82 protein-coding genes and 2 tRNA genes (2 of these 84 cut by a window edge) are annotated in these 115,343 nt (G+C 61.0%); 63 read left to right on the top strand and 21 right to left on the bottom strand.

Annotated elements, in window-relative coordinates; translation table 11 throughout:
* The 10 genes from CQR48_RS06210 to CQR48_RS06165 form a co-directional block, all read left to right on the top strand.
* Window positions 1–224, top strand: partial view of a LacI family DNA-binding transcriptional regulator gene (locus tag CQR48_RS06210; RefSeq protein WP_101452368.1) — the 3' portion only. 790 nt of this gene lie to the left of the window's left edge; 224 of the gene's 1,014 nt are visible here — the last part of the coding sequence; its start codon lies off the left edge, out of view; it ends in the stop codon at window positions 222–224.
* Window positions 225–396: 172 nt separating this feature from the next.
* Window positions 397–2,484, top strand: coding sequence for a beta-galactosidase (locus tag CQR48_RS06205; protein ID WP_101452367.1), 2,088 nt, complete (start codon window positions 397–399; stop codon window positions 2,482–2,484).
* A gap of 41 nt (window positions 2,485–2,525) precedes the next feature.
* Window positions 2,526–3,947, top strand: a complete 1,422-nt coding sequence (locus CQR48_RS06200; protein WP_101452366.1) for an extracellular solute-binding protein — start codon at window positions 2,526–2,528, stop codon at window positions 3,945–3,947.
* A 130-nt stretch (window positions 3,948–4,077) separates the two neighbouring features.
* The gene (gene coaBC / locus CQR48_RS06195; protein ID WP_101452365.1) at window positions 4,078–5,409 is read left to right on the top strand and encodes a bifunctional phosphopantothenoylcysteine decarboxylase/phosphopantothenate--cysteine ligase CoaBC; all 1,332 of its coding nucleotides are present in this window, start codon (window positions 4,078–4,080) and stop codon (window positions 5,407–5,409) included.
* Between the two features lie 77 nt (window positions 5,410–5,486).
* Window positions 5,487–6,263 carry a type III pantothenate kinase gene (locus CQR48_RS06190; protein WP_101452364.1) on the top strand — a complete coding sequence of 259 codons (777 nt, stop codon included), beginning with the start codon at window positions 5,487–5,489 and terminating at the stop codon, window positions 6,261–6,263.
* A 176-nt stretch (window positions 6,264–6,439) separates the two neighbouring features.
* Window positions 6,440–8,143 carry an ABC transporter substrate-binding protein gene (locus tag CQR48_RS06185; RefSeq protein ID WP_101452363.1) on the top strand — a complete coding sequence of 568 codons (1,704 nt, stop codon included), beginning with the start codon at window positions 6,440–6,442 and terminating at the stop codon, window positions 8,141–8,143.
* A gap of 157 nt (window positions 8,144–8,300) precedes the next feature.
* Window positions 8,301–9,269: an ABC transporter permease gene (locus CQR48_RS06180; RefSeq protein WP_101452362.1), complete on the top strand. Its 969-nt coding sequence runs from the start codon at window positions 8,301–8,303 to the stop codon at window positions 9,267–9,269.
* A 284-nt stretch (window positions 9,270–9,553) separates the two neighbouring features.
* Window positions 9,554–10,426 (top strand): ABC transporter permease, encoded by an 873-nt coding sequence (locus tag CQR48_RS06175; RefSeq protein ID WP_180335136.1) that lies wholly within the window; start codon window positions 9,554–9,556, stop codon window positions 10,424–10,426.
* Entirely contained in the window at window positions 10,423–11,439 is a 1,017-nt protein-coding gene (locus CQR48_RS06170) for an ABC transporter ATP-binding protein (RefSeq protein WP_101452360.1), read from the top strand. Before CQR48_RS06175 ends, CQR48_RS06170 begins: the two co-directional genes overlap by 4 nt.
* Window positions 11,432–12,304 carry an ABC transporter ATP-binding protein gene (locus tag CQR48_RS06165; protein ID WP_101452359.1) on the top strand — a complete coding sequence of 291 codons (873 nt, stop codon included), beginning with the start codon at window positions 11,432–11,434 and terminating at the stop codon, window positions 12,302–12,304. The genes CQR48_RS06170 and CQR48_RS06165 overlap by 8 nt, the downstream gene beginning before the upstream one ends.
* Before the next feature lie 14 nt (window positions 12,305–12,318).
* Here CQR48_RS06165 and CQR48_RS06160 read toward each other — a convergent pair whose 3' ends face one another.
* Together CQR48_RS06160 and CQR48_RS06155 are read right to left on the bottom strand one after the other, a co-directional pair.
* The gene (locus CQR48_RS06160; protein WP_101452358.1) at window positions 12,319–13,356 is read right to left on the bottom strand and encodes a D-2-hydroxyacid dehydrogenase family protein; all 1,038 of its coding nucleotides are present in this window, start codon (window positions 13,354–13,356) and stop codon (window positions 12,319–12,321) included.
* A gap of 1,197 nt (window positions 13,357–14,553) precedes the next feature.
* Complete coding sequence (locus tag CQR48_RS06155; protein WP_101452357.1) at window positions 14,554–16,317, bottom strand: hypothetical protein; 1,764 nt, start codon at window positions 16,315–16,317, stop codon at window positions 14,554–14,556.
* Between the two features lie 577 nt (window positions 16,318–16,894).
* On the opposite strand from CQR48_RS06155, the gene CQR48_RS06150 reads away from it, so the two are divergent.
* From CQR48_RS06150 to CQR48_RS06125, 6 genes are all read left to right on the top strand, one after another.
* On the top strand, window positions 16,895–17,905 hold the full coding sequence (locus tag CQR48_RS06150; protein ID WP_101452356.1) for a cystathionine beta-synthase: 1,011 nt from the start codon (window positions 16,895–16,897) through the stop codon (window positions 17,903–17,905).
* 178 nt (window positions 17,906–18,083) lie between these two features.
* Window positions 18,084–19,274 (top strand): cystathionine gamma-synthase, encoded by a 1,191-nt coding sequence (locus CQR48_RS06145; protein WP_101452355.1) that lies wholly within the window; start codon window positions 18,084–18,086, stop codon window positions 19,272–19,274.
* Window positions 19,275–19,642: 368 nt separating this feature from the next.
* Window positions 19,643–21,688, top strand: a complete 2,046-nt coding sequence (locus CQR48_RS06140; RefSeq protein ID WP_101452354.1) for a RecQ family ATP-dependent DNA helicase — start codon at window positions 19,643–19,645, stop codon at window positions 21,686–21,688.
* Window positions 21,689–21,879: 191 nt separating this feature from the next.
* Window positions 21,880–22,398, top strand: coding sequence for a ferritin (locus CQR48_RS06135; RefSeq protein ID WP_101452539.1), 519 nt, complete (start codon window positions 21,880–21,882; stop codon window positions 22,396–22,398).
* A gap of 221 nt (window positions 22,399–22,619) precedes the next feature.
* The gene (locus tag CQR48_RS06130; RefSeq protein ID WP_015450757.1) at window positions 22,620–23,126 is read left to right on the top strand and encodes an S-ribosylhomocysteine lyase; all 507 of its coding nucleotides are present in this window, start codon (window positions 22,620–22,622) and stop codon (window positions 23,124–23,126) included.
* 222 nt (window positions 23,127–23,348) lie between these two features.
* The gene (locus tag CQR48_RS06125) at window positions 23,349–23,834 is read left to right on the top strand and encodes a GNAT family N-acetyltransferase (protein ID WP_015450756.1); all 486 of its coding nucleotides are present in this window, start codon (window positions 23,349–23,351) and stop codon (window positions 23,832–23,834) included.
* 121 nt (window positions 23,835–23,955) lie between these two features.
* On the opposite strand, the gene CQR48_RS06120 is transcribed toward CQR48_RS06125, so the two are convergent.
* On the bottom strand, window positions 23,956–25,470 hold the full coding sequence (locus CQR48_RS06120) for an APC family permease (RefSeq protein WP_101452353.1): 1,515 nt from the start codon (window positions 25,468–25,470) through the stop codon (window positions 23,956–23,958).
* Between the two features lie 221 nt (window positions 25,471–25,691).
* Between CQR48_RS06120 and alr the strand changes: the two genes are divergently transcribed.
* The 3 genes from alr (at window position 25,692) to dnaG (ending at window position 30,840) form a co-directional block, all read left to right on the top strand.
* A complete protein-coding gene (gene alr / locus CQR48_RS06115; RefSeq protein ID WP_101452352.1) occupies window positions 25,692–27,050 on the top strand; it encodes an alanine racemase in 1,359 nt (452 codons plus the stop codon).
* Window positions 27,051–27,314: 264 nt separating this feature from the next.
* Window positions 27,315–28,601, top strand: coding sequence for a deoxyguanosinetriphosphate triphosphohydrolase (locus CQR48_RS06110; protein ID WP_101452351.1), 1,287 nt, complete (start codon window positions 27,315–27,317; stop codon window positions 28,599–28,601).
* A 139-nt stretch (window positions 28,602–28,740) separates the two neighbouring features.
* The gene (dnaG, locus tag CQR48_RS06105; protein WP_033491914.1) at window positions 28,741–30,840 is read left to right on the top strand and encodes a DNA primase; all 2,100 of its coding nucleotides are present in this window, start codon (window positions 28,741–28,743) and stop codon (window positions 30,838–30,840) included.
* A 21-nt stretch (window positions 30,841–30,861) separates the two neighbouring features.
* On the opposite strand, the gene CQR48_RS06100 is transcribed toward dnaG, so the two are convergent.
* Window positions 30,862–31,833, bottom strand: coding sequence for an aminodeoxychorismate lyase (locus CQR48_RS06100; protein ID WP_101452350.1), 972 nt, complete (start codon window positions 31,831–31,833; stop codon window positions 30,862–30,864).
* A gap of 275 nt (window positions 31,834–32,108) precedes the next feature.
* On the opposite strand from CQR48_RS06100, the gene CQR48_RS06095 reads away from it, so the two are divergent.
* The 9 genes from CQR48_RS06095 to CQR48_RS06055 all read left to right on the top strand — a co-directional run bounded on the left by CQR48_RS06095 (window position 32,109) and on the right by CQR48_RS06055 (window position 45,492).
* On the top strand, window positions 32,109–32,942 hold the full coding sequence (locus CQR48_RS06095) for a putative hydro-lyase (protein WP_101452538.1): 834 nt from the start codon (window positions 32,109–32,111) through the stop codon (window positions 32,940–32,942).
* Between the two features lie 94 nt (window positions 32,943–33,036).
* Window positions 33,037–33,843, top strand: a complete 807-nt coding sequence (locus tag CQR48_RS06090; protein ID WP_101452349.1) for a LamB/YcsF family protein — start codon at window positions 33,037–33,039, stop codon at window positions 33,841–33,843.
* On the top strand, window positions 33,840–35,648 hold the full coding sequence (locus CQR48_RS06085) for a 5-oxoprolinase subunit B/C family protein (RefSeq protein WP_101452348.1): 1,809 nt from the start codon (window positions 33,840–33,842) through the stop codon (window positions 35,646–35,648). The genes CQR48_RS06090 and CQR48_RS06085 overlap by 4 nt, the downstream gene beginning before the upstream one ends.
* A complete protein-coding gene (locus tag CQR48_RS06080; protein ID WP_101452347.1) occupies window positions 35,645–37,408 on the top strand; it encodes an acetyl/propionyl/methylcrotonyl-CoA carboxylase subunit alpha in 1,764 nt (587 codons plus the stop codon). The genes CQR48_RS06085 and CQR48_RS06080 overlap by 4 nt, the downstream gene beginning before the upstream one ends.
* 117 nt (window positions 37,409–37,525) lie before the next feature.
* Window positions 37,526–38,545 carry a glutamate cyclase domain-containing protein gene (locus tag CQR48_RS06075; RefSeq protein WP_244898955.1) on the top strand — a complete coding sequence of 340 codons (1,020 nt, stop codon included), beginning with the start codon at window positions 37,526–37,528 and terminating at the stop codon, window positions 38,543–38,545.
* A 213-nt stretch (window positions 38,546–38,758) separates the two neighbouring features.
* Window positions 38,759–39,856 carry a hypothetical protein gene (locus CQR48_RS06070; RefSeq protein ID WP_101452346.1) on the top strand — a complete coding sequence of 366 codons (1,098 nt, stop codon included), beginning with the start codon at window positions 38,759–38,761 and terminating at the stop codon, window positions 39,854–39,856.
* A 176-nt stretch (window positions 39,857–40,032) separates the two neighbouring features.
* Window positions 40,033–40,977 carry a hypothetical protein gene (locus CQR48_RS06065; RefSeq protein WP_101455159.1) on the top strand — a complete coding sequence of 315 codons (945 nt, stop codon included), beginning with the start codon at window positions 40,033–40,035 and terminating at the stop codon, window positions 40,975–40,977.
* Between the two features lie 529 nt (window positions 40,978–41,506).
* A complete protein-coding gene (locus CQR48_RS06060) occupies window positions 41,507–43,966 on the top strand; it encodes an alpha-L-arabinofuranosidase C-terminal domain-containing protein (RefSeq protein ID WP_244898954.1) in 2,460 nt (819 codons plus the stop codon).
* Between the two features lie 332 nt (window positions 43,967–44,298).
* Window positions 44,299–45,492, top strand: coding sequence for an SLC13 family permease (locus CQR48_RS06055; RefSeq protein WP_101452344.1), 1,194 nt, complete (start codon window positions 44,299–44,301; stop codon window positions 45,490–45,492).
* Window positions 45,493–45,882: 390 nt separating this feature from the next.
* Here CQR48_RS06055 and CQR48_RS06050 read toward each other — a convergent pair.
* Window positions 45,883–45,956: transfer RNA gene (locus tag CQR48_RS06050), tRNA-Arg, on the bottom strand.
* 404 nt (window positions 45,957–46,360) lie between these two features.
* Here CQR48_RS06050 and CQR48_RS06045 point away from each other — a divergent pair.
* The 3 genes from CQR48_RS06045 (at window position 46,361) to CQR48_RS06035 (ending at window position 49,821) form a co-directional block, all read left to right on the top strand.
* On the top strand, window positions 46,361–47,044 hold the full coding sequence (locus CQR48_RS06045) for an ABC transporter ATP-binding protein (RefSeq protein ID WP_101452343.1): 684 nt from the start codon (window positions 46,361–46,363) through the stop codon (window positions 47,042–47,044).
* A gap of 93 nt (window positions 47,045–47,137) precedes the next feature.
* Window positions 47,138–48,355, top strand: coding sequence for a COG1361 S-layer family protein (locus CQR48_RS06040; RefSeq protein ID WP_101452342.1), 1,218 nt, complete (start codon window positions 47,138–47,140; stop codon window positions 48,353–48,355).
* Window positions 48,352–49,821, top strand: a complete 1,470-nt coding sequence (locus CQR48_RS06035) for an ABC transporter permease (RefSeq protein WP_101452341.1) — start codon at window positions 48,352–48,354, stop codon at window positions 49,819–49,821. The genes CQR48_RS06040 and CQR48_RS06035 overlap by 4 nt, the downstream gene beginning before the upstream one ends.
* 39 nt (window positions 49,822–49,860) lie before the next feature.
* On the opposite strand, the gene CQR48_RS06030 is transcribed toward CQR48_RS06035, so the two are convergent.
* Complete coding sequence (locus CQR48_RS06030; RefSeq protein WP_101452340.1) at window positions 49,861–51,783, bottom strand: 1-deoxy-D-xylulose-5-phosphate synthase; 1,923 nt, start codon at window positions 51,781–51,783, stop codon at window positions 49,861–49,863.
* Between the two features lie 243 nt (window positions 51,784–52,026).
* On the opposite strand from CQR48_RS06030, the gene purE reads away from it, so the two are divergent.
* From purE to CQR48_RS06010, 4 genes are all read left to right on the top strand, one after another.
* Window positions 52,027–52,524 carry a 5-(carboxyamino)imidazole ribonucleotide mutase gene (gene purE / locus CQR48_RS06025; RefSeq protein WP_026502227.1) on the top strand — a complete coding sequence of 166 codons (498 nt, stop codon included), beginning with the start codon at window positions 52,027–52,029 and terminating at the stop codon, window positions 52,522–52,524.
* The gene (gene purK, locus CQR48_RS06020; protein ID WP_101452339.1) at window positions 52,508–53,677 is read left to right on the top strand and encodes a 5-(carboxyamino)imidazole ribonucleotide synthase; all 1,170 of its coding nucleotides are present in this window, start codon (window positions 52,508–52,510) and stop codon (window positions 53,675–53,677) included. Before purE ends, purK begins: the two co-directional genes overlap by 17 nt.
* A gap of 244 nt (window positions 53,678–53,921) precedes the next feature.
* Window positions 53,922–54,326: a Fur family transcriptional regulator gene (locus CQR48_RS06015; RefSeq protein WP_180334569.1), complete on the top strand. Its 405-nt coding sequence runs from the start codon at window positions 53,922–53,924 to the stop codon at window positions 54,324–54,326.
* Window positions 54,327–54,566: 240 nt separating this feature from the next.
* Window positions 54,567–55,490: a metal ABC transporter solute-binding protein, Zn/Mn family gene (locus CQR48_RS06010; RefSeq protein WP_101452337.1), complete on the top strand. Its 924-nt coding sequence runs from the start codon at window positions 54,567–54,569 to the stop codon at window positions 55,488–55,490.
* 94 nt (window positions 55,491–55,584) lie between these two features.
* Here the strand turns inward: CQR48_RS06010 and CQR48_RS06005 are convergent, their stop codons facing one another.
* Both CQR48_RS06005 and CQR48_RS06000 read right to left on the bottom strand, forming a co-directional pair.
* Window positions 55,585–58,248, bottom strand: a complete 2,664-nt coding sequence (locus CQR48_RS06005) for a DUF2156 domain-containing protein (RefSeq protein ID WP_180335124.1) — start codon at window positions 58,246–58,248, stop codon at window positions 55,585–55,587.
* A gap of 80 nt (window positions 58,249–58,328) precedes the next feature.
* Window positions 58,329–59,711 (bottom strand): alpha/beta hydrolase-fold protein, encoded by a 1,383-nt coding sequence (locus CQR48_RS06000; protein WP_101452335.1) that lies wholly within the window; start codon window positions 59,709–59,711, stop codon window positions 58,329–58,331.
* A gap of 327 nt (window positions 59,712–60,038) precedes the next feature.
* On the opposite strand from CQR48_RS06000, the gene CQR48_RS05995 reads away from it, so the two are divergent.
* Entirely contained in the window at window positions 60,039–62,165 is a 2,127-nt protein-coding gene (locus CQR48_RS05995) for an LTA synthase family protein (protein ID WP_425513414.1), read from the top strand.
* 102 nt (window positions 62,166–62,267) lie between these two features.
* On the opposite strand, the gene purD is transcribed toward CQR48_RS05995, so the two are convergent.
* The 3 genes from purD to purF all read right to left on the bottom strand — a co-directional run bounded on the left by purD (window position 62,268) and on the right by purF (window position 66,323).
* Window positions 62,268–63,542 (bottom strand): phosphoribosylamine--glycine ligase, encoded by a 1,275-nt coding sequence (purD, locus tag CQR48_RS05990; RefSeq protein ID WP_101452333.1) that lies wholly within the window; start codon window positions 63,540–63,542, stop codon window positions 62,268–62,270.
* A gap of 32 nt (window positions 63,543–63,574) precedes the next feature.
* Complete coding sequence (gene purM / locus CQR48_RS05985) at window positions 63,575–64,609, bottom strand: phosphoribosylformylglycinamidine cyclo-ligase (RefSeq protein ID WP_015450727.1); 1,035 nt, start codon at window positions 64,607–64,609, stop codon at window positions 63,575–63,577.
* 184 nt (window positions 64,610–64,793) lie between these two features.
* Window positions 64,794–66,323 carry an amidophosphoribosyltransferase gene (gene purF / locus CQR48_RS05980; protein WP_015450726.1) on the bottom strand — a complete coding sequence of 510 codons (1,530 nt, stop codon included), beginning with the start codon at window positions 66,321–66,323 and terminating at the stop codon, window positions 64,794–64,796.
* A gap of 391 nt (window positions 66,324–66,714) precedes the next feature.
* Between purF and galE the strand changes: the two genes are divergently transcribed.
* The gene (gene galE, locus CQR48_RS05975) at window positions 66,715–67,716 is read left to right on the top strand and encodes a UDP-glucose 4-epimerase GalE (RefSeq protein ID WP_015450724.1); all 1,002 of its coding nucleotides are present in this window, start codon (window positions 66,715–66,717) and stop codon (window positions 67,714–67,716) included.
* 184 nt (window positions 67,717–67,900) lie between these two features.
* Here galE and CQR48_RS05970 read toward each other — a convergent pair whose 3' ends face one another.
* The 3 genes from CQR48_RS05970 to CQR48_RS05960 form a co-directional block, all read right to left on the bottom strand.
* Window positions 67,901–68,404, bottom strand: coding sequence for a hypothetical protein (locus tag CQR48_RS05970; RefSeq protein WP_101452332.1), 504 nt, complete (start codon window positions 68,402–68,404; stop codon window positions 67,901–67,903).
* 301 nt (window positions 68,405–68,705) lie between these two features.
* Window positions 68,706–70,772, bottom strand: coding sequence for a cellulase family glycosylhydrolase (locus CQR48_RS05965; protein ID WP_101452331.1), 2,067 nt, complete (start codon window positions 70,770–70,772; stop codon window positions 68,706–68,708).
* A 224-nt stretch (window positions 70,773–70,996) separates the two neighbouring features.
* Window positions 70,997–71,872: a RodZ family helix-turn-helix domain-containing protein gene (locus CQR48_RS05960; RefSeq protein WP_101452330.1), complete on the bottom strand. Its 876-nt coding sequence runs from the start codon at window positions 71,870–71,872 to the stop codon at window positions 70,997–70,999.
* 312 nt (window positions 71,873–72,184) lie between these two features.
* On the opposite strand from CQR48_RS05960, the gene CQR48_RS05955 reads away from it, so the two are divergent.
* A complete protein-coding gene (locus CQR48_RS05955) occupies window positions 72,185–72,787 on the top strand; it encodes a hypothetical protein (protein ID WP_101452329.1) in 603 nt (200 codons plus the stop codon).
* A 117-nt stretch (window positions 72,788–72,904) separates the two neighbouring features.
* Here the strand turns inward: CQR48_RS05955 and CQR48_RS05950 are convergent, their stop codons facing one another.
* Entirely contained in the window at window positions 72,905–73,453 is a 549-nt protein-coding gene (locus CQR48_RS05950) for a hypothetical protein (RefSeq protein ID WP_101452328.1), read from the bottom strand.
* A 527-nt stretch (window positions 73,454–73,980) separates the two neighbouring features.
* Here CQR48_RS05950 and CQR48_RS05945 point away from each other — a divergent pair.
* The gene (locus tag CQR48_RS05945) at window positions 73,981–75,210 is read left to right on the top strand and encodes a hypothetical protein (protein WP_143252503.1); all 1,230 of its coding nucleotides are present in this window, start codon (window positions 73,981–73,983) and stop codon (window positions 75,208–75,210) included.
* Between the two features lie 61 nt (window positions 75,211–75,271).
* On the opposite strand, the gene CQR48_RS05940 is transcribed toward CQR48_RS05945, so the two are convergent.
* The 3 genes from CQR48_RS05940 to purC form a co-directional block, all read right to left on the bottom strand.
* A complete protein-coding gene (locus CQR48_RS05940) occupies window positions 75,272–75,892 on the bottom strand; it encodes a hypothetical protein (protein ID WP_101452326.1) in 621 nt (206 codons plus the stop codon).
* A gap of 575 nt (window positions 75,893–76,467) precedes the next feature.
* Complete coding sequence (locus tag CQR48_RS05935) at window positions 76,468–80,202, bottom strand: phosphoribosylformylglycinamidine synthase (RefSeq protein ID WP_101452325.1); 3,735 nt, start codon at window positions 80,200–80,202, stop codon at window positions 76,468–76,470.
* Window positions 80,203–80,327: 125 nt separating this feature from the next.
* Window positions 80,328–81,080: a phosphoribosylaminoimidazolesuccinocarboxamide synthase gene (purC, locus tag CQR48_RS05930; protein WP_015450712.1), complete on the bottom strand. Its 753-nt coding sequence runs from the start codon at window positions 81,078–81,080 to the stop codon at window positions 80,328–80,330.
* A gap of 230 nt (window positions 81,081–81,310) precedes the next feature.
* On the opposite strand from purC, the gene purT reads away from it, so the two are divergent.
* From purT to CQR48_RS05915, 3 genes are all read left to right on the top strand, one after another.
* Window positions 81,311–82,642 (top strand): formate-dependent phosphoribosylglycinamide formyltransferase, encoded by a 1,332-nt coding sequence (purT, locus tag CQR48_RS05925; RefSeq protein ID WP_101452324.1) that lies wholly within the window; start codon window positions 81,311–81,313, stop codon window positions 82,640–82,642.
* Window positions 82,643–82,690: 48 nt separating this feature from the next.
* On the top strand, window positions 82,691–83,890 hold the full coding sequence (locus tag CQR48_RS05920) for a glycosyltransferase (RefSeq protein ID WP_425513412.1): 1,200 nt from the start codon (window positions 82,691–82,693) through the stop codon (window positions 83,888–83,890).
* A gap of 325 nt (window positions 83,891–84,215) precedes the next feature.
* Window positions 84,216–85,559, top strand: a complete 1,344-nt coding sequence (locus CQR48_RS05915; RefSeq protein WP_101452534.1) for an NAD-dependent succinate-semialdehyde dehydrogenase — start codon at window positions 84,216–84,218, stop codon at window positions 85,557–85,559.
* A gap of 231 nt (window positions 85,560–85,790) precedes the next feature.
* Here CQR48_RS05915 and CQR48_RS05910 read toward each other — a convergent pair whose 3' ends face one another.
* Window positions 85,791–86,327 carry an Lrp/AsnC family transcriptional regulator gene (locus tag CQR48_RS05910; protein ID WP_218971668.1) on the bottom strand — a complete coding sequence of 179 codons (537 nt, stop codon included), beginning with the start codon at window positions 86,325–86,327 and terminating at the stop codon, window positions 85,791–85,793.
* 252 nt (window positions 86,328–86,579) lie between these two features.
* Between CQR48_RS05910 and CQR48_RS05905 the strand changes: the two genes are divergently transcribed.
* From CQR48_RS05905 to CQR48_RS09025, 7 genes are all read left to right on the top strand, one after another.
* On the top strand, window positions 86,580–87,764 hold the full coding sequence (locus CQR48_RS05905) for an ABC transporter ATP-binding protein (RefSeq protein ID WP_081965200.1): 1,185 nt from the start codon (window positions 86,580–86,582) through the stop codon (window positions 87,762–87,764).
* Window positions 87,761–88,765 (top strand): ABC transporter permease, encoded by a 1,005-nt coding sequence (locus CQR48_RS05900; RefSeq protein ID WP_015450705.1) that lies wholly within the window; start codon window positions 87,761–87,763, stop codon window positions 88,763–88,765. The genes CQR48_RS05905 and CQR48_RS05900 overlap by 4 nt, the downstream gene beginning before the upstream one ends.
* A 19-nt stretch (window positions 88,766–88,784) precedes the next feature.
* Window positions 88,785–89,807, top strand: a complete 1,023-nt coding sequence (locus CQR48_RS05895; RefSeq protein ID WP_101452323.1) for an ABC transporter permease — start codon at window positions 88,785–88,787, stop codon at window positions 89,805–89,807.
* 176 nt (window positions 89,808–89,983) lie between these two features.
* Window positions 89,984–91,069 (top strand): ABC transporter substrate-binding protein, encoded by a 1,086-nt coding sequence (locus CQR48_RS05890; RefSeq protein ID WP_218971688.1) that lies wholly within the window; start codon window positions 89,984–89,986, stop codon window positions 91,067–91,069.
* Window positions 91,070–92,008: 939 nt separating this feature from the next.
* Window positions 92,009–93,385, top strand: coding sequence for an aspartate aminotransferase family protein (locus CQR48_RS05885; protein WP_015450701.1), 1,377 nt, complete (start codon window positions 92,009–92,011; stop codon window positions 93,383–93,385).
* Between the two features lie 491 nt (window positions 93,386–93,876).
* Window positions 93,877–93,952: transfer RNA gene (locus tag CQR48_RS05880), tRNA-His, on the top strand.
* Window positions 93,953–94,713: 761 nt separating this feature from the next.
* Complete coding sequence (locus CQR48_RS09025; RefSeq protein WP_143252502.1) at window positions 94,714–95,046, top strand: hypothetical protein; 333 nt, start codon at window positions 94,714–94,716, stop codon at window positions 95,044–95,046.
* 866 nt (window positions 95,047–95,912) lie between these two features.
* Here CQR48_RS09025 and CQR48_RS09020 read toward each other — a convergent pair.
* Window positions 95,913–96,146, bottom strand: a complete 234-nt coding sequence (locus tag CQR48_RS09020) for a hypothetical protein (RefSeq protein ID WP_143252501.1) — start codon at window positions 96,144–96,146, stop codon at window positions 95,913–95,915.
* Between the two features lie 371 nt (window positions 96,147–96,517).
* On the opposite strand from CQR48_RS09020, the gene rpsL reads away from it, so the two are divergent.
* The 11 genes from rpsL (at window position 96,518) to gmk (ending at window position 110,040) form a co-directional block, all read left to right on the top strand.
* Window positions 96,518–96,889 carry a 30S ribosomal protein S12 gene (rpsL, locus tag CQR48_RS05875; protein ID WP_004269067.1) on the top strand — a complete coding sequence of 124 codons (372 nt, stop codon included), beginning with the start codon at window positions 96,518–96,520 and terminating at the stop codon, window positions 96,887–96,889.
* 5 nt (window positions 96,890–96,894) lie between these two features.
* The gene (gene rpsG, locus CQR48_RS05870) at window positions 96,895–97,365 is read left to right on the top strand and encodes a 30S ribosomal protein S7 (RefSeq protein ID WP_015450699.1); all 471 of its coding nucleotides are present in this window, start codon (window positions 96,895–96,897) and stop codon (window positions 97,363–97,365) included.
* 33 nt (window positions 97,366–97,398) lie between these two features.
* A complete protein-coding gene (gene fusA, locus CQR48_RS05865) occupies window positions 97,399–99,528 on the top strand; it encodes an elongation factor G (protein WP_015450698.1) in 2,130 nt (709 codons plus the stop codon).
* A gap of 170 nt (window positions 99,529–99,698) precedes the next feature.
* Window positions 99,699–100,898: an elongation factor Tu gene (gene tuf, locus CQR48_RS05860; RefSeq protein ID WP_029577150.1), complete on the top strand. Its 1,200-nt coding sequence runs from the start codon at window positions 99,699–99,701 to the stop codon at window positions 100,896–100,898.
* Window positions 100,899–101,333: 435 nt separating this feature from the next.
* Window positions 101,334–102,368 (top strand): alpha-hydroxy acid oxidase, encoded by a 1,035-nt coding sequence (locus CQR48_RS05855; RefSeq protein WP_180334559.1) that lies wholly within the window; start codon window positions 101,334–101,336, stop codon window positions 102,366–102,368.
* Window positions 102,369–102,490: 122 nt separating this feature from the next.
* The gene (gene efp / locus CQR48_RS05850; RefSeq protein WP_015450694.1) at window positions 102,491–103,054 is read left to right on the top strand and encodes an elongation factor P; all 564 of its coding nucleotides are present in this window, start codon (window positions 102,491–102,493) and stop codon (window positions 103,052–103,054) included.
* A 20-nt stretch (window positions 103,055–103,074) separates the two neighbouring features.
* Window positions 103,075–103,710, top strand: coding sequence for a transcription antitermination factor NusB (gene nusB / locus CQR48_RS05845; RefSeq protein ID WP_015450693.1), 636 nt, complete (start codon window positions 103,075–103,077; stop codon window positions 103,708–103,710).
* A 78-nt stretch (window positions 103,711–103,788) separates the two neighbouring features.
* On the top strand, window positions 103,789–105,009 hold the full coding sequence (carA, locus tag CQR48_RS05840; RefSeq protein ID WP_015450692.1) for a glutamine-hydrolyzing carbamoyl-phosphate synthase small subunit: 1,221 nt from the start codon (window positions 103,789–103,791) through the stop codon (window positions 105,007–105,009).
* The gene (gene carB / locus CQR48_RS05835; protein WP_101452320.1) at window positions 105,002–108,388 is read left to right on the top strand and encodes a carbamoyl-phosphate synthase large subunit; all 3,387 of its coding nucleotides are present in this window, start codon (window positions 105,002–105,004) and stop codon (window positions 108,386–108,388) included. The genes carA and carB overlap by 8 nt, the downstream gene beginning before the upstream one ends.
* A complete protein-coding gene (gene pyrF, locus CQR48_RS09340) occupies window positions 108,385–109,317 on the top strand; it encodes an orotidine-5'-phosphate decarboxylase (protein ID WP_101452319.1) in 933 nt (310 codons plus the stop codon). The genes carB and pyrF overlap by 4 nt, the downstream gene beginning before the upstream one ends.
* A 102-nt stretch (window positions 109,318–109,419) precedes the next feature.
* Window positions 109,420–110,040: a guanylate kinase gene (gene gmk / locus CQR48_RS09335; RefSeq protein ID WP_101452318.1), complete on the top strand. Its 621-nt coding sequence runs from the start codon at window positions 109,420–109,422 to the stop codon at window positions 110,038–110,040.
* 137 nt (window positions 110,041–110,177) lie between these two features.
* On the opposite strand, the gene ilvD is transcribed toward gmk, so the two are convergent.
* Window positions 110,178–112,040: a dihydroxy-acid dehydratase gene (gene ilvD / locus CQR48_RS05820; RefSeq protein WP_015450688.1), complete on the bottom strand. Its 1,863-nt coding sequence runs from the start codon at window positions 112,038–112,040 to the stop codon at window positions 110,178–110,180.
* A gap of 234 nt (window positions 112,041–112,274) precedes the next feature.
* Here ilvD and rpoZ point away from each other — a divergent pair, with 234 nt between their 5' ends.
* From rpoZ to CQR48_RS05805, 3 genes are all read left to right on the top strand, one after another.
* Window positions 112,275–112,559, top strand: a complete 285-nt coding sequence (rpoZ, locus tag CQR48_RS05815; RefSeq protein WP_015450687.1) for a DNA-directed RNA polymerase subunit omega — start codon at window positions 112,275–112,277, stop codon at window positions 112,557–112,559.
* A 173-nt stretch (window positions 112,560–112,732) separates the two neighbouring features.
* Window positions 112,733–113,944, top strand: a complete 1,212-nt coding sequence (gene metK / locus CQR48_RS05810) for a methionine adenosyltransferase (protein ID WP_044091840.1) — start codon at window positions 112,733–112,735, stop codon at window positions 113,942–113,944.
* Window positions 113,945–114,118: 174 nt separating this feature from the next.
* A protein-coding gene (locus CQR48_RS05805) for a class I SAM-dependent methyltransferase (RefSeq protein ID WP_015450685.1) crosses the window boundary here: on the top strand, window positions 114,119–115,343 show its 5' portion. Its footprint extends 62 nt past the window's final position; 1,225 of the gene's 1,287 nt are visible here — the first part of the coding sequence; its start codon is at window positions 114,119–114,121; its stop codon lies beyond the right edge, outside the window.

Below are 115,343 nucleotides of genomic sequence, written 5' to 3'. Positions count from 1 at the left end.
GCGTGCCCGAGGATGTCAGCATCGTCGGTGTGGATGATTCGCTCAGGGGCATTGTGCCCAAACTCGATCTGACGACCATGCGCATGCGCTTCGACACCATCGGGCATGAGGCGTTCACCATGATCCGCAAGCAGTGCGAAGGCGAGGACGTGCCAGTGAACGTGAAAACCGTGATTCCCGGCGAGCTGATTGAACGCGGGTCGGTGGCCCGGTACCCGCGTTGAGCCTCGCCGGTGAGCCCGACATGCGACGACTGTGGTGACATCCCGGCGAACGATGCGGCGGGGCGCATGCAGAAAACACGCGTGCGGCGAGGTATGAAGCGCCGTCAAGGAAAAACACGGCAGTCAATGGTATGGTAAACACCAGTAACCGAACGCATACAGTTGGAGCGCCATGACAGCACGCAGAACACATCGCTGGCCAAGACCGCTGGACAATGCCGCCCGGCGTATCTGGTACGGCGGAGACTACAATCCCGAACAATGGCCGGAATCCGTCTGGGATGAAGATATCGAGCTCATGAACCAGGCCGGGGTCAATATCGTGTCCCTTGGTATTTTCGCATGGAGTGCGATAGAACCCGAGGAAGGCGTCTACGATTTCGGGTGGCTCGACCGGATCATCGACAAGCTGTACCATGCCGGCATCGCCGTCGACCTTGCATCCGCGACCGCCAGCCCGCCGCTGTGGCTGACGCAGAAGCATCCGGAAGTCTTGTGGAAGGACGAGCGCGGCGACGCCTGCTGGCCCGGAGCGCGACAGCATTGGCGTCCCACCAGCCCGATTTTCCGCGAGTACGCCTTGCGGCTGTGCCGTGCCATGGCACAGCATTACCGGGACAACCCGGCCGTCGTGGCCTGGCATGTGAGCAACGAGTACGGCTGCCACAATCGGTTTGACTATTCCGATGACGCCATGCGCGCCTTCCAGCGCTGGTGCAAGGAACGCTACGGGGACATCGAGGCGGTCAACGACGCATGGGGCACCTACTTCTGGTCCCAGCGCATGACCGATTTCTCCCAGATCATCCCGCCGCGGTACATCGGGGAAGGCAATTTCATGAACCCGGGCAAACTGCTTGATTTCAAGCGGTTCTGCTCCGACGCGCTCAAGGATTTCTTCAAGGCGGAGCGTGACGCGCTCGCCGAAATTACCCCGAATATCCCCTTGACCACAAACTTCATGGTCAGTGCGCCCGGCAACGCCCTCGATTATGACGATTGGGGCCATGAAGTCGATTTCGTGTCCAACGACCACTATTTCACCGCCGGAAGCCGGCATCTTGACGAGCTGGCCTACTCGTCCTCGCTGGTTGACGGCATCAGCCGCAAACAGCCGTGGTTCCTCATGGAACATTCCACCAGCGCCGTCAACTGGCGTGGCATCAATTACCGCAAGGAACCCGGGCAGTTGGAACGTGACGCGATGGCGCATCTGGCCATGGGCGCGGACGCGATCTGCTTCTTCCAGTGGCGTCAATCCCAAGCGGGAGCTGAGAAATTCCACAGCGGCATGGTGCCTCACGCGGGACGGAACAGCCAGGTCTACCGTGACGTCTGCGCGCTCGGCAATGACCTGGACACGCTCTCGCAGGCGGGATTGCCCGGCACCACACTGAGCCAGGCACGGATTGCCGTCGTCTACGATTACGCGAGCGAATGGGCCACCGAGCATACGGCGACACCCACCCAGCAGGTGCGGCATTGGACGGAACCGCTCGACTGGTTCACCGCGCTGGCCGATCGCGGGCTGACCGCCGATGTGGTGCCGCTGGCGGGCGATTGGGATCGCTACGAGATGGTCGTTCTGCCGAGCGTGTACCTGCTGGGCGAAAACGATGCTCGGCGCGTGCGTGATTATGTCGCGGCAGGCGGCAAGCTGTTCGCCACCTACTACACTGGTATCAGCGACGAACGCGACCACGTGTGGCTCGGCGGCTATCCGGGGGCCATCCGCGATGTTGTCGGCGTGCGTTCCGAGGAATTCGCCCCGATGGGTGATGGCGACGGCGTGCTTGATCACCTCGACCTGAGCAACGGCACCGTGGCACACGACATCGCGGACGTCATCACCTCGACCGCGGATTCCGCACGTATACTTGCCACCTACCAAGCCGATTCGTGGACCGGTATGAACGGCGTCCCCGCCATCACGGTCAACACATATGGCGAGGGGCGTGCCGCCTACGTCGGTTGCCGATTGGGCGCTGACGGGCTTGTCGCAAGCCTGCCGGCCATGTTCGAGGCCATGGACGTGAGCGTACCGGCATGGCAAGGTTCCGGCGACATTCTGCGCGTGGTGCGTGAGGGGCGCGGCGACGGCGAACATGAGGCGCCGCGGTTCACGTTCCAGTTCAACCGTACGCACCATCCGGTCGCAGCGGATATCGAAGGGCGTACCATCGTCGCATCTCTCGCCGAAGACCATGGCGACGGAACGGCGACCATCGCCCCGAACGGCGTCATCGTCAGCATGGGTTGACGGCGGATGCCAGCGAACACATACGGAAATCAAGGAGCAGCATGACACGACCATCCCGCGGACGGCACCTCATCGCGAAGGCGTTGTCCGCCGTCATGTCCGTATGCATGCTGCTCACGGTCGCCGCATGCGCGGTACAGGACACGCGCACCGTCATCACCGTATGGTCATGGGAGCCGAGCATGGGCAAGCTCGCCCAGTCCTTCGAGGCCGCGAACCCTGACGTCCATGTCATCGTGAAGAACACGAGCGGCTACGAGAACCTCAATACGGCGATCCAGGACGGGTATGGGCTGCCGGATGTCGCGCAGATTGAATATTTTGCGCTGCCACAGTATGCGGTCAGTGGCCAATTGCGTGATTTGACCGACCGCGCGCAAGGCTACGCGAACTTCTACACGACCGGCACATGGTCCTCGGTGCAGCTTGGCCGCCGTATCTATGGCCTGCCCATGGATTCGGGCCCGATGGCGTTCTTCTACAACGATAGCGTGTTCAGGCAGGCCGGGGTTGACCCGACAACCATCCACACGTGGAAGGATTATTACCGGGCGGCCAAGAAACTCAAGAAAATCGGGGTGTATATCGCCGCGGACGCCGGGGATGCAAGCTTCTTCAACGCGATGATCTGGCTCGCCGGCGGCAGACCGTACCGGACCTCCTCAGACGGCAAAACCGTCACGGTGAACCTCAAAGGTGACACGGGCACGAAAACCTTCCTCGAATACTGGCAGAAAATGATGGATGAAGGGCTGATCAACACCCGGCTGACCACATGGTCCACAGGGTGGAAGAACGCACTGGGCAACGGAACCGTCGCCTCGGTACTGTCGGGTGCGTGGATGCCCTCCATGCTGTTGTCCGATGTGCCCGGAGCTGCAGGACAATGGCGGGTCGGCACTATCCCGACCGTTCACGGTAGCACAGCCAACGCTGAAATCGGCGGGTCCGCGTTGACGATGCTCAACACGACGCGCAAACCCGAAGCCGCATACCGCTTCATCGAATATGTGTGCCATGATGCCGAAGGTATTGCCACGCGCGTTGACGGAGGGGCTTTCCCCGCAGATACTTCCACATTGGAATCCAAGACTTTCCTTGAAAAGACGACCATCCGCGACTCGCGCGGCATCCAGATCCCGTATTTCGGCGGCCAACAGTTCAATAAGGTGCTCGCGCAGGCGGCGGAGAACGTGTCCTCCGGATACCAGTATCTGCCGTTCGAAGTGTATGCGCGCAGCGATTTCCGCGCGACCATGGGCAAGGCCTACAAGTGGGAGTCCGCCAACCAGCGGCGGATCGTTGCCAAAAAGCGTTTCGAGGCGGGCATGACCGACGACGACGGCAATCCCGTGACTGTGCCGGACGATCCGGGGCCGAAGGTTTCGCTCGCAGGAGCGCTCGCCAGTTGGCAGAACGACATTCAGGAGTACGGGGTCAATCAGGGCTTCACCATCCAGTGATGCAGGGGATGTAGAAACCTGTATTCGCTGCGGCACGTCGGTTGCGCAGCCTATACTGGCGGCAGCGCTGACGGCGACCGCCGCAGCGACAGTACAGACCGCCGCAACAGCGCGGCGTTTGGGAGGTCGTATGGCTTCAACCCATATCATGCTCGGTGTCACCGGCAGCATCGCGGCGTTCAAAGCATGCCAACTGGTCAGTGATTGGGGCAAACGCGGGTATGAGACGCGGGTCGCCATGACCGCGGCCGCGCAACGGTTCGTCACCCCGCTTTCGTTCGCGTCCCTCGCTCACACGCCGGTACGCACGGCAATGTTCCCCGATACCGCGGATTCCCAGGATGCATTGGATGCGCAGCGGCTTGGCATCAGCCATATCGATGACGCGAAATGGGCGGACGTGCTGGTGATTGCGCCCGCGACCGCCGATATCATCGCCAGAATCGCACACGGCATCGCCGACGATTATCTCACTTCGATGGTGTTGGCATATGAGGGTCCCAAAATCCTGTGCCCGGCGATGAACACGCGCATGTACAACAATCCCGTCACCCAGCGCAATATCGCCGCATGCCGCGAATTCGGGTGGACGATCGTCGAACCGGCAACCGGGCGGCTCGCCTGCCAGGACACCGGCAAAGGCAAGCTTGCCGATTTGGAGGACATCGAGGATGCCGTTGAACAGGCCGCCGAGAGTGCGGCCGCCAGCAGATGCGGCACGAAGACGGAGACCGACCAGCCTGCGAACGACGAATTGACCGGATTACACGTGCTGGTCACTGCCGGCCCCACCCAGGAGCCGCTCGACCCGGTACGGTACCTGACCAACCATTCGACTGGGAAAATGGGGTATGCACTCGCCCAGGAGGCGCAGGCCATGGGAGCTGAGGTCACGCTCGTATCCGGGCCGGTTGCGCTTGACGAGCCGGACGGCGTGCACACTGTCCATGTACAGACCGCGCAGGAGATGTTTGACGCGGTACATGGCCACTTCGCGCAGGCGGATATCGCAATCATGGCCGCCGCGGTCGGCGATTTCCGCCCGGAGCATCGCAGCGAGCAGAAAATCAAGAAAGCCGGGGGAGTTATGCCGCCGATCACGCTGGTACAGAACCCGGACATCCTCGCTTGGGCGGGCGAGCACAAACGCCCGGACGGCTCGCAGCTCGTCTGCGGGTTCGCGATGGAGACGCAGGACCTGCTCGCAAACGCGCAATCCAAGCTGGAACGCAAGCATTGCGACATGCTCGTCGCCAACGACCTCAACGAACCGGGGGCCGGTTTCGCGCACGATACGAACCGGGTGGTGATCCTCACACCGGATACTGACAAGAATGCCACCGCGGGCGAGGACGGGTCGACAATCCACGCAGAACCGCAGCCACTGATGGATAAGCGCGACCTTGCGGCTGTCATTCTTGGCAGGCTTGCCCGGATGCGGCAGGAACGTCTGGCGGATTAGAGCGAATCGGCACCCGGAGGTTTGTAAAGAATCCGGATCATGAGGGCAATTACGAAAACGCGGATGAAAGGACGCCCATGCTGCTGGCAGTAGACATCGGCAATACGAATATCGTGCTCGGCTTCCTCGATGGGGACCACAAGGAGCAGATGAGGGGCACCTACCGGATCACCACGAAAGCCAACCACACGTCGGACGAATACGGGCTCATGATCACCGAATTCCTCGCGATGAGTGGGTATAGCCCGAGCGATGTGCAGGACGTGATTATCGTGTCTGTCGTGCCGAAAGTCATGCATTCCTTCCGTGCGAGCATCGTGAAATTCCTCGGCATCGACCCGATGATTGTCGGTCCGGGTATCAAAACGGGCATCAACGTGGTCATGGACAATCCCAAAACCATGGGCGCCGATTGCCTCGCCGACTGCGTGGGCGCGTATTTCACCTACGGCGGGCCGGCGCTTGTCGCGGATTTCGGGACGGCCACGACCTTCAACTACGTGGATAGTAAGGGCAGCGTCCGCAGCGGGCTGATCACCACCGGCATCCGCACCGCGGCGACGGCCCTGTGGAACGAAACCGCCCAGTTGCCGGAAGTTGAGATTACACGGCCCAAGTCGATTCTCGCGAAGAACACGAAGGACGCGATGCAGGCGGGGCTCTACTACAACTTCCTCGGTGGCATCGAACGCACCATCCGACAGTTCCAGCAGGAGATCGACGGGGAATTCCGCGTCATCGCCACCGGCGGGCTTGGACGCATGTTCAAGGACGATACCGACCTGATCGACGTATATGACCCCGATTTGATTTTCAAAGGATTGGCATCGATTTACGCGCGCAACACCCGCTGAATTCGCCGGTTTGGCTTTGATGCGCACACGGGCAGAGGGCCGGAGCGCAATCGGGGCCGGACGGGCGGCACCAGACAATCCGCCTGCACGCGTATCATGATGTGAGGTGGTCGACCCGCATGGGCGGCCAACCGACTCAACATAAGCAGGCTCAACGGCCGAACAGAGGAGCAACCATGGCCAAGTCCAATGGTGCGTACGGTACATCCGACGCAACCGAACCAGACACCACAACCCAGCCGCCGCATGCGACGGAAGACACCCGCGCCAATACTGGCGCGAACGCTGATACCAACGCGAGCACCGACGCCAGTCTGAATGCGCACGCGAAGCAACGCAAGAAGAGGCATGACGGGCATCGCCCAATCATCTGGGTGGTTGCCGCCTTGGTGATTGTCGCGCTCGTCGCATGCATCGCCGTCGTGAACTCACACTCGCGCAAGACGGCCACCCCAACCCAATCAGACAGCATCGCCATCGGCATCAAACTCGCGCCCGTGAGCCTCGACATCCGCAACCAGTCCGGTTCCGCGCTCGAACAGCTGCTCATCGGCAACGTGTACGAGGCGCTCGTCTCACGCAACTCCAACAACGAGGTCGAACCCGGTCTCGCGAAAAGCTGGACCATCAGCAACGACGGGCTGACCTACACCTTCAAGCTCAACGAGCATATGAACTTCTCCAACGGCGACACGCTTGACGCCACCGATGTCGCATGGTCCATCAACCAGCTCAAATCCAAGCACTACTACAACAGCGACCAGGTCGAGAACCTCAAGCAAGCCAACGCCCCGGACGCGACCACCGTGAAACTCACGCTAAGCCAACCCGATGCGAATATGCTGTGGTACCTTTCCGGCCGGCCCGGCTTGGTCTTCGACAAGGACGCGCACTACGACGCGAAAACCACGGCGGTCGGTTCCGGGCCGTATCTGGTTAAGTCTTTCGATTCCAGCAGCAAGCTCGTTCTGCAGGCGAACCCGAAATATTGGGGCAGCGCGCACAAGGCCCGCACGAACACAGTCACCGTGCGCTTCCTGCCGGACGACAACGCGGCGCTCAACGCGCTGACCAGCGGGGACGTGCAGGTGCTGTCCCCGGTCAACGCGAATATGACCGGCAAGCTCAAAAGCAGTGGGAAATACACCGTCAAGGCGAACGACGGCAGCGACAAATTCGTGCTCGCGTTCAACTGCACGGGTGCGAAAACCTCCGACAAACGCATACGGCAGGCAATCCGCTATGCGATTAACCACAAGGAGATCATCGCCTCGCGCGGGGGAGTGGATGCGGCGCTCGGTGGGCCAATCCCGTCCGTTGACCCCGGCTACGAGGACTTGACCGGCCTGTATCCGTACGATCCCGCCAAAGCCAAGAGCCTCATGCAACAGGCGGGGTATTCCACCAGTCACCCGCTCAAGCTGACGCTCACCTACGCGACAAGTATCTACGGTTCCGAGCTTGGTGAGCAGCTGCGCAGCCAATTGAGCCGCATCGGCATCGATTTGAGCATCAACAGCGTGGAATTCTCCACATGGCTTCAGGACGTGCACACCAACGGCGATTACGACCTCTCGCTCGTCGACCATGCGGAAAGCCACGACTTCTACAAGTGGACGCAGCCCGACTACTACTACCATTACGACAATCCGCAGGTGCAGGCGCTGTACGCCAAGGCGCTCGCTGCAACGGACGACGAGGACAGCGCAAGCTATCTCAAGCAGGCGGCGAGGATTGTCAGCGAGGATGCACCCGCCGACTGGCTGTTCGACTACCGGGTGAGCGTCGCACAGGCCAAAGGGGTCACTGGGTTCCCTTCCCGGCTGACCCAGAGTGTGCTGCCGTTGTGGAAGGTCACGTATACGCCGGCACAGGCGTAGAGCGTAGCGGCGCAACGGCTGCGATACGGTTTGGCAGCAGACTGCTGACTGGCGGCACGCGGCGATACGCGGCACGATATACGGCAAGACAACGCGGCAACATCTGGCAGGACGCGGTGATACGCGGCAAGAGTTATAGGCAAGGAGCATCAAGGCAATGAGATATCTGATTCGTCGGCTGGTGCTGTTCGTAGCCGCCCTGTTTGGCCTGTCGCTGCTGGTGTTTGTCACGTTGCGGATTCTGCCGGGTGACGTGGCGTCCGTCATGGCGGGCACGAACGCCACGCCTGCGCGCGTGGCTGCGTTGCGCTCGCAGATGGGGCTGGACCGTTCGTATCCGCAGCAATATGCGGATTGGTTGTCGGGTCTGATGCACGGGAATATGGGGGTGTCTGCAATCAGCGGACGCTCGGTCTCCTCACAGGTCGGGTCACATGCGGCCATCACCATGCCACTGATTGTATTGAGCCTGATCGTCGCCCTTGGCGTAGGCGTTCCACTTGGCTGCCAGGCGGTGCTTGCCGCGAATTCGCGGGTGCGTGGCGTGTTGCATATCCTCGCCATCGTCGGTGGTGCGGTGCCGGCGTTGTGGGGCGGGCTGCTGCTCATCATGCTGTTCGGCCGCGGGGTCGGACTTGTCGGCATCCTGCCGTCGCAGGGATTCCCCGATGCCGGCTGGCGCAACCCGGTAGCGGCTCTCGCATCGTTGATTCTGCCCGCCATTGCGACCGGATTGGTGGCGGGGGGCGCAATCATGCGTTATACCCGCGCCTGTCTGATCTCGATGGAGGACAGCGACGCCGTGGCGATGGCCATGGCGTGTGGGATGTCGCGTCGACAGGCGATGCTCGGCGTGGGATTGCGGTTGTCTGCCGCGCAGCTGGTGTCGGTGGCGGGGTTGACTTTCGCACAGATGGTCACCGGCGTCATGGTTGTTGAAAGTCTGTTCAATCTTCCCGGATTGGGCGCCATGCTGATCGGCGATGTCGGCAATCGTGATCTGGTCGCCGTGCAAAGCGAACTGTTCCTGCTCGCCGCATTCTTCCTGCTGCTCGGCGTGCTGGTCGATATGCTTCATCATGCGCTTGACCCGCGGTTGGGCGAGCAATCCGAGGAACGGGGGTGAGGGAAGATATGGCTTCATCGCGTAATCGTCGTGGGCGCTCGCAGGAAACCGGGCGTCCGACATCGTCGGGGCAATCCGAGGCAATCGTTCCCTCGGCTGATACAAGGCTTTCTGAGCTTTCGGGCGATGCAGGGCATCCGGGTGCAACCAGGCTTCCTGCCGATGTCGGGCATCCTGCCAATACCGCGGATTCGCGGCATGTCGGGCCTGTGAGACGCCCGTCCCGCGGCGGCTTCTACGGCAGATTGCCGTTGCATGTCAGACTCGGGATCATCCTGCGCGGCATGTGGGGCCGGCCGGGCGGGCGGTTTGCGCTGATTGTCATGGCGTTGTGGCTGGTCGTGTCCGCGGTGTCGCTTGTGTGGACGCCCTACCCGCTGCTGCATACCGATGGCGGCAATGCGTGGGCGTCGCCGTCCGCCGCCCATCCGCTCGGTACGGATGGCGTGGGCGCGGATGTGCTCAGCTGGCTGATGGCCGGCTCACGCACGGATTTGGCGGTTGCCGTGCTGACTGTACTGGTGTCCGCGGCGATTGGACTCGCGCTCACCGCCGCGATGGTATCGACCCGCCGGATGCTCGCCTCGGCAAGCGTAGTGGTCGTGGACGCGCTGATTGCGATTCCGACGGTGCTGCTCGCCCTGCTGTTTGCCGTTCCCTTCGGCACGTCAATTGCGGTGGTCGTCGCGGCGTGCGGTATCACGTACGGGCTGAATATGGCGCGAATACTAAGGCCGACGGCGGCTTTGGCAGCCCGGAGTGCATATGTGGAGGCGGCCAGAGCGAGCGGTGTCGGCCCGTGGCGTGTGTTCGTGCGGCATATCGTGCCCTCGACCTTCCCGGTGCTTGCCGTGCAGCTGTCGATGAGTGCGGGGACTTCGATTCTGGCCGAGGCGGGGTTGACCTATCTGGGTGTCGGTGTGCCGTCGGGCGTGCCGAGTTGGGGGCATTCGCTGACCACGTCGGTGCGGCTGATCAGCGTGTATCCGCTGACGGTGCTGTGGCCGGGCTTGGTAGTCACACTCGTGGTGACCGCGCTGTATCTGCTGGGTGATGCGATTCGCGATTGTGCGGACCCGTTGGCCAATCCTGAGCTGCGTCGGGTGGAGGTCGGACGTTCAGGGCCGGCAGATCGAGGCGAGGAGGCGGAATCGTGAACAATCTGGATGCGAGTGAGCCGAATATGGGCGGCATGACTGCGAATGCTGCCGGGGTCGATGGCACCGGTGCGGGCGGTGCTGCCGATGCGGGTCATGCCGGTGCAGACAATGCCGGTGTTGGTCATGCCGACGTGAGCCGTGCGACGAACGCCGCCGGTAGTGCGCGCCCCACAATCCTTGATGTCCGCGATCTGAATGTGACCATCGGCGGGCATGCTGTATTGAAGCGGGTGTCTCTGCATGTCGACGCTGGTGAACGCGTTGGGCTGATTGGGGCATCCGGGTCAGGTAAATCCATGCTGGTCAAAGCGGTGACCGGCTTGTTGCCTCGAAGCGCGCGCGTGGACGGCAGTTTGAACATTGGCGGCAAGCGGGTCGACACCATGGATGATGCGGAACTTGCCGATTTGCGCGGTCGATACGTTGGGCTTGTGTTCCAGAACCCCGGAGCGGCGCTCAATCCGGTGCTGACCGTTGAGCAACAGGTCTGTCTGCCGCTGCGCCTGCATTATGATTTGGACGCAGATGAGCGGCACGACCGAGCGATGACCATGCTGGAACGGGTCGGCCTGCCGCCAAGACTCGCGGGCGCCTACCCGCATGAGCTCTCCGGCGGCCAACAGCAGCGTGTCGGCATCGCCACGGCGTTGATTACCTCGCCGCGGCTGATTATCGCTGATGAGCCGACCACTGCGCTTGACGCGATTGTGCAGCGTTCCATCATCGATCTGCTCGTTTCGTTGGTCGAATCGGCCGGTGCATCGATGCTGTTCATCACCCATGATTTCGCGGTGCTTTCACGGGCGACTACGCGATGCGTCGTCATCGACGGCGGGCGTGTGGTCGAGACGGGTGGAACTGAAGATTTGCTGCGTAATCCTGGGGAACCGGCGACACGCGCGTTGGTGCGTGCCGCGAAGCTGCTGACACTGGGCACGGGTGTGGGTGCAGGTGTGGATATGGACGGCACTGCGCGTATGGGTGCGAATCGGGAGCGTCACCATGGGTGAGAAAAGCAGGAACACCGTATCGGCAGAAGTCATCGTTACCGACGGGCGCGATGTCGCGTCAGACAAGAAGGAACCGCTGCTGTCCGTGCGGGGGGTCGACAAGTCCTTCGGCTCCCGTTCTGGGCGGACCCAGGTGCTGTTCAACGTGGATATGGATGTCGCCGAAGGGGAGTGTCTGGCGGTGATCGGCGGGTCGGGGTCCGGAAAAACCACGCTGACCCGCATTGCATTCGGCTTGGAGCAGGCCGATTCGGGCACGGTTACGTATCGAGGCGTTGCCTTGAGCGGAGTGCGTTCGCTGGGCATGCTACGGCTGAGAAACGAATCGGGGCTGGTGTTCCAGAATCCGTTCACGTCACTCGACCCGCGCTGGACGGCCGGGGAATCGATTGCGGAAGGACTGATTGCAAGACAAGCCGGGCATAGAGCGGGCGACGCCGGGAGGCGAGCGGCATCGGACGATATCGCCGGTGCGGTCCGCCGGGCGTTGGGGATGGTCGGGCTTGATCCAGATGAGTTCATCGGACGGTATCCGGTCGATATGTCAGGCGGGCAGGCGCAGCGGGTCACCATCGCGCGGGCGATAGTCGCCGAACCGCGCATCGTGCTTGCTGACGAGCCGATGAGCGCGGTCGACGTCTCAGGGCGTGTTCAGATTCTGGACGCATTGGCGGAAATCCGGAGGAAACGGCCTCGGACTGCGATGGTCATCGTGTCCCACGACCTGGGAGTTGTGCAGCATATTGCCGACCGGATTGTCGTGCTGCATGACGGGCGAATCGAGGAGACCGCCGCCACCAGCGACCTGCTTACGCATCCGCGATCCGCCTATACCAAACAACTCATCGACGCCGCCGCATGGTGATCGGCGGATAGCCGCTATTTGACGACTGCGTTGAACTCGTCGCCGGTCGCGAACGAGGCGACCGATTGGAAGACCTGACGAGTCAAGTTGCGATACGCTTCCTCGTTGCGCCACGCGACATGCGGGGTCAGAATGATGCCCGGAATCCGGCGCAGCGGGTCGTCTTGGGGAAGCGGCTCATGCTCGAACACATCCAACGCGGCCTTCACATCCCCGCGGGCGAGACGCTTGGCAAGCGCACCCTGTTCGATGACCTCGGCGCGCGCGGTGTTGATGAACAGCGTCCCGGGCTTGATATGCTCCAGCGATTGCGCGGTGACGATGCCTTTGGTAGCGGCGAGCAGCGGCATGTGCAGGGAGATGATGTCGGAGCGCTGGAACATATCGCTCATATCGTCGACCGGTGTGACTCCGAGCCGCGCGACTGCGTCCTGATCAAGGTGTGAATTCCACACGAGTACGTTCATGCCGAACCCTTGGAGCATGCGGGCGAACACCTGGCCGATGCCGCCGAATCCCACCAATCCGACCGTCTTGCCATGCAAAGCGTAACCGTCGGCGCCTTCCCAGCTGCCGGCATGCACTTGGCGGTTGAGATCGCCGACGTGCCGGGCGAGTTCCATCAGCAGTGCGAACGCGTGCTCGGCGACCGCATGATCGCCGTAGCGCACGACGTTGCACACACGCACGCCGCGCTCTCGGGCAGCCTGCAGGTTGATGTAGCTCGCGACACCTGTGCCGCCGAATGCGAAGCAACGCACATGGACGCTTTCAGTCAGCCGGTTGAAGATCGAATCGGTGACATGGAATCCGATGACCATCACGGCGTCGGCGTCTTGGCAACGGCTGACGATGGTGTTTTCGTCGAGTGTGAAATCGCCGTACATGCGCAGACGGATCACGTCGTGCAACAGGCCGATGTTCTCCTTGAAATACGGAATCATGGAGGCAACGACCACCGGCATGACCGCGAGCGGCAGATCGGTGCGTTCGGGCTGTGTTTCGATGATTGGCTGGATGTCGGCTGCGGCTGATGTTGATGTTTCGCTCATGCTTCCACCTTAGACGCACGCGTGCCGGCAGTGTTGCGAGAGCATTTCGATGCGTTGGTTCTGGTTCTGGTGTTGGTGTTGGCGGTGTAGCGACATCCCTCGCCCCTTACCTGATTGTGAGTGGTCGCTCACAACCAATGAGTCGTTCATACGATAGTGTGCGGCGGCCGCCCCGCACTGTACTTGGTTGTGAGTGGCGACTCACAATCAAGTACGGCGATCGGTCGGAGCAGATACGTCTGGTGGGTAAATGCCACTTCGTTGTGAGTGATGACTCACAATCAATGAGTCGTTCGTGCGGCAATGTGTGTCGACTGCCCTACGCTGTTGTTGGTTGTGAGTGGCGACTCACAATCAACGTGAGGGTTGGCCATTGTGGATGCGACTGGTGAGCCGATGCCACTTCGTTGTGAGTGGTCGCTCACAGTAACGTGACAATCCCTCCGTTGCACCTATTGTCCGTGCGATATTACCTATTGGTTGTGAGTGGCGACTCACAATCAACGTGAGGGTTGGCCATTGCGGGGGCGACTGGTAAGTCAACGTCCGTTGGTTGTGAGTCGGTGCTCACAATCGGCAGACAACTCGTGTGGCGGCGTTCGGGGTTTCCGCCTTTCAACCACTGGTCGCGAGTGGCGACTCACAACCAACGCGCTGTTCGTGTGGAAGCATGTGTCGGTCGCTCTGCGCTCGAGCTAGTTGTGAGTGGTCGCTCACAATCAGCATGAGCGATTGTCCGTCGTGGGTGCGGTGGTGTGTGAAAGTTCTTTGGTTGTGAGTGGCGACTCACAATTGGAAGATGGGTCGGGGTATGCGTGGTCTGGATGGTCTGACCGAGTTGTTCGTTGTGAGTGGTCGCTCACAATCAGCATGAGGGTTGGCCATTTCAGGTGTGGCTGTTGGGTGGAAGCTCTTTGGTTGTGAGTGGCGACTCACAACCAAAGAGATGAGACAGAGGATGCGGGCTGATGATGCTGTCTATTATTGGTTGACTGTGCTTAACGCCTGTTGCCTATCGCCTAACGAATATCGCCTGATGGATGAGGAAATAGGCGCCGAATCTCGTTCGCAGCCATTCCAATGGAGACTGGCCGCGAACAGATCGCAGTAAGCGACTGCGGAGTGCTACCAGCTTGTCGGATTCCTATGGGCCGGTTCGCGCGCAAGTCGGAGTAACACCTGCGGCGGCAGACGCGATCAGCGCGTGAGCACTCCCTGCAGCCACGCGTATAGCGTCGGATTCGAGACATTCCAAGCTTCGAGTCGCCCGGTTGTCATCAGCCAAAGCGCTTGCAGCGCGAGCCCAAGCACGAGGAAGACCACAATCGTAACGGTCAGCCAGCGGCGTCCCCTTATTCGACTTGCCGCTTCCACTGGCATCAGCAAACACATGGTGCCAATGACCGCCAGCCATGCCATATCGCACATATATCGTGCGTTGACGCCGAACGGTCCGTCAATACACGCTATGACACCGACAAGCAGCAGACACGTGATGCCAATTGCGCATGACCTTGACATTCCTCGCGTCATTTCGTGCGACTTTTCCAGCGATACTGCCGACGACATCCCTGATTGTGTTCCAGACGGCACCCCCGTCGTCTCGACTTCTTCCGTCCGCTTGTGCAAGCCGCCCGTGTCGCTCGAGGCATGCGAGCCGCGTGAGAAGCACGAGACGATGAGCCAGATGACCGCTGGCAGCGCGAGCAGGCAGATCGGCGACAACGCAACGATACCTCCCACCGTCGGCTCCGCGATGACGTCTCTGTTATGAATCAGAAACGCCCAAGGATTCCCGGCACCCGTGGCGAAGACATCCGCGGTGAACGGGAACTCACGGGTGAATCTGATCGGGGCAAACAGCAGCAGAGCGGCACTGAACAGCCGGGCTTGCGGGCTGACGTGGCGTTGCGTCATATCGAAGCCGGTCAGATTATAGGCAGTACCGAAATCGAGCGGATTGCCAAATCGGGCGGCGTTGTACCGCATCATGACGCCACCGACTAGAAGGAACGGCACGATTGCCGCAAGACTGGCTTGAATCGCGTGTCGTGACCGAACGGCAAGCATTTCGCGCGACCTGATTTGCGGCCATAGCAAGATAAGACCGAAGACCGCTGTCAGAATAAATGTCGGTCTGCACATCATGGTGAGTGCGACGAGTAGCGATCCCGCAGCGACCATCCCGGTTCGGGGAACCGAGCCGATATCGTCAGCGGACCGTGCCCACAGCGCGATTCCCGCGGGTGCCAGAGCCAGCGAGGCGAGGATCGGAATCGAGTAGAACCACGGGACGAGGACGAGATAGGACAGTCCCGATGCCGCAATGATTGCGGTGCACGCCAGCACGACGAACCAGCGTGGCGTCCCCTTCCAGAACCGTTTCCACAGGGTCTGCACCAGGAAGATCAGTGATGCGCAAGCGGCGATTGCCAGGATTGCGCACGCGGCGGCGGTCGACAGATCCATTCCGGTCAGTGCTTTGTATGGGGCGAACAGCACGATTGCTGGGAGTGGTCCGAAATAGCAGTAATAGCGGCCGTGATAGAACGCCCAATCCCATAGCGATGGGTCGCCGCTCGCCGTGCCCTCCGCACCTCTGGCCTGCGCGTCGTACGGATTGTCCATGGCCGCGAGCCAGTCGGGCACATGGACATCAAGCCATGTTCTGCCGTGGAGGAACGCGTCAGCGAGCCGCTGATACTGCGCCCGATCCACGAGGAAGGTTCCGTCGGCGTAATGCAACTGGTATGTGGCGTCAACAGGGTGGGTCGATATGGTGAGCAGCACGATGATGACCGAGGCGAGGGCCCACACAATCGCGAATGGCAGCCAATCCGGGCGAAGAATGCGGAGAATGCGGTGCCGGGTGTGCGACCTGGCGCGCTTGATGGTTGTTGTTGCGGCGGTGTCGCTTGCGAACGTCGGGGCGCCCGTGCGATCGGTGGCGGTGCTGTGCATGACTCCACTGTATCTCAGGGACACGCGGGGTTGACGAAAGTCGCGGCGGTAAAGCGGTTGCCGAAGCGGGTCGGGGCCCACGCCGGCCGAGGGTGGATGAACCTCGAGACAAGGCAAAAGCGTCTCGTTGCAAGTTCCGGGCAATCGAAAAGCCGTCTCACGATATGAGATGCTGTGATACGCCGTTGTCAGGGGGCGTGCTACGGTAAGAGCCATGACGTATTTCTCATGTTGTTGTTGTCGCTAACCGACGCCCCTTGGCGAACGGTTGACAACGCACAACTTGAGATAGGATTCCGGCAGACCACATGGAAGGGCATGCGGATCTGCACACGATTACAGCAAGATGAATAACCATCATGAACATCGTCTACGCTGGATTGTGACGCAATCACGATGAACCGGCGATTTGCCGGGCAGTTACCCGAATCGATGTGGTCGGAACAACCGATATCACGTCTTGCCGGAATCGTTTCTTGTGCACTCAACCGATGGCCAGGCACCACACCGCCGACCCATCCATCGGTCAGCCCATCACAAAGCAAGACACAAAGCACAAGCACAGAAACGAGACATCATGACCATCCACGATTCACTCACCGACCTCATCGGCAACACCCCTCTTGTCCGTCTGCACCACGTCACCGATGGCGTGAAAGCGGACATCGTCGTCAAAGTCGAGTATTTCAACCCGGGCGGCTCATCCAAGGACCGCATTGCCGAGCGCATCATCACCGCTGCGGAGGAATCCGGTCAACTCAAGCCGGGTGGTGTAATCGTGGAACCGACCAGCGGCAACACGGGTGTCGGCCTCGCCTTGGTCGCCCAGCAGCGCGGCTATCGCACGATTTTCGTCGTGCCGGACAAGGTGTCCGAGTCCAAGCGCGCAGTGTTGCGGGCGTATGGCGCCGAAGTCGTTGTCACCCCCACCAACGTCGAGCCGGACGACCCGCGTTCTTACTACAACGTGTCCGACCGACTCGCCGCCACCATCCCCGGCGCGTTCAAGCCGAATCAGTACAGCAACCCGAATGGCCCGCGCAGTCACTATGAGACCACCGGCCCGGAAATCTGGGAAGCGACTGACCACAAGGTCACGCATTTTGTCGCCGGCATCGGCACGGGAGGTACGATTTCCGGCACCGGCCGCTACCTCAAGGAAGTCTCCAACGGGGCCGTCAAGGTCATTGGTGCCGATCCGGAAGGCTCCATCTACTCCAACCCGAATGACGTCCACCAGTACAATATCGAGGGTGTTGGCGAGGACTTCTACCCCGAGGCCTTCGATCGCAACATCACCGACGACATCAAGCAGGTCACCGACGCCGAGGCCTTCGAGATGACCCGTCGCCTCGCCAAGGAGGAAGGCCTGCTGGTCGGCGGTTCCTCCGGCATGGCGGTCGCCGGAGCACTCAAATACGCGCGTGAGAACAATCTGGACGAACATCAGCTGGTCGTCGTGCTGCTGCCGGATTCCGGACGCAGCTATTTGGAGAAGATTTTCAACGACGACTGGATGCGAGCCAACGGCTACGGCGACGTTGTCGACCGTACCAGCAGCCCGTCCATCGCCGAGCAATACCTGTGATTCCGCTCGCGTGATTCCGCACGATTGATTCAGCCTGATTTCGCCCGCACATCAGCGGTCCGACAATCAACCCTACATCCGATACCAACCCGTCATCACCAAAACCGATACCGACACGCGGGACAAACCCCGCACAACCAGATACGCTCGAAATCAGCGTATGAAAGGAACAACAATCATGTCCGTCGCATCATTCGAACAGTCCGCCAAGGATTTCGCCGCAACCAAGCTCGCCACGCGCGCCATCCACGCCGGCCAGGAGCCTGACCCGATCACCGGCGCCGTCGTCACGCCGATTTACATGACCTCGACCTTCAAGCAGGATGGTGTCGGCGGTCTGCGCAACGGCTACGATTACAGCCGTTCCATCAACCCGACGCGTGATTCCTTCGACGCCCAGCTCGCAGCCATCGAAGGCGCCAAGTATGCGCTCGCCTTCTCATCCGGCCTGGCGGCGATCGACGTGCTGCTGCGCTCCACCTTGAAGCCCGGCGACAGCGTTCTGCTGGGCAATGATGTGTACGGCGGCACCTACCGTTTGCTGTCCAAGGTGTTCGTGCCGTGGGGTGTGAATCTTGACGTGGTCGATATCACCGACACCTCGGCGGTGAGCGCCGCGCTTGAATCCAAGCATTACGAGTGGATTTGGGTGGAGACGCCGAGCAACCCGCTGCTCAACATCACCGATATCGCGGCGACGTCCGCGGTCGCGCATGCGCACGGCACGAAGGTCGCGGTGGACAACACCTTCGCATCCCCGGTGCTGCAGCATCCGCTCGATGATGGCGCCGACGTGGTGGTCTACTCGACGACCAAGTACATCGGCGGCCATTCCGACGTGGTCGGCGGCGCGGTCGTGCTCAACGACGAGGAGCTTCGCGACAAGGTCGGATTCCTGCAGAATTCCGCGGGCGCTGTGCCTTCCCCGTTTGATTCCTGGCTTGACATCCGCGGCCTGAAGACGCTGGATTTGCGCGTCAAGCAGCATAGCCGCAACGCGCTCAAGGTGGCCGAGTGGTTCGAAGGCAAGCCGCAGATCGAACGCGTGTGGTATCCGGGTCTCGAATCGCATCCGGGTCATGAAATCGCCGCGCGCCAGATGCACGGCGGCTTCGGCGGCATGGTTTCCGTCCAGTTCAAGGGCGGGCTTGAGGCGGCCAAGCGGTTCGCCGCGGCTACGAAGATCTTCACGCTCGCTGAATCGCTTGGCGGCGTGGAATCCCTGATCGAGCTACCGGCGGCCATGACCCACGCCTCGGTGTCCGGGACGACGCTTGAGGTTCCGGCGAACTTGGTGCGTCTGTCCGTGGGCATTGAGGATGCAGATGATCTGATTGCCGACCTCGATCAGGCGCTTGAGCAGGCCTGACCGGAAGAGAAAATAAGAAGAAGCTGGATGGATGCCGGATACTTGGGCGTCGGCATCCGTCAGGGGGACGTGATGATGGGCGTCCGGAGCGATGATGGCGCTCCGGACGCCCATCGTTGTTGCTTGCCGGTCGTTCTTTGTTGCCGTCGTGGGGGGCGCCGGTGGTGTTGTCGGTCGGTGGCTTGAAGCCGGCTATCTGCCCGCGGTGCGGCTGCGTGGGCGCACGACGGGCAGAAAAGTCGCCAGTTCCGTCGCGCAGGATAGACTCGGGGGATATGACGGCAGGGAATTCGGCGATAGGCATCACGCGCGCGACGGGTATGGCAGATTCGACGGGTATGGCAGCTTCGACAGGTGTGTCAAGAATGATGGGCAACTCTCGCGGGAACACGGGAGGCGAAACGCCTGCACCGGCGTCGGCGCTCGCCGCGCTGAAACAGTATTTCGGCTACGATTCGTTCCGTCCCGGCCAATCCGGACTCGTCACCGCAATCCTTCAACGCCGTGACGTACTCGGAGTCATGCCCACCGGCGCGGGAAAATCCATCTGCTACCAGATCCCCGCCACCCTGCTGCCGGGCCTGACCATCGTCATCTCCCCATTGATTTCCCTGATGCGCGACCAAGTGGATGCGCTCCAAGACGCGGGCATTCCCGCGGCGTACGTCAACACCACGCAAAGCCCTGACGAGCAGGACGCCGTGCTCACCCAAGCTGCCCAAGGCAAGATTCGCATGCTGTATGTTGCCCCGGAACGTTTGGAAACCGGGCGATTCCGCGATTTTGCCGTACACGCGCGCATCTCGCTGGTCACGGTGGACGAGGCGCATTGCGTTTCGCAGTGGGGGCAGGATTTCCGCTCTTCATACTTGGGTATTGGCGAGTTCATCGACGCGCTTCCGGTTAGACCGATTGTCGCCGCGTTCACCGCGACCGCAACAGGCAAAGTGCGTCGCGACATCGTTTCGCTGATTCATCTGCGTAACCCGTTGGTCACCGTCACTGGATTCGACCGTCCAAACCTCTATTTCGACGTCATCCGGATGGAAACCAAACGCAAAACCGCATGGATTGCGCAATACGTGGCGACGCACCCCGGAGAATCCGGCATCGTGTACTGTGCCACTCGCAAGGAGACCGAAGCGGTGGCAGCCGCGCTCAACCATGCGGTTCCAAGCCTCATGGCGGCATCCGGAACACATGGCGACGCGGAGGCCCCAGCAGGCTTGTCGGACGGCCCGATTGCCGCTGCCTACCATGGTGGCATGGCGCCGGAAGACCGGTCGCGCACTCAGCGGGATTTCGTCACCGACCGCGTGCCGGTCGTCGTGGCCACGAACGCGTTCGGTATGGGCATCGACAAATCCGACGTGCGTTATGTGATTCACCACAATATGCCCGAAAGCATCGAAGCATACTATCAAGAGGCCGGTCGCGCCGGGCGTGACGGCGAACCCAGTCGGTGCACGCTCCTGTGGAATGACAGCGATATCGTCACCCGCCGGCGTCTGCTTGACTTGAACGGTGACAACGAGCGCCTCGACCCTGAGGAGCAGCAAATCGTCCGTGCCTCGAAACGTCGCCTGTTGGATGGGATGATTGGCTACTGCCGCACCACGCACTGCCTGCATGACTATATGGTCAGGTATTTCGCCGACCCCGAAACCGAGCAGGGGCCGGCAAACTTGATTGCGTCCAACGGTCCGGCTCAGCCGGAGGGCCCGACCGCAAAATGCGGGAACTGCTCGAACTGCGAAGGCAATTTCGAGACACTCGACGTTACGGACACCGCGCGGGCGATCAGCCGGTGCGTCCACGATTTGGGGCAGAGCTACGGCATGGGCAAGATCGTGGCGGTCCTGCGTGGTTCCAAGGCCCAGGATTTGCTCAATCGCGGCCTCGATAAGGTGCCGAGCTACGGCATGCTGGGCAGTGTCCCCGAAGCGCGGATCCGCGATGTGCTCAACCAGATGAGCGTTGACGGTTTCCTCGCGATCACCGAAGGCCGGTTACCTATCGTCCAATTCGGGCCGCTCGCAGCGCAGACAGTCGCCCCTGATTTTCATTACGAAATCAAGCGTATCCAACGGCAAACGAGTGGGCGTTCGCGTGCTGCGGGTGCGACTGGCGGCGCGCTCGGCCAGGGCGCTACGGCCATGCAAGCGCAGGATGCCGCGGAATTCACCGAGGCGGACGAACAGCTGTTCCAACGGTTGCGCGCCTTGCGCCGCAGCATCGCGCAGGAAATCGGCAAGCCGCCGTATATCGTGTTCTCCGACCGTTCGTTGCGTGACATGGTTCGGCTCAAACCTTCCAATGATCAGGAATTCCTTGAAGTCAGCGGGGTGGGGGAGAACAAGTTGCGCCAGTATGGTGCGAAGTTCATGGAAGCCATCACGCAAGATCGGTCGTGACACGCCGGCGAGCCTCCCACACCCTGCGGCTCGGCGGCGATAGCATGGACCGTGTCGTCATTGAAGACGATAGCGACGGCGAAGACGACACCGGTACCGGCGGGTGCCGCGGAATATGGCCATTGCGTTATTCCGCCTGCACGTACGCACGATCGGGGCCCAACGCACGCCCGAAAAGCAAGGAGGCTGACATGATGGACCGTCATCTCAGGGAACTGCTCAACGACCAGTTCAACAAGGAGCTCTATTCCGCCTATCTGTATATGGATTTCACGGATTATTATCACAATCGTGGCCTGCACGGCTTCGGCAACTGGTACGACGTGCAGGTGCAGGAGGAACGCGACCATGCGATGCTTATGCGCGCATGGATGCTCAAGCGCGGCGAAACCATTGAGCTGCTGCCGATTGCAAAACCCGACAAAACCATTACAGACGATGCCGATCCGCTGCATTTCGCGCTCGCTCATGAACAGTATGTCACCGGGCTGATCCATACGCTGCACGATGCCACAGAGGCGGCCGGGGACACAGACAGCGCGAAGTTCCTCGATTGGTTCGTCAAAGAGCAGGTCGAGGAAGAGGAGAACGCGACCTCGATGATCGAGCGGTACGACAAGGCTGTCGCCGACGGGACGCTCGAAGCGCTGGACACCGAGCTGAAAGGCCGTCGTTGGAAGGCCCCGTCGCTGCACGTGGACATCTTTTGACCGGTTTGAGCAGCGCAGCGCCTCTCGTCGAGCCGGCTGCTGCCAGCAAAATCCGCCGCCGAAGCGCATGCCGTCCGCGCCGCGCTAGCCGGGCATAGCTTTTTTCTATGTCCTATACGCTCTCGCCCGCGGCGGCATACATCCGGGCGGGCTAGACTAGGCATCGAAAGCGGGTGGTCCGCCGTGTGCAACGCAGGCCACCCCGGCATCGAGGAGGTACTATGAGCGATGAATCCAAGCCCACGCAGGACGGCAAGCCGGTTGTCGAAAGCTTCCAGCTTGATCACACGAAGGTGAAGGCGCCGTACGTGCGCTACATCGACACCGAAACCGGACCGAACGGCGATGTGATCTCGAATTACGACCTGCGGCTGGTCCAGCCCAATGAGAACGCCATTCCGACCGCCGGTCTGCACACCATCGAGCACACCATCGCGGTGCTGCTGCGCGAACGCATCCCGGGGTATATCGACTGCTCGCCGTTCGGCTGCCGTACCGGATTCCATCTGCTGACCTGGGGCACGCACAGCACGGAGGATGTTGCGCGTGCGCTCAAGGAATCCTTGGAATTCATCGCCTACAAGGCAACTTGGGACGATGTGCCGGCGACCACGATCGAAAGCTGCGGCAACTACCGTGACCACAGCCTGTTCACCGCGAAGGAATGGTGCAAGGACATCTTGGCGAAGGGCATCAGCTCCGATCCGTTCGAACGCAAGGTGGTCTGAGCGCGGCGATTCGCGTCGCAATACGTGTACGGTAACGGCGGGGTGCTTCACGGACGGTGACGCACCCCGCCGTCGTGCTATCAGCCGGGGCGCTGGATTCGTTTGCCTTGCGATGTGCGCGCCGTGCCACAGATGCTGTGGTACTTGCCGTGGTAGGGTGGAGCAGGTTATCTACGGCAGGAGACAGACAATATGGTTGCACGGCGATTTAGGCACGCCACCATGCGCGATTTTCCGGTGATGGAGCAGAACTACGAGCGCGCCCGTGAGCTGATGGCCCGCAATGGGAACCCCACCCAATGGGGGCATACCTTCCCGAAGCCGGAAGTCGTGCAGGATGATATCATGCGTCATCGCAGCATCCTGCTGGTTGACGGCAGCGGCGCCAATGAGCGGATTCTCGCGCAATTTGCGGCTTGTACGGGCGAAGACCCGACCTATCAGACCATCGATGGGCAGTGGCTTGACGATGATGCCTACGTGACCATCCACCGCATCGCTTCGTCCGGTCTGATCCGCCATGCGGCGCGGGAATGCCTGGAATGGGCGCTCAAACAGTACGGCAACGTTCGTGCGGACACCCATCCGAACAACAAAGCCATGCAGCACGTTCTTGAAACCTGTGGGTTCACGCGGTGTGGGCTGATCCAGCTCATCGACCGGCCGACCGACACCACGCGGATTGCCTACCAGCGCCACGAATGGTGAACGGCTGAATGCTGGCCGGTAGGCGATAATACGATGCCGCCGATTGCGGAGAAGCAACCGGCGGCATAACGGTATCTGGTGTGGCGCTGAATTCAACGCAATTTGCAATACCGGCAGGATCTTAGGATTCGAAGGACACCAAGCTGTCGGGGGCATCGGCGTTGTCACTGGCCTGATCGCCGCCGGCAATACCGGACTGCGCCGCCGAAACGCCGCCTTCCGCCACACCGAGCTTCGAGTGCTTGCGGCCGTACGCGAAATACACGATCAAACCGAGTGCGAACCAGACCACGAACCGCACCCAAGTCTCCCAATTGAGGCCGGCGATCAGGACGCAGCAGAACACAATCGCCAGGATCGGCGTGACCGGAACACCAGGGGCGCGGAAGCCGCGATGGGCGTCCGGCTGGGTCTTGCGCATCCACAGCACGCCCGCCGACACGATGATGAACGCGGACAGCGTGCCGATATTCACCAGTTCGAACAGGATGTTGATGTTGATGAACCCGCCGGCGATCGCCGTGAGAATGCCGAAGAACCACGTGCCCTTGAACGGCGTGTGGTACTTCTTGTTGACCTCGCCGAAGAACTTCGGGAACAGGCCGTCACGGCTCATCGCATAGCAGATGCGCGACTGGCCGTACAGCTGGACGAGCATCACCGTGGTCATGCCGATCAGCGCGCCCAGATTTACAACGAAGGCGAGCCAGTTGAGCCCGGTGGCGAGAATCACGCCGGCGACCGGGGCGTCCACAAACTTCGCGAATTCAGGGTATTTGACGATGCCTGTCATGATAAGCGTCATGATGACATACAGCACGGTCGAGATGATTAGCGAATACAGGATGCCGCGCGGCAGGGTCTTGTTCGGTTCGACCGTTTCCTCCGCGGACGAGGACACTGCGTCAAAGCCGATGAAGCTGAAGAACACGATTGAAGCCGCGGGAATGATGCCCATCGGCTTGGTCGAACCCGGCTGGAAGGTGTACCAGCCGTACGGGGAGAACGGTTTCCAGTTCGCCGGGTTGACATACCACACCGTGCATACGATGAACAGCACGATGATTGCGAGTTTGATCATCACCATGATGTCGTTCGTGCGTTTCGTCTGGTTGATACCGATGGACAGCACCCACGTGATCAGCAGCACGACAATGAATCCGGGCAGGTTGAAATAGGTTGTGACCCCCGGCGTGGTGCCGTATGCCGCGGTCAGTTCGACCGGCAGGTGGATGCCGAAGCCTTCCAAGAGCTTGTTGAAATACCCGCTCCATCCGGCGGAGACGGTCGCCGCCTGGAGTGCGTATTCAAGAATCAGATCCCAACCAATCATGAAGGCGATGATTTCGCCGAACGCCACATACGCGTACGAGTAGGCGGAACCGCTGACTGGCACCATCGATGCGAATTCTGCGTAGCACAGGCCGGCGAACCCGCAGCATACCGCGGCCAGCAGGAAGGACACACACAATGCCGGGCCGGCGGTCAGCGCTCCCTTGCCGGTGAGCACGAAGATGCCGGTGCCGATAATCGCGCCGATGCCGAGCATCGTCAAATCGAAGGTTTTCAGCGTCCGTTTGAGCGGCGTGGCCTGCGCGACCATGCTTTCGACGGATTTCTTACGTAGCAGGTTCATGAATTCTCTTCCGATAACGCGACGGGACAGGCGCCGCGACGAATGATCCGGAATCGGGGCGGGGAAACAGAATTCCCCATGATTCGCATTGCCTTCTCTTTTATAACCGTCGCGCCCGACGCGCCGGGGCGATGACGCGAAGGGTTCCACGATGTGGACAGGGAACCGCCGGGGAGGAAACGCGTGCGACGAATGTTACCTCCCTGCGCAACAATGGGAGCATGACTTTGAGTGCAGTTCCAGCATGGCAGTTTTCCTCAGCGCAGGGCGAGGCGAATTATCAGGCCGCGTTGCGTCAATATCCGGCGCAGGCGATCGTCGACCTCGCGGCGATGCGCGACAATATGAGGCATTTGGTGTCCGTGGTCGGTGGCCCCCAGTCCGGCACCGCGGTGATGGGCGTCGTCAAGGCGGATGCGTACGGGCATGGGTTGATTCCGTCCGCCCTCGCCGCGCTCGCGGGAGGCGCCACATGGCTCGGCACCGCGCAATCGCATGAGGCGCTGCTGCTGCGCAAGGCCGGAATCGGCCCGGACCGTTGCCACATTCTTACGTGGGTGTACAACGGCACGCAGGTCCCGTTCGATGAGCTGATCGCCAACGATATCGACGTTTCTGTCGGCTCTCTCGCTGGCATCGATGCGCTCGCCGCGGCCGCACGTAAGGTGGGGCGTCCGGCGCGCGTCCATGTGAAAGTCGATTCCGGGTTTGGCCGCAATGGCTTCACTCCGCAGGGCTTCGGCGCGGCGCTCGATAAGCTGGTGCCGCTTGCCAAGGAAGGTGTGCTCGATATCATCGGCCAGTGGAGCCACCTGGCGGTCGCCGATTCGCCGGATGTTCCGGAATTCGTCGACGCGACCGACCAGCAGGTCGCCACCTTCAACGAGTTCACTCAGCGGATGTGCGCAGCTGGAATCGCGCCGAAAATCAGACATCTGGCCAATACCGCAGCCACGCTCGACCGCCCGCAGATCCATTTCGAACTCACCCGGCCGGGCGTCGGCCTGTACGGCTATGAGCCCGATCCGGCGATGGGCACGCCGCAGACCTACCGTTTGAAGCCGGCCATGACTCTGCAGGCGCAGCTTGGCACGGTCAAGGACGTGGAATCCGGTCACGGCATCTCCTACGGCCGCACCTATCTGACGCCGCAGGCCACGAGCACCGCGATCGTGCCGGTCGGATACGCTGACGGCATTCACCGTTCCGCATCCGGATTCGATATGCAAGGCGCCAAACACATCACCAAGCTTGGCGGCCCGGTGCGTGTCATGACCGGACAAGGGCCGAAGCTGTTGCGCGTCTCCGGGCGTGTGTGCATGGACCAGTTCATCCTCGACCTGCACGGCAGCGCGGCGGAAATGGGCGTCCATGAGGGCGACACCGTTGAACTATTCGGTCCGGGCAGGGGAGAGGACTACGCTGAACCGACCGCGGACGACTGGGCACGCGCGGCGGACACCATCAGCTACGAGATCTTCACTTGCCTGCGCAACCGCATCCCGCGCCTGTATCTGCACGCGCCCGAGGTGCTGCCCCCTGAGGATTTGGCGAAACTCGATCCGGCGAGCATCCTGTAATCAGGGCCGAAGCGGGAAGCGAGGCGGTTTCAGGTGGCATGGCGTGCGACGCCTGTCAGGCCGCCCCGCTTGACCGCTTGAGTACTTGATTGCTTGACTGTTTGGGTGCTTCGGCGGCGGGGTGTCGTCGGTTGTGTCGGCTGCTGCTGCGGCTATTGACTGCTGGTCGGCGCTGTCTGCGGCGGGTTGTCGAACCGTAATCGGCGATATGCGTCTGGAATGTCAGCGCTGGAATGCGCGACGGGGAGACGGGAAAGGGCGGATATGACGACTACAGCCGACGGCGAACGTGTGCTCACCACTGAAGGGTATTGCGCGGCGGACGAAGAGCGCTGGGCGCCTGAACCGCCGAAATCCCCGTCGCGCACGGCGTTCCAGCGCGACCGGGCGAGACTGATTCATTCGTCCGCGCTGCGCAGGCTGGGCGGTAAAAGCCAGATTCTGGTCGCAGGAACCGACGATTTCGCTCGCACGCGATTGACGCATACGCTCGAAGTCGCGCAAATCGGCCGGCAAATCGGCGCTCTGCTCGGCTGCGATCCCGACGTTGTCGATTGCGCGTGCCTCGCACACGACCTAGGGCATCCACCATTCGGACACAACGGTGAACGCGCGTTGGCGGCAATCGCCAAAGACATCGGTGGATTCGAAGGTAACGCGCAGACCTTGCGATTGCTGACGCGACTGGAGCCGAAAATATTCCTTCCCGACGGGCGGTCCGCCGGAGTCAATCTGACGCGCGCTGCATTGGACGCCGCGGTGAAATACCCGTGGACGCTTCGCGAGGCGGCCGCTCACCCTAAAGGGGAGCGTAGCGTGAAATTCGGCGTCTACCCAGACGATGAGCCGGTGTTCCATTGGCTCAAGCAGGGGGCGCCCGAGGCCAGTACGCCGATGGAATGCCAAGTGATGGACCTATCTGACGACATCGCCTATAGCGTGCATGATATTGAGGATGCGATTGCGACCGGCACACTGAATCCGGTGGCGCTCGCGGATAATCGCACGGTGGACCGGGTGGTCGAATCGGCGCGCGCATGGTATGGGCGGCAGTGGGACCCGGACCTTCTGCTGGCGGCGGTGCTCCGGCTGCGTGACGGACAACTTCTGCCGATTCGTTTCGATGGTTCCCGGCAGGCGTTGACGCAGTTGAAGAACATGACCAGCGCGTTGATCGGCCGTTTCGCCGGATCGGTGGAATCGGCCACACGGCAACGGTATGGTACCGGGCCGTTGACCCGGTACGCGGCGCATGTGGTGGTGCCTGACCGGACACGCTATGAGATTCTGGCGCTTAAGGGGATGTCCGTGTATTTCGTCATGGCTCCCCGCGAACGTGAGCCGTTCCATGAGCAAGAGCAGCGAATTGTCACCGATTTGGTGGATGTGCTTATGGCTGACTCGCCGAGGCCGAGCGACGCTCTGGAGACGGTGTTCCTCGATGACTGGCGGCAGGCGTCGAATGATGACGAACGGCTGCGCGTGGCTATCGACCAGGTGGCGAGCCTGACGGACGGGTCGGCGGCGACCTTGCATTCGATTCTGTGCTGAGCGCCGACTCGGACACGCGGTGTCGCGGCGGTCTGCCGGCGCCGGCGGTATCTGCCTGTAGTGCGACATCGCGGTCGCACGGCACGCTGTTCTCTGGCGGCGCACGCCGCTGAACAGCCCTCAGGCTAGCATGGAACCTATGCCCGGGATGATCAAGAAAGAAGACGTTGAGAAGGTGCGCGCCGCCGCGGACTTGTACGATATCGTATCCGCGTCTGTCACGCTCAAGCCTTCGGGCACCGGCACCTATGTCGGCCTGTGCCCCTTCCATGACGAAAAAACCCCGAGTTTCAATGTCCGCCCGTCCCTAGGCGTCTGGCACTGCTTTGGTTGCGGTCTGGGCGGTGACGTTTTCGGCTTCGTGGAGCACCAGGAGAACATCGACTTCCGCGAGGCGGTCGAATTGCTCGCCGACAAATACCACATCGAACTGCATTACGACCAAGGCTCACGCCAAGGCGAACACACTGGGTCGAAACGCGCGCGTCTGCTTGAAGCGAACGAGGAAGCCCAACGCTTCTTCACCTCGCAGATCATGAGCAAGGAGGCACTCGCCGCACGCAAACTGCTCGGCGGACGCAATTTCAGCCAGGCCGATTGCGAGCGCTTCGGCTGCGGCTACGCCCCGCAAGGCTGGGACAATCTCGTGCGGCATTTGGCAGACAAAGGCTTCACCCAGCAGGAGATGCTGGATGCCGGACTCGCCCGTCGCGGCCAGCATGGCGTTTACGACTATTTTCGAGGCCGGGCCACATGGCCAATCCGCGATTCGACCGGTCGCACGCTCGGCTTCGGCGCGCGCAAACTGTATGATGACGACACCATCGCGGCGAAGTACATCAATACGCCGGATACGCAGCTGTACCGCAAAACGCAGGTGCTTTACGGCATTGACCTGGCGAAATCATCGATTGTGAAGCACCGCCAGGCGGTGATTGTCGAGGGGTATACGGATGTCATGGCCTGTCATCTGGCGGGTATCGACACGGCGGTCGCCACATGCGGCACCGCGTTCGGCGCGGAACACGCGAAAATCATCCGCCGCTTGATTGCGGACGATTCGCTGGGCGCCGTCCAGCTGGTCGGGCCGCTTAAGGTCGAAGGGCAGTCGCTCAGTTCGCGTGTCGTCTTCACGTTCGACGGCGACGCGGCAGGACAGAAGGCCGCGTTGCACGCGTTCGGGTTGGATTCTTCATTCCTGTCGCAGACTTTCGTCGCCGTGGCCGACGACAATCTCGATCCGTGTGATCTGCGAATCCAGCGCGGCAACGAGGCGGTGCGCGCACTGATTGACAGCGCCCGTCCGCTCTACGATTTCGTTATCGACACGGCGATCGACCGCTTCGACACCCAGTACACCACCGGGCAGATGGGGGCGGTCAAGGCCGCCGCACCGCTGATTGCGCAGATCCGCGACCGCTCGCTGCTTGACTTGTACACGCGCAAGGCGACCCGGCGCATCGGCATCGACCTTGATATCATGCAGCGCGAGGTCAGGCAGGCCAGACGGCAGTACAACGTGCGCGACGAAGACGCCTACGCGCCCCGCCGACGCCAGCAGGTGCGTATCGAGGAGCGTGCTGACCGCGATGACCCGTACGCGAATCCGGCTCGCAGGCGGGAGCTTGAGCATCACGATGCCGCCAACCAGACGTATTTCCACATCGACGACGCGGTGTTCATCTGTGAGCAGCAGTTCATGGCGACGCTCATCCAGATTCCGCGTGCGATCGACCGCGAATGGTTTGCCCAGTTGACTCTGGCAAATTTCATGACCCCGGTGTTCCGCACGCTGTTCCAGGCGATTGCGGCTGCCGGCGGATTGCCGACGGATGACACCCCGCAAGGCTTGTGGATGCACAATCTAACCAAGGCGGGCGGCCCGATGCTCCAATCGGTGATTGACGAGCTTGCCGTGATGCCGTTGCCGTTGCCGACCCCGCCGAACCAACAGTCGGCGCCTGGTGCAGGTGAGGGACAAGGCGCCGGTGTCGCCGGAGCGCCCGGCGTCGCCGACGTCCAGCTGCGGGAGCCGACCCAGGGGGAGCGCCAGTATGCGTCCGAACTGTTGGCCCGTCTGCTTGATATCGGTTACATGCGCAGAATCGGCGCGGCCAGACGCCGTATGGCCCAGCTGCCGGACGGCGAGGAGAAAATCGCGCTGCTCGGCAGCATCACCACGCTTGAAACCGCGCGCAAGGACCTTCAGGCGCAGGTGTACAACAACACGGTCGGGTAGCCTGAGGCAGAACGACGCTCCTTACGCGTCGTATTCCCCGCTCGGCCCGATTGTCAGCGCGTCATCATGCGTGCGCCCGCTGTGGATGGCCTCGTTCATCGCACGGATTTCGTCCATATCCACCGCATATGCCTTGCCGTCCAGCTCCTTGACCGGAACCACCCAGCCGCCGTGCGTCATATACAACGCGTCCGCATCCCGCAGCTCGTCAACCGGCAGCTTGCGGTACGCGGTCCGCTTGCCTTCCTCAAGTGCCCACGCGAACAGTTCGCGTTGCGATGTACCGTTGAGGATACCGATGCGCGGGTCGGGCGTGACGTACGTATCCCCGTATCGTGCGACGATGCTGCTGTTGGGGCATTCCAACGTATACCCGTCGGTTGTGGTGGTGACCGCGTCGCCGACCCCGCGGCGGTCGCATTCCCGGTGCATCGCCTGATTAACCGCATAACTCAGGGTTTTCGCGCCGTTGAGCAGCCACGGCGCTTTCGACGTGATATCCGACGGATATCCGCGGGTGAGCGTCGCCATGGTAATCGGCTCGATGCTGTGCCCGGCGCCCACGCCGTCAAGGAATATCCACACGCTCGGCAGCAATGGGCCGTTGCCTGAACGTTCCGCTTCAACCCCGATGCCCGTGGTCGGGTCTAGCCCGCGCGAGACGAGAATGCGGAGCATCGGCGCTTCTTCGGCCCCGTCGTAGGCGTCGATCACCCCTTGACAGGCGTCGGTGAACGCGTCGACATCAGGTTCTGGCATATCCACCAGTGCGGCGGAATGGGCGAGCCGTTTGAGATGGTTTTCCAAGGATACGGGGAATCCGTTGTAGACCGTGGTCGCCTCGAAGATCCCGTCGCCGCGCAATACGCTCAAGTCAAAGGCTGAAGCGCAATCATCATGCGCGTCAATGATGGTGACCGCGTCCCCGCCGCCGATATCCAACCCCTTGAACAATACCGATGCGTTTCCTACCCCGAGTACGACTGCGCTCATGGAATGACTCCTCTCGTGTTTGCTTGCCGTGATGGCCTTGGCGGTCTCGCGGCCCTGCCGCCGGTGTGCCCCGCGGCCGACGCGTCGTGGCTGAGCCACCGAGTCGTTGAACGAGCCTCACGTTATTCCGCGCGTATTTCACGGATCGCACGGGCGGGGCATGCTCGTAATCCGCTGGTCACAGGTTGGTGATCTTCCTCGTTGTTGCGTGAAATCAGGGTTTAACGCGCCGAACTTAGCGTGTGGACGAAAGGGAGGTTCCTATGGGTTCGTTGATGTCCGGGGTTGCGCCGGTTGAACACAATACGCAAGGTATTGCGCCCGTACTGGACGCGAATACGGCGCCACAAGAGGCGCGTGAGGCGTTCCGCCACGGCGTGGTGCGCCCGACCTGCGGCATCGCCCGCGGTTTCGCCCAGGCGAATATGATCGCGTTGCCGCGTGAATACGCGTTTGATTTCCTGCTATTCACCCAACGCAACCCCAAGCCCTGCCCAATCCTTGAAGTCCTCGATCCCGGCAATCCCAAGCCCTCCATCGCCGCCGGCAGTGACATCCGCACGGATATTCCGCTGTACCGCGTGTGGGAACACGGCAAGCTGGTGGACACGTGCAGCGACATCACCGATATCTGGGCACAGCATGACAATCTGGTCACCTTCCTGATTGGATGCAGTTTCACCTTCGAATTCCCGTTGATGGAGGCCGGTATTCCGGTGCATCATATCGAGGCGGGACGTAACGTGCCGATGTATGACACGTCGATCCCTTGCAAGCCCGCGGGGCGGTTCAGCTCGACGATGGTGGTGTCGATGCGCGGCATCCAACCGGACCGGATTGCGGACGCCGTGCGGATCTCTGGCTACTATCCGAGCGTTCACGGGGCGCCCGTATGGGTGGGCGAGCCCGAAGGCATCGGGATTCCGGATTTGCAGCACCCCGATTATGGGGACCCGCCGATTATGAAGGACGGTGACATCCCCGTGTTCTGGGCGTGCGGGGTGACCCCGCAGGCGGCGGTGATGGCGTCGCAACCGTCGTTCGCAATCACGCACGCGCCCGGGCACATGTTCCTCACGGATATTCCCGACCGCAGTTTCATGGTGTGACTCGCGTCGGTGCAAATACATCAATACCGATGGCGTGCGATGCGGAAGATATGAGATATCGAAAAGCAGAAAACAGCGGGAGCGGGGAACAACAATGACGGGAATAGACCTCAACAGCGATATGGGCGAAAGCTTCGGCCGGTGGACGCTCGGCGACGACACGGCGCTGCTCGGCGTGGTATCGAGCGCGAATGTGGCGTGCGGCTTCCATGCGGGCGACCCGGCTGGAATGCTGCGCACGGTCGGCTACGCGGCGGCGCACGGCGTAACAGTCGGTGCGCATGTGGCGTACCGCGATCTTGCCGGGTTCGGCCGGCGGTATGTCGATGAGACGCCTGAAGATCTCGCCGCCGACGTCATATACCAGATTGGCGCGTTGGAAGGGATCGCGGCGGCAACTGGAACACAAGTGAAGTATGTCAAACCGCATGGGGCGCTGTACAACCGGATTGCGATTGACGAACGGCATGCCGCAGCCGTGGTCGAGGCAATCAAGGCCGTTGATCCGTCGCTCGCCTTGCTCACCCTGCCCGGTTCGGTGGTCGGCCGGCTTGCCGAGGATGCGGGACTTCGCGTATTCCGTGAGGCGTTTGCCGACCGCGCCTACACGCCGGACGGTCATCTGGTCTCGCGGCGCGAGCCGGGCGCGGTCATCACCGACCCGGAACAGGTGACCGCACGGGTGCTGCGCATGGTTGAGGACGGTACGGTGACGGCGATTGACGGCAACATTGTCCGACTGCATGCGGATTCGGTGTGCGTACACGGCGATTCGCCGGGGGCGGTTGCCATGGCGACAGTGGTGCGCAAAGCGTTGGAACATGCCGGGATTGCAGTACGGTCGTTTTCGGCAGGTGATGGCTCGTCATCATCAGTGTCCACGAAAGTCGCGAAATCATGAGACGGATATTGCCGGCAGGGCAGGACGCGCTGCTCGTGGAAACCGGGGATTTGCGCCATGCACTCGGCCTGTATCATGCGCTGAACGCGGCGATGGAGGATGCCGTTTCGGCAAACGTGTCGGCAGGGGAATCCGTCGCTTCGCTGGCGCCGGCACGACAGTTCGCTGCGATCACCGAGCTTGTTCCAGCCGCGCAGACCGTGCTCGTGCGATTCGATCCGCGCAAGACTCGTCCAGCTTCGCTCGCCGAAGCGATTATGACGCTGCCCGATACACCCGATGAGGCTCAAGAGCATCGGACGGTGACCGTGCCCGTCATCTACGATGGCGAGGATCTTGAGGCCGTGGCACAGCTGCTTGGTATCAGCGCCGACGAGGTGGTCGCCCGGCATACCGGCACCCCGTGGACGGCCGCATTCGGCGGATTCGCCCCAGGATTCACATATTTGGTGGACGGGGACCTGATTTTCGACGTACCGCGCCGCACGACACCACGGTTGGTCGTGCCCTCGGGCGCGGTCGGACTCGCCGGGCGGTTCAGCGGTGTCTACCCGCGCGAAAGCTCGGGCGGATGGCAGCTGATTGGGCACACGGCGATGCCGATGTGGGATGTGCACGCCGACCCGCCTGCCGCCATCATGCCCGGCGACCGTGTGACGTTCCACGCCGAGCGCAATCAGGCAATCATGACTGATATTGCGTGCCAACGCCGGACGTCGCCGGACCGCGATATCCGGGCGAATGCCGGGAACTCCGGTAGCGGTTCAGATTCAACGGCACACGTCCACGGCTTACGTGTGGACCGCCCCGGCCTGCTTGCCCTGTTCGAAGACGAGGGCCGGCACGCCTCGGCCATGGGCGTCGCCGGATCGGGGGCATGCGATATGCCCGCCTACCGCCTGGCCAACATGCTTGTCGGCAATCCGCCCGGTGCGCCCGCCATCGAACTGACCGCCGGCGATGCCGCGTTCACCGCGATCGGAAGCGTGGTGGTCGCCGTTGCGGGAGCCCCGGTCGATTTGTGTATCACCGGGAACGCCACGTCAGGTGCCGATCCGGGCCACACGACCATCCGGCAAAGCCTGCACCGGCAGGAAGCCATCATCCTCCACGACGGCGAAACCCTGACCATAGGCGTGCCGCGCGCGGGATTACGTGATTATCTCGCCATTCGAGGAGGATTCATAGCCCCGATGACGCTCGGCAGCGCTTCGCTGGACACCATGTCCGGCATCGGACCGGCTCCCTTGGCCGCAGGCGACACGCTCATCGCTGGAACCCCCGATCCGTCACGAAGCGTTGGGCGGCCGTGCGAATGGAACGGGCACCTGCCAACCGGCACCATGCACCATGCCGGTCCGGAGGCAATCGGCAGCGCCAATCATCCAGTCTGGCTCGATGTCATGCTCGGCCCGCATGACGACTGGTTCACGCCGGCCGCCATCGGCACGCTTTTCGACACCGCATGGCAGATCACCGCACAATCCAACCGTACCGGGTTGAGGCTCAACGGCCCGCAGCCCCTGGAACGCGAAAATACGCGGGAACTGCCCAGTGAAGGCATGGTCCCCGGTTCGCTTGAAGTGCCCGGAAGCGGGCAGCCCGTGCTGTTCCTGCGCGACCAGCCGGTCACCGGCGGTTACCCGGTCATCGCCGTACTGACACTTGATGCGCTCGCATTGGCGGCGCAACTGCCGCCGGGCGCGTCCGTCCGGTTCCGCAAAGCCGGGGAAGGTGCGATGGCGGCATCGGGAGGTCAAGACGTATCCCATCCCGATGAACACGATGGAAAGGAGTCCCGATGAAGCGCATTCTGGTCGCCAATCGCGGGGAAATTGCCGTACGGATTATCCACGCCTGCCATGATCTGGGTCTGGAAGCGGTCGCCGTCTACGCGGATGATGACGCCGACGCGCTGTTCGTCCAGCTCGCCGATGAGGCCATCGCCCTGCATGGGGTGACGCCGGCGGAAACCTACCTGAACATCCCGACATTGCTCAAGGCGGCGGCAAGCGGACATGCGGATGCTGTTCATCCGGGGTACGGATTCCTATCAGAGAACGCCGTTTTCTCGCAGGCAGTCCAGGATGCCGGGTTGACATGGATCGGCCCATCACCGCAGACCATCCGCATGTTGGGGGACAAAGTCGAAGCACGTGCCGTCGCTGCGAAAGTCGGCGCACCCATGGCCCCGGGCACCACGCAACCGGTCAAGGACGCGCAAGAAGCCGCCGCATTCGCGCGTCAACACGGTCTGCCGATTGTCATCAAAGCAGTGCACGGCGGGGGAGGCCGCGGCATGAAAGTCGTGCGCGACCTCGCCGATGTCGAACCCGCCTTCGAATCCGCCGTCCACGAGGCCGAAGTCGCGTTCGGCAACGGGGAGTGTTTCATCGAACGGTTCCTCGACCACCCGCGTCACGTCGAAGTTCAGGTGCTCGGCGACACGTATGGCGGGGTCATCGCCGTCGGTACTAGGGACTGCTCGCTCCAGCGGCGCAACCAGAAGCTTATCGAGGAGGCTCCGGCGCCCTTCCTGCCCGGCAGCATCACGCAACGGCTTGAGGATGCGGCTGTGGCGATCTGCTCCGAAGTCGGGTACGTGGGTGCTGGAACCGTGGAATTCCTCGTGGCCCCGGACGGCACGCTCTCGTTCATGGAAGTCAACACGCGTATCCAAGTCGAACACCCGGTCACCGAAATGACCAGTGGTATCGACCTGGTGGCCTGGCAGCTGCGTATCGCCGCGGGCGCGTCAATCGCCGCGCTCAAGCCGGCGCATGACGGGCATGCGATGGAATTTCGTCTCAATGCGGAAGACCCGTCGCTCGGATTCGCGCCATTCCCCGGGCGCATCACAGCGCTGAGGGCGCCCAGCGGGCCGGGCATACGCTTCGATACCGGCGTGCAAACCGGTTCGATTGTCTCCGACCATTTCGATTCCATGCTCGCCAAACTCATTGTGCACGCCACCACGCGCGAGGAATGTATACAACGGGCGCGGCGGGCGCTCGCCGAACTGCGCATCGACGGTGTGCCCACGGTCGTACCCTTCGACCGGGCGGTGCTAGCCGACCCTGATTTCACGGCGGAACACGGGTTCCATATCTACACCCGGTGGATCGAGGAGGTGCTGCTCAAGCGGCTTGACCCCGAACAGCTCAAGCCTGATGGGATGTCGGCACGTTTCGATGACGCCGATACCGGGTTGCATCGTACCTGGATTGAATGGGATGGCCGCCGCGTGAATGTCGGTTTGCCGGCCGGTCTGGTCTCCTCGCTCGGGGCGGCGGGGGTGTCCGGCGATGGAACATCGCACGATGGCGGCGTGGGGGAGACGGCCGCGCGCGACGCCGGGGATATCCTCGCCTCGATCACTGGCACGGTGGCGCGCTGGCTGGTCGATGACGGCGCTGAAGTCGGCGCGGGCACGCCGGTTGTTGTGCTGGAAGCCATGAAGATGGAAATCCAGGTTACGGCCCCGATTGGCGGCGTGGTCCATATCGCCGCGCAGCCGGGCGACAGCGTGAGATCCGGAAGCGTGCTGGGACATATCGAATCGTGAGACAAGACGTGAGACAGATAGGCGAGACAGGCGAGACAGGCGAGGCGGACGAGACAGGCGTGACATACGGCGTTCGGCCGATTTGACCGGCCGTGCGCTGGTAGGAGAGGAGTGGATATGACGGAAACGATGCAATACAACCAAGCAGGACATGCCAATCGGCAATCGGATACGTTCCATACCGGCCGTGGTAGTGCGGCGCACCATGGCGGTATCGGCCCTGCCGCCCGCATCGCAAGCTGGCGGTGGAAACCTCGCGTCGCGCACATCCAGAATGCCGCTGCGGCGGATGTAGGCCGGGGCAGCGAAACCATGATGACCTTCGCGCGCGGCGACCTGTTCCATGCCGCTCGGTGGCTTAAATCCGGCGGCCACAAGGCCATGGTCGTCACCGGGTTCTACATTCCACAGGCCGAGCAGCCCGCCGCCGAATCGGATGGTCCCGCCGGGGCGGTCGAGCTGTGTGAGGCTCTGCGGGCCATCGGTTCGGATGCCTGGCTGGTCAGCGATGAGCCGTGCGAGCCGGTCATCCGCGCAGGGGCCTCGTCGCGGCTGCCCGAAGACCACGTGGCCATCGCGCCTGCGGATGCGCAACACTTCGACCAGTGGATTGACGCGATGCGCGGGCTTGTCGATCATCATGGCATCGACACCGTCATCTACATCGAGCGCGTCGGGCCTGCGCGCGACGGGAACCCGCGCAATATGCGGGGGTTTGACATCGACCGGTGGACCGCCCCGCTCAGCCGGCTCACCAGGTTGGGATTGCATGTGATTGGCATCGGCGACGGCGGCAATGAGATTGGCATGGGCAGGCTTGATTCCATCGTCATCGAGGATGTCGTCGAGCATGGCGAGCGTATCGCCTGCACGGTTCCCGCGGACGAGCTGATTGTCTCCGGCACGTCAAACTGGGGCGGTCACGCGCTGGTGTGCGCGATGTACGCGATGGGCTGCCGGCGGGCGGCACCGCTGCTCGATGTCGCGTGGCATCGGTCCGTGCTGGCGGATGTTGCGCGCGCCGGCGGGCTTGACGGGGTCACGATGCGCAACACCCCGACGGTCGACGGCCTGAGCGAGGATCGCTACTACCGTCAGATCCGCATGATGTCCGACATCGCCCGAGGGCGGCGTTAGAGGTGCTTGTTGCAGCAGATGCGGGGTTTCGGCTGCAAACGGTTGCACAATCCACGATGATGATCTGCTGCTGAATGCAGCGGTGTCCCGGTAGAGCGGGCACGACACCTTGTGCAGAAGCCATCGGCGGCGGTTGTTGTGCGGGTATGCTGGTGTGAACAGGCGGGCGGGCCCGCTGCCCATCAAGGTCGAGTTCGTGATAGGAGGCAAGTGATGCCAATTACTGCAAACAACGATGTTGCGGCGAAACGTCGTCTTCCACCCGTGACGGTTGAGGGGCTCCGGGCGATTGAGGTTTTTCGCGGAGAATGTGGCTATGTTTTCGCGAATATTGCGAAAACAGTCAATGATGGTCCGGTCATTTATACCATCCCCTATGGTTCTGTTGGCATCCCGGCGGCCGAGGCGACGGCGCAGTCGATTGGATCGGCCATTCAGGACATCGTGAGTTTTGACGATTCGCATGCGGGTCTGGTCACTGATGTTCTGACGGATGAGGCTTGGGATGATTTGAAGTATCGTTTGTCGGGAAAACGGAAGGGTCTGTGGAAGCTGTGTACGGTCAGGCGTGCATGGTGGGGTGACCCGAAGCCGTGGATCGCAGAGTGTGACGTGGTTTCTCTTCGTTGGAGTGGTGATGTGGATTCGAGGTTGAATGATGTGGGGACGGTGGTGTGTCCGTGTGATGCCGGCGTGGAGGAGCTTGGGGGGATGGTGTTGGAGTCGTACGCGCGGGTTGATGCGTGGTGCGCGCGCAACGGGCGGAACCCATACACGGGGATGCCGTGCCCGTTGCGCGAGGACCTGGGCGGCGATGGGGTGCTGGTGCTGACGCCGCCGGCGTATTTCCAGGAGGATTATGAGCCGGGCCCGGGGGTGGTGCGCGGGTATTACCATCACGTGGATGCGATGGAGTTGCCGCAGGAGCCCGGCTCCCGGTGGTACGGGGATTGGGTGCGTGGCCTGGACGCGTGGCTGTGCTGGCGCGTGGTGCCGGCCGGTGACGTGGATGGCCTGCTGGCGGCGTGGCAGGCCGCGCATGGCCGCGCTGTGGAGGCATCCTCGGCGGGATGCGAGGGGGAGCCGGGCGCTGGGTGCTTTTCGTCGCGCGGCGTGGTGTCGAACCGGTCGTGGGCGTCGTACTGGTTCCGCCGGGAGTTGGCGTCCGGTGATGTGCTGGAGCTGGTGCTGGACGTCAAGCAGCCCGGCCGCCGCAAGCGCCTGGCCGGCAAGGCGGTCAAGGCATGGGAGCGCTGCGCCCGCCACACCCAGCTCCTCCCACCAGACAGCGCTACGGGAACACAGGCATGATGCCAGTACGGTGCGGGCAGGACGGTGACGAGCATGAGGATGGGATGCCGGGTGTTGAAGGCGGTGATTTTCCTGCAGCTCCGGGGCTTGTCCTCGATGATTTCTGCTGGGTTGCCGTCAGACGTGGGCCGGGCGGGTATGTATTGCGCAATTATGTCTGTCTTCAAGGGGGTGGGATGACGGCGCTTGCCGATGGGGCTTCGTGTGTATTGCAGGCGGCCGAGGCGACGCCGCGCGCCCTTGGGTTGGCTGTTTGCAACATCATTGATTGGGACGTCGCCCATCGTGGCAGCCTTATTGCTCAGGGCGATCCACCGGGGTGGAAGGAGTTGTGCGAGCCGATCAGCAAAGGTGCCGCGAGATGGAATCATGCCATGGAGTGTCTTGTCTCGCAAACGTCCCAGGGTTTTCATCTCAGCGTTTCCGTGCCTTCATTGCGCGGGTGGGATACCGATAGCCGAGTCGGGGAGGGGGAGATGGATGTGGATTCTTTCGATCCTGAAGTACTGGGGCGCGCGTTATTGGACGTCTATGATCGGGTTGATGCGTGGTGTGCCCGTAATGGGCGTAACCCTCGAACAGGTATGCCGTGCCCGTTGCGTGAGAATCTGGGTGGCGATGGGGTGTTGGTGTTGACGCCGCCGGCGTATTTCGAAGAGGAGTACCACCATCACGGGCATGCCGTGATTCGTGAGTATTTCTATCATCCTGACGCGCATCTGCCTGTGGTTGAGGTGACTGGCGAAGAATGGCTCAATCATTGGAAAGATGGGATTGCTGCGTGGCTGTGCTGGCGCGTGGTGCCGGCTGGTGGTGTGGATGGTTTGTTGGGGGTGTGGCAGGCTGCGCATGGTCGTGCGGTGGAGGTGTCTTCGGTGGGGTGTGAGGGGGAGCCGGGTGTGGGGTGTTTTTCGTCGCGTGGTGTGGTGTCGAATCGGTCGTGGGCGTCGTATTGGTTTCGTCGGGAGCTGGCGTCCGGCAGCGTGTTGGAGTTGGTGTTGGATGTCAAGCAGCCCGGCCGCCGCAAGCGCCTGGCCGGCAAGGCGGTCAAGGTGTGGGAGCGTTGCGCCCGTCATACCCAACTCCTCCCGCCGGACGGCGCTGCGGGAACACAGGCATGATGGCGGCGGGAGTGCCGTCCTCACCCAGACCACACCCGCCGGAATCGTCGTAGTGTGACAGATCCGTGATTCTTGATTGCGGTGTCTTCGATGAGACCTTGCAGAAGTGCCATGTCGTGTTGTTTGTCTACACCGGTGGATGCCGGAATCTCAACATCTCGTGTTTCCGCCATGATTTCGCGAGATATCGAGAACAAAATCTGAATATCTCGCGTTCGATGGCCAAATCAGTGAGATGTTGAGATTCCCACACAGTGTTGTCGGTTCAACTCTGTCGAGCCGTACGGGGGATGGGCCGACCAGATCGGCGTGGCTTGGCGTGGGGGCGGTGGCTCAGTACTCGCGCATCTCCGGATTCCTGCACGTATGTATCCGCTCGGGCACAGGAAACCGGCAAGAGCGCCATAACCCATCCTGTCCGCCGCTGCGCATCGCGCCTCAAACAGCGTGGTGCCGCGTGCGACACGCACATGCATCATCCGCCCTGCGCTACCGGGAAAATCGTCTCATTTCGCCTACGATAGGAATCATGGTCACGGTAATGGTGGGTTCAGCGTCGCATCCGGTCAGTGACCGGCTGTATGGCGCGTTTCTTGAGGACATCAACATGTCGGTCGATGGCGGCCTGAATGCGAACGTGGTCAATAATTACAGCTTCGATGGCGTCTATCTCAAGCACCACAGCATGCGCGCCCGCGGAACGGACCGGTGGCGCACTCAGGCCGATCCGTTGCGTTTCTGGCAGTTCCATGGGGTTTCGGCGACGAGTTACGGCACCCAGACGCGCGACGAGCACGGGCAGCGTATTGAAACATCCTGCCCGGCGCCTCCGCTGCACCCCAACAGCAGATACGTGCGTGTGACCCTGCCTGCGGGGCGGCGTGGCGCGAATATTGAAAACCTTGGATACAACGGCGGCGGCAAGCATGCCGGGGAGTGCGCGATTGCCATCAGCCAGGGGCATCGTTACGATTTCAGTGTCTATGTGCGTCCGGTAGCCGGTGTGGTGACGCTCGCGGTGAGTGTCGTCAACGCTTCGGGAGCGGCGTTGACCGATTGCGTGGAACTGTCGTGCGGCGGCCCCGGTGATGCGGATGCGTCAAGCGCAAGTACCGTCGCTGCGAGGGCGTGTGATACGGATGACACTGCCCACTCCAACGGATGGGTTCGTCTGACATGCACGCTATCGGGTATGGCCTCGGGCCTGGGCAAGCTGCATATCGGCTTGGTTCCGGGCAATGGGCACCTTGGTGATTGCGGGTACGCCGGCGGTGGGGCAGATGCCGGCGAACAACGTGCCGACGGGGCGCGTGCCGACAGGGACGGGATGCATGCAGACGGGGTGCGTGCCGACGGGGTGCGCGCAGACGGGCATCATGCAGGGCGTGTGGCAACTGCGCCGACCGCTGTATCGATCGCTGCGCCGTCCATCTCGCAATCCGCCGTGCAACTCGCCGCGCCGGCCGCCTTGTCAGACACCGTTATCGATCTCGACTGCGTCAGCCTCATGGATGCGGACACCTGGGGTGCGGGCGACCCCAAATGGCGGTATGGCAGGTTCCGCCGCGACCTGGTCGAAGCTATCGCGGCGCTCAAACCCGCGTTCCTGCGGTTCCCCGGCGGCTGCATCACCGAAGGCGTCACGCCGGGCAACGAGTACCGTTGGAAAGACACGGTCGGCGCCTTGTACGCGCGTCGTCAGCAATACAATATGTGGGCCTTCCGCATGCCGGACGGCTCAAGCTATTCGCAAAGCTACCAGATCGGCTTCTACGAGTATTTCTGCCTGTGCGAGGATCTGGGCGCCAAGCCGCTGCCGACCCTGTTCGCGGGCATGACCTGCCAGTCGCCGTACCGAGACCCGCAGTCCATTCCTGTGGACAGCGATTATTTCCGCGATGTGGTGGTACAGGATTATCTCGATCTCATCGAATTCGCCAACGGCGATCCGGATGCCAGCCAGTGGGCGCGTGTTCGCCGCGATATGGGCCATCCGGCGCCGTTCGGCCTCGACATGATCGGTATCGGCAACGAGAATTACGGCGAAGGATATATGGAACGGTTCGATGCCATCGCCAAGGCGATTCACGAACACTATCCGTCGATTCTGTGTGTGATGAGCGCCGGACTGTTCCCGTACCCCTTCTCGATGCGCCGGGCGTGGAATCATGCGCGCGACATCGCTGCCGGGCGTGGCGAGATGCTGTTGGCATGCGATCCGCCGCTCGCCGGCAGCAGAGTCATCGTGGACGAGCACTCCTACCACACGCCTGAATGGTTCGCCTCGCAAGCCCGCCGATACGACAGGTATCCGCGTGATTCCGCCGGTGTGATGGTCGGGGAGTATTCGGCGAACGGGTATCTTGCGGGCCGCAAGCAGGACAACGCGCACGCCAACACATGGGCTTCCGCGCTCGGCGAGGCGGCGTTCCTCACGGGGTGCGAGCGCAACAGCGACGTGGTGCGCATGACATCGTATGCACCGCTTCTCGCGCGCGTGCCAGGCAAGGGATGGATGCAGAACCTCATCGAATTCGACGCGTGCACGGTTATGCCGACGCTCAACGCCGAAGTAGAGCAGCTGTTCGCCACGCATATCGGTCCGATGGCCTACGAGTGCGAATTGGGCGATGCCGGGCATACCCGTGCCGGTAAGGCGGCTGCGGGTCGGTTGTTCGCAAGCGCCACCGGCGATGAGTCGACCAGATTCATCAAGCTGGTCAATACCGGCGGCGATCGCATCGATGTCACGCTTGATATCTCCTTTGGCTTGCGGTCACTGGGCGCGCGGTCCCGCCGCGATTCGTGCCGATTGCGCGTGGTGCGTCTGTGTGCCGCGCCCGAGGCACGCAATGTGCTCGGGGCCGAGGGCGTGTCGCATCGGGCGGTGGAACGTCGTGAGGATACTTTCGCGATGGCCGGTCCGCCGGTGCGGTTCGCGTTGGGGCTGCCAGCGTATTCGGTCACGATGGTGACGGTGACGTTGTGACACGCGCGTGACGCGTGATGTTCCGGTCCGGCGGTGGCTGTCCGGCGGGCGCTGTCCGGTGTCTGTGCGAATCGTTGTGACACGCGCGTGACGCGTGCCGCCCTCCGCGTCGTTCTCTACCGACCGGTCGGCTTCGTTCGGGTGCGCGATTGGCGGCATTTCGGCAATACTGGTGTATTTGCCGCCGACATTTTCGACGATGGTCGGAGCAATCCGCGCGAACACGCCATCTTTGGCTTCAGCCTGCCGGATTTCCCCGCTAAGATTGGGCATGTCGCGGGTGCGGCATGTTGAATTCACCTAGGGTTCAACTCAAATTCACGGAGGACTGGATGCGACGTTGGTTGCTTGAAGTAGTCAAGAGTGAGACGATTCTCATCGTCGCTACGATCCTTGCAATCATATCCTGTTTCGTGGTGCCCCCGGATGCCGAGTATCGCAGCTATGTGCATACCAAGACAATCGCCCAGCTGGTGTGTCTGATGCTGGTGGTGTGCGGATTCCAGCGTATCGGCGTGTTCCGCATGGTCGGCTCGCGTCTGCTGCGCATGGTGCGCACTCAGCGCGGTGTGGTGCTGGTACTGGTGTCGCTCACGTATTTTTCCTCGATGCTCATCACCAATGATGTCGCGCTGGTCACCTTCATCCCGTTCGCGATTTCTGTGCTCACGATGGCGGGTATGGAGGCGTCGGCCGTGCTGGTGGCGACGCTGATGACCGTGGGGGCGAATGTCGGCAGCATGCTCACCCCGGTGGGCAATGCGCATAATCTGTATCTCAAAGCGTTGTCCGGCATACCGACCGGAAAGTTCCTCGGCATCATGGCCCCGTATTCGTTTGTCGCTGCGGTATTGCTGATTGTGGTGATTTCGGTGGCCTTCGGCGGCAAGAAAGTAAGCCAGTTCGCCGATCTTGACGGGGAAGATATCGAACGCGGGGTGCTTGCTCCGCAGCCCGACCAGCCGCAGCCTGACGAAATCCGCTTGACCGGCTATGGTGCCGGCCATGGCGGCTGGCGCGTGTGGGTGTATGCGGTGTTGTTCCTGCTGTGCCTGCTGGTGGTCAGCGACCTGGTGCCGATCTGGGTGATGTGCGTCGTGGTCTTCGGCGTGTTCCTGTTCGCCGATCGCAAGGCGTTCCGGAAGGTCGATTGGGGGTTGCCGCTGACCTTCATCATGTTCTTCATTTTCATCGGCAATATGAAGCGCGTGCCAGCGTTCTACTCGCTGGCGGCGTCCTTGGTGGGCGGCCATCCGCTTGAAGTGGCGGTCGTTTCCAGCCAGATCATGAGCAATGTGCCGACGACGATTCTGCTGTCGGGCTTCTGCGATGATTGGACGCATCTGATTATCGGCACGAATCTGGGCGGCATGGGCACGCTGATCGCCTCGATGGCGTCCTTGGTCTCGTACAAGAACGTGACCCGGCGCTACCCGGACAGAAAAGGCCGCTACCTTGCCGTATACAGCGCGGTCAACGTGCTGTTTCTCGTGGTGCTGGTCGGCCTGTCGTGGATTATCGACTGATTCGCTGATCCGTGCGGCTTGGCATGGGAGCGGGTGAATCTCGCGTCGGCTGGTTTGGGGTTGTTGCGGGTGTGCGAGTTGGCCGGCCATCTTGTGGTTCCCGGATGATGCCGTCCGCGGGCTCGCAGATTTGTGCGCGTATTTCGTGCGGCTTGGCGAAGATGCGGGCGCATCTAGTGCTTTCCGGTATGTCGTCTCTGCGGGGTGTGCGAGTTACCGCGCTATCTCGGGGTTCCTGTATTTCGCCGGCTGCAGGGCAATGGGACTGCGGGCGTATCTCATCCAACATGACGCGGATAGACTGCTATAACGCTCTTCCTGGTCTGCTTCGGTTACAGGAACCCGGAATCGCCGGGCTATTTTGGACTTTCAGTCGGCTCACAAGAAAAGTGACCCCGGTCGGATTCGAACCGACGACCTTGAAATTAGAAGTTTCCTGCTCTATCCAACTGAGCTACGGGGCCGTAAGACAACGTGTGCCATTATAGCAGCCATAGGGACGTGCGCCTGCCGACCACTGTGCGACTGCAACAACCCTCCTCGCCTGACGAATAATGTAGGGGGTGCGTGTTCACTGGCATCGTGCGGCGTATCACCGGCATGTCAAAAGTGGCGTATGACGATTTTTCGGCATATACTCTGATGAATACTCGAATTCATGAATGCGGTACCGCTGTGTTGAGGTGCCGAGAGATGAGAAGGGACGCCTATGGCTTGGCTCGCGTCGCCACCTACGGCCAAAACGGATGCTTCGGATGCGCCGACTGCATCGGCTGCACCGGCAGTGCCGGATACATCAGTCGCGCTAGCGCCCCCGGCTCTTCAGCCCAAGCGGCACAACGGCACGCATCCCGCCTCAGAACGCCCGATGATCGAAGTACGCAACCTGCGCAAGGAATACGTCATGGGCACCGAGCGCGTCATCGCCCTCGACCGGATCAACCTCGATATCGCGCGCGGCCAGATCTGCTGCATCTACGGTGAATCCGGTTCAGGCAAATCCACGCTGCTCAACCAGCTTGCCGGTATGGAACGCCCGACGCGCGGAGGCGTGCGGATCGACGGCATCGTCGTCTCGCGGCTCGACGAGCGCGAACTCGCCGAATTCAGGCAGAAGCACATCGGTTTCGTTTTCCAGTCCTACAATCTGCTCCCCGGGCTCAACGCCGTCGAAAACGTCGCGATGCCGCTCATGTTCCGCGGGGTGCCACGCGAGGAGCGCGAAGCCCGGGCGCGGGCGATGCTCAGACGCGTCGGGCTCGGCAAACGTCTGAACCATTACCCCTCGCAGATGTCCGGCGGCCAGCAGCAGCGTGTTGGTATCGCTCGCGCGTTCGTCACCCGCCCGCAAGTCGTGTTTGCCGACGAGCCGACTGGCAATCTTGATTCGAAGACGAAAGTCGACATCATGGATATGATTCGCGATTTCGCCCGCGAGAACGGCCAGACCATCGTGCTGGTCACGCATGACGACCATATGGCCGCGTATGCGGATCGTATCGTCACCTTGTTGGACGGGCGTATCGTCCATGACACCGAGCAGGACAGATAGCCTGATAACTTGCGCAACCGGGCGTTCCCACGTCAATTGCACAGCAACATTCCTCAACAGCAAGCTTTTCGAAAACCAGAGAGAAAGACCACCATGAACCGTCCCCGAACTATCGCCGTCAAGCCGATTATCACGCTCATCGTGCTCGTCGCCCTGATTGTGGCCTGCGTGTCTGCACCCGTCTGCGCGATGGCGTCCGGCCAAGCCGCCGCGGCGGCAACCGATACCATCGTCGCCGGGGATGCCGGCACCCGGCGCGCCACACCCGTTGACGACATCGACCAGTCCGCCGGTGATTCCGGGCAGAGCGCAGCCCCCATCGCCGGCCCGGTGCCGAATGTCATCATCACGAATTTCACCTACGGCGACGGTTCTGTTCCGGCTGGCGGCAAGTTCGACCTCGGATTCTCCTTCCAGAACAAGGGGTCGGTGGCTGTCCAGAATATGGTCATCGGCGTGGACGGCGGTGACGGGCTGACCATCGCCGGCGGCACGAACACCTTCTACGTGCCCCAGCTGGCCGCGGGCGCCACGCAAAGCCAGACCGTGCCGATGCAGGCCCTGATTGACGCGAAAAGCGGTGCACAGGCAGTGGTCGTCAGCTTCCGTTACGAATACGTGGATGCCGGCCAGCGCAGCTCCAACAGTGTGGACGAGAAGATCTCCGTGCCTGTCAGTCAGCCCGACCGCTTCCAGATCAACGACCCCGTCATTCCGGATGACGCACAGAACGGCCAGGAAAGCACCATCACCCTCGCCTATGTGAACAAAGGCAAAGGCGACATTTCGAACGTCGAAGCAACGATGGACGGCAAGGGCTTCGACACCGTATCAAAGACGCAGTACCTCGGCAACGTCGCTTCCGGCGGCAGTGGAACCATCGCTTACGCGTTCACACCCACGGACAGTGGGGATTTGGACGCGAAGATCACTGTTACGTATGAAGATTCCGACGGTCAGCAGAAAACCAAGGAATTCCCGGTCAAACTCACGGTCGCCGAACCCGCTCCCGCCATGGACGACACTGCGGCGGACGTACAGGACGAACAGCCGGGCACACCTGTCTGGCTGCTGCCCACGGTCGCGGCCGTTGCGATTGTGGCGATTGTCGTGATTGTGGTGCTGGTGAAGCGTCACCGCAAGAAGAAGCGTTCAGCGATGGACGAACAGTGGGATGACTGGCAGGATGACCAGGACGGCAGCGACAAGCCGGAAGCGCAGGGGCACACCGCCGAACAGCCCGCCGCGGATGATGCCGACCGACAGGCTCCCACCGAGGTGATCGCCCCGCAGCCGGGGGAACGCTCATGAGATTCTCCGACCTCGTGCACCTGTGCCGGCAGAACCTGTTCCGCCGCAAATCACGCACCATACTTACCGTGCTCGGCGTGGTGGTGGGCTGCTGCTCCATCGTCACCATGGTTTCGCTCGGCAGCGGCATTGACGAGCAGAACAAGCAGATGCTCGCCTCGATGGGCGATCTGACCATCATCACCGTCACCGGCGCGAACAATACTGGCGGCATGGGGATGGCTGACGGTTCGGGCACGGCGACCGCGCGCATCGACGACAAGGCGGTCAAGGATTTCCGCTCGCTGCAGTACGTCGCCGGGGCGACCGGACACGTCACCTACTTAGATGCGATTCTTACCGCCGGTCCCGCGAATCGGTATGTCGATCAGAACGGTGTAATCGAGGCCATTGATATGACCCAGTTCGACGCCATGGATTACCAGTTGGATTCCGGGCGCAAACCGAATCGTCAGGGCGATGTACTCGCCGGGCAGTACACGGCATACGATTTCATCGACAGTCTGCGCCCGGAAAGCGACAATTTCCGCATGCGCCCGTCCTATCTTGCGGATTCTTGCACCCCCGAGCAGCGTGCCGAAGGCTGCGAAGACAAGTCGGACGCACAGGACCCGTTCTTCAACATCCTGACGACCAAGATCACTGTCGGCGCCGCGCAGACCGATGATTCCGGGAATATGGCATCATCGTCTACCCCTACCGCCTCGAACGGACAGACGGCGGAGGGCTCAGGTTCCGGAACACAAATCCAGGTTTCCGGACTGCTCAAGGAAGACAACGGCAAGGGACAAGCCACATCGTCCGGTCTGCTTATGGACATAGCCACGTTGAAGGACCTTGTCGCGAAAATCCATCCGGATGCGGCGGCGGGCACGCTGGCCTATGATTCGGCGCTCGTGCGCGTGCAGGACATCGACCATGTCGCCGATGTCGAATCCCAAATCAGGACGATGGGATTCACGACCTCCTCGAGCCGGGACATGCTGGACTCACTTAAAGAGCAAACCCGCTCGATTCAGCTGATTCTCGGCGGTATCGGTGCGGTCGCGCTGCTGGTCGCCGCCATCGGCATCGCCAACACCATGGTCATGTCAGTCACCGAACGGGTGCGGGAAATCGGTATTATGAAAGCGCTCGGCTGCACGGTCCATGACATCCGCGCGATGTTCCTCGTGGAAGCCGGCGCAATCGGCGTTATCGGCGGCGTTATCGGCTGCTTGGTGAGTGCGTTGATTTCGCTGGCGATCAATCTCATCCGTTATGGGGGCGTTAGCGCGGAACACCTGCAGTGGGCGATTCTTGGCAACGGGACCGGCGATGAGGCGGCGCGGGTCTCGGTGATCCCATGGTGGCTGTACGTGTTTGCCATCGCCTTCGCCACGCTGATCAGCCTGATTTCCGGGTTCGGCCCGGCGAACAAGGCTGTGCGCGTGCCTGCTCTCGACGCCATCAAATCGAATCAGTAGACCGGCACAATCCGGGTTGTCATGGCAATCCGAAAGACGCTACTTGCAAAGATGCTGCCGCAACGCGGAGCGGATGGCTTGCTCGACCTGCGGTGCGGTCAGGCTGTACCGCTTGTATAGGTCCTGCGCGGGCACGCGGTCGGTGAATTCCTTGGCGGCCCCGAAGTTCAGCACGCGCATACACTTGTTACCATCCGCAGAGTTCAGGGCATCCTGGTTCGCGTAATACGCGGTCACCTGCTCGCCCCAACCGCCGGACAGCTGTGCATCCTCGAGCGTGACGACCAGCGAATGACGCTTGCGCAACGCCTCAAGGCACGCGGTGTCAAGGCTGGTGCACTGCTGCGGGTCAATGACGGTCGCGTCGATTGTCGCCACTCCGCCATCGCGAGATTCTGCCAAATCCGCTGCGATACGTTCGGCGAGCGGATACATGTTGCCCAAACCGAGGATCGCGACATCCGCGCCCTGCCGGGTCACCCGGTACCGGGCGAACGGCGTGTCGGCGTTCCCGGCATCGCCCTTCGCGTGCGTTTCGGCCGCATCGCCGCAATACCGCGGATACGCACCGTCATTAGCCGCTGCACGTTCGGCCGCAAGAATCGGCTCGCCCGGCACGCGGATTGCGACCGCGCCATGGTCGCGCGATGTCGTCGACCGGTCGAGCATGGCAAGGAACGCGTCCCCGCTCGTCGGCGTCAGATATGTCAGATTGGGGATATTCGCGAACATTGGGATATCGAAGGCTCCGGAATGCGTGTTATCGGCGCCGGAAATGCCCGCCCCGAACACGAGGAGCGTCACCGGCGTCCCGTTGAGCGACAGTTCCTGCTGCAACTGGTCGAAGGTACGCTGGAAGAAGGTCGCGCTGGTTGCGAGCACCGGTGTGCCGCCGGCTTTCGCGATACCCGAGGCGAACGCCACCGCATGCTCCTCGGTGATGCCGGTATCCACGTAATGGACGCCCGCCCGCTCACGGAACTCACGCGTGATGCCGTTCGACCCCGGGGTGGCGGGGGAGATGACCACAAGTCCCGGCTCGTTGGCGAACCGCGGTTCCAGCCGTGCCATCGCCAACTGCCCGTAGTGCTTGCGCGCGCCAAGAGGATTGCCTTGGGCTGCGAGCGGGTCCTGCCAGTGGTTGGCCTCACAACGGCCTTCCTTTACGCCGGCGGCAGCGTCCTCGGCGTCAAGCCCCAGACCTTTGGCGGTATGGATATGGATGACGATCGGGTGGTCGATATCCTTGACCTGGCTGAACGCCTTTACGAGCGCGGCCACATCGTTGCCGTCCTCGACATACCGGTAATCAAGGCCGAACGCGTTGAAAATATTGGGCTGCGAGGTGCCGCCAGATGCGCGCAGCCGGGCGAGCTGCCCGTACATGCCGCCGAAATCCTCGGCAATGGACATCTCGTTGTCGTTGACGACGATGATCATATTCGTGCCCTGCTCGGCCGCGTTGTTGAGCCCCTCGAACGCGATGGCGCTGCTCAGCGACCCGTCTCCGATGACGGCGATCACATTGCGCGTGCCGCTTGTGCCGTCAAGCCCGCCCATGAGGTCGCGGGTTTTCGCGAGCCCGCACGCCAGCGAAATCGAAGTTCCGGTGTGACCGAGCACGAACATGTCATGCTCGCTTTCCTCGGGGTTCGTGAACCCGGTCACCGTGCCGAACAGCCGTTCGTCCATATAGGCCGGCGCACGCCCGGTGAGCATCTTGTGCACGTAGCTTTGGTGGGAGACGTCGAAGACGATTTTGTCAAGCGGCGAATCGAACACGCGGTGCAAAGCCACGGTCGCCTCGACCATGCCGAGGTTCGAACCGATATGCCCGCCGTGCAGTTTGCCGTACCGCACCAGCGTCGTGCGGATTTCCTGGCACAGGGCCGGCAGATTCTTGGAATCAAGCGCTTTCACGTCGGCGGGGCTCGAAATATGCTCCAGAAAACCGCCAACCATACGCTTGCTCCTTCCGTTTGTCCCAAATTTGAAATTGTAGACTACGCGCGGCGTGATGATTGAGTGCGGGGAAAATACCCCCAGTTTCTTCGTAAATCGCGTGCGCGATGATTTCGCGGCATATCCGTACTGCGCATCCGTGCCACATATCTCTGCCGTATATTCATGTTGTGCGCAGCTGTTTTTCGAAGCCGTTGCGTAGAGTGGTTCCATGCGTCCACTCTGTCCGATCTGGAGGTAGGAATGGCTGAAGAAACGCCGCAAGTTGCTGTGATTATGGGTTCGGCGAGCGATTGGGAGACCATGAAGCACGCCTGCGAGATGCTTGACCAGTTCAAGGTGCCGTACATGAAGCAGGTGATTTCCGCCCACCGTACGCCTGAACTCATGGCTGATTTCGCGCATTCCGCGCGTGACAAGGGTATCAAGGTTATCATCGCCGGTGCCGGCGGGGCAGCCCATCTGCCTGGTATGGTCGCCGCGCAGACCACGTTGCCGGTCATCGGCGTGCCGGTGCGCTCGCATGCACTGTCCGGGTGGGATTCCCTGCTGTCCATCGTGCAGATGCCCGGTGGCATCCCGGTCGCTACCACGGCGGTCGGCAATTCCGGCGCCACGAACGCGGGCTTGCTGGCCGTGAGCATCCTGAGCATCACCGATGGGCGTCTGGCCGACGAGCTCAAGGCATATCGCGAAAGCCTCAAGGAGAAGGTGGCACAGTCCAATGCCGAGCTTGTCTGAAGAAACCAACGGCCGTATCAAGTATCTGGAACCGGGTTCGACAATCGGCATCGTCGGCGGCGGTCAGCTGGGCCGCATGATGGCCCTGTCCGCACGCCAGATGGGCTTCCGTATCGGTGTGCTCGATCCGACGCCGAACTGCCCGACCGCGCAGGTGGCCGATTTCCAGGTGACCGCCGAATACGACGATGTCGCCGCGATTCGTGAGCTTGCCGAACGCAGCGATGTGCTCACCTACGAGTTCGAGAACGTCGACGCGGATGCGCTCGATGACGTGCGCGACCTGGTGGCCATCCCGCAGGGCACTGATCTGTTGCGCGTGACCCAGGACCGCGTCCATGAGAAGACCTTCATCAACGAGCATGGCACGGCGACGGCCCCGTGGCGGCAGGTCGACAGCATCGAGCAACTTGAGGCCGCGCTCGGCGAGATCGGCTATCCGTCGGTGCTCAAGACCCGTACCGGCGGCTATGACGGCCACGGCCAGACCGTGCTGCACGGGCCGGATGATTTCACCGCGGTCCGGGAGCGTGCGCAGCGTGAGGGCATGTTCCCGCCGTCGATTCTGGAAGGTTTCGTCGATTTCGCGTTCGAGGCCTCGATCCTGGTTGCCGGCAACGGGCAAGACTACGTGACTTTCCCGATGGTGCGCAACGAGCATCGCAACAACATCCTGCATATGACGATCGCCCCGGCGGCTGTCTCGCAGGAGGTGGAACGCGAGGCGCATGAGCTTGCGGTCAGGCTGGCAAAGGGCTTTGAACTCTCCGGTATTCTCGCAATCGAGCTGTTCATCACCAAGGACGAGCATGTGATTGTCAACGAGCTGGCGCCACGCCCGCATAATTCCGGGCATTACACCATCGAGGCGTGCTCCTCGAGCCAGTTCAACGAGCATATCCGCGGAATCGCCGGCTGGCCGCTGCCCAAGCCGCGGCTGCTCAGCCCGGCCGTCATGGTCAATGTACTCGGCCAGCATGTGGCGCCGACACGCGCGCTCATTCCCGAGCATCCCGAATGGCATCTGCATGATTACGGCAAGGCCGAAGTGCGGCACGACCGCAAGATGGGGCATATCACCGTGTTGTGCGATGACACCCAGGCGGCGGTCGAGGCGCTCGAGGCGACCGGTTGCTGGGACGATTTGCGTTGAATCGCGTTGAATCGCGCTGAACCGCTGATTGCGGTGGGTTTGGCTGTTGTTGATGACTCTGTTCGATGGCCGGCATACTGGAGACGGTATGCCGGCCGTCGGCGTACCGGGCTTGCCGCGGGCGTGGGGTGGTTGTACTATCGCGGTGCAAGTCCGTCATTTCGTTGACTGACCGCCTGTGTGGCCGGGTTGTGCGATGGACGGGCATGGTGTTCAAAGATTCGCTACAGTAGAGGGCATGGATATGGCTGAGCATGGCGTCGCACGGCACACGCGGCAGAAGGATGCGCTGTTGCAACAGTTGCGTGCGTGCGAGGGCTTCGTCTCGGCGCAGGAACTGCACCGGCGGCTCACCGATTCTGGGGCGTCCGTAGGTCTGGCGACAGTGTACCGGCAGCTCAATTCGCTGGCGGAATCGGGTGCGGTGGACACCGTGCGCTTGGACGGGCAGCAGATGTTCCGTATCTGCGATGACGATTCGCACCATCATCACCTGATTTGCAGCGGCTGCGGCAAGACCATCGAGATCGAGCCTCCGGATATGGAGTGGATGCGGCAGGTCGCCCGCTCCCACGGTTTCAAGATCAACTCGCACACCCTCGAGATCTTCGGCCTGTGCGCCGACTGCCAAAAGAAGCGCACCGCCTGATCCGACCGGCCATAACCCCCGACTGTCATCGCGGACAGCCGGGGTTCCTTTTCCGCTCGGAGCCGCACGTCGCTCAGCGTCGGCAGACGGTTGTGCATGGCTTGTTGCAAGGAATCCTTGGTACCAGCCTGCTTTCGACACGCTGTAATTGATAATAATTATCATTAACGATAGTCTGGTCTGGTCATCGGATGCGGCGATTGTCGCATCGCGTCACCGAAGAGAAGATCAGGAGCAGACATGACAGCAATCGGAACATATCGACGGATCGCCCGGGCGGCGGCCTGCATCGTGGCAGCGGGATTGGTCGCCGCCATGGGGGCGTGCGGCTCGCGCGAATCAGCCGGAACGGCCTCATCCAACGCGTCGGGAACGCTCAATGTGGTCGCCAGCATCAACCAGTGGGGTTCGGTCGCGGGCGAGATTGGCGGCTCCCGCGTCAAGGTGACCAGCATCATCAACAGCACCGCGGTCGAAGCGCACGATTACGAGCCGACCGGCGCTGACATCGCCGCCATATCAAAGGCCGACGTCATCATCGTCAACGGTGCCGGGTACGACAGCTGGGCTACGAAAGCCGCGTCATCCACCAAGGCGCAGGTCGTGAACGCGGCCGAAAGCGGCGGCAAGCATGACGGCGACAACCCCCACGTCTGGTTCTCCGCAGCCGTGCGCACGGCGGCTGCCAAGGCGATCGCCACAGCATACCAGCACAGCGATGCCGTCCACGCCGAGGAATACACCAAGCAGCTCAAAGCGTGGCAAGACAAGGAAAAGACCTTGGAATCGGCCATCGCCGAGACGAAGCAGCGGCTCGACGGCAAGAAATATGCGGCTACTGAGTCCGTGGCCGCATATCTGGCGGATGACCTGGGATTGACAGATGCCACACCGGCCGGATACGCGCAGGCGGTCGCCAACGAAAGCGAACCCGCCTCCGGCGATGTCACCGCCTTCAGCAAGCTGCTCCAGGACGGTTCGGTGGCGTTGCTGGTGGTCAATACGCAAGAATCCAACGCCACGACCAAGCAGCTGACCACCGCCGCCGGCCAAGGAGACGTACAAGTGGTGGAACTCACCGAGCAGATGCCCAAGCAATACAGCACGCTGACCGATTGGATGACCGCGCTGGTCGCATCGTTCGCACGTGCTCAGAAGGCTTGAGTCGGGCTGGATTCGCCCGAAACAGCAGGAAACCGTAACCTTCTGCCGACGCTGACAGCACACCCAGCGTCGGCAGAAGCAGAGACCCCCAATCTCACTGGTGCTCCTGCTCCTTGGCTTGCGGTGCGGGCCGCAGCGACTTGAGCATGTCCGGAATCTGCGAAGCCTTGAGTCCCGGCAGATACGCGGACAGCACGGCGAGTCCGATGCGCGGCAGCGCGGCCGCATCCGGATAGCAGATATAGATCGGCGAAGGCGTCGGCTGGAACTTGCGTTTGAAGAAATACAAGGACTTGAACCCGTACGCGGGCTCGAGCGTATCGGCCACGATCTGCAGCGCGTGCTCGATGACCGCGACATCCTCCGGGTCGGCGGTATTGTCGCCGATACCAGCGAGCGGTGCAGCGGACAGGCTCATGAACTGCGGGGCGTTGTCAGGTTCCTCGGCGCACTGCTCATGCAGGCGTTCGGCCATACGCGCGATGAGGAACTCCATGATCCCGTTCGGGCTGTCCGTGCGATGCCGCATGAAATCAAGCGTCCAACCGATCACTTTGCCGTCGCGGTAGGTCGGCAGCCAGCTGGTCGCGCCCTGCACCACGCCGTCGGCGTCGATCGCATACAGCAGCATGACACGGGGGTCGCGCAGCTCCTCGATGCCGCCGAGTGTGAACTTCATCTCAGGCAACGACTTGAGTTCCGCCCACTGCTCGGAAATTTCGATGATCTGCTCGCGCACCTCCCACGGTGCTTCGTTGAATGTGGTCAGCACGTCGGTCATACCACTGCGACGCGCCTTGTTGATGGCCGTGCGGATATCCTGCCACTTCTTGCCGCGAGTCTGCCAGGTGCTGGGGATGACCAGCATCTCCGTACCCACTTGGATGGATGAGCAACCCAATGATTCCAAGGTCTCACGGGAGTTGTCGTGCACCGCGTAGAAGGCCGGCGACCACGAGTTGCGCTCGCAGAAGCGCATGAACTCGCGCAGCGATGTGTCGAATTCACCGGGGTCGCCGAACGGACCGGTCACAGTCAGGGCCACGCCATGGCTCACCCGGTAGGCGATTGCCGACCGGCCGCTGGGGGAGAACCAGTAGTGGTTGTCCTCCCACGTGGTCATGAAGCTCATCGATTCACCGCCGCGTTCCACCAGCTTGCTGGCGCGCGCGCGGTCCGCGGCGTTCAGCGACACGGCGTCACGGAACCACAGCAGGAACACCACGAGCACCACAATCCAGAACACCAGTCCGGGCAGCTGATTGATAACCATCGATGCCACTGTGGTCGAATGCATGTGCAGCCGGCTTGACCCGATGAGCCCCATCGGCAGGTAGCGATGCGGCAAATCACGCAGCAGCATGCCGAAGGTGGCGCGCGGGGTGTACGCGTCGCGGTTGAGCATGCCGAAGGTGAGGAACCCGCCGGCGGTGGCCAGCAGCGTCACTGCGATGGCCCCGACGCCCCTGCGGATACGCGAACGCGCGGTCAGTACCGAAAAATGGTCCATATTCACGGCGATGGACACGACCAGCACCACAGACGGCAGCGCGGTGGCGACCAACAGCTGCAGCAAGGCGATCCACAGTTCGGCGTCGATCGGCATGATGGCGCTGTCCAGCAGTGGGAACACTACGCAATAGATAAGCGAGAGGGCTACGGTCAGGCCGTTGAGCACGATGCTCACGCGCGCGGCCAGCTTGCGTCCACGATACAGGCCCCACGCGAGGATGGACAAGGCGACCACCAGCAGGATGGTCCGGGTCCACACGCCGGTCATCGCGAAATGATAATGCTTTGCCATCGCCACGCAGCTATTCGCGCGCATGTTGTCGGCGCATACGTCGGCCAGTTCCTCGTCGCCGACAAGTCCAGACAGGAAGAAACCGAAGGTGGACAGCGGGCCGTCATGCGAACTGGACACGAGCGCGAGGATCGGTCCGAATGCGAAGATCAGCTGGATGGCGGCGATCAGGCGACGCGCCTCGTAATCCGTGCCGTGCCACCACTGCTCGTGTTCCAGAGGCTGTTCGGTCTGACCGCGACGGCGGGCCATCAGTGTTCCCACGGCCTGCCCGACCAGTGCGGCGGCGAGCGTGCAGTAATCGCCCGGATTGCCACTGAACAGCAGTCCTGCGAGCACGAAGGCGTAGCCAATCAGGCGGATGCGCCGCTTCCACAGCAGTGATTCGAACGCACTGGCCGCCATCAGCGCACCGATGAACAGGGTGAGCGGGGACAGCGAGAACGGCAGGCGTTGCACGGCGTGCCATGATTCGGCGTCTAACAGATTCGTGATGATGGCGCATAATCCGAGTCCCAGCGTCGATCCGGCGACCGCGCCCAGCAGCGAAGTGGCCAGCGTGCGGGCGACGCCGAGCACTGCTTGCGCCGTCGAAACGATCACGAGAACCGCAATCGCGTACAGCACCAGGGCGAACGGCCCCCGTACGAGCACCAGAGACCACAGCAGCTTGAGGAAGTGGGCGAACGTGCCGCTCTGCCCTGGCTCAGCCGTGTGGTGGAACATGCGCAGCATGGTCATGTCTTGGGGGCGCCGGATGACGTGGTGGGTCAACTGCCAGATCCACACCGAGATATTGAGTACGACGAGCACGATGGCCGCCACCGGGCCCGTCCAGTGTTTCGTCCACCAGCCGCGCATGTCGATGTTGAGGGCGCTCCAGCCGGTTTGATGCGGTGCCGGCTTGGATGCCTGCCGCGGTGTCTTCTGTGGTGGTTGCTGTGTCTGAGTCATAGTCGTCGCTCGTTTTGGGTTGTGTGTGATGTGTTGGTTGTGTTTGATTGGTTTGTGTTCGTCTGCATTCATCGCCGCGCTCAGCCGTCCACCGTGAGCATCTCAAGATTCGGATACGAGCTCAGCTCGCGCCGGTCCGTCCCGATGCCGCTTTGCGCGCAGAACCGGTCGATGACCGCGGCAAGCCCTGTGTTTACCGTATGCCAGTCGTGTCCGGATCCTTTCGCGGTCGCCAAATGGACGGTCATGCCAGCCTGTTTGGCGGCTTTGGCGATAATCGCTGCATTACGCTGCGATTTCGTGTCCCATTCGCCGGCGATGCTGAACAGGGTTTGTGTCGACGGGGCATTGCGTTTGATGATTTCGGTCGGCACATGCCGCTGGTACAGCTTCGCGTCACCGTTGAAATACCGCGTGATGGTGGCCTCGCGGTCGTGGTAGGTCGGGGCGAGCTCGCCGTCCGCCGCGTAGATATGCCCGTAGAGTTCCGGATGCGCCGGCCCGAGCTGGGTGCTGCACGTTCCGCCCTGCGAGAACCCACCGATCAGCCAGTCGTTCGGGGATGTCGAAACCGGCAAGGTCCTGCGGATCCACTTGGTCACATCCACGGTCAGGTAGGTTTCGGCCTTGCCGTACACCGGGGTGTCCGCGCACAGGGAGTTCTGTGTTGCGGCGCCGTTCTGATCGGGGGAAACGACAATCGGCGCCAGTCCATGATGCTTCGCCGCGTAGTCGTTGAGCGTCGTCGCGATGCCGCTTGCGTTGAAGAAGCGGTCGGGGCTTCCCGGCTGGCCGGCGAGCATCACCATCACAGGCAGTGCCGGCGGTTTGCGGCTCAGCGCGGCGGGCGGCAGATATACGTCGGCGTTGCGAGCCTTGAAATGCGAGGCGGTTGCTGGAATATCGACGGTCCTGATCTCGCCCGCCTCAGGCATCGACGGCAACGTGCCGCGCTTGGCGAGCCGCTGCCATTCCTTCACGCTCATCGACGCTTTGCCACTGATATGGGAGGACGACACCTCCTTGAACGCGGCCAAGCCGAATAGCGAACCGAGCGTGGTGTACTCGCCGTATACCATGTCTACGCGCACAGCGCAACTGATGAGGGACAGCACCGCCATCGCGCAGGCGATTGCACGCCGCAATCCGCGAGAATCCACAGCCGCGCACACGGCGAACGCCGCCAATCCGATGCCGACGGCGATGGTCAGTATCACCATCCATCCCAAGCTCACGCCGAAGACGAGAAAAACGTCGGACAACAGCCACACGACTAGTCCGCCCACGCCGAATCCCGCCAAGCCGACGAGCAGCTCGCGCAACAGCACAGGGATTGTCCATCGCGGCTCCCCGTGCCGTGTGGAGGGCAGAATGACGGCCAGCAATGCGCTCAACGCCGTCAGCGCGAATAGGGTAGGGGGAAACCAGCCGTTGAGCAGATGAATATTAGTGAGGAATTTCACCGCAACCGCTTCCTTTCCGGGTTTGGTTTGGCTGGAACACCGCTACGATAATAACGCTCGACACAAAGTTCAATCATTCGTGAGGATGACCCGACCCCGACCCCTTGAGCTGCTCATGGAAACCTGCATGAATGCTGGTAGAGCGCGCGTTTTGTCGCTTATGACGTGGACAATGTCCTAGGTTGGTCCAACGGGACCGTCGTTTGCATACGGACGGCACCCCGATGCGCACGGCGTATTCGGGGCGGGATAAGGAAAGGCCACATGACTCGTACCAGCGATGACCATGATTTCGCCACAAGCACAACACAACACGACACGACCGGCATGACGGGTAGTGACGCGGACACCACCGCCGCGACGTCGGACGCTTCGCCAATCGAAGAACTCAAAATCGCGACCACCAGCCATGACGACCTGCTTAATGGCGGCCCGCGGGACAAGAACGGCAAGCCGCGCAAGCCCTTCGCCAACTGGCTGTACGCCGTAGTGTTCATCGTGGTCGATATGGCCGCGGTGCTCATTATGCAGACGGGCGTTACGGAAAGTAGCACGCGCGTGCAATTGTCGAGCCCGCTGCTGGGCGCATGGAGCATTATCGGCAAGATGTTCACCCAGCTGAATTTCGTGTTCGTGCTCAATCTCATATTGGTCGGCCTGTTCTATCTGGTGTTGCTCATGCTCACCAACCGGCTGTGGGTGGCGTCGCCGATTGTGCTCGCACTCGCCTCGGTGATCGCCGTGGCAGACCATTTCAAGGTCGAATCACGCTATGAGGCGATTCTGCCGTCCGATCTGAACTTCCTGCAATCCAACACCGGCGATATTGTCAGCTTCATTCCAACCGGATCGACCGGCCTGATTGTCGGTGTCATCATCGGCATCGTCGCGTTCATCGCGCTGTTCGTGTTCCTGAATCATATTGACGGGCGTCACGGCAGCATGATTCGGTCGGGCGACTCGGCGCGAAAAGCCTCTCTCGGGGCGGTCACGCGCATCCTGCTGATTGTGCTTCCGATGATGTTCCTGGGGATGTATACCGCTCAGGCCGGTACCGTGGGCTCGTGGGCGCGCAACTTCTCCTCGTGGCTCGGTGACATCCCCTCCATGTGGGATTCGGTCTATGATGCTCAGCGCAACGGCGTCGTGACCTCCTTCCTGCGGCAAATGAACCCCGATGTCATGGAGGAACCGAAGAACTACAACGAAGCGACCATGAAGAAGGTCGCGGCACGGTACGCGGCGGAGGCGAAAACCATCAACGCGAGCCGCTCGAACAATCTCACCGACAGCACCGTCGTGTACATTCTGTCGGAATCCTTCTCCGACCCCTCACGCGTCCCCGGCATCAAACTCAACGAGGACACCATGCCGAACATCCGCTCGATCAAGAAAGACACGACCAGCGGCCTCATGCTGTCCAGCGGCTACGGCGGCGGCACGGCGAATCTTGAATACATGGGACTCACCGGCTTGAGCATGGCGAACTTCAGTTCCTCGCTGACCAGCCCCTACCAGCAGCTCGTGCCGAGTGAAACGTGGACGCCAACCATCAACCAGCTGTGGGGGTCGGCAGCGAATTCCATCGCCTTCCATCCGTACGAGCCGTCCATGTATTCGCGCGCAACGAACTACAAAAAGTTCGGATTCTCGCATTTCTACGCGCTCCAAGGCTCCGACATCATCAAATACAAGAGCAAGCTCGGCAAGTCGCCGTATGTGAGCGACGAATCGACCTACAAGAGCGCGCTCGAGGAGATTTCCGGCACCGATGACAACCAGTTCGTGCAGATCATCACCATGCAGAACCATATGCCGTATAAAAACTGGTATGCCAACAACCAGTACAAGGTGACTTCCACGGATTCCGATACCGAACTCGGCAAGACGGAAACCGAATCCATCGAAACCTACGCCAAGGGCGTGAGCCTGACTGACAAGGCGACCAAGGAGTTCTTGGACAAGCTGAACAAGCTGGACAAGCCGGTCACCGTGGTCTTCTACGGCGATCACCTGCCCGGTATCTACAAGACCGCCAGCAAGGATACCGACAATTCGGTCGTCCTGCACGAGACCGACTATTTTATCTGGTCGAACAAGGCCTCGGGCACGCAAGGAACCAAGGTGAGCAACAGCGAGTATTCCTCGCCGAACTTCTTCGTCGCGCAGACCGCGGAACACATGGATGCGAAGGTGTCGCCGTATATCGCGTTCCTGACGCTCATGCATGAGAAGATCGCGGCCATGGAACCGCCGGTGGCCAACAAGATCCAAGGCTGGGACCGCATCCCCGAAGGCCAGGATATCTACTTGGATTCGAAGGGTAACCCGATGGCCGAATCCGATTTCGACAGCGAGACCAAGCAGCTGTTGGAGGACTACAAGCTGATCCAGTACGATATCACCGCCGGCAAGGGATATCTCAAGTCTCTCGGTTTCATGACCCTCGGATGATCAGCAGGTAATCCGTAGACTACGATGAAGGCCCTCGCACCGGAACATTCCGGTGCGAGGGCCTTCGCCATGGTCCGCTTGACAGATTGCGCGTTCAGCTGTTCACGCGTTCAGGGCCTTGGCGCCGATATCGTGGCGGTAGAACATGCCGGTCGTGTCGAGCTTGTCGAGCACGCTGTAGATCTTGTCCTGCGCGGAGCGGATATCGTCTGCGGTGGTCTCCAGCAGCAGCACGCGCCCGGAATTGGCGACTAGCTTGCCGTCGGCGTCCGTGGTGACGCCCGCGTAATACACGTGGCTGGATTCGTCGACCGGAATCTCCGGAATTGCGGCGCCCTTGACCACGTTGGTCGGGTAGCCGTTCGAGGCGAGCACCACGCCGAGCGTCGTCTTGTTATCATCCTCCCACGTGAAGGTCGGGGTCTCGTTGTTGAGGATCGCATTGATGCCTTCGCCGAAGTCGGAGGTCAGGCGGGGAAGCACGACTTCCGTCTCCGGGTCGCCGAAGCGGGCGTTGAACTCGATGACTTTCGGGCCATCCGCGGTGGCGATCAGGCCGGCGTACAGAATACCGGTGAACGGCGTACCCTCATCGGCCATCGCCTGCACGGTTGGGCGCACAATCGTCTCGATCGCCGTGTCAACCACGTCCTGGCTGATTTGCGGCACCGGGCTGTACGCGCCCATGCCGCCCGTGTTCGGCCCTTTGTCGCCGTCGAAGGCGCGCTTGTGGTCCTGTGAAATCGGCATCGGCCAGAACTCGGTTCCGTTCACGAAGCTCATCAGCGAGAACTCTTGGCCTTCGAGGTAATCCTCGATAACGACCTTTGCGCCGGCGGCACCGAAGCGGTGGTCCACGAAAATATCCTCGAGCGCTTTGAGAGCGGTGTCCAGATCCATAGCGACCGTCACGCCCTTGCCTGCGGCGAGCCCGTCGGCCTTGACCACGATCGGGGCGCCGTGGTCGCGCACATATGCCTCGGCTGTGGTGAGCTCGTCAAAGGTGCGGTATTTCGCGGTCGGGATGCCGTGACGCTCCATGAGCTGCTTGGCGAAATCCTTGGATCCTTCGATTTGGGCGGCCGCCTTGTTTGGACCGAACGCCTTGATACCGTTCGCTTCGAAATCGTCGACAATGCCTTGGATCAGCGGCACTTCAGGGCCGACGAACACCCAATCGACCTGATTGTCCTTGACGAAGTCGATGAGGGCGGCGTGATTGGACGGGTCAAGCTGCGTGGTGTTGATGCCGTCGAGCCGCATGCCCGGATTTCCCGGGGCGACGGTCACTTCGCTCACGCTGTTCCCGCTCAGCAGCGCGTGCGCGATTGCATGTTCGCGTGCGCCTGAACCGATGACCAGAACCTTCATTCCCATCTTGCGCGTTCCTTTCGTTCTGACGCTGGTTTTCAGTGAAGTTCGACGTCGTTGCCGGTCTTGGCGACGATGGAGCCGATCTCATACGCCGTCTCGCCGTTGGCCTTGAGCAGGTCGAGCGTGGCCTGCGCCTTGGAGGAGTCCACGGCGAGCACCATGCCGATGCCCATGTTGAAGATGTTGAACATCTCCATATGATCCACGTCGCCCGCACGTTCGATGACGCCGAAGATCGGCGGGACCGGGAAGGAATCCAGATTGATGCTCGCCGCGAGGCCGTCGGGGATCATGCGCGGGATGTTCTCGATGAACCCGCCGCCGGTGATGTGGGCGACGCCCTTGATGAGATGCTCGGCGAACAGCGGCTTGAGCGCCTTGACGTAGATCTTGGTCGGGGTGAGCAGCACTTCGCCCACGGTCTTGCCGCCCAGCTCGTCAAGCTTGGTGTCCACCGTGTAGCCGGCCTGCTCGAACAGTGCCTTGCGCACGAGCGAGAACCCGTTCGAGTGCACGCCGGTGGACGGCAAACCAATCAGCGTGTCGCCTTCGGTGATGGTCGATCCGTCGACGATATCGGACTTTTCTGCGACACCGACGGCGAAACCGGCAAGATCATACTCGTCCGGGTCATACATGCCGGGCATTTCGGCGGTTTCGCCGCCGATGAGGGCGCATTCGGACTGCACGCAGCCGTCGGCCACGCCGGAGACGACCTGTTCGAGCAGCGCCGGATTGTTCTTGCCACACGCGATGTAGTCGAGGAAGAACAGCGGTTCAGCGCCTTGGGCTGCAATGTCGTTGACACACATGGCCACGCAGTCGATGCCGATCTTATCGTGCTTGTTCGCCATCTTGGCGACCATGAGCTTGGTGCCCACGCCGTCGGTGCCGGAAATCAGCACCGGTTCGCGGTAGCCGAGGGAGGCGAGATCAAACAGGCCGCCGAAGCCGCCGATGCCGCCGACCACGCCGGGACGGTTCGTGCGGGCCACGTGCGATTTGATGCGCTTGACTACCTCGTAGCCGGCTTCGACACTGACTCCTGCCTTCTCATACGCTTCTGGCATGACTTACCTTTCTTAGATTTGCTTGTATTCGTATCGATTGTTTTGTGAGGTATTGGCTTTATTGACTTTATAGGTTTTATAAGCTTTATTGGGTTGGGACTGCACGCCGCGTGTGGGCGGGTGGTGCATTCGGCGCGGGCATGAGTATGCCGCTGCATCTGCGAAAGATTGCAGCGGCATCATGTCAGGCTTTCGCTACTTGCGCTTGGAGCGTGTCGATATCCGCGCTGAACTCGTTGCCCTGATAGTGGCTCTTGTCGTGCGCGAACTTGGCGATTCTCACACGGTCCTCTGGGGTCAGCGACTTGAGGAACGACTCCTCGTAATCGTCGAGTGCGGTCGGATAGTCGCCGTTGAAGTAGGCGACACACAACCCGCCATACGGGGCGTCCGCATGCAGGCCGATGGCCTCAACCAGACCATCCAACGACAGGAATGCCAACGAATCGGCGCCGATATACTCTCGGATTTCCTCGACGGATTTCTTCGCGGCAATCAGCTCCTTGGTCGTCTGGATGTCGATGCCGTAGAAGCACGGGTATTTCAGCGGTGGTGAGGAGATGCGCATATGCACTTCGCGGGCGCCGGCTTCGCGCAGCAGCTGCACGATGCGACGTGACGTGGTGCCACGGACGATGGAATCGTCGATTACTGCGACGCTCTTGCCCTTGACGACGCCGCGTACAGCGGACAGCTTCATGCGAACGCCTTGTTCGCGCAGTTCCTGCGTAGGCTGGATGAAGGTTCGCGCTACGTACTGGTTCTTGATCAGGCCCATCTCGTTGGGCAGGCCGCTGGTTTCGGAGAAGCCAGATGCCGCGGACAGCGAGGAGTTCGGCACGGCGATGACCATGTCGGCGGGGGCGGGGGATTCCTTGGCGAGGATCGCGCCCATACGCTTGCGGGCAGAATGTACATTGACTCCGTAAATGTTGGAATCCGGGCGCGCGAAGTAGATGTACTCCATGGAGCAGATGGCCAGCTGCGTGTTGGTCGTGTAGCGGTCCATGTGATAGCCATCATCGTCCACAACGATGATTTCACCCGGACCGATGTCGCGCACGAACTCCGCACCGACAATATCCAGCGCGCAGGTTTCGGACGCCAACACATACGCGCCGTTCTTCATGCGTCCCAGTGACAGCGGACGGAAGCCGTTCGGGTCGAGCGCGCCGATCATCGCGTGCTCGGTCATGAGCAGGTAGGCGAAACCACCGTGCACCTTGTTGAGCGCTTCCTTGAGCTTGTCCATGAACGTGGGGGCGTTCGAACGGCGGATGAGGTGCATCAGCACCTCAGTGTCGGAATTGGAGTGGAAGATTGCGCCTTCGTCCTCCAGTTTGCGGCGCAGGCTCACGCAATTGGTGAGGTTGCCGTTGTGGCCGAGTGCGACGTCGCCATCATGGAAGCGGAACAGGAACGGCTGGATGTTGTCCACCGATCCGGAGCCGGATGTCGCGTAACGCACGTGGCCGATGGCCTTGTCTCCTTTGAGCCGTTCGATTTCGTGCTCGTCGGAGAACACCTGGGTGAGCAGGCCGAGCCCGCGATGCCCGATGAGATGGCCGTTATCGTTCGAGACGATGCCGGCGCCTTCCTGGCCGCGGTGCTGCAACGCGTGCAGACCAAAATAGGTGAGACGGGCGGCATCCGGGTGGCCCCAGACACCGAAAATACCGCACTCTTCGTGGATGTCTTCGAGTTCAGCTGACAAGCCAAAGCTCCTTCCAAAACCGTGGAAACGGGGGATTCGCTAGTAACCAACATATCAACCGCCGGCTACATCGCGGCGTCAGGTTCGTCGCGTATTCAGCGGCGGGGTTGAGGCGGCTCGCTGCGGGAGATGGCTGGTATCTGCCTGCCATGCGACGGAACAGTCGCACGGTGGCGGGGATGTGCCCATGACACCGCCGTCGCCGCTACCTATCGGCCCGCTGTGCGACTCGCGTGTCGCACAGCGCCGGGATGTTGACATCGCCCGTGTGCGATACCGCCCGGATTGCAACATCGGCCGTGTGCGCCGCCCCGGAGTAGGGCTTACGGCGTACACTGGTGGTTGGTTTCCCGCATACGCGGGTTGCGAAAATGATGTACAAGGAGCAACTATGGCAGTATTGGTCCTCGGCGGAGCCGGCTATATCGGCTCTCATATGGTCGATCGTCTGGTCAACACCACGGATGAGAAGGTTGTGGTCGTTGACAGCCTGGTCACTGGCCATCGTGCAGCCGTCAATCCGGCGGCGAAGTTCTATCAGGGCGACATCGCCGATCAGGATTTCATGCGTACCGTGTTCAAGGAAAATCCGGATGTCGACGCGGTCATCCATTTTGCCGCGTACTCTCTGGTGGCGGAGTCGATGAAGAAGCCACTCAAGTATTTCGACAACAACACCGCAGGCATGGTCAAGCTGCTTGAGGTGATGAACGAAGTGGGTGTGAAGAACATCGTCTTCTCCTCGACCGCAGCCACCTATGGCATTCCTGAGAAGATGCCGATCCGCGAGACCGACCCGCAGAAGCCGATCAACCCGTATGGCGAGAGCAAGCTCATGATGGAGAAGATCATGCACTGGTCCGACCTCGCATACGGTATCAAGTTCGTCGCGCTGCGTTACTTCAACGTCGCCGGCGCCAAGCCGGACGGCTCGATCGGCGAGGACCACAACCCGGAGACGCATCTGCTGCCAATCGTGCTGCAGGTGGCTCAGGGCAAGCGTGACGTGCTCAAGATCTTCGGCAATGATTACAACACGCCTGACGGTACCAACGTGCGTGATTACGTGCATCCGTACGATCTTGCGGACGCGCACATCCTCGCGGTCAAGTACCTGCGGGAAGGCAACGAATCCACGGCGTTCAACCTCGGTTCGTCCACCGGCTTCTCGAACCTGCAGATCCTCGAGGCCGCCCGCCGGGTGACCGGCAAGGAGATCCCCGCTGAGATGGCCCCGCGTCGCCCCGGCGACCCGGATACGCTGATCGCTGCCTCCGACAAGGCCCGCAACGTGCTCGGCTGGAAGCCGCAGTTCGATAACATCGACAAGATCATCGCCTCCGCATGGGCTTGGCATTCGAGCCATCCGGAAGGCTATGGCGACCGTAAGTAATGCGGAGGCCGGCATGCAACCGGCAAACGCTTAGGCCGGTCTTGACATGCCGCGCGTCTTAAACGCAAGCCGCCCGGCCATCTGATTGATACGCATGAGGGGCGCCACACGATTCAGTGTGGCGCCCCTCATGCGTTGGTGTCCGTGATTCGCGAGCTTCCTCAATCAGGTTGACTTGGCCGGATCAGTATTGAGACTGATCAAACATTTCCATCAACGAGAAGCCCGACGCCGCGGAGATGATGATGACGAGGACAATCGCCACGACCTGGACGATGATTTGTGCGAGCGCCCAGTTGCGACGGTCCTGATGCTCTGCGCCGCCCATGCCGGCCGCCCAGCAAATCAGCAGAATGAAACCGACCAAGGGGATCGCGGACAGGATAACCGTGCCGATCCATCCGCCGAGGCTGGTCACGCCGTACGGCTGGCCGGCGGCGGGCATCGGAGCCTGGGCTTGCGTGGGGTATTGCGGTGCCGGCGGGTACGGCGTGCCGTTGGGGTACTGTGGCGCGTTGTACTGTTGGTCGTATTGCGGGGCGTTGTACTGTGGGGCGTCAGCCTGCGCAGTGTACTGCGGTGCATACTGCTGGGTGTACTGCAGGGCGTCCGACTGCTGCTGGGCATTGGGGTATTGCGGTGCTTGAGGTTGCGCCGGTTGCGTCGGCTGTGGCTGGTAATCGGTCATGAGTGCTCCTTGACTTGTCTGTTGTGGCCGCGGTCGGGGCACGAATGTGATCTGCACCCTTGCACCTCGTCCTTGCGCTGAGCCACGACCCATTCGGTGGATTCGATTTCCACGAATGTCGTTTCCATACTATTGCGAGGTGCCGTCGAGCGGATGTGCGTATTGAAGATTGCTCAGTCGGAATCCAAGGACATCGCGGAAAGCCGCAGATGAGTCATCTCCTTGTGGCAGCCTCGCCGATGGATGCACCGTATTCCCGTACCCGTCCCAGCACCGCTGCAGTGCAGCGGCCCGATGGCCGTCACTGCACGCTGAGATGCTGCGGTTGCGAGGCTTGCCCGGTGCTGGAGGCGTTGAACCCGATTTCCGCACTGGCACCCGCTTCGATCGCCGTATTCCAATCCGTGGGCGCGACCACATAGTGTGCGCCTTCATGACTGACGATGGTGCCGCCCCAGATGTCGGCGATTTCGGCGTCGAGGTCGAAGGTGACTTGCCAAGCGCCCTCATGCTTGCTGCCGGACGCATTGCTCACGGTGATGGCGTACGTCGCCCCGGAATTCCATTGGTTGCGTATCGCAGCTGTGGCTTTGAGACCCCCTGACGCCACGGACGGGGATGATGAAGCGGAAGCGGATGACTTCTTCCCGTTGCCAGCTCCGGCACCCGAGGAGGCTTTCGACGAGCCGGAAGATGTTCCCGATGCCGCATGGTCGACAAAATCGGTGAGTTTGCGGCTGGTGTTGACCAGCCAGATTGCGCTCGGCGTCAGGTCGTCACCTGTCCACCCGGAAGTCGCGGTGACGGACGGCTTGAAGAATGCGGCGGTCTCCGCCTTGTTTGACAGCGCCCATGCCGCATAGCTGATGTTGTTGTGGGCGAGCAGGGTCATCCATGCGTTGGCGCTGTCCTGGTCGATTCCGCCGTTGCCTGAAGCGTCGCAGAGCCCGAATTCGCTGACGAACACCGGCGTGCCCGCATTGAGCGCGATCTGAAGCTTCGCCCGCAGATCGTCTTTGTGCGTGGCGGCATAGAAATGCAGCACATACATGATGTTGTCGAACCCGTCCGCGGAGAGCGGCTTGCCTGCGACTGCGTCGATATCCTGCGACCACGTATTGGTCCCGCACAGGATGATCGCATCGCTGCCGGCGTCCCGGATGGCTTTGGCCATGCGCGTGCAGTAGCTGTAGATGTCATTGCCTGAGCCGTCGTACCACGGCGTGCCGGTGGGCTCGTTGCATACTTCGAAGATTACGTTGCCGTAAGACTTGTATTTCGCCGCGTAGCTCTTGAAGAACGATTCGGCTTGGGCCACGTCGCCGTTGGGGTTGTAGTTCAGTACATGCCAGTCGATGATAACGTACATGCCCAGATCGGTCGCTGCCTGGACGCCCTGCTCGATTGTCTTGTCCATCTGGGCCTGCAAGCCTTGCAGATACCCGCCTTCCCGCGGATACACGGCCAGACGGACCATATTCAGACCCCATTCGTCGCGCAACGACTGGAACGCTGCCTTGTTCACGTACTGTCCGAACCATTGCAGGCCGTGGGTGCTTGCGCCCCGCAGTTGGAAGGGCATGCCGTGCTCATCGAGGATTGTGGGCGCGCTCAACCCGTCTGTTGTGCCTACCGATAGCTTGCCATGTTTGCCATATGGGGTGTCGCTTGCTGCCAGATTGGTGGTTTTCCCGGTGACTTGATAGGCAAGTTTGTCCGCGCCGGCATCTGCTGTGAAGGATTGCATCGCCTTGATATAGTCTGCTGCGCTTGCCGTTCTGGAGGATTTCGCCGGTGCCCCCGCGGTTGTGCCGTTCGAGGCGTGGGCTGTTTGCCGAGCGGTATCTTGCCGTTGCCGGTAGGTGGTGATGGCGATTGCCGTTCCCGCTCCGGCGAGGAAGATGACGATGGCCGCCACGACTGCAATCAGTCGTCGTGCGAGCTTGCTGTTGCTGGGTTTGCCAGGCGTCCCGCGGTGTTTGGAACCGCGTGCCCTATGCGACGTGTCCTGCGTGGTTGTGTCGTCTGTCGTGGCTGTGTCTGTCGTGTGTTCCGGACGCCCGACATCTTGGCTTGCCGCCGATGGGTCACGGGCCGCGTCGGAACGATCAAGCTGGTTGCCGGTTGACGTGCTGCTGCCTAGCGAAATGCTATCTGACTGTCCACTGACCGATTGCCCGCCGACCTGCGCCACAGACCCGTCGGCTGGCGGAAGTTGCCGCGTCTGGCTTACCGTGAAGTCGACGGTCGGCGCATCATCGTGGATGTCAGCGGTCCGCGGGGCGGGCGCGATGTCGCAGGCGTCACTTGCCGAATCCCCAGAAGCACCCTGATGCGTTGTCTGTTGTTCGGTATCGTCTGCGTCCATGGTGGCTCCTTCGTCGGTGAGGGGATGCTCGCTGCTGCTGCCCCGTCGGCGGTGGTGGGATGCGTGACGATAACAGCCGCCGGGCAGCCAGGCAGTCAAGTAGGCAAGTAGGCAAGTAGGCAAGTAGTCAAGCGGCCAAGTGACTAGCCGTTCAGGCGCCCAATCGGCTGGGCAGCCAGACCGATTGGGCGCAATGTTGGCCAAACGGCCAGGCAACCTGCCGATCAGGAGGTGGCGTTGTAGACACGCTCGCCGTAAGGTGTTGGAGGCTGCTCGCCGCGTTTGTACATGTTGTTCACCCAGCGTTCGGAGGCGTCGATGATGCCTTGCAGGGCTTGCAGGGGAGTTGAAGCGACCCAGCTTAGCCCCGGCAATTCCAGTACGGTGCCCACGTAGGTGTGGTGTTCCGAAGACCATTGGATGCTGTAGATGTACCTGTCCACAATGCCGTGGCTGACCGGCTCGGCATTGAGTTCAGCCTTGGGGAAGGACCCGGTGAGCTGCCCCGGAGCGTCCACGGGTGTTGTCACCGGTGCGCTATGGGCAGCAGGGGTAGAGGTGCCGCTGTGCGCGACGCGTGGGGATGATGCAGGCGTGGATGAGGTTGCCCGGTGCCGTGCCCGGCTTGGTTGCAGTGATGTCATTTCTGGTGTGCTCTCATGTGTGGTGGGGAATGTCGGGGATGGGGATTGCGTGTGTTCGGGCGCGTGATCCATGGCGGGAGCGTCTTGCGTGGCTGACGGTTGTTGCGAATCGGACGGTTGTGCGTGCACAGGCACGTCTTTCAATGTATTCACCGACGCATCCGCCGAGGCCTGCGGCGCCTCGTCCTCATCATCGTCATGGATGACCGGGTGGGCGTATTGCCGCAAAATGCCTACGAATTCATCGTCCTTCATCTCTCCAAAGCTGCGATAATGCCTGTCGAGTGCAAGGTTGACCATTGCTCGCGAGGCGCTGTTGATATTGCTTTGCAGCGACTCTTCGTCATCCCCGTTGAACTGCCAGTCATTGGCTGCGATGTAGTCTCTGATGCAATTGCGGGCGGCCATGCCGTTGATCTGGGCTATGTCGAAGTCGATGACGATATCGTCGGCCATGCCGCGTCCTTCTTCCTATGGTGTTGCCTCTATGCCATCGGTGGCATATGAAGCGTCTCTTTTCGTATCATACCGCACCGAAATGCTTGACATGCACGCGATGATAACGTTACCAATTTTGTTCAACCGGTGACGCGAATTTCCTCGTGGGTCGCGTTAGCATAGGGGGAGACGGACAAAGATATGTACGCCGGGTTTCGTGAGTTCACATGCACGACGGACGACTCAGCGGTCGTTGTGATTGCGTGGATGCGCGAAAATTCGACGATATGACGATGATGGTGTTCAGCCTGATTAGGACGGAGGCGGCAGATGGACCAGTGGAGACGAGGAGCATCTCCGTATGCCGGCGATGACGGCGGGGTGCAGACGGCCGGCAGCATGCTCGCGGTTCAGACATCTCCGGGTGGTCCGTATCCGCCGAGAGGCACCACGGTCGCAGCGGGGACGCCTGATGACCCGGACCATAATCCCGGGTTGCGTAATAAGCTGCGGCGGGATCGTCGCGCCGCAAATCACATGAAAATCCAGCGGGTGTGTCTGGCGATTCTCTATTCGTTGGATATCGTGATGGTGGTTGTGTACACAATCGCGTATATCAACGGTCAATGTTCACAGGACGAATTGCTCAGAGCCATCCGCGGCGCCATCGGCTTCGCGATTTTCGTGGATTGGGCGGCGATGCATGATGAAAAGCGCGCTCAGAAGGGGCGTAACGCTTTGCGGTATCCGGTCGCCGCGCCGCGCGAGCATTATGTGACCGGCGCTGTGGAGTGGCAGTGCCCGTTGTGTCAGACCTTCAATGATGTTCCGCCCTTGGCGCGGGATGTGAACTGGCCGTTGATGCAGCAGTGTGTCGCGTGCCATGAGACAGTTGTCGTCCCGGATGTGCGGCGCCATGAACGCACCGCATGACGGTTGCGGGTTATGCGGTCGTGTCGTCGACGGGTACGGAGCTACTACAACACCGCACATGGCGACGCAGGATCGTGCAGAGTCGCGAAGCGTTGCGATCGCGTGATTTGCTCCGCGCTACTGCCGCAAGGAGCAGCTGGTCTCGCCGGTCTGTGAGGAGTAGATGCAGGAACCGCGGAAATGGATGCTTTCGCCGATAACGACGTAGCCGTCCGTCGGCTGCCCGGTGCTCGTAAGATGCCTGATGGTGATGATATCGCCCGAATGCAGCGGGATTTTCTGGCCGAAATTCAGCGGATCGGTGGTCACGATGCCGGCGTCCGCGTTCAGGAAGCAGGCTCGGGTATCGGTGCAGGAGATATCGCTGTCCTTGAAGCCGATATTGCCGTGGTTCTGCAAGTCAAGCGTGTCGATTGCCGCGACGGTGGATGCCATGTCGGTGGTGATATTCGCTTTCCACCGGCGGCGTTGCATGAACCCGTCGATGCCGGTGGCGGCAAAGCAGCCTACGGCGATGACCGTGATGGCAGCGAGGGTGCTCAAGGCGATGCGGCGAGCGGTTTGCACAGCTGTCGGACGTGTCTTTTCCGAGTCGGATGGATTGCTTCCGTGGTCGACGATGGTGTACCCGATGGACGGGATTTCGAAAGTGACCGGTTGATGCATGATGTTCTCTCCTGTGTTGTGATGTTCTCGTGATTGCGGTTCGCGGCTTTCGTTTTCGCACGAACCGATATCTGGGAATGATGATGAAATGAATCCAACCGCGCCGTTCCTGGTTCCCGACCAGGCCCGGTGCCGGAGCGGCCTACCCTCTTCAACCAGGCAGGCCGCCCATAACCTTCTGCAATTTCTAAGGTAGATGGTATGGGCAACGAGGAGTGGGACGCCGGGTAGCAAAGAGTCAAACGTTTGACGTTGCACGGCGTGTCGGGCGTGTCGAACCGGTTCGATTGGAGCGGTCGGATTCACGAACGGGCATTCCTCGTCCCGCCGGATTATCGCGCTCGTGTCTTGATGGTCTTCGCCTGTTCGCGCCGCAGAATATTTGAGACGTCGAGCGCTGCGCACTTGCGCGGTAGCGTCGTCACTCATCGCTGATATGGTGATTTCTGCGCAACCGATGTCGGTTGTACAGAAGAGAGAAGCAGCTGCCACGTGCAAGAGCATGCATGTGGGCGGGAGGGTCAGCAATGCAAGAGGAAACGTCGGAATACTTGATGTCTCATGGTCGCGGCGATAGTCGGGGAAGTGCTGCTCCCGCGAATGGGATGGAAGATACTGGGGTTTTGTTCGATGCCGCGCTGCAAACGGCGGTGCCGGGGACGGTATTCTCGCCGCAACCGGTATCTCAGCCGGTTCGCCCCGTACAGCCCGCTGCGTTGGAGTCGCAGTTCGACCAGCGGTTCATGAAATCACCGGCGCCGGGGGTTGCAGTCCCGCATCAGACAGAATCGCCGGCGCAGTTGTCGGCGACGATTCCTGAAACGAACACCGCTTACACCGCGCTGGATTCGGTGATGGGCGACAATCTTGATTCCTCTCCTGTCGGCTCTCGGCGGCAAACCAAGCCGCAGGCGGGTCACGATTCCCGGCTGATGCTGAATTCCCTTGGCGGAGTCGATGAACATGGAGATATATCGGTGTTCGCCTTCGGCGCTCCGGTGATGACGCCTGACGGGCCTGCGTTTACCGTGGGCGTAGGGCCGGGTCGATCCGATGCCATGCAGGAGGATTCGGATCAATATATCACGGTGAGAGCAAAACTCCGCCGCCTGAGTATGCGATTGAGAAGATATCGTTGGTTTGCGGTGCTGACCTGCATCTGGGTTGCCTTAGGGCTGTTTGCTCTTATCGCGCCGCTGTTTGACAAGATGCTGGTGCATTATTATGCGCAATGTGCGCTGTGCTTGTTCGTATCCCTCGCATTGATAGTATGCATCGTTGATTGTGTGTTCGATAGGCTTCATGGAATTTGCGGTTTGTGGCAGGAATTCTTGGGAATAATGTCAGTCATGCTGATGGCAATCTGTACATGCGTGGCGCAGGATCTCATCAACGATATTCCGCAATTGTCAAATCCCACGACGGTAACCATCGTCCCTTCCGAGTCCGTCACGTATTCCCACCCTCTTCCATATCCTGACCACAGACTCATAGGAACGAATACCGCGACCGGCAAGACGGTCGTATTGAAGGTGACGGGCAAACAGCTGCAGGAATGCGATACCCTCTTGTCTGCTGCTCATCGTGGTGACGGGAATCGACACGCTACAGCGCATTACCTGCCGTCTACCGGATACGCATTCGATGTGGTATGCACCGTGGATGCGAAATCCTCGCAACAGGACTCTTCGGCGAGCGGGACGAATGACGCTGGGGCTTGGAATGACGCGATTGTCGTGGGGCAAAGCGAGAAATAAGGTACATCAGACAACGCCCATCGCCATGTCTGTCTGCCAGACCCGGCTGGGTTCCTTCGGCTCACCGCCAGTCGCACACCATCTTGCCCGATGAGGAGTGGTAGATGCACGAGCCGGGCAGATGGACGTTTTCGCCAATCACGATGTATTCATATGCCGGTGCGCCGTCGCGGCTGTTGTGCCTGATGGTGATGGAATCGCCGGCATGCATAGGGATGCGCGTCACCGCGTTGAGCGAGTCTTTGGTGATGACACCGCTATCGGCGGTCAGAAAACAGGTATTCGGATCGGGGCAGGAGATGTCTCCGTTGACGAAACCGGTGTTGCCGTGGTTCTGCAGCAGCATGTCGTCAACAATCTCCATGGTGGATACGACATCATCGGCTACGGCGTTCTGCCAACGGTTGCGTTGCACTGCGCGGTATATGGGGATGCCAATGGCTATGGATAGGATGATTGTCATCAGCGCGGCAAGAGTGCGGATACTCACGCGGTATCGCGCCTGCGTGTGTTCGTCTGGCTCCTGCTCGATGCGTTCGACGACACGGGCGCCCACCGGACCTATCGGACGCAGCGGGGTGGTCTGTTCCATCGGATCATATGTCGAAATCATGGAGACGTAGTCAATGGTGGAGCCGTCGATGTCGGTGGAACCGCCAGGTAAGTCGTCTGTGCCGTTCATCTCCGCTCCTTTCACAGGGCTCGCTTCTTCGCGTTGTCCCAGCGTTCTCGCCGATAGTGTGATGCACCATATGCGTCGGTGGGGAATGCTCTGTCTGCTTGCGTCGATGCGCTTCCCTGACGTCATCGGAGGGGTGCGGCCGTCGCCTGACGAACCGCCGTTGGTTGAACGGCTTCCATTATAGTCGCCCTGTTCTGTTGCCGCCGTCCCACTCCACAGATGTTTCTACCGCCGCTGAGTGGCCTGTCAGCATCGGTGGAGGGTTGTCGTTCTGCTTCTGCCGACGCTGGGGAGGATGTGAGTGTCGGTAGAAGGTGTTGCCGACGGTGAGAGTCCTCTGAGCGTCGGTAAGGTTGTGTGTAGTTTCTTGCCGGATGGCGGATGAGGCGCGGCAACTAGGGCGGGCGGTGAGTATCTATCGCACACCGGAAACCATAAGGCCGGTCGCCTCCCGCAATGGGGGAAACGACCGGCCTTTCTGATGATTCATTCGCTGCGGCGGATTGCCTGACGGGTCGCCCGGGGCAAATCCGCCCAAGGCAATCCGTCGTAGCGAGTCCGGATTACCGGACCACTCAGGCGGTGAAATACTTCACACCGCTGGTGAACAGCGGCTGGAGCTTGTCGCCGGGCACATTGACGAAGGTGCCGTCCGTGTACCGTTCGGAATGACCCATCTTGCCGAACACGCGGCCGTCCGGGCTGGTGATGCCTTCGATGGCGAGCATCGAGCCGTTCGGGTTGACGTCCAGATCCATGCCGGGCACGCCGTCGGCGTCCACATACTGCGTGGCGATTTGGCCGTTGGCCTTGAGCTTGGCGAGCACGTCGTCGGAAGCCACGAACCGGCCCTCGCCGTGCGAAATCGCGATGGTGTGCACATCGCCGACCGCGCTTTCCGCCAGCCACGGGGACAGGTCGGAAGCCACACGCGTACGCACCAGACGGCTCTGATGGCGGCCGATTGTGTTGAAGGTCAGCGTCGGGCAGGCGTCGGTCATCGGCACGATGTCGCCGTACGGCACGAGGCCCAGCTTGATGAGCGCTTGGAATCCATTGCAGATGCCAAGCATCAACCCGTCGCGGTTCTTCAGCAGGTCACGCACAGCGTCGCTGACAGCTGGGGCGCGGAAGAACGCGGTGATGAACTTCGCCGACCCGTCAGGTTCGTCGCCGCCAGAGAAACCGCCAGGGATCATGACGATCTGGCTGCGGCGGATCTCGTCGACCAGCGCCTGCGTGGATTCGGCGACGGCCTGCGGAGTGAGGTTGTTCACGATGAGCGTGCTCACATCGGCGCCTGCGCGCTCGAATGCCGCCGCGGAATCGTACTCGCAGTTGTTGCCCGGGAACACCGGAATCACCACATGCGGCTTGGCGACGGGAGAGCCCGTGTATACGGTCTTCTTCGGGGCGTGGAATTCCTCGGTTTCGGTGACGCTGCCGCGTTCCTCGCCTTTGGAGCGGTACGGGAAGACGCTTTCCATTGCGGATTCCCAGTCTTCCTGCACCTGGTCGAGATTGAGGCGCTCGCCGCCGGCGACGAATTCGTACGCGTCGGTCGTCTCGCCGATTACGCCGATTTCGACGCGGTTGGACACCGCTGGCAGCTTCGCATTGTCATCAAGCTCAACGAGGAACGAGCCATAGGCCGGGGTGAACAGGTCGTCCACGGCGATGGTGTCGGCGAGCTTGACGCCGATGCGATTGCCGAGCGTCATCTTGAATAGCGCTTCGGCGCTGGCGCCATAGCCCGGGGTGGACACGGCGAGCGCATCATGGAATTCGGTGAGCGATTCGACCACGTCCATTGCCTCAAGCAGGCCGTCTTTGTCGGGGGTGAGTCCGTCGGCCGCATAGCGCGGAGCGATGCGCGCAATGCGGTGACCGGCCTTCTTGAACTCGGGGGAGGTCGCGCGATGCATGTTGCCGACGGCCACAGCGAAGGAGATAAGCGTCGGTGGCACGTCGAGATCCTCGAAGCTGCCGCTCATCGAATCCTTGCCGCCGATAGCGCCGACACCGAGGTCGACCTGCGCCATCAGGGCGCCCAGCACCGCCGCGGCGGGCTTGCCCCAGCGTTCCGGCACGTCACGCAGCTTGCCGAAATACTCTTGGAAGCTCAAGTAGGCGTCTTCGCGGCGGAAGCCGGCGGACACGAGCTTGGCAAGGGACTCGACTACCGACAGGTAGGCGCCGGTGAACTGGTTCTTCTCCATGATGTACGGGTTGAAACCCCATGCCATCGCGGACGCGGTGGTGGTTTCGCCGAACACCGGAAGCTTGGCAACCATGGCCATGCTCGGGGTCAGCTGGCGCTTGCCTCCGAACGGCATGAGCACGGTGGCGGCGCCGATGGTGGAGTCAAAGCGTTCGGACAGGCCCTTGTTGGAGGCCACGTTGATATCGGTGACCAACGCGTGCATCCGGTCCTTGAGCGAGCCTTCGCGCCATGGGGTGGTGTAGGAGCCGCCCTGCTCGACGTGCACGGTCTGATGCTTCGGCGCGCCGTTGGAGGCGAGGAAGGCGCGGCTCAGGTTCACGATGGTGTCACCCTGCCAGGTCATGCGCATGACCTTCTCTTCGGTGACAGTGGCGATAACGGTGGCTTCGAGGTTTTCCTCGCGCGCATAGCCGAGGAACTCGTCCACGTCATCGGCGGCCACGTCAACAGCCATGCGTTCCTGGGATTCGGAAATCGCCAGTTCGGTGCCGTCCAGGCCTTCGTACTTCTTGGGCACCAGATCAAGGTTGATGGTCAGGCCGTCGGCGATCTCGCCGGTTGCCACGGACACGCCGCCCGCGCCGAAATCGTTGCAGCGCTTGATCAGACGGCAGGCGTCCTTGCGGCGGAACAGACGCTGGAGCTTGCGTTCGACGGGGGCGTTGCCCTTCTGCACTTCTGCGCCGTCTTTTTCAAGGCTTTCCTCATCGTGCGCCTTCGAGGCGCCGGTTGCGCCGCCGATGCCGTCACGGCCGGTACGCCCGCCCAGCAGGATGATCTTGTCGCCGGGGGTCGGGGTTTCACGGCGGACATGGTCAGCCGGGGTTGCACCCACGACTGCGCCGACTTCCATGCGCTTGGCCACATAGCCCGGATGGTAGATCTCGTCGACCTGACCGGTCGCCAGACCGATCTGATTGCCGTACGAGGAGTATCCGGCGGCCGCGGTGGTGACGATCTTGCGCTGGGGGAGCTTGCCCTTGAGTGTTTCGGAAACCGGGACACGCGGGTCGCCGGCGCCGGTCACGCGCATCGCCTGATACACGTAGGAACGGCCCGACAGCGGGTCGCGGATGCACCCGCCGATGCAGGTGGCCGCGCCGCCGAACGGCTCGATTTCGGTCGGGTGGTTGTGGGTTTCGTTCTTGAACAGGAACAGCCAGTCCTGGTCCTCGCCGTTCACATCGACCTTCACCTTGACGGTGCAGGCGTTGATTTCCTCGGATTCGTCGAGGTTCTTCAGGATGCCGTTCTTCTTGAGCCACTTGGCGCCGATTGTGCCCATATCCATGAGGCATACCGGCTTGCCGTCGCGCCCGAGCTCATGGCGCATGGCCATGTACTTGTCGAATGCGGCCTTGACCACGTTGTCGTCGATATCCACCTCGTCAAGCTGGGTGCCGAAAGTGGTGTGGCGGCAGTGGTCGGACCAGTAGGTGTCGATTACCTTGATCTCGGTGATGGTCGGTTCGCGGTGTTCGCCGTGGAAATACTCCTGGCACACCTTCGCATCCGCCAGATCCATCGCGAGACCGCGCTCGTCGATGAACCGCTGGAGGCCTTCGTCATCCAGCTCGTCGAATCCGGCGACCACCTCGACCTTCGCCGGTTTGGCGACCTGCACCTTGAGAGTGCTCTTCGGCGCGAGGGAGGCTTCGCGAGCTTCGACCGGGTTGATTACGTACTGTTTGATCTGCTCGACGGCCTGCTCGTCCAGACTGCCCTCCAACGCGTAGACCTTGGCGCTGCGCACGGTCGGACGCTCGCCTTGGCTGATCAGCTGGATGCATTCGCTGGCCGAATCGGCACGCTGATCGAACTGCCCGGGCAGGAACTCGACGGCGAACACCGCGCTGTCGCCGAAATCGGGCATCTCCTCGCTGGCGTTATCCACCTGCGGTTCGCTGAACACGGTTGTGGTGGCCTGATCGAACAGCTCACGGCTGATGCCTTCGACGTCGTACCGGTTGACGATACGCAGACCGGTAAGCCCCTTAATCCCGAGAATCGTCTTCAGCTCGTTTTCCAGTTGCCTGGCCTCGACGTCAAAGCCCGGCTTCTTCTCGACATAAACGCGAAAAACCACGGTATTCCTTCTGTTGTTGGTATGGCGGTTGTCTGGGTGATGCAGGTGGTCGCGTGGGTGTGTTCGCCTTGCGCGGCGCATCCGAAAAATGTGGCCCGCATCGGAAAACCGGTGCGGGCCCGGGCTCACTCGGCGTCCTTGACGCCTTCGGAATCGGCGAGCTGCTTGAGGCGGCTGTAAATCTCCTCGTATGCGGGGATGATGTTGCCCAAATCGCGGCGGAACAGATCCTTGTCAAGATGCTCGATCTTGCCGCTATGATCCTTCAAATCCCACAGACGGCAGGTGTCGGGCGTGATCTCGTCGGCCAGCAGAATCGTGCCGTCGGAGGTCTTGCCTTCCTCGATTTTGAAATCGACGAGCTGCACGTCGATCTTGGAGAAGATGTCCTTGAGCGCTTCGTTGACGGCGCGCGCCTGACGGGAGATCTCGGCGAGCTCCTCCTCGGAAGCCAAGCCGAGGGCGACGATGCCGTCATCGTTGATGAACGGGTCGCCCAGTTCATCGGACTTCAGGCAGAATTCGAGGATCGGCTTCTTCAGCGGCGTGCCTTCCTTGACGCCATACCGCTTGGCGAAGGAGCCGGCGGCGGTGTTGCGCATGATGATTTCCAGCGGGTACATGGTCATCTTGCGCACCAGCTGTTCGGTGTCGGACAGGCGCTTGATGAAGTGGCTGTCGATGCCGCGAGCCTTGAGCAGTTCGAAAATCACGGAGGTGATGTGGTTGTTCAGGTTGCCCTTACCGGCGATCTGCGCCTTCTTCGCGCCGTTGCCGGCCGTTGCCTGGTTCATGTATTCGACCCACAGAACGTCGGGATCGTCGGTCGCATACATTTTTTTGGCCTTGCCCTCATAGAGCTTTTCCAGTTTCTGCATGACTCGCCTTCCTCGTAAGCACGAGATGGATTGGGGGTATATACGGTGGACAGGATACCAAGCGCCGGCTACATCGGGCGGCACGGCGTGGGGGCGGTATCGCCCGAGAATCGTCCGCGTATCGCCCGGCTGCCTATCCGGTATCGGCGCGGCGGCAAACGGGTTCGATTCGGGGCCGGGCAACACCGTCGGCAACGGTTCTGACAACCCCCGATGGCAAGATGACGGGTATGAGTGATTACGCCGAAGCTACAGTCAACGCAAGCCAGTCCAGTGCATCACAATCAGCCTCCGTCGCGACACCAGCTGATCCGCGGCTCGGCACCCCGCTCGACCGATCCGACGACGCCACGCGCACCAAGGTTCTGCTGCTCGGCTCCGGTGAGCTTGGCCGCGAAATCGCCATCGAACTCATGCGCTTGGGCGCGTGGGTGTGCGCCGCCGACAGCTACGAAGGCGCCCCGGCACAGCAGGTTGCCCACGAATACCGCGTCCTCGATATGGCCAATCCTGAGCAGCTGGACGCCCTGTTCGCCGAAACCAAGCCGGATATCGTCATCCCTGAAGTCGAAGCGATCGCCACGTCCGAACTGGATGCCGTCGTCGCGAAAGGCGTGCAAGTCGTGCCGAGCGCCGGCATCGCCGCCATCTGCATGGACCGCGAGCGCCTGCGCGTGCTCGCCCACGAGAAACTTGGGCTGCCGACCACACCCTACCGTTTCGCCGGGTCGCTCGAGGAACTGCGTGCCGGCGCGCAAACCGTAGGTTACCCGTGCGTCGTCAAGCCGATTATGAGCTCTTCCGGTCACGGCCAGTCTGTTGTACGCACCCCGGATGCCATCGACGCCGCCTGGCATGAGGCGCAGGTCGGTCGTCGTGCAGCTGGTGAAGGCGGTATTTCTCGCGTTATCGTCGAAGCGCTCGCACCGCTTGATTATGAGTTGACTGTGTTGACCGTCAGCTCGTCTGCCGGTGTGGTCACATGCACGCCGATCGGACAGCGTCAGGAAAGCGGTGATTATCGTGAGTCCTGGCAGCCTGCGGCGGTTGGCCCGGACACGTTGCGCACCGCGAAGGATCTCGCTCGTCGTTGCGTCGAAGGACTGGTCGCCGACGCGCACGAGCACGGCGAGCGCGGCTGGGGCGTGTTCGGTGTCGAACTGTTCGTCCTCACGGACGGTTCGGTGCTGTTCAACGAGGTCTCGCCGCGTCCGCACGACACCGGTATGGTGACCATGATTTCCCAACGGCTGAGCGAATTCGCGCTCCACGCGCGGGCGGTTCTCGGTATTCCGGTCAGCCAGGAACATGTCGATTTGGCGCTCGGCGACGGGCAGGTTGGCGCGAGCCATGCCATCGTCGTCGAAGGCGACGGCCGAGCGATTTTCTCGAATGTGCCACAGGCGCTCGCCGAGCCGGACACCAACCTGCGGATTTTCAACAAGCCGGAAGTCCACGGGCATCGTCGCATGGCCGTGGCACTCGCCATCGGGGACAGCGCCGATGACGCCCGCGCCAAGGCCGGACGCGTCGCCGATGCGCTGACTGTCACGGTACGGTAATCGGCGTGGCATTCCGGCTTCGTGGGGCTTGAGGCTTACGATACCGGTATGAGCATGAAGAATCAGGAGTTTTCTGTGGCGGCTGGCAGCACCGAGGATGCCGGCCGCCCGCTGGTCATCGCGCTGGTCGTCGACACCGCGGGCAATGAGGGCAACGGCACGTCGAATTCGGCGTTGCAGTATGCCAAGGAGCTTCGCCGGCAAGGCCATACGGTCCGTCTGGTCGGTATTGGTTCGCCTGAGTATCCGATTCGCGTGCGTCACATCCCGTTGGTCTCTTGGATCGCGGCGAAACAGCAGATGCAATTCGCACAGCCTGACCGGGCGATGTTCCGCAAGGCGTTTGAGGGCGCGGATGTGGTCCACGTGTACCTGCCGTTCAAATACGGCCGCATGGCGGTGCGGACCGCACATGAGATGGGCATCCCCGCAACTGCCGGATTCCACTTGCAGCCGGAGAACGTCCTGTATTCGGCGGGGCCGCTGCGGTATATCCCCGGCGCTTCGGCGTTCATCTACTGGCTGTTCAACCGCATGCTGTACCGGCATATCTGGCATATCCACACGCCCTCGCATATGATCGCCGCGCAGTTGCGGGCGCATGGCTACCGGCAGCGACTGCATGTGATCTCCAACGGCTATTCGCCCAGATTCACCGCCAAACAGCAGCGTGAACCCGGTTCGCCGTCGCCAAGACCGTTCAGAATCGTCGCTTCGGGGCGTCTGGCCAGCGAGAAGGACCATGTGACGCTGATTCGGGCGGTCGCGTTGAGCCGGCATGCCGAGGATATCGAATTGACGATCTGCGGCACCGGGCCGTTGCAGCACGAGCTGCGGCGGATGGCAGGGAAGTTGTTGCCGGGCCGTTGGTCAATCGGATTCCATGACAACGCGCAGATGCCGGAACTGCTGCGTTCATGCGATCTGCTGGTCCACCCCTCTATCGTGGATATTGAATCGTTGAGCGTGCTTGAAGGGATGGCCTCCGGCTTGGTTCCGGTGATTGCGCGGTCCACGCAGAGCGCCGCCGGACAGTTCGCGCTCAATGACCATTCGCTGTTCGAAGCCCAAGACCCGGCCATGCTCGCCCAGCGCATCGACTGGTGGATTGACCACCCCGATGAATTAAGCCGTTGGGGCGCCATCTATGCCGAGCACACGCGTGAGGAGTATTCGATTGCATCATGCGTGCGTAAGTTCGTCGCGATGGAACGCGAAGCGATCGCCGACTTCGATGGCAGGTTGTGAACGATGAATCCGCCGTAATCGGCGCATTGCCGGTTCGAGCGGTTTCATGCGGTCGGGCGTGGGAGCGTTGTGCCCGCCACACCTTGACCGCTTCTGCCAGACGCGCTTCGGGAGCGCGGGTATGACATCATGCTCGGAATCGTGTCATGCAGTCCGCTGATCGCATTTCGCAATGTTGCGGTAACGCCGATGATACGAAAATCGCATACCATGCCGCCAAACGCGAAGAAAAAACGCATTCCAAAGGCGCTCGCGCAACGAAAAACGCACGGGATTGCCTTTCGGGGTGCGTATGGCGTGAAGTATGACAACGAAAGGCGACACGATGAGCAGATATGCAGTGACCAATCCGGCGACCGGACAGGTCGAGGAAAGCTTTGAAACCTTCACCGACGAGCAGGTCGCCGCGGCGGTGGATGCCGCCGACGAAGCATACCGCACGTGGGGGAGGACCACGACCATCGAGCAGCGTGCCGCGTTGATGCGCAAGGCGGTGGCGGCGTATCGCGACCAGCAGCAGGAGCTCGCCACCATCATCAACCACGAGATGGGCAAATTGATGGACGAGGCGCTGGTCGAGGTCGAATTCTCGGCGGAGATCCTCGAATACTATGCCGATCATGCCGCCGAGTTCCTTGCCGACGAGTCGATTGACCGTGCTGCGGCGGGCACGGCGTTCATCCGGCACCTGCCGATCGGCCCTCTGGTCGGCGTGATGCCGTGGAATTACCCGTACTATCAGGTGGCGCGGTTCGCTGGTCCGAACCTCATGCTTGGCAACACCATCATTCTCAAGCACGCCTCCCTGTGCCCCAAGTCGTCGGCCGCGATGGAGCGGATCTTCCTGGAGGCGGGCTTCCCGAAGGGGGCGTTCGTCAACGTGTACGCCACCAACGAGCAGATCGCCAAGGTCATCGCCGACCCGCGCGTCCGTGGCGTATCTCTGACCGGTTCCGAGCGTGCTGGCAAGGCGATCGCCCAGGAGGCCGGCGCCGCCCTGAAGAAGGTCGTGTGCGAACTGGGAGGCAATGACGCGTTCATCGTCATGAGCGCCGACGATCTGGATGCCGCAGTCGAGGCCGGCGCGAACGCTCGGTACGAGAACAGCGGCCAGATCTGCAACGGCGCCAAGCGGTTCATCATCATCGACTCGCTGTATGACGAATTCTTGAAGCGGTTTATCAAGGTGTCCAAGGAACGCAAGCTTGCGCCCCTGTGCTCCGCGTCCGCCGCCGACGGTCTCGCCGCCCAGGTGCAAGCCGCGATTGATGACGGGGCGAAGGTGGTGTTGGGCGGCACCGAACATGACGGGGCCTTCTACCCGGCGACCATCCTGACTGACATTCCCGAAGGCTCGGCCGCGCGTCATACGGAATTCTTTGGCCCGGTCGCCCAGTTCTACCGGGTGTCCAGCGAGGATGAGGCCATTGCGGTCGCCAACGACTCGCCGTATGGTCTCGGCTCCTACGTGTTCACCACCGATAGTGAGCAGGGGCTGCGCTTCGCGGACCGTCTGGAATCCGGCATGACCTATATCAACGAATCCGGCGCAGATTCGGCGGAACTGCCGTTCGGCGGCGTGAAGAACTCCGGGTTCGGCCGCGAAATGGGCCCGCTCGGCATCCGCGAGTTCGCGAACTACAAGCTCGTCACCGAAGCCGCGCACTGAATCCAGGGCGGTTAGCCCGGTATCAGCCTGGTATCGGCATGATGGCCGGTCGCCACATTCTTGGCGGCCGGCCATCAGTTTGCTTGGTATGCCCAGAGTCGTCTGCTCGTTGGGGTTGCTGATGTTGCGTTTCGCTGATTGGCATCAGGTTTCCGACAACTTCGTCGCTCCGGGATCAGCCCGGATATTCCACAATATGACCATTGCCGCATGCAACCGCCTACTGCGCGATCACCGCACGCCGTAATCATACCGTTGCTCGATAAGCCGCAGATACGTGAATACTTCCGTGTGGTCGACGCCTGGGATCCTGCGGATACGCATCACCAGGTCAAGCAGATCGTCATCGTCGGCGGTGAAAACCTCCAGCAGCATGTCGAAACGCCCCGCCGCGGCGACAATGTAGTCAATGCCGTCGGTTGCGCGCAATTGGTCGGCGAGCGCGTCCAAATCCCCGCTCGTGTTCACTCCGATCATGGCCTGCCTGCGGTAGCCGAGCTGGACCGGGTCCGTGACGGCGACGATCTGGATGATTCCTGTCTCGACCAAGCGCTGCACTCGGCCGCGCACGGCGGCTTCGGACAGGCCGACGACTTTGCCGATCGCCCCGTAAGGTTTGCGGCCGTTTTTCTGCAATTCGCGGATAATGGCCTTGTTGGTCTCGTCAAGCAGCGACGGCGATCGGCGCTGCTCGGGGCTGGTCTCATTGTCCGGTGTCTCGTGTGTCTCTGCGGCGAACGGCTCGCGCATGTCATGTTGAACTCTCATGCGACCATCACAGCAGGCCATTGTTCACGATGCGAGACCGTGGGGAAAATTTCGCGTTACGCCGCTTTTTTAGTCGCAATATTGCGTTTACGCAACGGAAATCATCGCAACCTTTGATGAATCACAACGAAAACAGCAGAGACCAAGCCTCGCACGCTATCGAACTCGAAGTTCTCGCAAGCCACGCACGAACGTGACGCGTCCCGCGGACAGGCGCCGCAGGATGACCGGACGAATTACCAAGGAGGAGCGATGACCACGACACAATCACCTGTCCAGGATGCGGTCCCGTCATCATCTGCGGCGGAATCGCATCAGCCGGATGATACCGGCGTCCGTATCGGCCGTGACAAGGACGTGGAACTGAGAGAAAGCGGCCTGACCATCAACCGCGCCCGCAAGACCTTCCGGTCGGCGGAAGGCAAATTGGTCCACGCCATCGACGACGTGAGCCTGAACATTGAAGCCGGCGAATTCTTCGTGCTGCTCGGCCCCTCCGGTTGCGGCAAGACGACACTGCTGCGGTCCATCGGCGGTCTGGAAACCCTGGATGCCGGCGAAATCTACTTGGGCAACCAGCGCATCGACGAGATGCCGCCATACGAGCGTCCGGTCAACACCGTATTCCAAAGTTACGCATTGTTCCCCAATATGACGGTGGAACAGAACATCGCTTTCGGCTTGGAAATGGAAAAGAAGCCGAAGGACTACATCAAGCGCAAGACGCGGGAAATGCTCGATCTGGTGCATCTGAGCGAAATCGGCAAGCGTCTGCCCAGCCAGCTGTCCGGCGGCCAGCAGCAGCGTGTTGCGCTCGCCCGGTCGCTCGCGAAAAGCCCGAAGGTGCTGTTGCTTGATGAATCCCTGTCCGCGCTTGATTTCAAGTTGCGACGCCAGATGCAAGTCGAATTGAAGCGTCTGCAGCGAGAGACCGGCATCATCTTCATTTTCGTCACACACGACCAGGAGGAAGCCCTGTCAATGGCCGACCATATCGCCGTGTTCTCCAAGGGCAAGCCCGAACAAGTCGGCACCCCGGAGGAAATCTACGACAAGCCGGCCAATCGGTTTGTCGCCGACTTCATCGGTGATATCAACTTCCTCGACGCCACCGTGCATGATGCCGGCTCGGTTGAGGTCGAAGGCAAGATCTTCCCCGTGACACAAGACCTGAGCGAGTATGGCAGGGGAGCGGCCGTGAGCGCTGCCGTCCGTCCCGAGCGTATTACGCTTGGTGCGGCGAAGGACGGCGGTCTGCAGGCGAGCGTGGAAACCGTGACCTATATGGGCTCCGACATCCGCTGCCATGTCCGTCTCGCCGACGGCACACCCGTGCAGATCCGCGTCAACCCGCCATTTGATTCCGAACTGCTCACAGTCGGTGCAAAGGTCGGTGTGACGGTCAGCCCCGACCATATGAGGGTGGTGGAACGATGAGCGAAACCTCTTCCGCTTTGGACGGCAGCAAGCCGCCGATTTCTGCGCCTTCGCAAGACGGTGGGGCGACGACTTCCCGTCGCCGCCGCACCCTGTTCGCCGCCTCGGGCAGCATCAAGCCCGGCATGCTCTCGCACTGGTATTCGATTCCCGCAGTTATCGTCGGACTGCTGTTCACACTCGGCCCGATATGCGTCATCGTCGCGTTCTCCTTCATGAGCCAGCCGGATGTCGGTGGCGGCGTGGTCTACAAGTTCTCCACGAACGCTTACAAGAAGCTGCTGTTCACCACCGACTTCCTGGGCCGCACCTCCTTCGACCCGCGGTATCTCAAGGTGTTCGGCACCTCGTTGTGGCAGGCGCTTATCACCACGTTCATATGCATCGTGCTGTCCTTCTTCATCGCCCTGTGGATGTCGTTACGCAAGCCGTCAACCCAGCGCCTGCTGGTGTTGCTGATCAACATCCCGTTCTGGACGAACCTCATCGTCCGTACCTACGCGTGGATGCTCATCCTCAACGAAAACGGCCCGATCAATGGCTTCTTGAAGTTCATCGGTGTAGGTAGCAAACAGCTGCTGTACACGTCGGGTGCCTCGCTGATCGGCTTGATATTCACCTTCCTGCCGTTCGCAATCATGCCGATGTATTCGGCGCTGTCCGGGTTCGACTTCCGTCTGGTCGAAGCCGCATACGACCTGGGCGCTCGTAAACTCACCGTCATGCGGCGGATCATCCTGCGCGCCGCGAAACCAGGCGTCACCTCAGCCATTGCGTTGTGCTTCATCCCGGCTTTCGGATCCTATGTGCAGCCCGTGCTACTTGGCGGCGGGCGTGTCCTCATGGTCGGCAACCTGATCGCATCCCAGTTCTCTGAAGCGCGCAACTGGCCGTTCGGCGCGGCATTGTCCACGGTGATCCTGCTGATCACGTTGCTGTGCGGTGTCGCGGCAAGCATCGGCGGCGGCAAAGCGGCGCGTGACGCCGGCATGGCGGTATGAACAGAACGAGGTGAGTGCAATGACTAGCAGCAACAAGGAAATCAAGCATACCGGGGAAGCAGCGGATATCCGCACAGCCGCCGGGACACACGACAGCGAAACCGCTCCGGTCGTCCACATGGATTACGGCACCGCGGCGGAATTCGGCGCCATCGTCGAACGGACCATCGACGAACGTGGCGAACACGCGTCCGCCCAGATGCCGCAATGGCTCGAAGACAAGCAGCCCGACCGGGCGCTAAGCACCCGGCGTTCCGGGCGAAACCGGCTAAAAACCTTCCCCGGCGTCGCGTTCATCAGTGTGCTTGTCATCCTGTTCCTGTATCTGCCGATGCTCATGGTTGTGATGTTCTCTTTCAACGGCGGCCGTCAAGCGTTGCTGTGGAAAGGGTTCTCCTTCTCCTGGTATGGCACGGTGTTCCATGATCCGGCGATCATCTCGGCAACCCTGACCTCGCTCCAAGTCGCCGTCATCGCGATGGTCCTGTCCACGGTCATCGGTGTGCTGTTCATCCTTGCCGCGGACCAGATGTCACGGGCGGGTTCGGCGCTCGCCGGCTGGCTGATCAACGCGTCGCTGATTATCCCAGAGGTCGTGCTCGGCGTCGCAACCATGGGCTTCATCCGTATGATCGGCCTGAAGCCGGGATTGCTGCCACTGATTCTCGCGCACACCACCTTCTGCATCCCGTTCGTGGTGATGCCGCTGCGCGCAAGGTTGCAGACCATCGACACCTCGTGCTTCGAAGCCGCAGTGGATCTCGGTGCGTCGCCAATCATCACGGTCCGCCGCGTCACACTGCCGCTGCTGGCTCCGGCCATCGTCTCCGGCGCGCTTATGGCATTCGTGATTTCGATGGATGACTTCATGATTTCGAACTTCCTGACATCCGCGGGCACGACGACACTGCCGATCTATATCTTCTCGCTTATCCGCAAGGGCGTGAACCCGAGCATCAACGTCGTCGCCACGCTTCTGCTCCTGCTCGCTGTCATCGTGACCGTCATCTCCTCGGTCCTGACCAACCGCAAGGACGACTGAACGACGGCGTGCGCCAGAACGCAGCCGTCATATCGAAGAAAGGAGCCGTTATGCGCACCTCATCAGCTGTTATCCCTTCCAATCATTCACATTTCGACTACCGTGAGAGCGGGCGCGGCTGTGGCAGCAGGCACGGTCGTGGCCACGTGGGCAGGACGTTCCGTCGCATGGCGTGCATGGCGCTCGCTGTCGCAGGCCTGCTGTCGTCTGCCGCATGCTCAGGCGGTATTTCGGATTCCGCGCGCACAACTGATGTCGTCGCCAACGGGGCATACCACGAGGCGCACGGCGGCGAGTTGCATATCTACACGTGGGCCGGGTACATGCCGGATGATGTCATCAAGAAATTCGAAAAGGAAACCGGCATCAAGCTCACCGTGGACACTTTCGAAAGTAACGAGGCGCTGGAAGCCAAGTTGCAGTCCACAGGCGGGTCCGGCTATGACATCGTGATGCCAAGTGACTACATGGTCTACCAGCTCATCCAGGAGCATATGCTCGTGAAATTCGATGTGTCCAAGCTGCCCAACGGCAAGAATATCTCCAAGGAGTTCTCCTCGCCGTACTACGATCCCAAGCTCGAATATTCGGCACCGTATGCGGTGGGTTACACCGGATTCATGGTCAACACCAAGAACATCCCCAAGTCCGCGGCGCCGACCAGTTGGAAGGAGTTCTTCGCGCTGTCATCGAAGTATGGAAAGTCGCAGCTGCTCAACGATTCCATCGAGGTGACCAACGCGGCATTGCGCGCTGTCGGTTCCGAGCAGTGCACCACCGATGCGCGCGCCTATCAAAACGCGAACGATCTGCTGCAGTCCTACCGGTCAAAGGTTGGTGTCGTCAGCTCGGAAGGTGTGGCGGATCGCCTGGCTTCCGGTGAACAGGTCATCGGCATGATATGGAGTTATGACGCCTACCAGGCGCAGCAGTCGAACAAGGATCTCGAATTCGTCTACCCGTCCGACGGCACCACCCAGTTCGTGGACAATATGGCAATCGCCGCGGGGGCGCAGAACATCGACCAAGCGAAGACCTTCATCAACTACATGCTGGATCCGAAGAACAAGGAAGCAATTGACGAGTCCGCGGGCGCCGGGTCTGTGCTCAAGGGCGGCGACGCGTTGCTGCCGAGCGAGATGCGGTCGTCCAACACGATTGTGCCGAGCGCGGATGAGCTCAAGCATGCGGTGACTGAGAAGGCATGCTCGAACGCCATCAACGACAACTACACGCAGCTGTTCGAGAACTTCAAGCAGTGATGCGTGTGCGGCTGCGCAAGGAGTGCGGCGGGTGCGGCTGTGCGTCTTGCGTGGTTGCGGGGGCAATCGGGTCATCCGGAGGGAAACCTCCGTATGACCCATTGTTGTGTTTGGGGGAGTACTGGACTGATCGTGCTTGACTGGACTTTGGGCTCATTCGTGATGCGGAGTGCGTCAATCGCGCAATGGCGTGTTGGTGCGTGATGACAGTGGTGCCGCCTTCCGCGTCACCCGGCGTCGTGCCCGTCATCGTGTGAGGATTCGCTCGCACGGAGGCGGTTGGTGTTGTCCAGGTTGCAGTCCCGGAGGCTGCATATCCGTCGATGTGTGAGGATTCGCTCGCATGGTGACCGGTTGGTTGGGTCGGATGTTGTGGATGGGGTGGTTTGAGGGTGGTTGTGTGAGGTTTGGCTCACACGGTGACCGGTTTGGTGCACGGGATCGTTGATTCGGTGGTGCGAGTCTGCCATCGTGTGAGGATTGACTCACAAGATGGCGGTTGATATGACCGGGATACGGCCTGAAGACTGCGTATCCGTCGTTGTGTGGGGATTCGCTCACATGTCGGACATGTTCCCGCCTTCCATCGCCTGGCTGACAGTCCGTCCACCGGTCCGTGCGAGGTTATACTCACATGCCGGGCCCCATCGTCGCCTGAGGCGTTGGCGCTCATGAATCCTTGGTATTCCGGGCCAATCCCCAAATCTCCCATCGGCCGCAATCTGGACGAGCCCGACACGATGCTCACCGCGGCTGCGAATCGCCCCTCGAAAGCGAACATCCATGTTGACGAATTGTTACGAGCGGAAAAACAGTTCCGGAATCAGAAATCCCAACGAAATAATGCGGGTTTTACCTATGAATGTACGAAATTCGTAGTCAAGTCGATAGAACGCAACGAAAATCGCATCGCAAGACTACCGAAGGAAAGGATTCGACATGACGGCAAGCATCAGTGAAGCCAGGATCAAGGAACTCACCGCCAAGGAAGGTGAGAAACTCAACGCCAAACTCGGCAAGTCCCGCGAGATGTACAACGAAGCTCGCAAGCATCTGTGCAACGGCGTCGCATCCTCTTACCAGCTGCGCGATCCGTGGCCGATCTACGTCGATCACGGCAGCGGTTCCAAGCTGTGGGATGTGGACGGCAACGAATACTACGATTTCCACAACGGCTACGGTGCCATGGTGCAGGGCCACGGCAATCCTGAGATCGGCAAGGCCATCGCTGAGCGTTTCCCGAAGGGTACGCATTTCGCGCTTCCTGATGAAGATGATTTCGTTGTCGCTGACGAACTGACCCAGCGGTTCGGCCTGCCGAAGTGGCGTTTCACCAACTCCGGTTCCGAGGCCACGATGGACGCAATCCGCATCGCTCGCGCCTACACGCACCGCGACCATATCATGAAGATCTTCGGTTCCTACCACGGTCACCATGATGCGGTGATGATTTCCATCGTCGGCGATTACGAGAACATCGGCGATAAGAACCACTTGAAGAAGATTCCGTACGGCGCCGGCATCCCGAAGTCCCTGATCCCGCTGACCGTGCCGGTGCCGTTCAACGACGCCGACGCGCTCGAGGCCCGCATCCGGGAGATGGAAACCGATGACGAGGCTCCTGCCTGCCTGATCATGGAAGCCTGCCTGATGAACATGTCCATCGTGCCTCCGGAGCCCGGCTACCTCGAGAAGGTGCGCGAAATCACCAAGCGTCACGGCATCGTGCTGATTTTCGATGAGGTCAAGACCGGCCTGACCATTGGACCTGGCGGTGCCACCAAGCTGTTCGGTGTGACTCCGGACATGGTCACCATGGCCAAGGCGATTTCCGGTGGCCTGCCGATGGGCGCCATCGGCGGCACTGATGAGGTGATGAGCGTCGTCGAATCCGGCGAAGTCTACCAGGTCGGCACCTACTCCGGCAACCCGCTGTGCGTGGCGGCCGCCCGTGCCAATCTCGAGAAGGTGCTCACTCCGGAAGCCTACGAGCTGTTCGATCATCTGAACAACCGCCTGATGGAAGGCTGCACCGAAGTCATCAAGAAGTATGACTTCCCGGGATACTCCATCGGTTTCGGTGCCAAGGGCTGCGTCACCTTCTCCCCGCACAAGATCGTCGACTATGTGACCTTCAAGCAGGGCCAGCGCACCGACTTGAACCAGCTTTGCTGGCTGTATGCGGCCAACCGCGGCGTGTTCATGACTCCGGGACGTGAGGAAGAATGGACGCTGTCGGTGGCCCACGATGACGCCGCGTGCGACGCCTACATCAACGCCTTCGCCGAGATGGCGCATGATGTGACCGCCGAGTAACCCCAATCAAGCCTGCTCTAAGCCGGGTCCAATACATTGCACTCCTCTTGCCCGGCTTGGGGTGTCATCCGCGACCGTGGTCGAGTGGCATCGCGTATGCGGTGCTGTTTGGCCACGGTCGTTCCACTTCTGCGGGGTGGTTCATGGTGGTGCGGGGTGGTGTTGGCGCGTCGTTCTGCTGGTCGTGTCATCGATGGCGGTGGAAAGAGGTGCGGCGCGTTAGGACTCGAGACGGCAGGGCGGTGTGGTGCGTTGCAGTGTCGTTTGGACGGGTGTTTTCGCCGAAGGTGTTGTGAATGGGCATCGCACGCCAGGACTTTGCAGCGCGGAGTGCCCAGGCGGCTGCGACACGCCGGAAGTTCCCAGGGTCTGTGTCGTGTATTTCTGTGATTGCAGGAAAAACGACGCGCCGGGAAGCGTACGTCCTGAACATCGTGTATAGTTTTTGACTGTTGTGCGAAACGAGGTTCACCTCGGTTCGACACCACATGGTGGATATAGCTCAGCCGGTAGAGCATCTGATTGTGGTTCAGAAGGTCGCGCGTTCGAGCCGCGTTATCCACCCCATCAACCCCGGGTTCGCCCGGGGTTTCGTTTTTCTTCCCGGCTCGTGCCCGCGCAGCGACAGCGCGTCGCCGCGTCGGATCGTTCCTCTCGCGAACTGGTTACGCTGGGGTAGTTGCCGGTTCGTGTCAGGTCGTCGTTCCTCGAGCAAACGGTTATGTTATAGCGACCATCAGCGTGTCAGATTGTTGCCCCTCTCAGAAACTGGTTACGCTAGGTCCACCGTCAGCGTAGCCAGTTCGTGAGGGCGATTGGCCGAGCCGCGCGTAATATGACGATGGGATCCGGCATGAGCGGTGCGTACTCTGCTCGGCGTTCAGCCATGTCCCGGCCGGTCATAGATTCATGCTCAACGTCATGTCCATCCTTCAACCTTCTGCCGACGCTGAGTGTGCCGTGAGCGTCGGTGGAAGCAGGACAACCGCGGTTGCCGGAGGAAGGGAAGTTCATGGTGGTTGCTCGGAATCTGGCTCGGCGGCACCGGGGGGCGGGAGAAGCCTATGCGCGATTTCGTGCTGTTCTCCCGCACAAGGTGTGGGAATTCTGTGGAATCCGGGGCTTCGAAGATGATCTCCCAACGGAAACGTTGGAATCATTCGATTGTTGAACGATTTGCCGAAGCCGGCCGGTGCCGGGGATGGGTGCGGAATCTTAAAAAATCACGGAATAGCGCTTGATGGAGAGATTTTGAGACATTTATCTGAATATCTCGGCGATTTCGGCATCTTCACGGAGAAATTTAAAATTGGGGGAGCGCGAGCCCGGTGAACAAGGTAGGTATCTGGCGCCGCTGCCGGATCGTCCTGTTTGACATGCGCGAGTCTGGTGAATATCGCGGGCATGGCGGTCGTATTCTCGCGGTGATTATGGATCGCGTGGAGATTGGATTGCGCGGCGGTTGCGGCGAACGCGCCCCGAGTTTCGTTGGCACGTTCTATGCGTTGCCGTTCATCTATGATTGGTCTTTGCAATCCCGTATTGTGCGACCCCTTGTCGCACAAGGCTTTGCTCGGCGTCGCCAGTTGCGGTTGACATGCCCGCATCGCGAAGAAACTTCGGCGTTTCGTTTCTTTCCAGACCGGAGAAATCCGGTATAATTGCAACTGAAGGCCGGAGTTGGATTCAGTCGAGAAAGTCGACGGGATTCAATGGAGCACAAGCCCGCGAGGGCGGGTGCAACGCCTTCGAGATAATTGAATATCGAAAACTGAATATTGGTGATGATTATGTGCGGCACGGGCAGTACGGCAAGGTAGGCCGGGCCGCTGAAGCCAGCTGGCGTAACAAGCGCATGAGGCGCTAGGTATGTTGTGTTGGTGAATGGCATAGGGTTTAGGTTGCCGCGCAAGGTGGCGCGGCGTTGGACATGATGATCACCTCCTTCCAGGTGGCCCCCGCAGATGCAGTTAGGCATCGCGGGGGCCACCTTTTTCTCGGATATTGGGGTCTGGGCAACATCAGGGGATAGACCGCAAAGGGATAGGTCACAATGGAGGCAAGCCACAATAGAGGTAGGCCGCAATACGTGTCCGATGGTCTGGCAATGCACACGCCGCCCGCCATCCCTCATTCAAACTGGTTATGCAGGGAGGCTTGTTTTTCATAGACGGTTTGTGCGGGGTGGTGCGGTCGTGAGGTGGTTGTGGGGAGGTTTGGTTGTGGCGTTCGGCAGTTCTCTAGCTGATGTCTCTTCCAAACTGGTTACGCTGAGGGCGGTGTTTGCACAGATAGTTTGTGCGGGGTGGTCTGGTTGTAAGTTGTCGTGGTGTTGGCGCTGGTTTGTCTGGAGAGTCGCTGGATTCGTCCGTGGCTTGTTGGATGTGGCTGTTTCCGGGAGTCGGGATGCGGCAACAGCGGCGCTGCTGCTTGCCCATGTATCGGTGGTGTTTAGAGCAGTGATTTTCCGGAAGAATTGTCGGATTCGCCTGATGGAAGCATAAACTTCCGCACGAAGACTGGGAGATCATGAAAATCCTTTGTCCTGCGGATAATCTTCCAACAGGAACGTTGGAAATCCGCGATTCTGAAAATCACCCTCTAAAGCCGTTACTGGGAGAATATCGCCGTATCTGCACAACCGCAATAAACTCCCGCACCAATCCGGGACTTCATGGCCCGGCGGCCAGGTTTTCGCATATTCTCCCGCAATCACAAGGCCAAGGTCGCGCAGCATTGCCAGCGACGAAAAATCAGACATTCCGTTGGTTCACGATGCCCCGACCCGCCGAAGTCGCTGATGTTCAGATGCTTCTGGACAGACAAGCACATACACAATTAGGTTCAGTCCGAAGCTCCCCGGTATTCCAATAATCCTTACTGGCGTGTCGCACCCAGTCCGATGATATAGTAAGAATTCGTGTGTGCCAGCGGCATGCCTTATGTAACAGGCGTGGGCGCTGGGATATCCCGGAATCCGCTAGATTGCGCGCGGTAACGTGGCGGCAGGAGGAAGACGGGCCATCGGGCCGGTGGACTGTGGCTGTTTCTTGTCTCCGATCAACGGATGCATGGGGCTGCAGCGCGGCGGCTTCACCTGAACAACAGTATCAATGAATCGGAGAACTGAAGTTGCCTACGATTGAACAACTTGTCCGCAAGGGACGTAAGGCCAAGCCGAAGAAGTCCAAGACTTTGGCCCTGAAGGGAAGCCCGCTGCGCCGTGGCGTGTGCACCCGTGTGTATACCACCACCCCGAAGAAGCCGAATTCGGCTCTGCGTAAGGTCGCTCGTGTGCGTCTGAGCTCGGGCATCGAAGTCACCGCTTACATCCCCGGCGAAGGCCACAACCTGCAGGAGCACTCCATCGTGCTCGTGCGCGGCGGCCGTGTGAAGGATCTGCCGGGCGTGCGTTACCACATCGTGCGTGGCGCGCTTGATACCCAGGGCGTCAAGGACCGCAAGCAGGGTCGTTCCCTGTACGGAGCAAAGAAGGCGAAGTAAGAGATATGTCACGTAAAGGACCCGCTAAGAAGCATCAGGTGCTGCCCGATCCGATCTACGGTTCGACCGTTGTGGCGCAGCTCATCAACAAGATCCTGCTCGACGGCAAGAAGTCGATCGCTGAGGACATCGTGTATTCAGCTCTTGATATGGTCAAGGAGAAGACCGATCAGGAGCCGGTGGCTGTGCTCAAGCGCGCACTCGACAACATCCGCCCGAGCCTCGAGGTCCGTTCCCGCCGCGTCGGCGGTGCGACCTACCAGGTCCCGGTCGAGGTGAAGCCTGCTCGCGCGAATACGCTGTCGCTGCGCTGGCTGACCGACTTCTCCCGCGCTCGTCGCGAGAAGACCATGGCCGAGCGCCTCGCCAACGAGATTCTCGACGCGTCCAACGGTCTCGGTGCTTCAGTGAAGCGTCGCGAGGACACCCACAAGATGGCGGAGGCCAACAAGGCGTTCGCTCATTACCGCTGGTAATTGACCGAAGAGAACAAGAGCTAAGGAACACTTATGGCACTGGACGTGCTTTCCGACCTGCATAAGGTCCGCAACATCGGCATTATGGCTCACATCGATGCCGGTAAGACAACCACCACCGAACGCATCCTGTACTACACCGGCAAGAACTACAAGATCGGTGAGACGCACGATGGCGCTTCGACGATGGACTTCATGGCTCAGGAGCAGGAGCGCGGCATCACCATTCAGTCCGCTGCAACCACCTGCTTCTGGCATCGTCAGACCCACGACGTGGACGATGAGTTCCAGATCAACATCATCGACACCCCTGGCCACGTGGACTTCACCGCTGAAGTGGAGCGCTCCCTGCGCGTGCTCGATGGCGCCATCGCCGTCTTCGACGGCAAGGAAGGCGTGGAACCGCAGTCCGAAACCGTGTGGCGTCAGGCTGACAAGTATTCGGTTCCGCGTATCTGCTTCATCAACAAGATGGATAAGCTCGGCGCCGACTTCTACTACTCCGTGCAGACCATCAAGGACAAGCTGGGCGTCAAGCCGCTCGTCATTCAGCTGCCGATCGGCGCTGAGAACGACTTCGCCGGCGTCGTCGACCTGGTCCGTATGAAGGCTTACGTCTGGAACGACGTCAAGGACGATCTCGGTGCGCACTACGACACCGTCGACATCCCGGATGATCTCAAGGACAAGGCCGAACAGTATCGCGCCGAACTGCTCGACGCGTGCGCTGAGACCGATGAGGATCTGCTCGAGAAGTACCTCGAATCCGGCGAAATGTCCGAGGATGAGATCCGTACCGCGATTCGCAAGCTCACCATCGCCCGCGAGGCCTTCCCGGTGACCTGCGGTTCCGCGTTCAAGGACAAGGGCGTGCAGCCGATGCTCGATGCAGTCGTCGACTACCTGCCGAGCCCTGAGGACATCCCGGCCATCAAGGGCTTCAAGCCTGGCGACGAATCCGTCGAAATCGACCGCAAGCCGACTATGGACGATCCGTTCTCCGCGCTGGTCTTCAAGATTTCGACCCACCCGTTCTACGGCAAGCTCGTGTTCGTGCGTGTCTACTCCGGCTCCGTCAAGCCCGGCGACACCGTCCTCGACTCCACCAAGGACAAGAAGGAACGCGTCGGCAAGATCTTCCAGATGCACGCCGACAAGGAGAACCCGGTCGACGCCGCAGAAGCTGGCAACATCTACACATTCGTCGGTCTGAAGAATGTGACGACCGGCGATACGCTGTGCGATGAGAAGAACCCGATCTCCCTGACCTCCATGACCTTCCCCGACCCGGTGATCGAGGTCGCCGTGGAGCCGAAGACCAAGGCCGATCAGGAGAAGATGAGCATCGCTCTGGCGAAGCTGTCCGACGAGGATCCGACCTTCCGCGTCAAGACCGACGAAGAGTCCGGCCAGACGCTGATTTCCGGCATGGGCGAGCTTCAGCTCGACATCATCGTCGACCGTATGCGTCGCGAGTTCAAGGTTGAGGCGAATGTCGGCAAGCCGCAGGTCGCGTACCGCGAGACCATCCGCAAGGCCGTCATGAACCAGGAGTACACCCACAAGAAGCAGACTGGTGGTTCCGGCCAGTTCGCTAAGGTGCTCATGAACTTCGAGCCGATCGATCCGGCTTCCGGCAAGACCTACGAGTTCGTCAACGAGGTCACCGGCGGCCACATCACCAAGGAGTTCATCCCGGCAATCGACGCTGGTGTCCAGGAAGCCATGCAGTCCGGCGTGCTCGCCGGATTCCCGGTGGTCGGCGTCAAGGCGACCGTCACCGATGGCCAGACCCACGATGTCGATTCCTCGGAAATGGCGTTCAAGATCGCCGGCTCCATGTGCTTCAAGGAAGCCGCTCCGAAGGCCAAGCCGGTCATCCTCGAGCCGATTATGGCCGTCGAAGTCCGTACGCCGGAAGAGTACATGGGCGACGTCATGGGCGACCTGAACTCCCGTCGTGGCTCCATCCAGTCCATGACCGACGCCACCGGCGTGAAGGTCATCGACGCGAAGGTTCCGCTCTCCGAGATGTTCGGTTACATCGGCGATCTGCGTTCCAAGACGCAGGGTCGCGCAATGTTCACCATGCAGATGGATTCGTACGCAGAGGTCCCGAAGGCCGTCTCGGACGAGATCATCAAGGCCCAGCGCGGCGAGTGACACACTGAGCCACATCGGACTTGCCCTGTCCCCAGTCAGCGCTAGAATAGACAAGCGTTGACTGGGTTCGGGCTCTGATGTGGCACACAACCCAGAAACCCAGTAATATGTAGCGAGTGCTTTGTGCGAAGATCGCACAGGCAAACTACGAGACGTCCAGGAGGACACACATGGCAAAGGAAAAGTACGAGCGTACTAAGCCGCACGTTAACATCGGCACCATCGGCCACGTCGATCACGGCAAGACGACCCTGACCGCCGCCATCTCCAAGGTGCTGCACGAGGAGTATCCGGATCTCAACCCGGAGTATGACTTCGACCAGATCGACGCCGCTCCTGAAGAGAAGCAGCGTGGTATCACCATCAACATCGCCCACATCGAGTACCAGACCGCGAAGCGTCACTACGCTCACGTGGACTGCCCTGGCCACGCCGACTTCGTGAAGAACATGATCACCGGCGCTGCTCAGATGGATGGCGCCATCCTCGTTGTGGCCGCCACCGACGGCCCGATGGCTCAGACTCGCGAGCACGTGCTGCTCGCTCGCCAGGTCGGCGTGCCGCGCATCCTGGTCGCTCTGAACAAGTGCGATATGGTTGACGACGAAGAGCTGATCGACCTCGTCGAAGAAGAGGTTCGCGACCTCCTCGACGAGAACGGCTTCGACCGTGACTGCCCGGTCATCCGTACCTCCGCGTACGGCGCCCTGCACGATGACGCTCCGGATCACGAGAAGTGGGTCCAGACCGTCAAGGATCTTATGGATGCCGTCGACGACTACATCCCGACTCCGGTCCACGATCTCGACAAGCCGTTCCTGATGCCGATCGAAGATGTCTTCACCATCTCCGGCCGTGGCACCGTGGTGACCGGCCGTGTTGAGCGTGGTAAGCTCCCGGTGAACTCCAACGTGGAGATCGTCGGTCTGCGCGACACCCAGACGACCACCGTCACCTCCATCGAGACCTTCCACAAGCAGATGGACGAGGCCGAGGCTGGCGACAACACCGGTCTGCTGCTCCGTGGCATCAACCGTGACCAGGTCGAGCGTGGCCAGGTCGTGGCTGCTCCGGGTTCCGTGACCCCGCACCACAAGTTCGAGGGTGAAGTCTACGTCCTGACCAAGGACGAGGGCGGCCGTCACTCGCCGTTCTTCTCGAACTACCGTCCGCAGTTCTACTTCCGCACCACCGACGTTACCGGCGTTATCACCCTGCCGGAAGGCGTCGAGATGGTCCAGCCTGGCGATCACGCGACCTTCACGGTCGAGCTGATCCAGCCGGTCGCCATGGAAGAGGGCCTCACCTTCGCTGTGCGTGAAGGTGGCCACACCGTCGGCTCCGGTCGTGTGACCAAGATCATCGAGTAGTCTGCATATCGCAGGTACTCCCTGATACGCTGAAGTAGCGTTAACGCCCCCTGAGGTTATCCTCGGGGGGCGTTTTATTTCCCCGGTCATTCCGGCCAATCTTGGTCATTCCCTGCAATTTCTGGTCATTCCCGGTACATCCCCCGGTGATTCCCGGTAAATCATTGTCATTCCTCATGCGTGTACCCGGCATACCTACCCAGCGATTGTGGCCTTGGCAATTATGGGACCGAATACCAGCTATCGAAAGAAGCGATACCCTGACCGGGCCGCATCGCGGAACGTCATACGGATTCCTTACCCCCGCACTTCTAATGTTCTCTACATCACAGATGGCAGTCGGCGTGTCACGATACCGCAGGATAGCCGGCACAGCAGATGAGAGGACGTGAGAATATGGATTGGACCGCGATACACGCACAGGCGACGGCAAACATGACCGAAGCAGGATTGCAGTATGAGGACGGCAATGCAGATATCGACGGCGGACAGCGTGACATCGACACCTTGGCGTGGCGGCGTCTCGGTATCCTGCCGCGGGCGTTCCACAATGTAGGGGACATCGATACGGCTGTCACCATCGGTGGGCGTACCATCTCCACGCCGATTTTCGGAGCGCCTACCGCATACCACCGGCTGGCTAGCAAGAATGGGGAGATTACCTCACAAAACGGCATGGACCGTGCCGGCACGTTCATCGTCTACCCGACGAATGCATCCGAGCCCGTAGAACATTTCGCCGCTGAGGCACAAGGCGATTGGTGGCAGCAGGTCTACCTGTTCGATAACCGTAAGGTTTCCGAGGCTTTCATCGAACGTTCCGTGGCGTCCGGTGCCAAGACACTCATGTTGACTTTGGACTGCCCGGGTTATCGCCGCGACTTCGGATTCCGCAACGGCATCGACGGCACATGGGAAGGGGCAAGCGGCAATTTCCCGAACATGCATATGACCGATTGGACACTCAACCTCGCGACATCCATTACCCCGAAGGACATCCAATGGCTCAAGGAAATATCGGGGCTGCCGGTGTACGTCAAGGGGGTGATGCGTCCCGAGGACGCCGTCACCGCGATGAATGCAGGAGCGGCCGGTGTCATGGTATCCAATCATGGACGACGCCAAGTTGACGGTGTCGTTCCTGTGGCGTATGCGCTGCCCAGAATACGCCGCGCGCTCGGGCGCGATGCCGAAATTTTCGCTGATACCGGTATCCGCACCGGCGGTGACGTCTTCCGCGCACTTGCGCTTGGGGCGAACGCGGTAGGTCTGGGGCGTCCCATTCAGTGGGCCGCAGCTGCCGGGGGAGAGAACGGCATCACGAAGATGATTGAGCGCATCACCGATGAGCTGGCTCACACCATGAACTCCGCAGGAGTGTCTCGCATCGCGGATATCGACGAATCCTTCCTGGTGGAAGGGCAGGGGCCGTCAGCCTTCCTATCAGGGGTTCCCGGCATCGTCGCATGAGGGTGTCGTTGATGTGCCGTAGCCGGAATGAATCGCGCCTGTTTTGCGGTCAACTCGTTGTGGCATAATGGGCAAGGCATTTTTTGTTTTGCCTCAAGTAACTGAAGAATAGGTGAATACACGTGGCACAAACTACCAATGACATCAAGAACGGCTCTGTTCTGAATCTCGACGGCCAGCTGTGGCAGGTCATTAAGTTCCAGCACGTCAAGCCGGGCAAGGGGCCCGCTTTCGTGCGTACCACCATCAAGAACGTGCTGTCGGGCAAGATCGTCGACAAGACCTTCAACGCCGGCATGAAGATGGAATTCGAGACCGTCGACAACCGCACCCTCCAGTACTCCTACGAGGACGGTGACAACTACGTGTTCATGGATATGACCACGTATGACCAGATCATGATTCCGAAGGAGCTCATCGGCGAGCAGAGCAAGTATCTGCTCGAAGGCACCGATTGCATCGTCAGCTTCCATGACGGCACTCCGCTGAGCGTCGAGCTGCCGGCTTCTGTCATCCTGACCATCACGCACACCGAGCCGGGCCTGCAGGGCAACCGCTCCAACGCGGGTACCAAGCCTGCGACCGTCGAGACCGGCGCTGAGATCCAGGTTCCGCTGTTCATCAACGAAGGCGAGAAGGTCAAGGTCGACACGCGTGACGGCTCCTACCTCGGTCGTGAGAACTGAGAGCGAGGATTTGAGGCTTCATGGCACGTTCCACCGCCCGTAAGAGGGCTCTGAACACGTTGTACGAAGCGGATGAGAAGGGACAGGATATCCTGTCCCTTCTTGCTGAGCGCATCGCCAACCCTGGTACGCAATCACCGCTTCCCGACTATGCGATTGAAATTGTCCGCGGCGTCGCTGAGCACCGTGGAGAGATAGACCATCTGCTCGACGAACATTCCACCGGCTGGAAAGTCAAGCGTATGGCCGTTGTCGATCGCAACGTCCTGCGCATCGCCACTTGGGAGATCCTGTACAACGACGAAGTGCCGGACAAAGTCGCCATCGACGAGGCGATCAGTCTCGCCAAGACGTTGAGCGACGAAGGTTCGACATCGTTCATCCACGGATTGCTCAGCGCCATTTGCGGTGTAAAAGAAGAGCACCTCGCCCATCAGGCCGAGTTGGAACGGCAGCGCGAGCAATCGGAGTCTCAGCCCGAAGGCGACGCGCCTGAGGCATCGGGCGTCGATGATGCCGAGGACTCGGAGCCGCCCACACAACAGACGGCATCCGATGGCGAATCGACGGATACGGTTCCCAACGATCCGGGAACGGCATCCGGATCGGATGATTCGCATGAGGACTCGCCGCAAGACCAGCACACGACCAACTGACACCGGGCATCGGCCGGCGTGAGAGTCCCAGCCGGCCGGTATCCTTGGTACGAATACCCAAAGAATAAGGGGGTTTTGGTGAACCAGAACGATTCCGAAGCCGTGGATTTCTCACTTGACGATGCAGTACTTGTCCTCGAAGACGGGCAAGTGTATGTCGGCGAGCCGTACGGCGCAATCGGTACGACCCACGGGGAGATCGTCTTCACGACCGGCATGACCGGATACCAGGAGACGCTGACCGACCCGAGCTACGATCGCCAGATTGTGGTGCAGACATTCCCGCACATCGGGAACACCGGAATCAACAAGGAGGATCCAGAATCCTCCCGAATCTGGGTCGCCGGTTACGTGGTGCGCGACCCAAGCCCAAATGTGAGCAACTGGCGCGCCACGGGAAGTCTTGACGATGATCTGACCGACAACGGTATCGTCGGCATCAGCAACATCGACACCCGAAAACTGGTGCGCCACCTGCGTTCCGCAGGCGTCATGCGTGCAGGAATCTTCTCGGGCGACGCTCTGATTGACAGCGGAACCGGCAAACCGCGCACTGTCGCGTCCATGATCGACGAAGTGCGTGGCATTCCGCAGATGAAAGGCATGAGCCTGTATGACGAGGTCAGCACCGAGCAGATGTACACCATCGAGCCGTGCGGCCAATTCGAAGGCAAAGAGCCGCTGTTCACCGTCGCCGCGGTGGATCTGGGCATCAAGGGTATGACCCCGCACCGCATGGCCGAACGAGGGTGCCGCGTGCATGTCGTTCCTTCCACCATCACCTTCAAAGAACTCGAAGACCTTCACCCCGACGGTGTGTTCTTCTCCAATGGTCCGGGCGACCCTGAACAGGCCGATCCGGAAGTCAATCTGCTGCGTCAGGTATTGGACGCAGGACACCCGTTCTTCGGCATCTGCTTCGGCAACCAGCTGCTGGGCAGGGCGCTTGGCTTCGGCACATACAAACTCAAATTCGGCCATCGCGGCGTCAACCAGCCGGTCAAGGACCTGACCACGGGCAAGGTTGAGATTACCGCGCACAACCACGGCTTCGCGGTCGACGCCCCGGTCGGCCAGCCGGTGGATGCGCCCTACGGGGACGGCAAGTACGGCAAGGTGTTCGTCTCGCATATCGATCTCAATGACAATGTCGTAGAAGGCCTGCAATGCGAAGATATCCCGGCCTTCTCCGTGCAGTACCACCCCGAGGCCGCTGCCGGCCCGCACGACGCCTCCTACCTCTTCGACCGTTTTGTTGAGCTCATGCGTTCCGCCAAGGAGGAAAACGCCAATGCCTAAGCGCACCGATATCAAATCCGTCATGGTCATCGGCTCCGGCCCGATTGTCATCGGGCAGGCCGCAGAATTCGACTATTCCGGCACCCAGGCGTGCCGCGTGCTGCGCGAAGAAGGCATCCGGGTCATCCTCGTCAACTCCAACCCGGCGACCATTATGACCGATCCGGAGATGGCCGATGCCACCTACATCGAGCCGATCGCCACCCCGATCCTTGAGAAGATCATCGCCAAGGAACGCCCCGACGCCCTGCTGCCGACACTGGGCGGCCAGACCGCGTTGAACGCCGCGGTCGCGCTCGGCGAGGCTGGAGTCCTCAAGAAATACAATGTCGAACTCATCGGCGCCTCGCTCGAGGCCATTGACCGTGGTGAGGATCGCGAACTGTTCAAGAAGGTTGTCGACAGCTGCGGCGCAGAATCCGCGCGTTCCGCCATCGCCCATTCTATGAAGGAAGTCGACGACATCGTCGCCGAACTGGGCTACCCGATTGTCGTGCGCCCGAGCTTCACCATGGGCGGCCTCGGTTCGGGCATCGCCCATAACGAGGAGGAGCTCCACCGGATCGCAGGTGCCGGCCTGCACTATTCACCGACCGACGAAGTCTTGCTTGAGGAAGGTATCGAAGGCTGGAAGGAATTCGAGCTCGAGCTCATGCGCGACCGCAAGGACAACGTCGTGGTCGTCTGCCCGATTGAGAACGTCGACCCGGTCGGTGTGCACACCGGCGATTCCATCACCGTGGCGCCGTCATTCACCCTGACGGACCGTGAATACCAGCGCATGCGCGACATCGGCATCGCAATCATCCGTGGCGTGGGCGTGGACACCGGCGGCTGCAACATCCAGTTCGCCATCCATCCCAAGACCGGCCGCATCATCGTCATCGAGATGAACCCGCGCGTCTCGCGTTCTTCCGCCCTCGCATCGAAGGCGACCGGCTTCCCGATCGCGAAAATCGCGACCAAGCTGGCGCTGGGCTACACGCTTGACGAAATCCAGAACGACATCACCAAGTCCACGCCGGCGTCGTTCGAGCCGACCATCGACTACGTGGTGACCAAGGTCCCGCGTTTTGCCTTCGAAAAGTTCCCGGGAGCCGATCCCACGCTGACCACGTCGATGAAGTCCGTCGGCGAGGCCATGGCGCTCGGCGGCAACTTCCAGGAATCGCTCGGCAAGGCGATGCGCTCCATCGACAAGCGCCACATGGGCTTCAACTGGGACGGCGACAAGCCTGATCAGCAGGAAGTCGAGCAGCTGCTCTCTGAAGCGAAGATCCCCACCGAACAGCGCTACTTGCAGATTATGCGCGCACTGTGGGGCGGTGCAACCGTCGAACAGCTCTATGACGCCACAAAGATCGATCCGTGGTTCTTGGAGCAGTTCGCCCTGATCAACCGCACCGCCATGGAAATCAGGGGAGCGGAGACGCTTTCACCCCGTCTGTTGCGCAAAGCCAAGCGGTCCGGTTTCTCCGATGTGCAGATCGCACACCTGCGCTCTCTCGGCGACGAAGGGGAGAACACCATCCGCGAGCTGCGCTGGAGCTACGGCATCCGACCCGTGTACAAGACGGTTGACACCTGCGCTGCTGAATTCGACGCGGCGACGCCGTACTACTACTCCTGCTATGCGGACGAAACCGAGCTGCGCAAGCGCGACCGCGAAGCCGTGATCATCCTTGGTTCTGGGCCCAACCGCATCGGACAGGGCATCGAGTTCGACTACACCTGCGTGCACGCGGTGCAGGAGCTCGGCAAGGACTATGACACGATCATGGTCAACTGCAACCCGGAGACCGTGTCTACCGATTACGACATGTCCGACCGGCTGTATTTCGAACCGCTGACCTTCGAAGACGTGATCGAAATCTACGAAGCCGAGAAGAAGATGGGGCCGATCAAGGGTGTCATCGTCCAGCTTGGTGGGCAGACCCCGCTGTCCCTTGCCGCGCGTCTCAAGGCCGCCGGCGTCCCGATTCTGGGCACTTCGCCCGAATCGATTGATTTGGCCGAGAACCGTGAGCTGTTCGGCGAGGTGCTGCGCAAGGAGCATATGAACGCGCCTCGTTACGGTACGGCACTAAGCCTCGACGAAGCCCGTGAAGCGGCGCATAACATCGGGTATCCAGTGCTGGTCCGCCCGAGCTATGTGCTCGGTGGCCGCGGCATGGAAATCGTGTACGACGATGATCAGCTCGAAAAGTACGTCAGCCGCGCGCTCAACGAGGCGAAGGCCGATATGGTCGTCTCCGGGCGTCTGCCCTCCCCGCTGCTTATCGACAAGTTCCTGCAGGACGCCATCGAAATCGATGTCGATGCGCTGTTCGACGGGGAGGAACTCTACATCGGCGGCATCATGGAGCATATCGAGGAAGCGGGTGTGCATTCCGGCGACGCCGCATGCACCCTGCCTCCGAGCACGCTCAGCGACGATCAGATCCGCCGTCTGCGTGAAGGCACTTACGCCATCGCGAAGGGCTGCGGTGTACGCGGCCTCATCAACGTGCAGTACGCCTTCATGGCCAACACTCTGTACGTCATCGAAGCCAACCCGCGAGCCTCGCGTACCGTCCCGTTCGCTTCGAAGGCAACGGGCGTGTCCCTGGCCAAGGCGGCGGCCCGCATCATGGTCGGTGAAACCATCGCCCAGCAGCGAGCCAACGGTCTGTTGCTGCCGAAGGGTGACGGCGGTGACATCCACCCCGGCCAGCAAGTGGCCGTCAAGGAGTCTGTGCTGCCGTTCAAGCGGTTCCGTACGCCGGTTGGCCGTACCGTGGACATTCTGCTTGGACCGGAAATGCGTTCGACAGGTGAGGTCATGGGCTTCGACCGCGACTTCCCGCACGCCTTCGCCAAGAGCCAGCTCGCTGCGTACGATGGCGGCCTGCCCACTGGCGGCAATGTGTTCATTTCGGTCAACGATATGGACAAGCGTCAGCTGCCACTGTTCGCCAGCCGTCTGGTCGAGCTCGGCTTCAAGATTTGGGCGACCGAAGGCACTGCATCGGTCCTTCGCCGCTACGGCATTGAATCGAAGATCGTCGACAAGCTTTCCACCCGGCTCGACGGTGACGGCAACGCCCAGACCCACGTCGTCCACGCCCCGGGCAGCGTCGGCAAGAATGTCGTGGAGCTTATCGAGGACGGCACCATCGATATGGTGCTCAACACGCCAAACTCTCGTGGATCGCGCGCCGACGGCTACTCGATCCGCGCTGCGGCAATCGCGGCTGACCTGCCTCAATTCACCACAATGACTGAATTCTCCGCGGTGCTTATGGCAATTGAAGCGGTCAAGAAGAACGATTATCAGGTGATGAGCATTCAGGAACATGCCCGTCAGCTCTTCGCGATTGAGAAGCGTGACAACCAATGAGCAGCAGCCCCACTGACAGCGAACGCAAAGCGATGAGATCGGAGTTCGGTGTGCGCCTGCGCATATCGATGGACCATTATGGCCCGTTATGCGTGGGCATCGACCCGCATCGCAAGCTACTGACTGAATGGGGCTACAATGTCGACGCCAGCGGCGCGGAAATGTTCTCCATGCGCATGCTTCAGGCTGCGAATGGCCGTGCCGCTGCCGTCAAATTCCAGGAATCGATGTTCGAACGGTACGGTTCTAAGGGCATCGCGGCACTGGAACGGGTGTTGTTCGCCGCGCGGCAGATGGGCATCATCACTATCGTCGATTGCCTACACGGCGGTCTTCCGACTACGATTTCTGCCCTTGCGGACGCGTATTTCAAGTCGGGTGCGCCGTTGCTCGCTGATGCGATCACCTTGCTGCCATATTACGGTGCACGCTCATTGAGCGGTCTGATTGACGAAGCGCTTGACAATGGGCGGGGAGTGTTCGTCGCATCGCTCACATCGAATCCCGAAGGTGCGAGCCTGCAAACGGCGATCCGCCAAAAAGGCGAGTACAGAGGCAAAACCGTCGCCTACGGTATTGCCAGTACCGCGCAGAAATTCAACGACACCATGCCCGGCATGGGTTCAGTCGGCCTGATTATCGGGGCGACCATCGGCCAGTGGATTGACGAAAGCGGCATCGACCCGTCCCAGTTCACCGGACCGATTCTCTCACCCGGATACGGGTGGCAAGGAGCGGAAGCCGACGATCTGCGCACTGTATTCAAGGGCACCAAAGGCAATGTCTTGGTCACGGTGTCGCGTTTCATCGCCAAGAACGGGCCGGATATCTCCAACCTCTCCGCGGCGACGGAAGCCATCGCGCTTGACATCAGACAGGCGTTGATGGACGCGACCCTCGAAGCGGATGACAGCGCCGACCAAGCCTGAAGAAGTGATTTTTCACGCAATTGGTTGCTGCACGGACAGCATTCGGTCAATTACACTCGGTTCCAGACAAGACATGCATTTGACGATGAAAGGCGGTATGGGATGACAATCGCGGGTCACAGCGATTCGGCACACAGCACAGGTGGACGGCTTATCGTACTGACCGGCCCGACTGCGGTGGGTAAAGGAACGGTGGAAGCCGCCCTACTGGCCAAGCACCCAGAGGTGTGGGTGTCCGTGTCAGCGACGACCCGTGAGCCTCGCCCCGGCGAAGTCAATGGCGTGAACTACTGGTTCATGAGCGAAGCTGAATTCGTGCGCAAGGAGCAGGAGGGAAAGTTCCTGGAAACGGCGGTCGTCCACGGCATGGCCCATTACGGGACACCACTGCAACCGGTACTTGATCATTTGGCGGCCAACACGCCCACCATCCTCGAAATTGATTTGCAGGGTGCCCGCCGTGTCAAGCAGAAAGCCTCACAGATGGGGCTTGATGTCGTCTACGTGTTCATCGCGCCGCCCAGTTACGAGGAACTGGTACGGCGGCTGATCGGTCGTGGTACGGAGAACGAGGAGCAGCGTGCGAAGCGGCTGGAAACTGCGAAGGTCGAACTCGCCGCAGAACCCGAATTCGACGTGGTCATCGTCAACAACGCGGTCGATCAGGCGGCGGACGATCTGTGGAAGGTCATCGCCGAAGAATACGGCATCAGCGGGGACTGAGACGACACAACCAGTCCGCGAGCAACTTGCGAAACTGCTCGATTGCGACGATACAACCGCGATAAATGATTGGGCCCTGCAACTTCACGCTGCAGGGCCCAATCACGTTTCAACGTAAGTTCAGCAAGTCAACTGAATCACTTCAGACCGCTGAGCTTATTGATGAGATCAGGATCGCGGGTTGCGCCCTTGTCTGCGGAGCGGGCGAAGGCGGCGTACGCCTTGAGCGCCTGGCTGACATGACGGTCGCGGTGGGCGACATAGCCGTCGCCGGCCTCGAGTTCGGCACGACGCTGCGCGAGCTGCTCGTCGGTCAGCTCCACGTTGATCGAACGATTCGGAATATCGATGTCAATCATGTCGCCGTTCTTGATGAGCGCGATCGGACCCTTGTTCGCGGCCTCAGGCGCCACATGGCCGATGGCCAGGCCTGAGGAGCCGCCGGAGTAGCGGCCGTCGGTGATCAGCGCGACGTCCTTGCCGATGCCCTTGCCCTTGACGAAGGAGGTCGGGTACAGCATTTCCTGCATGCCGGGGCCGCCCTTCGGGCCCTCGTAACGGATGACGAGCGCCTGACCGGGCTTGAGCGTGTCGTTGAGAATGACCTTGATGGCCTCTTCTTGGGATTCCACGACCAGTGCCGGACCATGGAACTTCCAGATGCTTTCGGGCACGCCGGCGGTCTTCACGACGCAACCGTCAGGGGCGAGGTTGCCGCGCAGCACCGCGAGACCGCCCTCGGCGATCTCCGGGTGGTTGATGTCGTGGATGGCGCCGTGCACGCGATCGGTGTCGAGCGTGTCGAACAGCGTCTCATGCGTCCACGGTTCAGGGGAGACGATATGGCCGGGGGCCGCGTGGAACAGCTGTTTCGCTTCAGGCTTGCAGGTGTCGCGCATGATGTCCCAGTCGTTGAGCTTGGACTCGAGATCCGGATAATCCACGGAATGCGTGTCGCGATGCAGCTTGCCTGCGCGATCGAGCTCGCCGAGGATGCCGCAGATGCCGCCGGCGCGGTGAACGTCGGAAATCTCCCATTCGCCGGAAGGCGCGGCCTTGCAGATGCAGGGCACGGTGTGGGAGATGCGCTCGATGTCGTCAAGCGTGAAATCGACGTCGGCGCTTTGCGCTGCGGCGAGGATGTGCAGCACGGTGTTCGTGGAGCCGCCCATGGCCACATCCATGGTCATGGCGTTTTCGAAGGCGTGCTTGGTGGCGATGGAACGCGGCAGCACGGAGTCGTCGTCCTCGTCGTAATAGCGGTGGGCGAGCTTGACAATCATCTCGCCGGCGCGCTCGAAGAGCTTCTTGCGGTAGACGTGGGAGGCGAGCGTGGTGCCGTTGCCGGGCAGTGCCAGGCCGATGGCCTCGGTCAGGCAGTTCATAGAGTTGGCGGTGAACATGCCGGCGCAGGAGCCGCAGGTCGGGCACACGGTCTTTTCGTAGGCGAGCAGGTCTTCGTCGGAGCAGTTGTCGTCGGCGGTCGCATACATGACATCGATGAGGTCGGTGTGCTCCTTGACGGTGCCGTCGGACAGAACGGTGGTGCCGGCTTCCATCGGGCCGCCGGAGACGAAGATCGTCGGGATGTTCAGGCGCAGCGCTGCCATGAGCATGCCCGGAGTGATCTTGTCGCAGTTGGAAATGCAGATGAGGGCGTCGGCGCAATGCGCGTTGACGGAATACTCGACGGCGTCGGCGATGATGTCGCGGCTCGGCAGCGAGTAGAGCATGCCGGTATGGCCCATGGCAATGCCGTCGTCAACGGCGATGGTGTTGAACTCGCGGGGGATACCGCCGGCCTTCTTCACGGCTTCGGACACCAGGCGACCGACCTTGTTCAGGTGGACATGGCCGGGGACGAATTCATCGAAGGAGTTGGCAATGGCCACAATCGGCTTGCCGAAGTCCTTGCCGTCAACGCCAGCGGCGCGGTACAGAGCGCGAGCGCCCGCAAACACTCGCCCGTTCATCAATTTTGCGGATCTCATTTCTGCCATGGTTCCATTCAAGTGCCTTGCGGGGACAGGTGGCAGTCTTGGGCCGAATAGTGAAATTACGCTAGGAGAGTAGGGTTTTGTCGGGATTTTGCTGATTGGGGACGCGAAAGTATGGCCATACCCATGCCCTAAGATGCGCGGGTCGCGATATCGGGGGCTTGCAGTATAATGAATTATTTGAAATACCACGCCCGCATTGGACGTGGCCATGCGCATGATGGGAGATTGACACCTATGGCACTTGGCACTGAGCCGCATCCGCAGGGACTTGCGGATCCGCCTATCGACGACCTGATGCAGCACGCTGATTCCAAGTACGCGCTGGCGATTTTCGCCGCGAAGCGCGCCCGTCAGATTAATTCGTATTTCACGCAGCTCAATGAGGGTCTCCTGCAGAATGTCGGCCCGCTGGTTGAATACGAGAATCAGGAGAAGCCGCTGTCTATCGCTTTCCGCGAAATCAACAGCGGTCTGCTTGAAGAGACGCTGGGCGAGGACGATCTGAGCGAAGGCAACTGATCGCAGACCTCGTCGAGGTGTGCCCCCGGTGCTGGATTTTTCCGCCGTTTAGGTATGGCGAAATTCAGCCGGGGGCATTATTCTTACTAACCAGTTGCATATTGTGTGATTCCTGCTTCGGCTTTCCGTCGCCGTCGTGGGCGGACATTTGACGGAAAGACAGCGAGGGGAATATGGAGCGTCGCCTGATTTCGGCGGAATCCGTCACTGAAGGGCATCCTGACAAGATCTGCGACCAGATTTCGGACGCGATTCTGGACGATATGCTGCGGCAAGACCCGCATTCGCATGTCGCCGTGGAGACGTCGGCCACCAAGGGCCAGTTCTTCGTCTTCGGCGAGGTGACCAGCGAAGGATACAGCGATATCCAGCGCATCGTGCGTGACGTGGTACGCAATATTGGCTATACGAGCTCCGAGATCGGCTTGGATGCTGATTCCTGCGGCGTGGTGGTGTCGCTGAGCGAACAGAGCAAAGAAATCAACCAGGGTGTGGCGCGTCTGAATCCCGAGCAGGAGTCCGCTGCCTCGCGCGAGGAGCGCTACGAGGCCCAGGGCGCCGGCGATCAGGGCGTGATGTTCGGGTATGCAACCGACGAGACCGAAGCGTTGATGCCGTTGCCGATATATCTGGCGCATCGGCTGGCCTTCCGCCTGGCCCAGGTGCGCAAGGACGGTATCGTCCCGCATCTGCGTCCGGATGGCAAGACCCAGGTGACCATCGAATACGACCAGGAGGACCGGCCGGTCCGTCTGGACACGGTTCTGGTGTCTACCCAGCATGATCCCGAAGTCGACCATGACTGGCTGCTCGCCCAGCTGCGCGAGCACGTGATCGAACCGGTGCTTGCCGAAGTGCTTGGCGCCAAGGTCCGCCATGACGACTACCGCATCCTCGTCAATCCGACCGGCTCCTTCGTGCTTGGCGGCCCGGCGGCTGACGCCGGCTTGACCGGGCGCAAGATTATCGTCGACACTTATGGCGGCGCGGCTCACCATGGCGGCGGCGCGTTCTCCGGCAAGGACCCGAGCAAGGTCGACCGTTCCGCTGCCTATGCTGCGCGTTGGGTGGCGAAGAACATCGTCGCCGCCGGTCTTGCACACAAAGTCGAAGTACAGGTCGCGTATGCGATTGGCGTCGCCGATCCGGTCAGCGTCAATGTGGAGACCTTCGGCACTGAAATCGGCGGGGTCACCCGCGACCAAATCCAGGCAGCCGTCCGCAAGGTCTTCGATCTGCGTCCCGCGGCCATCATCGACGAACTCGACCTGCTACGTCCGATTTACTCCAAGACCGCCGCCTACGGCCATTTCGGACGCAACGATCCGGACTTCACATGGGAGCAGACCGACAAGGTCGACGAACTCAAGGCTGCCGTCAAGTGAGTGACGGCACCATGATGACACCGCTGCGCCGGCCACAGGGCCGATGTCGACTGTCATGACCGGAATGTGCCTGGCGCACCGTGCGCCCGGCACATTCCACAGGCTTACCGGGGCGAGGGGCTCCGGCGATTGAATGGGAAAGTTTGAAATCGTAATCCTCACAAGGAGAAGCACATGGCAGGTATGACAGTTGCACAGATGATAGAACTGTTCGTCGAACCGAACGCGCCGCTGCGCATCGAGGCGTTCGACGGGTCGGTATTCGGACCGGCAGACGCGCCCGTATGCATCAAGGTCAACAATTCACGAGCGGTGTATTACATGGTCGACCATCCCAATGAGCTGGGGCTGGCACGCGCATATCTGCAGGGCGATATCTCCTCGCCGCAGATGATTCCGGGCGACCCGTACGAGGTTTTCAAGGACCTCGTCAATGTCAAGCCATACTTTCATAAGCCCGATCCGGTCGGGGTCGCCAAGGCGCTTGCCTCGGTTGCCTCGCATGGCATTCGGCATCCGAAGGCGCCGAGTATCGAAGGGCCGAGCCGTCTACGCCGCGCAGCCGAAGGCCTGCTGCCGCACAGCAAGGCCGGCGATGCGGCGACCGTTAGTTACCATTACGACCAGTCGAATGACTTCTACCGGCTCATTCTCGGGCCGACCATGACGTACACGTGCGCCCTGTTCAACAAGCCGACCGACACCTTGGAGGCCGCGCAGGAAGCCAAGCTCAACCTGGTGCTCGACAAGCTCGGTCTCAAGGCCGGAGACCGGCTGCTGGACATCGGCTGCGGCTGGGGGTCCATGGAGGTCGTCGCCGCACGGCGCGGCATCCACGTGATCGGCGTGACCCTCGCGGACGAGCAGGTTGCGTGGGGCAAGGAATGGATCAAACGCGAAGGCCTTGAGGGCCTCGCCGAAATCCGTCTCATGGATTATCGCGATGTGCCGGAAGCCGGATTCGACGGCATCTGCTCGCTGGGCATGATGGAGCACGTCGGCGTCAAGAACTACCCGTCCTACTTCCGCGAGATTTTCGACAAACTCAAGCCCAACGGCATGCTGCTCAACCATCAGATCACCCGCATCAACTCTCATGCCGGGCACGCGGCGGGCGAGTTCATCGACCGCTACATATTCCCCGACGGCCAGCTCGCGTCCCCCGGCGAAATCGAGATGAACATCCAGGACACCGGTTTCGAAGTGATCCACGAGGAGAACCTGCGGCAGCATTACGCGTTGACCCTGCATCATTGGAACCGCAATCTCGTGGACAACTGGAATGCGGCGGTCAAGTTGGTCGGCGAGCCGAAGGCACGCCTGTGGGGCCTGTACATGGCCGGCTGCGCGTACAACTTCGAGATGAATAACATCCAGATTCACCAGTACCTGTGCGTCA

This window comes from Bifidobacterium thermophilum (assembly GCF_002846655.1).
In the GTDB taxonomy this organism is placed as follows: Bacteria; Actinomycetota; Actinomycetes; order Actinomycetales; family Bifidobacteriaceae; genus Bifidobacterium; species Bifidobacterium thermophilum.
This window is presented reverse-complemented; position numbering and strand designations above follow the sequence as displayed.

What these genes read in the sequence shown, in the direction of transcription:
- CQR48_RS05995 (WP_425513414.1), top strand. Translation starts at nt 60,039, where the DNA reads ATGACGGGTAGTGACGCGGACACCACCGCCGCGACGTCGGACGCTTCG.
- CQR48_RS05895 (WP_101452323.1), top strand. Translation starts at nt 88,785, where the DNA reads ATGACTAGCAGCAACAAGGAAATCAAGCATACCGGGGAAGCAGCGGAT.
- CQR48_RS06175 (WP_180335136.1), top strand. Translation starts at nt 9,554, where the DNA reads ATGTGGGGCCGGCCGGGCGGGCGGTTTGCGCTGATTGTCATGGCGTTG.
- CQR48_RS05945 (WP_143252503.1), top strand. Translation starts at nt 73,981, where the DNA reads ATGCAAGAGGAAACGTCGGAATACTTGATGTCTCATGGTCGCGGCGAT.
- CQR48_RS09020 (WP_143252501.1), bottom strand. Translation starts at nt 96,146, where the DNA reads ATGTCTGATTTTTCGTCGCTGGCAATGCTGCGCGACCTTGGCCTTGTG.
- purK (WP_101452339.1), top strand. Translation starts at nt 52,508, where the DNA reads ATGCCGAGCTTGTCTGAAGAAACCAACGGCCGTATCAAGTATCTGGAA.
- CQR48_RS06085 (WP_101452348.1), top strand. Translation starts at nt 33,840, where the DNA reads ATGAGACGGATATTGCCGGCAGGGCAGGACGCGCTGCTCGTGGAAACC.
- carB (WP_101452320.1), top strand. Translation starts at nt 105,002, where the DNA reads ATGCCTAAGCGCACCGATATCAAATCCGTCATGGTCATCGGCTCCGGC.
- CQR48_RS06095 (WP_101452538.1), top strand. Translation starts at nt 32,109, where the DNA reads ATGTCCGGGGTTGCGCCGGTTGAACACAATACGCAAGGTATTGCGCCC.
- purC (WP_015450712.1), bottom strand. Translation starts at nt 81,080, where the DNA reads ATGCAGAAACTGGAAAAGCTCTATGAGGGCAAGGCCAAAAAAATGTAT.
- CQR48_RS06075 (WP_244898955.1), top strand. Translation starts at nt 37,526, where the DNA reads ATGACGGAAACGATGCAATACAACCAAGCAGGACATGCCAATCGGCAA.
- nusB (WP_015450693.1), top strand. Translation starts at nt 103,075, where the DNA reads ATGGCACGTTCCACCGCCCGTAAGAGGGCTCTGAACACGTTGTACGAA.
- alr (WP_101452352.1), top strand. Translation starts at nt 25,692, where the DNA reads ATGACTTTGAGTGCAGTTCCAGCATGGCAGTTTTCCTCAGCGCAGGGC.
- fusA (WP_015450698.1), top strand. Translation starts at nt 97,399, where the DNA reads ATGGCACTGGACGTGCTTTCCGACCTGCATAAGGTCCGCAACATCGGC.
- CQR48_RS05905 (WP_081965200.1), top strand. Translation starts at nt 86,580, where the DNA reads ATGACCACGACACAATCACCTGTCCAGGATGCGGTCCCGTCATCATCT.
- CQR48_RS06130 (WP_015450757.1), top strand. Translation starts at nt 22,620, where the DNA reads ATGAGCGATGAATCCAAGCCCACGCAGGACGGCAAGCCGGTTGTCGAA.
- CQR48_RS06030 (WP_101452340.1), bottom strand. Translation starts at nt 51,783, where the DNA reads ATGGTTGGCGGTTTTCTGGAGCATATTTCGAGCCCCGCCGACGTGAAA.
- CQR48_RS06065 (WP_101455159.1), top strand. Translation starts at nt 40,033, where the DNA reads ATGACGGCGCTTGCCGATGGGGCTTCGTGTGTATTGCAGGCGGCCGAG.
- CQR48_RS05955 (WP_101452329.1), top strand. Translation starts at nt 72,185, where the DNA reads ATGGACCAGTGGAGACGAGGAGCATCTCCGTATGCCGGCGATGACGGC.
- CQR48_RS06160 (WP_101452358.1), bottom strand. Translation starts at nt 13,356, where the DNA reads ATGAGCGAAACATCAACATCAGCCGCAGCCGACATCCAGCCAATCATC.
- CQR48_RS06190 (WP_101452364.1), top strand. Translation starts at nt 5,487, where the DNA reads ATGCTGCTGGCAGTAGACATCGGCAATACGAATATCGTGCTCGGCTTC.
- CQR48_RS06150 (WP_101452356.1), top strand. Translation starts at nt 16,895, where the DNA reads ATGACCATCCACGATTCACTCACCGACCTCATCGGCAACACCCCTCTT.
- purD (WP_101452333.1), bottom strand. Translation starts at nt 63,542, where the DNA reads ATGGGAATGAAGGTTCTGGTCATCGGTTCAGGCGCACGCGAACATGCA.
- CQR48_RS05950 (WP_101452328.1), bottom strand. Translation starts at nt 73,453, where the DNA reads ATGCATCAACCGGTCACTTTCGAAATCCCGTCCATCGGGTACACCATC.
- CQR48_RS06180 (WP_101452362.1), top strand. Translation starts at nt 8,301, where the DNA reads ATGAGATATCTGATTCGTCGGCTGGTGCTGTTCGTAGCCGCCCTGTTT.
- CQR48_RS06185 (WP_101452363.1), top strand. Translation starts at nt 6,440, where the DNA reads ATGGCCAAGTCCAATGGTGCGTACGGTACATCCGACGCAACCGAACCA.
- CQR48_RS05940 (WP_101452326.1), bottom strand. Translation starts at nt 75,892, where the DNA reads ATGAACGGCACAGACGACTTACCTGGCGGTTCCACCGACATCGACGGC.
- dnaG (WP_033491914.1), top strand. Translation starts at nt 28,741, where the DNA reads ATGCCCGGGATGATCAAGAAAGAAGACGTTGAGAAGGTGCGCGCCGCC.
- CQR48_RS06135 (WP_101452539.1), top strand. Translation starts at nt 21,880, where the DNA reads ATGATGGACCGTCATCTCAGGGAACTGCTCAACGACCAGTTCAACAAG.
- CQR48_RS05900 (WP_015450705.1), top strand. Translation starts at nt 87,761, where the DNA reads ATGAGCGAAACCTCTTCCGCTTTGGACGGCAGCAAGCCGCCGATTTCT.
- CQR48_RS06165 (WP_101452359.1), top strand. Translation starts at nt 11,432, where the DNA reads ATGGGTGAGAAAAGCAGGAACACCGTATCGGCAGAAGTCATCGTTACC.
- CQR48_RS06090 (WP_101452349.1), top strand. Translation starts at nt 33,037, where the DNA reads ATGACGGGAATAGACCTCAACAGCGATATGGGCGAAAGCTTCGGCCGG.
- gmk (WP_101452318.1), top strand. Translation starts at nt 109,420, where the DNA reads ATGACAATCGCGGGTCACAGCGATTCGGCACACAGCACAGGTGGACGG.
- CQR48_RS05970 (WP_101452332.1), bottom strand. Translation starts at nt 68,404, where the DNA reads ATGACCGATTACCAGCCACAGCCGACGCAACCGGCGCAACCTCAAGCA.
- CQR48_RS05885 (WP_015450701.1), top strand. Translation starts at nt 92,009, where the DNA reads ATGACGGCAAGCATCAGTGAAGCCAGGATCAAGGAACTCACCGCCAAG.
- CQR48_RS06120 (WP_101452353.1), bottom strand. Translation starts at nt 25,470, where the DNA reads ATGAACCTGCTACGTAAGAAATCCGTCGAAAGCATGGTCGCGCAGGCC.
- purT (WP_101452324.1), top strand. Translation starts at nt 81,311, where the DNA reads ATGAGTGATTACGCCGAAGCTACAGTCAACGCAAGCCAGTCCAGTGCA.
- rpoZ (WP_015450687.1), top strand. Translation starts at nt 112,275, where the DNA reads ATGGCACTTGGCACTGAGCCGCATCCGCAGGGACTTGCGGATCCGCCT.
- CQR48_RS05915 (WP_101452534.1), top strand. Translation starts at nt 84,216, where the DNA reads ATGAGCAGATATGCAGTGACCAATCCGGCGACCGGACAGGTCGAGGAA.
- purE (WP_026502227.1), top strand. Translation starts at nt 52,027, where the DNA reads ATGGCTGAAGAAACGCCGCAAGTTGCTGTGATTATGGGTTCGGCGAGC.
- CQR48_RS06080 (WP_101452347.1), top strand. Translation starts at nt 35,645, where the DNA reads ATGAAGCGCATTCTGGTCGCCAATCGCGGGGAAATTGCCGTACGGATT.
- CQR48_RS06010 (WP_101452337.1), top strand. Translation starts at nt 54,567, where the DNA reads ATGACAGCAATCGGAACATATCGACGGATCGCCCGGGCGGCGGCCTGC.
- tuf (WP_029577150.1), top strand. Translation starts at nt 99,699, where the DNA reads ATGGCAAAGGAAAAGTACGAGCGTACTAAGCCGCACGTTAACATCGGC.
- CQR48_RS05920 (WP_425513412.1), top strand. Translation starts at nt 82,691, where the DNA reads ATGAGCATGAAGAATCAGGAGTTTTCTGTGGCGGCTGGCAGCACCGAG.
- coaBC (WP_101452365.1), top strand. Translation starts at nt 4,078, where the DNA reads ATGGCTTCAACCCATATCATGCTCGGTGTCACCGGCAGCATCGCGGCG.
- pyrF (WP_101452319.1), top strand. Translation starts at nt 108,385, where the DNA reads ATGAGCAGCAGCCCCACTGACAGCGAACGCAAAGCGATGAGATCGGAG.
- CQR48_RS06055 (WP_101452344.1), top strand. Translation starts at nt 44,299, where the DNA reads ATGCGACGTTGGTTGCTTGAAGTAGTCAAGAGTGAGACGATTCTCATC.
- CQR48_RS05890 (WP_218971688.1), top strand. Translation starts at nt 89,984, where the DNA reads ATGGCGCTCGCTGTCGCAGGCCTGCTGTCGTCTGCCGCATGCTCAGGC.
- CQR48_RS06100 (WP_101452350.1), bottom strand. Translation starts at nt 31,833, where the DNA reads ATGAGCGCAGTCGTACTCGGGGTAGGAAACGCATCGGTATTGTTCAAG.
- CQR48_RS06200 (WP_101452366.1), top strand. Translation starts at nt 2,526, where the DNA reads ATGACACGACCATCCCGCGGACGGCACCTCATCGCGAAGGCGTTGTCC.
- purM (WP_015450727.1), bottom strand. Translation starts at nt 64,609, where the DNA reads ATGCCAGAAGCGTATGAGAAGGCAGGAGTCAGTGTCGAAGCCGGCTAC.
- CQR48_RS06155 (WP_101452357.1), bottom strand. Translation starts at nt 16,317, where the DNA reads ATGCACAGCACCGCCACCGATCGCACGGGCGCCCCGACGTTCGCAAGC.
- CQR48_RS06040 (WP_101452342.1), top strand. Translation starts at nt 47,138, where the DNA reads ATGAACCGTCCCCGAACTATCGCCGTCAAGCCGATTATCACGCTCATC.
- CQR48_RS06070 (WP_101452346.1), top strand. Translation starts at nt 38,759, where the DNA reads ATGCCAATTACTGCAAACAACGATGTTGCGGCGAAACGTCGTCTTCCA.
- CQR48_RS05960 (WP_101452330.1), bottom strand. Translation starts at nt 71,872, where the DNA reads ATGGCCGACGATATCGTCATCGACTTCGACATAGCCCAGATCAACGGC.
- ilvD (WP_015450688.1), bottom strand. Translation starts at nt 112,040, where the DNA reads ATGGCAGAAATGAGATCCGCAAAATTGATGAACGGGCGAGTGTTTGCG.
- CQR48_RS05910 (WP_218971668.1), bottom strand. Translation starts at nt 86,327, where the DNA reads ATGAGAGTTCAACATGACATGCGCGAGCCGTTCGCCGCAGAGACACAC.
- rpsG (WP_015450699.1), top strand. Translation starts at nt 96,895, where the DNA reads ATGTCACGTAAAGGACCCGCTAAGAAGCATCAGGTGCTGCCCGATCCG.
- galE (WP_015450724.1), top strand. Translation starts at nt 66,715, where the DNA reads ATGGCAGTATTGGTCCTCGGCGGAGCCGGCTATATCGGCTCTCATATG.
- CQR48_RS06140 (WP_101452354.1), top strand. Translation starts at nt 19,643, where the DNA reads ATGGGCAACTCTCGCGGGAACACGGGAGGCGAAACGCCTGCACCGGCG.
- CQR48_RS06045 (WP_101452343.1), top strand. Translation starts at nt 46,361, where the DNA reads ATGATCGAAGTACGCAACCTGCGCAAGGAATACGTCATGGGCACCGAG.
- CQR48_RS06015 (WP_180334569.1), top strand. Translation starts at nt 53,922, where the DNA reads ATGGCTGAGCATGGCGTCGCACGGCACACGCGGCAGAAGGATGCGCTG.
- CQR48_RS06110 (WP_101452351.1), top strand. Translation starts at nt 27,315, where the DNA reads ATGACGACTACAGCCGACGGCGAACGTGTGCTCACCACTGAAGGGTAT.
- CQR48_RS06125 (WP_015450756.1), top strand. Translation starts at nt 23,349, where the DNA reads ATGCGCGATTTTCCGGTGATGGAGCAGAACTACGAGCGCGCCCGTGAG.
- metK (WP_044091840.1), top strand. Translation starts at nt 112,733, where the DNA reads ATGGAGCGTCGCCTGATTTCGGCGGAATCCGTCACTGAAGGGCATCCT.
- CQR48_RS05855 (WP_180334559.1), top strand. Translation starts at nt 101,334, where the DNA reads ATGACCGAAGCAGGATTGCAGTATGAGGACGGCAATGCAGATATCGAC.
- CQR48_RS06060 (WP_244898954.1), top strand. Translation starts at nt 41,507, where the DNA reads ATGGTCACGGTAATGGTGGGTTCAGCGTCGCATCCGGTCAGTGACCGG.
- CQR48_RS06035 (WP_101452341.1), top strand. Translation starts at nt 48,352, where the DNA reads ATGAGATTCTCCGACCTCGTGCACCTGTGCCGGCAGAACCTGTTCCGC.
- CQR48_RS05965 (WP_101452331.1), bottom strand. Translation starts at nt 70,772, where the DNA reads ATGGACGCAGACGATACCGAACAACAGACAACGCATCAGGGTGCTTCT.
- CQR48_RS06005 (WP_180335124.1), bottom strand. Translation starts at nt 58,248, where the DNA reads ATGACTCAGACACAGCAACCACCACAGAAGACACCGCGGCAGGCATCC.
- CQR48_RS06145 (WP_101452355.1), top strand. Translation starts at nt 18,084, where the DNA reads ATGTCCGTCGCATCATTCGAACAGTCCGCCAAGGATTTCGCCGCAACC.
- CQR48_RS06205 (WP_101452367.1), top strand. Translation starts at nt 397, where the DNA reads ATGACAGCACGCAGAACACATCGCTGGCCAAGACCGCTGGACAATGCC.